110 protein-coding genes, 2 tRNA genes and 5 pseudogenes (1 of these 117 running past the window's edge) are annotated in these 112,496 nt (G+C 60.7%); 70 read left to right on the forward strand and 47 right to left on the reverse strand.

From position 1 onward, the window contains the following. Window positions 1–227: OprD family outer membrane porin (locus FBX99_RS12195; RefSeq protein ID WP_145131705.1), on the reverse strand; the 227-nt coding region annotated here is incomplete at its 3' end. Window positions 228–761: 534 nt separating this feature from the next. On the opposite strand from FBX99_RS12195, the pseudogene FBX99_RS12200 reads away from it, so the two are divergent. Further along, window positions 762–1,111: pseudogene (locus tag FBX99_RS12200) on the forward strand (DUF6124 family protein). A 543-nt stretch (window positions 1,112–1,654) separates the two neighbouring features. On the opposite strand, the gene adeC reads toward FBX99_RS12200, so the two are convergent. The 3 genes from adeC to FBX99_RS12215 are packed head-to-tail and all read right to left on the reverse strand — an operon-like array spanning window position 1,655 to window position 7,449. After that, entirely contained in the window at window positions 1,655–3,112 is a 1,458-nt protein-coding gene (gene adeC / locus FBX99_RS12205; protein WP_047701819.1) for an AdeC/AdeK/OprM family multidrug efflux complex outer membrane factor, read from the reverse strand. Next, a complete protein-coding gene (gene emhB, locus FBX99_RS12210) occupies window positions 3,109–6,264 on the reverse strand; it encodes an efflux RND transporter permease subunit EmhB (RefSeq protein WP_144929275.1) in 3,156 nt (1,051 codons plus the stop codon). Before emhB ends, adeC begins: the two co-directional genes overlap by 4 nt. 3 nt (window positions 6,265–6,267) lie before the next feature. Beyond that, complete coding sequence (locus FBX99_RS12215; RefSeq protein WP_145131707.1) at window positions 6,268–7,449, reverse strand: efflux RND transporter periplasmic adaptor subunit; 1,182 nt, start codon at window positions 7,447–7,449, stop codon at window positions 6,268–6,270. Window positions 7,450–7,707: 258 nt separating this feature from the next. Between FBX99_RS12215 and FBX99_RS12220 the strand changes: the two genes are divergently transcribed. Then, window positions 7,708–8,340, forward strand: a complete 633-nt coding sequence (locus FBX99_RS12220) for a TetR family transcriptional regulator (RefSeq protein WP_145131709.1) — start codon at window positions 7,708–7,710, stop codon at window positions 8,338–8,340. A gap of 138 nt (window positions 8,341–8,478) precedes the next feature. Here FBX99_RS12220 and FBX99_RS12225 read toward each other — a convergent pair whose 3' ends face one another. The 4 genes from FBX99_RS12225 to FBX99_RS12240 all read right to left on the reverse strand — a co-directional run bounded on the left by FBX99_RS12225 (window position 8,479) and on the right by FBX99_RS12240 (window position 11,889). Continuing rightward, window positions 8,479–8,985 (reverse strand): hypothetical protein, encoded by a 507-nt coding sequence (locus tag FBX99_RS12225; protein WP_144929269.1) that lies wholly within the window; start codon window positions 8,983–8,985, stop codon window positions 8,479–8,481. Between the two features lie 340 nt (window positions 8,986–9,325). Further along, on the reverse strand, window positions 9,326–10,375 hold the full coding sequence (locus tag FBX99_RS12230) for an alkene reductase (protein ID WP_144929267.1): 1,050 nt from the start codon (window positions 10,373–10,375) through the stop codon (window positions 9,326–9,328). Window positions 10,376–10,407: 32 nt separating this feature from the next. Then, window positions 10,408–11,574, reverse strand: a complete 1,167-nt coding sequence (locus FBX99_RS12235; RefSeq protein ID WP_144929265.1) for an MFS transporter — start codon at window positions 11,572–11,574, stop codon at window positions 10,408–10,410. Window positions 11,575–11,586: 12 nt separating this feature from the next. Continuing rightward, window positions 11,587–11,889, reverse strand: a complete 303-nt coding sequence (locus FBX99_RS12240) for a helix-turn-helix transcriptional regulator (RefSeq protein ID WP_003198672.1) — start codon at window positions 11,887–11,889, stop codon at window positions 11,587–11,589. Window positions 11,890–12,054: 165 nt separating this feature from the next. Here FBX99_RS12240 and FBX99_RS12245 point away from each other — a divergent pair, with 165 nt between their 5' ends. Beyond that, complete coding sequence (locus FBX99_RS12245; protein ID WP_144929263.1) at window positions 12,055–12,639, forward strand: ACP phosphodiesterase; 585 nt, start codon at window positions 12,055–12,057, stop codon at window positions 12,637–12,639. Window positions 12,640–12,753: 114 nt separating this feature from the next. Here FBX99_RS12245 and FBX99_RS12255 read toward each other — a convergent pair whose 3' ends face one another. Together FBX99_RS12255 and olsB are read right to left on the reverse strand one after the other, a co-directional pair. Further along, a complete protein-coding gene (locus FBX99_RS12255; protein WP_144929261.1) occupies window positions 12,754–13,548 on the reverse strand; it encodes a lysophospholipid acyltransferase family protein in 795 nt (264 codons plus the stop codon). After that, window positions 13,548–14,303: an L-ornithine N(alpha)-acyltransferase gene (gene olsB / locus FBX99_RS12260; protein ID WP_144929259.1), complete on the reverse strand. Its 756-nt coding sequence runs from the start codon at window positions 14,301–14,303 to the stop codon at window positions 13,548–13,550. The genes FBX99_RS12255 and olsB overlap by 1 nt, the downstream gene beginning before the upstream one ends. 314 nt (window positions 14,304–14,617) lie before the next feature. Here olsB and FBX99_RS12265 point away from each other — a divergent pair, with 314 nt between their 5' ends. The 4 genes from FBX99_RS12265 to FBX99_RS12280 all read left to right on the forward strand — a co-directional run bounded on the left by FBX99_RS12265 (window position 14,618) and on the right by FBX99_RS12280 (window position 17,916). Beyond that, on the forward strand, window positions 14,618–15,712 hold the full coding sequence (locus FBX99_RS12265) for a serine hydrolase (RefSeq protein WP_145131711.1): 1,095 nt from the start codon (window positions 14,618–14,620) through the stop codon (window positions 15,710–15,712). Further along, complete coding sequence (locus FBX99_RS12270; protein WP_145131713.1) at window positions 15,709–16,020, forward strand: amidase; 312 nt, start codon at window positions 15,709–15,711, stop codon at window positions 16,018–16,020. The genes FBX99_RS12265 and FBX99_RS12270 overlap by 4 nt, the downstream gene beginning before the upstream one ends. A gap of 146 nt (window positions 16,021–16,166) precedes the next feature. Continuing rightward, entirely contained in the window at window positions 16,167–16,757 is a 591-nt protein-coding gene (locus FBX99_RS12275; protein WP_144929253.1) for a YceI family protein, read from the forward strand. Between the two features lies 1 nt (window position 16,758). Further along, window positions 16,759–17,916, forward strand: a complete 1,158-nt coding sequence (locus tag FBX99_RS12280; RefSeq protein ID WP_144929251.1) for a phosphatidylserine/phosphatidylglycerophosphate/cardiolipin synthase family protein — start codon at window positions 16,759–16,761, stop codon at window positions 17,914–17,916. A 133-nt stretch (window positions 17,917–18,049) separates the two neighbouring features. On the opposite strand, the gene bglX is transcribed toward FBX99_RS12280, so the two are convergent. Continuing rightward, window positions 18,050–20,341: a beta-glucosidase BglX gene (gene bglX / locus FBX99_RS12285; protein ID WP_144929249.1), complete on the reverse strand. Its 2,292-nt coding sequence runs from the start codon at window positions 20,339–20,341 to the stop codon at window positions 18,050–18,052. 249 nt (window positions 20,342–20,590) lie between these two features. Here bglX and FBX99_RS12290 point away from each other — a divergent pair, with 249 nt between their 5' ends. The 6 genes from FBX99_RS12290 to FBX99_RS12315 all read left to right on the forward strand — a co-directional run bounded on the left by FBX99_RS12290 (window position 20,591) and on the right by FBX99_RS12315 (window position 25,278). After that, window positions 20,591–21,199, forward strand: coding sequence for a LemA family protein (locus FBX99_RS12290; protein WP_047701804.1), 609 nt, complete (start codon window positions 20,591–20,593; stop codon window positions 21,197–21,199). Window positions 21,200–21,322: 123 nt separating this feature from the next. After that, entirely contained in the window at window positions 21,323–22,078 is a 756-nt protein-coding gene (locus tag FBX99_RS29380) for a YgcG family protein (RefSeq protein ID WP_144929247.1), read from the forward strand. Window positions 22,079–22,106: 28 nt separating this feature from the next. Next, entirely contained in the window at window positions 22,107–22,724 is a 618-nt protein-coding gene (locus FBX99_RS12300; RefSeq protein ID WP_144929245.1) for a TPM domain-containing protein, read from the forward strand. A gap of 132 nt (window positions 22,725–22,856) precedes the next feature. Beyond that, window positions 22,857–24,074 carry an SAM-dependent methyltransferase gene (locus tag FBX99_RS12305; protein WP_145131715.1) on the forward strand — a complete coding sequence of 406 codons (1,218 nt, stop codon included), beginning with the start codon at window positions 22,857–22,859 and terminating at the stop codon, window positions 24,072–24,074. Between the two features lie 206 nt (window positions 24,075–24,280). After that, window positions 24,281–24,862, forward strand: a complete 582-nt coding sequence (locus FBX99_RS12310) for a DJ-1/PfpI family protein (RefSeq protein ID WP_144929241.1) — start codon at window positions 24,281–24,283, stop codon at window positions 24,860–24,862. 71 nt (window positions 24,863–24,933) lie between these two features. Beyond that, entirely contained in the window at window positions 24,934–25,278 is a 345-nt protein-coding gene (locus FBX99_RS12315) for a YegP family protein (protein ID WP_144929239.1), read from the forward strand. A 48-nt stretch (window positions 25,279–25,326) separates the two neighbouring features. On the opposite strand, the gene FBX99_RS12320 is transcribed toward FBX99_RS12315, so the two are convergent. Further along, on the reverse strand, window positions 25,327–26,346 hold the full coding sequence (locus tag FBX99_RS12320; RefSeq protein WP_145131717.1) for a DUF4917 family protein: 1,020 nt from the start codon (window positions 26,344–26,346) through the stop codon (window positions 25,327–25,329). Window positions 26,347–26,487: 141 nt separating this feature from the next. Here FBX99_RS12320 and yiaY point away from each other — a divergent pair, with 141 nt between their 5' ends. Both yiaY and FBX99_RS28875 read left to right on the forward strand, forming a co-directional pair. After that, window positions 26,488–27,636, forward strand: a complete 1,149-nt coding sequence (yiaY, locus tag FBX99_RS12325; protein WP_144929235.1) for an L-threonine dehydrogenase — start codon at window positions 26,488–26,490, stop codon at window positions 27,634–27,636. A gap of 42 nt (window positions 27,637–27,678) precedes the next feature. Then, complete coding sequence (locus FBX99_RS28875) at window positions 27,679–27,831, forward strand: hypothetical protein (protein WP_178111907.1); 153 nt, start codon at window positions 27,679–27,681, stop codon at window positions 27,829–27,831. 37 nt (window positions 27,832–27,868) lie between these two features. On the opposite strand, the gene FBX99_RS12330 is transcribed toward FBX99_RS28875, so the two are convergent. Beyond that, window positions 27,869–29,104 carry an aminotransferase class I/II-fold pyridoxal phosphate-dependent enzyme gene (locus tag FBX99_RS12330; protein ID WP_144929233.1) on the reverse strand — a complete coding sequence of 412 codons (1,236 nt, stop codon included), beginning with the start codon at window positions 29,102–29,104 and terminating at the stop codon, window positions 27,869–27,871. Between the two features lie 460 nt (window positions 29,105–29,564). Between FBX99_RS12330 and FBX99_RS12335 the strand changes: the two genes are divergently transcribed. The 3 genes from FBX99_RS12335 to FBX99_RS12345 all read left to right on the forward strand — a co-directional run bounded on the left by FBX99_RS12335 (window position 29,565) and on the right by FBX99_RS12345 (window position 32,713). Continuing rightward, window positions 29,565–30,914 carry a diguanylate cyclase domain-containing protein gene (locus FBX99_RS12335; RefSeq protein ID WP_144929231.1) on the forward strand — a complete coding sequence of 450 codons (1,350 nt, stop codon included), beginning with the start codon at window positions 29,565–29,567 and terminating at the stop codon, window positions 30,912–30,914. Window positions 30,915–31,227: 313 nt separating this feature from the next. Further along, window positions 31,228–31,731: a DUF4142 domain-containing protein gene (locus tag FBX99_RS12340; RefSeq protein WP_055134307.1), complete on the forward strand. Its 504-nt coding sequence runs from the start codon at window positions 31,228–31,230 to the stop codon at window positions 31,729–31,731. A gap of 73 nt (window positions 31,732–31,804) precedes the next feature. After that, the gene (locus tag FBX99_RS12345) at window positions 31,805–32,713 is read left to right on the forward strand and encodes an SDR family oxidoreductase (RefSeq protein ID WP_144929230.1); all 909 of its coding nucleotides are present in this window, start codon (window positions 31,805–31,807) and stop codon (window positions 32,711–32,713) included. A gap of 49 nt (window positions 32,714–32,762) precedes the next feature. On the opposite strand, the gene FBX99_RS12350 is transcribed toward FBX99_RS12345, so the two are convergent. Continuing rightward, window positions 32,763–33,167, reverse strand: coding sequence for a low affinity iron permease family protein (locus FBX99_RS12350; RefSeq protein WP_055134305.1), 405 nt, complete (start codon window positions 33,165–33,167; stop codon window positions 32,763–32,765). A gap of 175 nt (window positions 33,168–33,342) precedes the next feature. Between FBX99_RS12350 and FBX99_RS28880 the strand changes: the two genes are divergently transcribed. Next, on the forward strand, window positions 33,343–33,489 hold the full coding sequence (locus tag FBX99_RS28880; RefSeq protein ID WP_178111909.1) for a hypothetical protein: 147 nt from the start codon (window positions 33,343–33,345) through the stop codon (window positions 33,487–33,489). Window positions 33,490–33,527: 38 nt separating this feature from the next. Here FBX99_RS28880 and FBX99_RS12355 read toward each other — a convergent pair. Together FBX99_RS12355 and FBX99_RS12360 are read right to left on the reverse strand one after the other, a co-directional pair. After that, a pseudogene (locus FBX99_RS12355) lies at window positions 33,528–33,710 on the reverse strand (type II toxin-antitoxin system HicB family antitoxin); the annotation flags it as partial. Window positions 33,711–33,783: 73 nt separating this feature from the next. Next, window positions 33,784–34,413 (reverse strand): LysE family translocator, encoded by a 630-nt coding sequence (locus tag FBX99_RS12360; protein ID WP_144929228.1) that lies wholly within the window; start codon window positions 34,411–34,413, stop codon window positions 33,784–33,786. A gap of 142 nt (window positions 34,414–34,555) precedes the next feature. Here FBX99_RS12360 and FBX99_RS12365 point away from each other — a divergent pair, with 142 nt between their 5' ends. Then, window positions 34,556–35,032: an Lrp/AsnC family transcriptional regulator gene (locus FBX99_RS12365; RefSeq protein ID WP_144929226.1), complete on the forward strand. Its 477-nt coding sequence runs from the start codon at window positions 34,556–34,558 to the stop codon at window positions 35,030–35,032. Window positions 35,033–35,127: 95 nt separating this feature from the next. Here the strand turns inward: FBX99_RS12365 and FBX99_RS12370 are convergent, their stop codons facing one another. Continuing rightward, entirely contained in the window at window positions 35,128–37,155 is a 2,028-nt protein-coding gene (locus FBX99_RS12370) for a hypothetical protein (RefSeq protein WP_144929224.1), read from the reverse strand. Window positions 37,156–37,431: 276 nt separating this feature from the next. Between FBX99_RS12370 and FBX99_RS12375 the strand changes: the two genes are divergently transcribed. The 3 genes from FBX99_RS12375 (at window position 37,432) to FBX99_RS12385 (ending at window position 39,082) form a co-directional block, all read left to right on the forward strand. Next, entirely contained in the window at window positions 37,432–38,211 is a 780-nt protein-coding gene (locus FBX99_RS12375) for an SDR family NAD(P)-dependent oxidoreductase (RefSeq protein ID WP_145131719.1), read from the forward strand. Window positions 38,212–38,498: 287 nt separating this feature from the next. Further along, window positions 38,499–38,753, forward strand: a complete 255-nt coding sequence (locus tag FBX99_RS12380) for a type II toxin-antitoxin system HicA family toxin (RefSeq protein WP_145131721.1) — start codon at window positions 38,499–38,501, stop codon at window positions 38,751–38,753. Further along, the gene (locus tag FBX99_RS12385) at window positions 38,750–39,082 is read left to right on the forward strand and encodes a type II toxin-antitoxin system HicB family antitoxin (RefSeq protein ID WP_144929218.1); all 333 of its coding nucleotides are present in this window, start codon (window positions 38,750–38,752) and stop codon (window positions 39,080–39,082) included. Before FBX99_RS12380 ends, FBX99_RS12385 begins: the two co-directional genes overlap by 4 nt. Window positions 39,083–39,222: 140 nt before the next feature. On the opposite strand, the gene FBX99_RS12390 is transcribed toward FBX99_RS12385, so the two are convergent. The 5 genes and pseudogenes from FBX99_RS12390 to FBX99_RS12410 form a co-directional block, all read right to left on the reverse strand. Further along, window positions 39,223–39,296: transfer RNA gene (locus FBX99_RS12390), tRNA-Gly, on the reverse strand. Between the two features lie 157 nt (window positions 39,297–39,453). Then, entirely contained in the window at window positions 39,454–40,338 is an 885-nt protein-coding gene (locus FBX99_RS12395) for an alpha/beta fold hydrolase (protein ID WP_144929216.1), read from the reverse strand. A gap of 310 nt (window positions 40,339–40,648) precedes the next feature. Beyond that, on the reverse strand, window positions 40,649–41,341 hold the full coding sequence (locus FBX99_RS12400; protein WP_144929214.1) for a pseudouridine synthase: 693 nt from the start codon (window positions 41,339–41,341) through the stop codon (window positions 40,649–40,651). A 33-nt stretch (window positions 41,342–41,374) separates the two neighbouring features. Further along, complete coding sequence (locus FBX99_RS12405) at window positions 41,375–41,593, reverse strand: cysteine-rich CWC family protein (RefSeq protein WP_144929212.1); 219 nt, start codon at window positions 41,591–41,593, stop codon at window positions 41,375–41,377. Further along, window positions 41,586–42,191: pseudogene (locus tag FBX99_RS12410) on the reverse strand (GGDEF domain-containing protein); the annotation flags it as partial. The pseudogene FBX99_RS12410 and the gene FBX99_RS12405, both read right to left, overlap by 8 nt. A gap of 396 nt (window positions 42,192–42,587) precedes the next feature. On the opposite strand from FBX99_RS12410, the gene FBX99_RS29160 reads away from it, so the two are divergent. After that, window positions 42,588–42,971, forward strand: a complete 384-nt coding sequence (locus tag FBX99_RS29160) for a hypothetical protein (protein WP_144929208.1) — start codon at window positions 42,588–42,590, stop codon at window positions 42,969–42,971. A gap of 157 nt (window positions 42,972–43,128) precedes the next feature. Here the strand turns inward: FBX99_RS29160 and FBX99_RS12420 are convergent, their stop codons facing one another. Next, window positions 43,129–44,241, reverse strand: a complete 1,113-nt coding sequence (locus FBX99_RS12420) for an enoyl-CoA hydratase/isomerase family protein (RefSeq protein ID WP_145131723.1) — start codon at window positions 44,239–44,241, stop codon at window positions 43,129–43,131. A 131-nt stretch (window positions 44,242–44,372) separates the two neighbouring features. Here FBX99_RS12420 and ung point away from each other — a divergent pair, with 131 nt between their 5' ends. Beyond that, the gene (ung, locus tag FBX99_RS12425) at window positions 44,373–45,065 is read left to right on the forward strand and encodes a uracil-DNA glycosylase (RefSeq protein WP_144929203.1); all 693 of its coding nucleotides are present in this window, start codon (window positions 44,373–44,375) and stop codon (window positions 45,063–45,065) included. Between the two features lie 51 nt (window positions 45,066–45,116). Here the strand turns inward: ung and FBX99_RS12430 are convergent, their stop codons facing one another. Genes FBX99_RS12430 through FBX99_RS12445 form a run of 4 tightly spaced genes read right to left on the reverse strand, consistent with a single transcriptional unit; the run spans window position 45,117 to window position 49,157 of the window. After that, window positions 45,117–46,154, reverse strand: a complete 1,038-nt coding sequence (locus FBX99_RS12430; protein WP_144929201.1) for an AbrB family transcriptional regulator — start codon at window positions 46,152–46,154, stop codon at window positions 45,117–45,119. Continuing rightward, entirely contained in the window at window positions 46,147–47,661 is a 1,515-nt protein-coding gene (locus FBX99_RS12435) for a tripartite tricarboxylate transporter permease (RefSeq protein ID WP_144929199.1), read from the reverse strand. The genes FBX99_RS12430 and FBX99_RS12435 overlap by 8 nt, the downstream gene beginning before the upstream one ends. Window position 47,662: 1 nt before the next feature. Continuing rightward, on the reverse strand, window positions 47,663–48,124 hold the full coding sequence (locus FBX99_RS12440) for a tripartite tricarboxylate transporter TctB family protein (protein ID WP_144929197.1): 462 nt from the start codon (window positions 48,122–48,124) through the stop codon (window positions 47,663–47,665). A 55-nt stretch (window positions 48,125–48,179) separates the two neighbouring features. Then, on the reverse strand, window positions 48,180–49,157 hold the full coding sequence (locus FBX99_RS12445) for a tripartite tricarboxylate transporter substrate binding protein (protein WP_047701776.1): 978 nt from the start codon (window positions 49,155–49,157) through the stop codon (window positions 48,180–48,182). A 441-nt stretch (window positions 49,158–49,598) separates the two neighbouring features. On the opposite strand from FBX99_RS12445, the gene FBX99_RS12450 reads away from it, so the two are divergent. Together FBX99_RS12450 and FBX99_RS12455 are read left to right on the forward strand one after the other, a co-directional pair. Beyond that, window positions 49,599–50,270 carry a response regulator gene (locus FBX99_RS12450; protein WP_144929195.1) on the forward strand — a complete coding sequence of 224 codons (672 nt, stop codon included), beginning with the start codon at window positions 49,599–49,601 and terminating at the stop codon, window positions 50,268–50,270. Continuing rightward, on the forward strand, window positions 50,263–51,648 hold the full coding sequence (locus FBX99_RS12455) for a sensor histidine kinase (RefSeq protein ID WP_144929193.1): 1,386 nt from the start codon (window positions 50,263–50,265) through the stop codon (window positions 51,646–51,648). Before FBX99_RS12450 ends, FBX99_RS12455 begins: the two co-directional genes overlap by 8 nt. Window positions 51,649–51,686: 38 nt before the next feature. Here FBX99_RS12455 and FBX99_RS12460 read toward each other — a convergent pair whose 3' ends face one another. Continuing rightward, window positions 51,687–52,508 (reverse strand): HDOD domain-containing protein, encoded by an 822-nt coding sequence (locus FBX99_RS12460; RefSeq protein ID WP_144929191.1) that lies wholly within the window; start codon window positions 52,506–52,508, stop codon window positions 51,687–51,689. A gap of 34 nt (window positions 52,509–52,542) precedes the next feature. Further along, on the reverse strand, window positions 52,543–53,484 hold the full coding sequence (locus FBX99_RS12465; RefSeq protein ID WP_145131725.1) for a folate-binding protein YgfZ: 942 nt from the start codon (window positions 53,482–53,484) through the stop codon (window positions 52,543–52,545). A gap of 149 nt (window positions 53,485–53,633) precedes the next feature. Between FBX99_RS12465 and FBX99_RS12470 the strand changes: the two genes are divergently transcribed. Together FBX99_RS12470 and FBX99_RS12475 are read left to right on the forward strand one after the other, a co-directional pair. After that, window positions 53,634–53,888 (forward strand): succinate dehydrogenase assembly factor 2, encoded by a 255-nt coding sequence (locus FBX99_RS12470; protein ID WP_007930227.1) that lies wholly within the window; start codon window positions 53,634–53,636, stop codon window positions 53,886–53,888. Beyond that, window positions 53,872–54,324, forward strand: coding sequence for a protein YgfX (locus FBX99_RS12475; RefSeq protein ID WP_144929187.1), 453 nt, complete (start codon window positions 53,872–53,874; stop codon window positions 54,322–54,324). The genes FBX99_RS12470 and FBX99_RS12475 overlap by 17 nt, the downstream gene beginning before the upstream one ends. On the opposite strand, the gene nadB is transcribed toward FBX99_RS12475, so the two are convergent. After that, complete coding sequence (gene nadB, locus FBX99_RS12480; protein ID WP_144929185.1) at window positions 54,293–55,909, reverse strand: L-aspartate oxidase; 1,617 nt, start codon at window positions 55,907–55,909, stop codon at window positions 54,293–54,295. The two genes, FBX99_RS12475 and nadB, sit on opposite strands and share 32 nt — an antisense overlap. Before the next feature lie 558 nt (window positions 55,910–56,467). Between nadB and rpoE the strand changes: the two genes are divergently transcribed. From rpoE to FBX99_RS12500, 4 genes are all read left to right on the forward strand, one after another. Next, window positions 56,468–57,049, forward strand: coding sequence for an RNA polymerase sigma factor RpoE (rpoE, locus tag FBX99_RS12485; RefSeq protein ID WP_003172477.1), 582 nt, complete (start codon window positions 56,468–56,470; stop codon window positions 57,047–57,049). A gap of 31 nt (window positions 57,050–57,080) precedes the next feature. Then, window positions 57,081–57,668 carry a sigma-E factor negative regulatory protein gene (locus FBX99_RS12490; RefSeq protein WP_144929183.1) on the forward strand — a complete coding sequence of 196 codons (588 nt, stop codon included), beginning with the start codon at window positions 57,081–57,083 and terminating at the stop codon, window positions 57,666–57,668. A 9-nt stretch (window positions 57,669–57,677) separates the two neighbouring features. Further along, on the forward strand, window positions 57,678–58,622 hold the full coding sequence (locus tag FBX99_RS12495; RefSeq protein ID WP_144929181.1) for a MucB/RseB C-terminal domain-containing protein: 945 nt from the start codon (window positions 57,678–57,680) through the stop codon (window positions 58,620–58,622). 208 nt (window positions 58,623–58,830) lie between these two features. Further along, on the forward strand, window positions 58,831–60,261 hold the full coding sequence (locus tag FBX99_RS12500; protein WP_144929179.1) for a DegQ family serine endoprotease: 1,431 nt from the start codon (window positions 58,831–58,833) through the stop codon (window positions 60,259–60,261). 192 nt (window positions 60,262–60,453) lie between these two features. Here the strand turns inward: FBX99_RS12500 and FBX99_RS12510 are convergent, their stop codons facing one another. Beyond that, window positions 60,454–61,887 (reverse strand): M48 family metalloprotease, encoded by a 1,434-nt coding sequence (locus tag FBX99_RS12510; RefSeq protein WP_144929177.1) that lies wholly within the window; start codon window positions 61,885–61,887, stop codon window positions 60,454–60,456. Between the two features lie 98 nt (window positions 61,888–61,985). On the opposite strand from FBX99_RS12510, the gene FBX99_RS12515 reads away from it, so the two are divergent. Further along, entirely contained in the window at window positions 61,986–62,225 is a 240-nt protein-coding gene (locus FBX99_RS12515) for a sulfurtransferase TusA family protein (protein WP_047701765.1), read from the forward strand. Between the two features lie 30 nt (window positions 62,226–62,255). Next, on the forward strand, window positions 62,256–63,326 hold the full coding sequence (locus FBX99_RS12520) for an AI-2E family transporter (RefSeq protein ID WP_144929175.1): 1,071 nt from the start codon (window positions 62,256–62,258) through the stop codon (window positions 63,324–63,326). A 116-nt stretch (window positions 63,327–63,442) separates the two neighbouring features. Here the strand turns inward: FBX99_RS12520 and FBX99_RS12525 are convergent, their stop codons facing one another. After that, window positions 63,443–63,916, reverse strand: coding sequence for a peroxiredoxin (locus tag FBX99_RS12525; RefSeq protein WP_144929173.1), 474 nt, complete (start codon window positions 63,914–63,916; stop codon window positions 63,443–63,445). A gap of 10 nt (window positions 63,917–63,926) precedes the next feature. Further along, window positions 63,927–64,487, reverse strand: a complete 561-nt coding sequence (locus FBX99_RS12530) for a glycine cleavage system protein R (RefSeq protein WP_041020812.1) — start codon at window positions 64,485–64,487, stop codon at window positions 63,927–63,929. Between the two features lie 314 nt (window positions 64,488–64,801). Between FBX99_RS12530 and dapA the strand changes: the two genes are divergently transcribed. The 7 genes from dapA (at window position 64,802) to FBX99_RS12565 (ending at window position 69,327) form a co-directional block, all read left to right on the forward strand. Beyond that, complete coding sequence (dapA, locus tag FBX99_RS12535) at window positions 64,802–65,680, forward strand: 4-hydroxy-tetrahydrodipicolinate synthase (protein ID WP_144929171.1); 879 nt, start codon at window positions 64,802–64,804, stop codon at window positions 65,678–65,680. 17 nt (window positions 65,681–65,697) lie between these two features. Then, a complete protein-coding gene (gene bamC, locus FBX99_RS12540) occupies window positions 65,698–66,813 on the forward strand; it encodes an outer membrane protein assembly factor BamC (RefSeq protein ID WP_144929169.1) in 1,116 nt (371 codons plus the stop codon). Window positions 66,814–66,817: 4 nt separating this feature from the next. Next, window positions 66,818–67,576: an MBL fold metallo-hydrolase gene (locus tag FBX99_RS12545; protein ID WP_145131727.1), complete on the forward strand. Its 759-nt coding sequence runs from the start codon at window positions 66,818–66,820 to the stop codon at window positions 67,574–67,576. 28 nt (window positions 67,577–67,604) lie between these two features. Beyond that, window positions 67,605–68,318 carry a phosphoribosylaminoimidazolesuccinocarboxamide synthase gene (gene purC, locus FBX99_RS12550; RefSeq protein ID WP_016963914.1) on the forward strand — a complete coding sequence of 238 codons (714 nt, stop codon included), beginning with the start codon at window positions 67,605–67,607 and terminating at the stop codon, window positions 68,316–68,318. Window positions 68,319–68,401: 83 nt separating this feature from the next. After that, window positions 68,402–68,491, forward strand: a tRNA-Ser gene (locus FBX99_RS12555). Window positions 68,492–68,722: 231 nt separating this feature from the next. Beyond that, window positions 68,723–69,016 carry a type II toxin-antitoxin system RelE/ParE family toxin gene (locus FBX99_RS12560; protein WP_144929165.1) on the forward strand — a complete coding sequence of 98 codons (294 nt, stop codon included), beginning with the start codon at window positions 68,723–68,725 and terminating at the stop codon, window positions 69,014–69,016. Window positions 69,017–69,018: 2 nt separating this feature from the next. Continuing rightward, window positions 69,019–69,327 carry an addiction module antidote protein gene (locus tag FBX99_RS12565; RefSeq protein ID WP_144929163.1) on the forward strand — a complete coding sequence of 103 codons (309 nt, stop codon included), beginning with the start codon at window positions 69,019–69,021 and terminating at the stop codon, window positions 69,325–69,327. Window positions 69,328–69,420: 93 nt separating this feature from the next. Here FBX99_RS12565 and FBX99_RS12570 read toward each other — a convergent pair whose 3' ends face one another. The 4 genes from FBX99_RS12570 to FBX99_RS12585 all read right to left on the reverse strand — a co-directional run bounded on the left by FBX99_RS12570 (window position 69,421) and on the right by FBX99_RS12585 (window position 73,977). Then, window positions 69,421–69,681: a hypothetical protein gene (locus FBX99_RS12570; RefSeq protein WP_144929161.1), complete on the reverse strand. Its 261-nt coding sequence runs from the start codon at window positions 69,679–69,681 to the stop codon at window positions 69,421–69,423. Between the two features lie 263 nt (window positions 69,682–69,944). Continuing rightward, on the reverse strand, window positions 69,945–70,211 hold the full coding sequence (locus FBX99_RS12575) for a short-chain dehydrogenase (protein WP_144929305.1): 267 nt from the start codon (window positions 70,209–70,211) through the stop codon (window positions 69,945–69,947). A gap of 364 nt (window positions 70,212–70,575) precedes the next feature. Next, window positions 70,576–73,506, reverse strand: coding sequence for a DUF4132 domain-containing protein (locus FBX99_RS12580; RefSeq protein WP_144929159.1), 2,931 nt, complete (start codon window positions 73,504–73,506; stop codon window positions 70,576–70,578). A gap of 30 nt (window positions 73,507–73,536) precedes the next feature. Then, entirely contained in the window at window positions 73,537–73,977 is a 441-nt protein-coding gene (locus tag FBX99_RS12585; protein WP_144929157.1) for a hypothetical protein, read from the reverse strand. 297 nt (window positions 73,978–74,274) lie between these two features. On the opposite strand from FBX99_RS12585, the gene FBX99_RS29165 reads away from it, so the two are divergent. From FBX99_RS29165 to FBX99_RS12625, 9 genes and pseudogenes are all read left to right on the forward strand, one after another. Further along, window positions 74,275–76,764, forward strand: coding sequence for a hypothetical protein (locus FBX99_RS29165; protein WP_256662529.1), 2,490 nt, complete (start codon window positions 74,275–74,277; stop codon window positions 76,762–76,764). A 71-nt stretch (window positions 76,765–76,835) separates the two neighbouring features. Beyond that, a complete protein-coding gene (locus FBX99_RS12595; protein WP_139649651.1) occupies window positions 76,836–77,756 on the forward strand; it encodes an Ig-like domain-containing protein in 921 nt (306 codons plus the stop codon). 27 nt (window positions 77,757–77,783) lie between these two features. Beyond that, a complete protein-coding gene (locus tag FBX99_RS12600; RefSeq protein WP_144929153.1) occupies window positions 77,784–79,877 on the forward strand; it encodes a hypothetical protein in 2,094 nt (697 codons plus the stop codon). 14 nt (window positions 79,878–79,891) lie between these two features. Next, window positions 79,892–81,535, forward strand: a complete 1,644-nt coding sequence (locus FBX99_RS12605) for a hypothetical protein (protein WP_144929151.1) — start codon at window positions 79,892–79,894, stop codon at window positions 81,533–81,535. A gap of 17 nt (window positions 81,536–81,552) precedes the next feature. Next, on the forward strand, window positions 81,553–83,178 hold the full coding sequence (locus tag FBX99_RS12610) for a hypothetical protein (protein ID WP_144929149.1): 1,626 nt from the start codon (window positions 81,553–81,555) through the stop codon (window positions 83,176–83,178). 85 nt (window positions 83,179–83,263) lie between these two features. Continuing rightward, window positions 83,264–84,886 carry a hypothetical protein gene (locus tag FBX99_RS12615; protein WP_144929147.1) on the forward strand — a complete coding sequence of 541 codons (1,623 nt, stop codon included), beginning with the start codon at window positions 83,264–83,266 and terminating at the stop codon, window positions 84,884–84,886. 118 nt (window positions 84,887–85,004) lie between these two features. Continuing rightward, window positions 85,005–85,781: pseudogene (locus tag FBX99_RS29565) on the forward strand (MCP four helix bundle domain-containing protein); the annotation flags it as partial. Between the two features lie 78 nt (window positions 85,782–85,859). Further along, the gene (locus FBX99_RS29570; RefSeq protein ID WP_371923852.1) at window positions 85,860–86,639 is read left to right on the forward strand and encodes a methyl-accepting chemotaxis protein; all 780 of its coding nucleotides are present in this window, start codon (window positions 85,860–85,862) and stop codon (window positions 86,637–86,639) included. Window positions 86,640–86,652: 13 nt separating this feature from the next. Next, on the forward strand, window positions 86,653–87,423 hold the full coding sequence (locus tag FBX99_RS12625; protein WP_144929143.1) for a phytanoyl-CoA dioxygenase family protein: 771 nt from the start codon (window positions 86,653–86,655) through the stop codon (window positions 87,421–87,423). Here FBX99_RS12625 and FBX99_RS12630 read toward each other — a convergent pair. After that, a complete protein-coding gene (locus FBX99_RS12630) occupies window positions 87,402–88,007 on the reverse strand; it encodes a TetR/AcrR family transcriptional regulator (RefSeq protein WP_144929303.1) in 606 nt (201 codons plus the stop codon). The genes FBX99_RS12625 and FBX99_RS12630 overlap by 22 nt on opposite strands. Window positions 88,008–88,126: 119 nt before the next feature. Between FBX99_RS12630 and FBX99_RS12635 the strand changes: the two genes are divergently transcribed. Further along, entirely contained in the window at window positions 88,127–89,605 is a 1,479-nt protein-coding gene (locus FBX99_RS12635; RefSeq protein WP_144929141.1) for an amidase, read from the forward strand. Window positions 89,606–89,637: 32 nt separating this feature from the next. Here FBX99_RS12635 and FBX99_RS12640 read toward each other — a convergent pair whose 3' ends face one another. Together FBX99_RS12640 and FBX99_RS12645 are read right to left on the reverse strand one after the other, a co-directional pair. Further along, window positions 89,638–90,006, reverse strand: coding sequence for a cupin domain-containing protein (locus tag FBX99_RS12640; RefSeq protein WP_144929139.1), 369 nt, complete (start codon window positions 90,004–90,006; stop codon window positions 89,638–89,640). A 101-nt stretch (window positions 90,007–90,107) separates the two neighbouring features. Next, entirely contained in the window at window positions 90,108–90,299 is a 192-nt protein-coding gene (locus tag FBX99_RS12645; protein WP_047701756.1) for a DUF1508 domain-containing protein, read from the reverse strand. Between the two features lie 166 nt (window positions 90,300–90,465). Between FBX99_RS12645 and FBX99_RS12650 the strand changes: the two genes are divergently transcribed. Continuing rightward, the gene (locus FBX99_RS12650) at window positions 90,466–91,404 is read left to right on the forward strand and encodes a LysR family transcriptional regulator (protein WP_144929137.1); all 939 of its coding nucleotides are present in this window, start codon (window positions 90,466–90,468) and stop codon (window positions 91,402–91,404) included. Between the two features lie 95 nt (window positions 91,405–91,499). After that, window positions 91,500–91,862: a 5-carboxymethyl-2-hydroxymuconate Delta-isomerase gene (locus tag FBX99_RS12655; RefSeq protein WP_145131731.1), complete on the forward strand. Its 363-nt coding sequence runs from the start codon at window positions 91,500–91,502 to the stop codon at window positions 91,860–91,862. A gap of 58 nt (window positions 91,863–91,920) precedes the next feature. On the opposite strand, the pseudogene FBX99_RS12660 reads toward FBX99_RS12655, so the two are convergent. After that, window positions 91,921–92,193 (reverse strand): annotated as a pseudogene (locus FBX99_RS12660) (LysR family transcriptional regulator); the annotation flags it as partial. A 522-nt stretch (window positions 92,194–92,715) separates the two neighbouring features. Here FBX99_RS12660 and FBX99_RS12665 point away from each other — a divergent pair. From FBX99_RS12665 to FBX99_RS12705, 8 genes are all read left to right on the forward strand, one after another. After that, window positions 92,716–94,098 (forward strand): glutamine synthetase family protein, encoded by a 1,383-nt coding sequence (locus FBX99_RS12665; protein ID WP_144929133.1) that lies wholly within the window; start codon window positions 92,716–92,718, stop codon window positions 94,096–94,098. Between the two features lie 166 nt (window positions 94,099–94,264). Next, window positions 94,265–95,914, forward strand: a complete 1,650-nt coding sequence (locus tag FBX99_RS12670) for a phosphoethanolamine transferase (RefSeq protein ID WP_145131733.1) — start codon at window positions 94,265–94,267, stop codon at window positions 95,912–95,914. Between the two features lie 69 nt (window positions 95,915–95,983). Continuing rightward, entirely contained in the window at window positions 95,984–96,625 is a 642-nt protein-coding gene (locus tag FBX99_RS12675) for a class I SAM-dependent methyltransferase (protein WP_144929129.1), read from the forward strand. A 121-nt stretch (window positions 96,626–96,746) separates the two neighbouring features. Further along, complete coding sequence (rnd, locus tag FBX99_RS12680) at window positions 96,747–97,880, forward strand: ribonuclease D (RefSeq protein WP_144929127.1); 1,134 nt, start codon at window positions 96,747–96,749, stop codon at window positions 97,878–97,880. Beyond that, window positions 97,877–98,170, forward strand: a complete 294-nt coding sequence (locus FBX99_RS12685; RefSeq protein WP_047701748.1) for a YcgL domain-containing protein — start codon at window positions 97,877–97,879, stop codon at window positions 98,168–98,170. Before rnd ends, FBX99_RS12685 begins: the two co-directional genes overlap by 4 nt. A gap of 123 nt (window positions 98,171–98,293) precedes the next feature. Next, window positions 98,294–99,226 carry a D-2-hydroxyacid dehydrogenase gene (locus FBX99_RS12690; protein ID WP_047701747.1) on the forward strand — a complete coding sequence of 311 codons (933 nt, stop codon included), beginning with the start codon at window positions 98,294–98,296 and terminating at the stop codon, window positions 99,224–99,226. 243 nt (window positions 99,227–99,469) lie between these two features. Next, window positions 99,470–99,919: a YcgN family cysteine cluster protein gene (locus FBX99_RS12700; protein WP_024780408.1), complete on the forward strand. Its 450-nt coding sequence runs from the start codon at window positions 99,470–99,472 to the stop codon at window positions 99,917–99,919. A gap of 33 nt (window positions 99,920–99,952) precedes the next feature. Then, complete coding sequence (locus FBX99_RS12705; RefSeq protein ID WP_144929121.1) at window positions 99,953–101,185, forward strand: hypothetical protein; 1,233 nt, start codon at window positions 99,953–99,955, stop codon at window positions 101,183–101,185. A gap of 74 nt (window positions 101,186–101,259) precedes the next feature. On the opposite strand, the gene FBX99_RS12710 is transcribed toward FBX99_RS12705, so the two are convergent. The 4 genes from FBX99_RS12710 to FBX99_RS12725 form a co-directional block, all read right to left on the reverse strand. Then, window positions 101,260–101,637, reverse strand: coding sequence for a DUF2892 domain-containing protein (locus tag FBX99_RS12710; protein ID WP_047701745.1), 378 nt, complete (start codon window positions 101,635–101,637; stop codon window positions 101,260–101,262). Window positions 101,638–101,714: 77 nt separating this feature from the next. After that, window positions 101,715–102,185, reverse strand: coding sequence for an RNA methyltransferase (locus FBX99_RS12715; protein ID WP_047701744.1), 471 nt, complete (start codon window positions 102,183–102,185; stop codon window positions 101,715–101,717). A gap of 188 nt (window positions 102,186–102,373) precedes the next feature. Next, entirely contained in the window at window positions 102,374–102,748 is a 375-nt protein-coding gene (locus FBX99_RS12720) for a YajD family HNH nuclease (RefSeq protein ID WP_003184246.1), read from the reverse strand. A gap of 48 nt (window positions 102,749–102,796) precedes the next feature. After that, a complete protein-coding gene (locus FBX99_RS12725; protein WP_144929119.1) occupies window positions 102,797–103,483 on the reverse strand; it encodes a spermidine synthase in 687 nt (228 codons plus the stop codon). A 63-nt stretch (window positions 103,484–103,546) separates the two neighbouring features. Between FBX99_RS12725 and FBX99_RS12730 the strand changes: the two genes are divergently transcribed. Continuing rightward, complete coding sequence (locus FBX99_RS12730) at window positions 103,547–103,834, forward strand: hypothetical protein (protein WP_145131735.1); 288 nt, start codon at window positions 103,547–103,549, stop codon at window positions 103,832–103,834. A gap of 132 nt (window positions 103,835–103,966) precedes the next feature. Here the strand turns inward: FBX99_RS12730 and FBX99_RS12735 are convergent, their stop codons facing one another. Both FBX99_RS12735 and FBX99_RS12745 read right to left on the reverse strand, forming a co-directional pair. Beyond that, entirely contained in the window at window positions 103,967–104,440 is a 474-nt protein-coding gene (locus FBX99_RS12735) for a cyclic nucleotide-binding domain-containing protein (RefSeq protein ID WP_144930688.1), read from the reverse strand. 202 nt (window positions 104,441–104,642) lie between these two features. Next, entirely contained in the window at window positions 104,643–106,697 is a 2,055-nt protein-coding gene (locus FBX99_RS12745; RefSeq protein ID WP_144930692.1) for a S9 family peptidase, read from the reverse strand. A gap of 90 nt (window positions 106,698–106,787) precedes the next feature. Here FBX99_RS12745 and FBX99_RS12750 point away from each other — a divergent pair, with 90 nt between their 5' ends. The 7 genes from FBX99_RS12750 to FBX99_RS12780 all read left to right on the forward strand — a co-directional run. Further along, window positions 106,788–107,267: an MFS transporter gene (locus FBX99_RS12750; protein ID WP_145131737.1), complete on the forward strand. Its 480-nt coding sequence runs from the start codon at window positions 106,788–106,790 to the stop codon at window positions 107,265–107,267. A gap of 32 nt (window positions 107,268–107,299) precedes the next feature. Then, window positions 107,300–108,076, forward strand: a complete 777-nt coding sequence (locus FBX99_RS12755; protein WP_144930694.1) for a class II glutamine amidotransferase — start codon at window positions 107,300–107,302, stop codon at window positions 108,074–108,076. Window positions 108,077–108,088: 12 nt separating this feature from the next. Further along, window positions 108,089–108,631, forward strand: coding sequence for a DUF2937 family protein (locus FBX99_RS12760; protein WP_144930696.1), 543 nt, complete (start codon window positions 108,089–108,091; stop codon window positions 108,629–108,631). 224 nt (window positions 108,632–108,855) lie between these two features. Further along, complete coding sequence (locus FBX99_RS12765) at window positions 108,856–110,142, forward strand: MFS transporter (RefSeq protein ID WP_144930698.1); 1,287 nt, start codon at window positions 108,856–108,858, stop codon at window positions 110,140–110,142. A 58-nt stretch (window positions 110,143–110,200) separates the two neighbouring features. Continuing rightward, window positions 110,201–110,953 carry a 5-oxoprolinase subunit PxpA gene (locus FBX99_RS12770; protein ID WP_144930700.1) on the forward strand — a complete coding sequence of 251 codons (753 nt, stop codon included), beginning with the start codon at window positions 110,201–110,203 and terminating at the stop codon, window positions 110,951–110,953. After that, window positions 110,950–111,654 (forward strand): 5-oxoprolinase subunit PxpB, encoded by a 705-nt coding sequence (pxpB, locus tag FBX99_RS12775; protein ID WP_144930702.1) that lies wholly within the window; start codon window positions 110,950–110,952, stop codon window positions 111,652–111,654. The genes FBX99_RS12770 and pxpB overlap by 4 nt, the downstream gene beginning before the upstream one ends. Beyond that, window positions 111,651–112,496, forward strand: partial view of a biotin-dependent carboxyltransferase family protein gene (locus FBX99_RS12780; protein ID WP_144930704.1) — the 5' portion only. 75 nt of this gene lie beyond the right edge of the window; the window shows 846 of its 921 coding nt (coding positions 1–846); it begins with the start codon at window positions 111,651–111,653; the stop codon falls past the right edge of the window. The genes pxpB and FBX99_RS12780 overlap by 4 nt, the downstream gene beginning before the upstream one ends.

A 112,496-nucleotide genomic window follows, 5' to 3' on the forward strand; every position in this document is an offset into this window, starting at 1 on the left:
TGGGTGAAACCGGACTTGGCGTCGAGGATGAAACTCTGGGTCCATTCCTCGGCCTTGCCCTGGGCGTTGTTCGGGTTGGTGAAGTTGCGGTTGAAGTAGAAGTTACGCAGGTTGAGATTGACCTTCGCATCTTCGACAAACCCCGACTCTGCGGCCAAGACAGGCAGGGCGGAACCGGCCAGGGCAACGGCGATGAGGCTAGGGAACAAATGCTGTGTGGACTTCATGGGCGTGTCTCTGTTTTTTTTATGGACGAGAAGAACCGCTGCCGCAAACCTGGGTTGCAGACGAAACGGTGGAACCAACGGGTAGATGGCTGAGGATCAGCCGGGCGAGGCGGGGCGTGTGGTCATGGCGAGGAACCTGTCGTTCTTGTTGTGTGCGAGGGATGGTGAAGGGCAGGCCGGGATCGCTTCAATTGGCGATTATCGGTTTTGGGCGATTATCGAACGGCAAAAACACCTGAGCTCAACCCAAAAAAACTGTGGGAGCGAGCCTGCTCGCGATAGCGGCGTGTCAGACAACACAGCTGTGCCTGGTCCTCCGCTATCGCGAGCAGGCTCGCTCCCACAGGGCTCGTGGACGGTCTGACAGACGCGTCGATTTTTCCGACAAGCTTTTAAGGTTGTCGCTCGGAAGCCGTGCCTCTAGCCTTTTTGTGTCGCTGCCCATTCAGCGACCGGGACTGCAAGCCCGCCGAATTTGTTAGGCGCCAGTGCCGGACTATACGTCTCGGCTCCAATTGAAACAGGAGCTCCGTTATGAACAAACATCAAACCTCTTCGCCAGATGGAGGCGCTTTCCCCTACAACGACCCCGATCCAGACAAACTCCAAGAGGCAGCAGACCGAGCACTCGATTTCCATCTTGGCACCCACCCTGATCCCAAGCCCAAAACCTCAACTCAAGTTTTCACCGTCATCGATACCCTCGACACCGAGTCTCTGCTGGCGAATCTCAGCGAAACCCTGGCCTCGGCCAATGCCATGTCAATGATCTGGCGTTCGATCTGGAAGGCTCGCGGCGGCATGTCGCATTGGGCGTGGCGCAGATGGTTGAATTGAGTGAGCTATTGGCTAATCGTGCGTTGGATATCGTCGACCCGCGTTAGCCAAGTGGGGCTATCCCCCAGCTGGGCTGTGGGAGCAAAGCTTGCTCGCGATGACAGTACTTCAGTTGATCACGCGCTTTTGCTTTTGCTTTTGATCTTGAATGCCCCATTAACCACGCTGGCCGAACGCAGGCATTGCGCAGTGGGCATCCCGGCATGGATGCCGGGATAGCCGCGCTGGGCCATGGATGGCCCTTCGCGGCGGGCCCACGGAGCAATGCCGGAGTGAGGGCACACCGAGCGTAGGCGAGGTGCCGAGTGGTGGGGCCAGCGTTCTTTGCTTACTTTCTTTGGCGTTTGAAAGAAAGTAAGTCGCCGTCAGGGCGAAACCCTAAGTGGCCGTTACCGCAGTAATGGATATGTACTCAGTAAACAACCCCCCCGGCCGCCTGTCAGGCCACCATCGCGAGCAAGCTCGCTCCCACAGGAGAATGACCATGTCGCCTTCTTCGCGGGCAAGCCTTGCTCCCACACAACTCTGTAGAACCCAAACAAAAAGCCCACCTCTCGGTGGGCTTCGTGTTTCAGCGTTCAAGCATCAAGTCAGAACAATTTCATCTTCGGCGCTTCTTCCTTCACCGGCTCGTTCTTGCCCGTCTCGGCATTCCAGCCACCACCCAGCGCCTTGTACAGGTTGACCTCGCTGGTCAATTGCGCGAGGCGGTCGGTGATCAGCGACTGTTGAGCGCTGAACAGCTGGCGTTGGGCGTCGAGGAAGGTCAGGTTGCTGTCGACACCAATGCGATAGCGACGCTCGGCCAGGCGGTAGTAATCCTGGTTGGCGGCGACGAAATCGGTCTGGGCCTGCAACTGCTCGTTGTAGGTCTGGCGCGCGGCCAGGCCGTCGGAGACTTCCTGGAATGCCGTCTGGATCGACTTCTCGTACTGAGCGACGTTGATGTCTTTCTGAATCTTGGCGTAGTCCAGGCTCGCCCGCAGGCTGCCGGCGTTGAAGATCGGCAGGTTGATCTGCGGGGCGAAGGTCCAGGTGCCCGAGCCGCCCTTGAACAGGCCGGACAGGTCCGGGCTCAGCGTGCCGGCGTTGGCCGTCAGGCTGATGCTCGGGAAGAACGCGGCCCGCGCGGCGCCGATGTTGGCGTTGGCGGCCAGCAAGTTGTGTTCGGCCTGGAGAATGTCCGGACGACGTTGCAGCAAGTCCGACGGCAACCCGGCCGGCACTTCACTGAGCAGGTCGTTGCTCAGCGGTTGCGTGTTCAGGTTGGCCGGCAGGCCGGTGCCCAGCAGCAGGGTCAGGTTGTTTTCGTCCTGGGCTACCTGGCGGGTGTAGCGGGCCAGTTGCACACGGGCGTTTTCCACCGCCGTGCGCGCCTGGCTCAGGTCAAGCGCCGAGGCGACGCCGACATCGGCGCTGCGGGTGGTCAGCTTGAGGCTCTGCTCGTAGGTCCCCAGGGTTTCCTGGGTCAGCTTGAGCAGTTCCTTGTCGGCCTGCCAGGTCAGATAGGCGTTGGCGACGCTGGCCACCAGGCTGATCTGGGTACTGCGGCGAGCTTCCTCAGTGGCGAAGTAGCTTTGCAGCGCTTGCTCGCTCAGGCTGCGAACCCGACCGAACAGGTCCAGTTCATAGGCACTGATGCCCAGGGTGGCCGAGTAGGAGCTGCTGATGGCTGCTTGTCCGGTCTGCGAGGCCCGTGCCGGTACCCGCTGGCGGCTGCCGGAACCCGTGGCCGAGACCGCCGGGAACAGGTCCGCGCGCTGGATGTTGTACTGCGCGGCGTAGGCATCGATGTTCAGTGCCGCGACGCGCAGGTCGCGGTTGTTTTCCAGGGCAACCTGGATCAACTGTTGCAGGGCCGGGTCATGGAAGAACTGCTTCCAGCCTTGTTCTGCGGCCGCCTGGCCGGCCGCCTTGGCCGGCTCGTAGGCAGGACCTTGCGGGTATTGCGCCGCGACCGGTGCTTCGGGCCGCTGATAATCGGGGATCAGCGAGCAGCCGCTGAGCACGACGGCGGCGATGGTCAGAGAGAGTAACGACTTGCTCATTGCCCAGCCTCTTTAATGGTTTCAGGGGTGTCGTCCTTTTTGCGACGACCTATCGACGAAACGGCCACGAAGAACAGCGGCACCCAGAAGATCGCCAGGACGGTGGCGGTGATCATCCCGCCGATCACCACGGTACCGATGGCATGTTGGCTACCCGAGCCGGCGCCTGTGGAAATTGCCAAGGGCACCACGCCGAGGATAAACGCGAGCGAAGTCATGATGATCGGCCGCAGTCGCATCCGGCAAGCCTCGATGGCCGCCTCCTGCAGGCTCTTGCCTTGCTCGTGCAGTTCCTTGGCGAACTCGACGATCAGGATGGCGTTTTTCGCGACCAGGCCGATGGTGGTCAACAGACCGACCAGAAAGTACACGTCATTGGAAAGACCGCGCAAGCTGGTCGCCATCAACGCACCGATGATCCCCAGCGGCACCACGAGCACGATCGCAATCGGGATCGACCAGCTCTCATACAACGCCGCCAGGCAGAGGAACACCATCAGGATCGACAGCGCGAACAGCGCCGGCATCTGGGAGCCCGCCAGTCGTTCTTCATACGACAGGCCGGTCCAGGAAATACCGACACCGGCCGGCAGCTTCTTGGCGATGGCCTCGACTTCAGCCATGGCTTCACCGGTGGAGTAGCCCGGGGCCGGGGTGCCGAGCACTTCCATCGCTTCCACGCCGTTGTAACGGGACAGCTTCGGCGAGCCGTATATCCACTCGCCCTTGGCAAACGCGGTGAACGGCACCATGGTTCCCGCGCTGTTGCGCACGTACCATTTCTGCAGGTCTTCAGGGCTCATGCGAGCGCCTGCCTGTCCTTGGACATACACCTTCTTCACCCGACCACGGTCGATGAAGTCGTTGACGTAGCTACTGCCCAGGGCAATCGACAGGGTGTTGTTAATATCCGAAATGGTCACGCCCAGGGCGCTGGCCTTCTCGTCATCGATTTCCAGTTGGTATTGCGGCTCGTCGTTCAGGCCGTTCGGACGCACCTGGGCCAGTACCTTGCTTTGGGACGCCATGCCCAGGAACTGGTTACGCGCTTCCATCAACTTCTGATGGCCGACGCCGGCACGGTCCTGCAGGAACACGTCGAAACCTGTGGCGTTACCCAGCTCCAACACCGCCGGAGGGGCAAAGGCGAACACCATGGCGTCGCGGAAGGTGAAGAAGTGTTGCTGGGCGCGGGCGGAGATCTTGAACACGCTGTTATCGGCGTTACGCTCTTCCCACGGCTTGAGCATGATGAAGGCCATGCCCGAGCTCTGGCCGCGGCCGGCGAAGTTGAAGCCGGTCACGGTGAACACCGAGGCCACGCCATCGCCTTCACCGCCATCCTTGCCTGGACGCAGCAGGTACTCACGCATCTTGTCCACCACCACCTGGGTGCGCTGGGCGCTGGACCCGGCTGGCGTCTGGACCTGGGCAAACAGTACCCCCTGGTCTTCCTCGGGGAGGAAAGACGCCGGAATGCGCATGAACAGCCAGATCATACCGACGACGATAATCAGATAGACCAGCAAGTACGGCGCTTTATGGCGCAGGATATTGCCGACACCCCGCTCGTAGCTCTGCACGCTGCGGTCGAAGTTGCGGTTGAACCAGCCGAAGAACCCACGCTTCTCCACGCCATGGTCACCCTTGGCAATGGGTTTGAGCATGGTCGCGCAGAGCGCCGGGGTGAAGATCAGCGCCACCAGTACCGACAGGGCCATGGCTGAGACGATGGTGATGGAGAACTGTTTATAGATCACACCGGTGGAACCGCCGAAAAACGCCATCGGCAGCAGTACCGCCGAAAGCACCAGGGCAATACCCACCAGCGCGCCCTGGATCTGGCCCATGGACTTTTTCGTTGCCTCTTTGGGCGACAGGCCTTCCTCGCTCATTACCCGTTCGACGTTTTCCACCACGACGATAGCGTCGTCCACCAGCAAGCCGATGGCGAGCACCATGCCGAACATGGTCAGGGTGTTGATGCTGAAACCGAACGCCGCGAGGATCCCGAACGTACCCAACAGCACAACCGGCACGGTCATCGTGGTGATGATGGTGGCGCGGAAGTTCTGCAGGAACAGGAACATCACCAGGAATACCAGCGCGACAGCTTCCACCAGGGTTTCCACCACGCCCTTGATCGACTCGCTCACCACTGGCGTAGTGTCGTAGGGGAACACGACTTCCATGCCTTGCGGGAAGAACGGCTTGAGGTCGTTGATGGTCTTGCGCAGGGCCTTGGCCGTGTCGAGGGCGTTGGCACCGTTGGCCAGTTTGACGGCCAGGCCCGAAGCCGGGGCGCCGTTGAACTGGGCACTGATGCTGTAGTTCTCGCCACCCAGGCCGACATCGGCGACGTCACCGACGCGCACTTGCGAGCCATCCGGGTTGACCTTGAGCAGAATCGCCTTGAACTGTTCAGCGGTCTGCAGGCGGGTCTTGCCGATGATGGTGGCGTTCAGTTGCTGGCCGGGCAGGGCAGGCAGGCCGCCGAGCTGGCCGGAGGACACCTGGACGTTCTGCGCGGCGATGGCGGTTTTGACGTCCACCGGGGTCAGGGCATAGTTGTTCAGCTTGGCCGGGTCGAGCCAGATCCGCATCGCGTACTGGGCGCCGAAGACCTGGAAGTCACCGACACCGGCCGTGCGCGAAATCGGGTCCTGCATGTTGGACACGATGTAGTTGGACAGGTCGTCCTTGGTCATGCTGCCATCGCGCGATACAACGCCGATCACCATCAGGAAGTTCTTCACTGACTTGGTCACGCGGATGCCCTGCTGCTGCACTTCTTGCGGCAGCAACGGGGTGGCCAGGTTCAGCTTGTTCTGGACCTGGACCTGCGCGGTATCGGAGTTGGTACCCTGCTCGAAGGTCGCGGTGATGGTCATGCTGCCGTCGGAGTTACTTTCCGAGGACACATAACGCAGGTTGTCGATACCGTTGAGCTGCTGCTCGATCACCTGGACCACGGTGTCCTGCACGGTTTGCGCGGACGCACCCGGGTAGGTGACCTGGATCGCGATGGCCGGCGGTGCAATGCTTGGGTACTGGTTGATCGGCAACTTGAGGATCGATAGAGCCCCGACCAGCATGATCACCAGGGCGATCACCCAGGCGAAGATCGGACGGTCGATAAAGAATTTCGACATGGTTTACTCCCCTTTGCCGCCGGCTGCTTTGTCAGCTGCCTGAGCGGGGGCCGGGTTCTTGGTGGCTGCGTTGGTGCCCGCATTGCTGTTCACGTTGGTGGCTTCGGTGGCCTTGACTTCAACCCCAGGCCGCACGTACTGCAGGCCTTCGGTAATCAGGCGGTCGCCAGCCTTGAGCCCGTCTTCGATCAGCCATTGGCTGCCGACGGTGCGACTGGCCTTGAGCTGACGCAGTTCGACCTTGTTGTCCGGGCCTACCACCAAAGCGGTCGGCAAGCCCTTGAGGTCACGGGTCACGCCCTGCTGCGGCGCGAGAATCGCCGCGCTGTTCACACCGGCTTGCAATTGCGCGTGAACGAACATGCCCGGCAGGAGGGTGTGGTCCGGGTTGGGGAACACGGCCCGCAGGGTGACGGAGCCAGTGGTCTGATCGACCGACACTTCGGAAAACTCCAGCTTGCCGTCATGGGCATACTGGCTGCCGTCTTCCAGGGTCAGCTTGACCATGGCGGCATTGTCGCCAGCCTTCTGCAACCGTCCACTTTCCAGCTCACGGCGCAATTGCAGCAGTTCGACCGAGCTCTGCGTCACGTCGACATAGATCGGGTCCAACTGCTGGATAGTCGCCAGGGCGTCGGCCTGACCGTTGCTGACCAGCGCGCCCTCGGTGACCGAAGAACGGCCGATGCGACCGGAAATCGGCGCATAGACCTTGGTGTAGCGCACGTTGATCTGGGCGGTTTGCAGGTTGGCTTCCGATTCGAGGCGATTGGCCACGGCGGTGTCGTATTCCTGGCGGCTGACGGCCTGTTCATCCACCAACTGCTTGTAGCGATCGGCGATGGATTTGGTTGACCGCAGGTTCGCTTCGGCACTCTTGAGGGTCGCTTCGTACACGGCCGGGTCGATCTGATACAGCTGCTGGCCGGCCTTGACGTCGGCGCCTTCCTTGAACAGACGCTTGAGGATGATGCCGTTGACCTGTGGACGGACTTCCGCGACACGGAACGCGCTGGTTCGGCCGGGCAATTCGGACGTCAAGGTGAAAGGCTGGGTTTTGAGGGTTACGACGCCGACCTGAGGGGGTGGTGCGGCGGGGGCCGCCTCTTCCTTTTTGCATCCGCTGAGCAGTGATGCCAGGGCGATGGCGGTAACCAGAGCGGTAACAGCTAGCTTGAATTGCATGGAAATCCTCGGGTCAGGCGCGCAATAGGCGCACTCGAAAGGTGGAAAGTTAGAAAGGTGTCATTTTCAATTAGTAGGTTGCTAAGAAATATACTTACGTACATGGTTGTTTGTAAACAGCCAGATTGCGTACCATCCAACTTTACAAAAGCCTGACAAAGGCCCTGTTGACCGAAGGTTCGCTCTATGAGAGGGCGCTCGATTCGCTCAACTGACCTTACGCATTGCTCATGCATCCTGATTGAGGTGTTTACTGCCATGGTTCGTCGTACCAAAGAGGAAGCTCTGGAGACTCGCAGCCAGATACTCGAAGCGGCCGAAAAAGCCTTTTTCGAGCGTGGCGTGGCGCGCACGACGCTGGCCGACATTGCGACCCTGGCCGGTGTGACGCGCGGAGCGATCTATTGGCATTTCAGCAACAAGGCGGATCTGCTCCAGGCCATGCTCGACACCTTGCACGAGCCGCTCGATGAACTGGCCCGCGCCAGTGAAAACGAAGAGGAGCCGGACCCGTTGGGCTGCGTCCGGAAGCTGTTGGTGCGGTTGTTCCAACAGGTGGCCCTGGACCCGAAAACCCGACGCATCAATGAGATTCTTTTCCATAAGTGCGAGTTCACCGATGAGATGTGCGATTTGCGCCAGCAGCGGCGCGAAGTCAGCCTCGACTGCAATGTGCGCATCGCGTTGTCGTTGCGCAATGCAATGAAGCGTGGACAGTTGCCGGATGATATGGACCCGGAAAGGGCGGCGGTTGCCCTCCATGCCTACATCGATGGCATCCTCTACCAATGGTTGTTGGTCCCCGACAGCTTCGCCCTGGCTGGTGAAGCCGAGCGCTGGGTGGACATCGGGCTGGATATGCTGCGCCTGAGCCCCAACCTGCGCAAATGAAACAAAATGCGTAATTGCGTCGATATGTGTCAATAGCTGACGACCAATACCCCGACGGACTTCAAGCCCGGCGGGGTACTTTATAGATGAACCGTTGGCACATTGACAACGCGCGCGTCGCTTTCGTGTGTCTACGGCCTATTCGACAATCAGGCGAACAGTGTAGTTGAAGGGCGGCTCGAGCATCTTTTGCGAGATTTCAGTCCTGCACGTGTATTTGCCATCGCCAGTGTAGTTTGATCGACTGTTCCAGGCCGGCTGGTAACGGGGTTCCAGGGCGCCAAAGACGATTGGGGCTTGGAATCGGGTTTGCATCTGGCATTCGAAGTCGTAATTGTTCAGCGCATAAGAAATAACGAGTTCAATAGGTTTGACTTTCTTCAGTGTGGGCTGCCAACCCGCTGTGGGATAGGTGTAACTCCTTTGATGGACGAAATGAATATTGCGAATGGACTTGGGCGATACGTCATAAGCGTTCGAGGAAAAGTCCGCAGGCTGTGGCGGATCGGTCAGCAGGTTGGTCATGCTCAACGTACCGTTGGTATTGTTTGTAATCTCTACGGTGATGCCGGTGTTGGCCATGCTGTTGGCAACCATAGCGGGCCCCAGTACCAGGGCAAGGATGAAACTTTTCAGAATATTCATGGTTATGCGTCTCTCATAAATGCAAGGCTCGCTGAAGCTTGCATACATTGTGGGTATGTTGCTGTGTTTGATTGGATGGTGTTGTTTTGCCGAGCTTTACTTGTCAGTGTGTTGAATCATTGTTGGAAATGAATGTATAAGCGTCAATCCTTTGAGTGGGTGAAGTGTCGTTCCGGTTTTATTATTAGCGTTGTTCAATGTATGAATCCACCGTGGATAAGTTTCGTCTTGTTATTCGATATTTCTGCTCTGGATAATTGACGCGGATTTAAAGTTTGCAGGCATGAAAAAGCCCCGGCTCTTTCGAGTCAGGGCTTTTCAGTTGACCTGAGTTACATGCTTACATCACGGGATAATCGATATAACCCACCGGACCCTTTCCATAGAACGTTTCCGGGTGCGGCTCATTCAGCGGCGCATCGGCTTTCAAGCGTGCCGGCAAGTCCGGGTTGGCAATGAAAGGCACACCAAATGCCACGGCATCAGCCTTGCCTTCGGCCAGCCAGGCGTTGGCGCTGTCCTTGGTGAAGCGCTCATTGGCAATGTACGGGCCGCCGAAAGCTTGCTTGAGTTGTGGGCCGATGCTGTCGTCGCCTTCTTTCTCGCGGGAGCAGATGAAGGCGATGCCACGCTTGCCCAGTTCGCGGGCCACGTAGCTGAAGGTTTCCAGGCGGTTCTCGTCGCCCATGTCATGGGAGTCGGCACGTGGCGCCAGGTGCACGCCAACCCGGCCGGCACCCCAGACTTCGATAACGGCGTCGGTCACTTCCAGCAACAGGCGGGCGCGGTTTTCCAGGGAGCCGCCGTAGTGGTCGGTACGCTGGTTGGTGCTGCTTTGCAGGAACTGGTCGAGCAGGTAGCCGTTGGCGCCGTGGATTTCCACGCCGTCGAAACCGGCGGCCTTGGCGTTCTCGGCGCCTACGCGGTAGGCGTCGACGATGTCGGCAATTTCAGCGGTTTCCAGGGCCCGTGGCGTCGGGTAGTCGGCCAATGGACGCACCAGGCTCACGTGGCCCTTAGGCTGGATGGCGCTGGGTGCCACCGGGGTTTCGCCATTCAGGTACGACGGATGGGAGATCCGGCCGACGTGCCACAGTTGCAGGAAGATCTTGCCGCCGGCGCCGTGGATCGCCTTGGTCACGTTGGCCCAGCCGCGCACCTGGTCGTTGGACCAGATACCTGGGGTGTCCGGGTAGCCCACGCCCATCGGCGTGACGGAAGTGGCTTCACTGAGGATCAGGCCGGCGGAGGCGCGTTGCACGTAGTACTCGGCCATCAACGCGTTGGGCACGCGGCCCGCGTCGGCGCGGCAGCGGGTCAGTGGCGCCATGATGATGCGGTTCTTCAGCTCGATGTCGCCGAGTTTGATCGGGTCGAAAATAGTCGTCATGAATCACAAGCCTCGAAAGTGGAAGGTAAAAGTCAACGAGTTGCCGGAGCCAGGTCGGGGTTGGCGCCCTGGCGGAAAGTAATCAGGGTGATCAACAGTGCCAGTACCGCTAGCGCACCGGCGGCCAGCGGGACGCTCGTCAGGCCCAGGCCCTGGTCGATGACGCTGCCGCCGACCCAGGCGCCCAAGGCATTGCCGATGTTGAAAGCGCCGATGTTCAGGGTGGACACCAGGTTCGGTGCCTCTTTGCCGAAGGTCACCACGTTGACTTGCAGGGCCGGCACGGCCGCGAAGCAGGCGGTGGCCCAGAGGAACAGGGTGATTTCGGTTGGGATCAGCGCCACGCTGGTCCAGCTCAACACGGTGGAGACTACGGCCATGGTGACGAACACACCGATCAGCGTGTTCGCCAGGCTCTTGTCCGCCAGCTTGCCGCCGATGATATTGCCCAGGGTCAGGCCCAGGCCGATCAGCACCAGGGTCCAGGTCACGCCACGGGGCGACACGCCGGTGACTTCACCCAGCAACGGCGCGACGTAGGTGAACAGGGTGAACACCGAGGCGGAAAACAGTGCCGTCATGCCCAGGGAGAGCCATAGGCCCGTTCCCTTGAGCGCTACCAGTTCCGAGCGCATGTCGAGTTTTTCTTCATCACGCTTGGCTGGCAGGAAGCGGATCAGACCGATCAGCGCTACCACACCGATGAGGGTCACGGCCCAGAAGGTCGAGCGCCAGCCAGCTTCCTGGCCCAGTGCCGTACCCAGCGGGACGCCGAGCACGTTGGCCAGGGTCAGGCCGGTGAACATCAACGCCACGGCCGAGGCACGCTTGTTGGGCGCCACCAGGCCGGCGGCCACCACCGAACCGATTCCGAAGAAGGCGCCGTGGCACAAGGCGGTCACGACCCGGGCGAACATCAGCACGTTATAGTCGCTGGCAATGGCGCACAGCAGGTTGCCGATGATGAAAATTCCCATCAGCGCCACCAGCGCGGCCTTGCGTGGCAGCCGGGCGGTGGCCAGGGCCATGAAGGGAGCACCGATGGCCACGCCCAGGGCGTAGCCGGTCACCAGCCAGCCGGCGCCGGGGATCGATACACCCAGGTCAGTCGCCACATCGGGCAACAGGCCCATGATGACGAACTCGGTGGTACCGATGGCGAAGGCGCTGAGGGCCAGGATGAGGAGTGAGAGGGGCATGGCGAATCCTTGTCAGAGCTCTTGGCTCATTTGCTTGAGGAATTGCTGGATCACTTCCTCGTTGCGTTTGAAGAAGTGCCATTGACCGACCTTCTGGCTGGTGATCAGCCCCGCCCGTTGCAACACCGCCAGATGGGCCGACACCGTGGACTGTGACAGGCCGCAACGCTGGTCGATCTGTCCGGCGCAGATGCCGAACTCATGGTTGTGCAATTGTTCAGGGAACTGGACCTTGGGGTCTTTGAGCCAGTTGAGAATGTCTCGCCGTACCGGGTGCGCCAGTGCTTTTATTATTTCGTCGAGGTCAAGGGTCATGTGGGCGGTTCGTAGTGAGTTCAGGTGAGTAAAACGCTATATCGCGATGAAGCGAACCTTAGATCGTTATTTCGCGATATACCAATATGGATTTGATCTGAATACCGAACAAATCGCTATATCGGGTTATAACGATATGGGCGCGGTGGTGCTAAGCTGCGGGTCATGAACTACCTCGCGCACCTGCACCTTGGCGGCTCCGGCCGGGAACAACTGCTCGGCAGCCTCTACGGCGACTTCGTCAAAGGGCCGTTGCAAGGACAGTACGATCCGCAGATCGAAGCGGCGATTGCCCTGCACCGGCGTATCGACATGTACACCGACCGCCATCCCTTGGTGGACATTGCCCTGTCGCGTTTTTCCACGGTGCGACGGCGCTATGCCGGGATCGTGCTGGACGTGTTTTTCGACCACTGCCTGGCTCGGGACTGGGCGTTGTACGGCGAAGGGGCGCTGGTGGATTTCACCTCCCGCGTCTACCAGGTACTGCGCACCGAACCGCAATTGCCCGGGCGCCTGGCACAGATCGCGCCGTATATGGCGGCGGATGACTGGCTGGGGTCTTATCAGGAATTCGAAGTGCTGGGGCAGGTACTGCGCGGCATTTCCCGCCGCCTGTCCCGACCCGAGGAACTGACCGGGGCGATGGAAGAGTTGATCAGGCTCTATGAGCCGTTGACCGAAGACTTTCGGTTGTTTTACCCGCAGTTGCAGGATTTTGTGCTGAGTCAGGTCACGCTAAATAACTAAATGTGGGAGCGGGCTTGCTCGCGAAGGCGGTGGATCAGTCAACATCTGTGTTGAATGTACTGCCGTCTTCACGAGCAAGCCCGCTCCCACAGGGGGGCCGCGCAAAAATCCGGATCAGGCCGCAATCGCCGCAGGCCGCATCGGCGTTTGTTGTTTCTCGGGAATCGTCCCGAACAAGGCCTTGTGCACCGCCTGCTGCGCCTGGAACGCCAGCGCTGCACGTTCCTGGCCGTGGCAGGCGATGGGTTGCAGCAGGTGGATGTGCACGTCGCCCCGATCATTGGCGAACAAACGCATCAGGTGCGACAGCAAGTCGTCATCGCCAATGAAGGGGGCCAGCGAATCAGGCTCGCCGTTGCGCAAGTAACGGATCGCCACGGGCTGCAACGCGACGTCGGCATCGATGGCCGCCGACAGCAGGCGGCCATGGAAGGTGCGCAACGAGCGGCCATCGGTGGTGGTGCCTTCCGGGAACATCAGCAGCGGATGCGCCTGCTCCAGATGACGACTCATCTGCTTGCGAATCAACTGGCTGTCACCCGAACCGCGTCGGATAAACAGGCTGCCGGCCTTGGCCGCCAACCAACCGGCCACCGGCCAGGTACGCACCTCGGCCTTGGACAGAAACGACAATGGCGCGAGCATGCCCAGCAGCGGGATATCGGTCCAGGACACGTGATTGCTGACCCACAGCATCGGCCGTTGCGGCAACTGACCGTGGACCGTCACGGAAAAGGGCAGGGCATTGCTCAAGCGCGCCATGAAAAATCTTGACCAGCGCTGACGACGCAGCATGGAATTGGCAAGGCCCAGGCGTTCGAACAGGCCGAACACGCTGGCCATCGTCAAGCCCAGCGCCACCACCAGCAGCACTCGCGCGATACGCGCGTACACCCGTAACCGGCTCATCACACCGCTGCCTTGAAGTGGCGGGCGTAGCGTGGGCAGAGGTCGTCGCGCTTGAGCAGGATAAACACGTCGGCCACCTGAAAGTCTTCGTCCCAGCACGGCTCGCCGCAGATCTTCGCGCCCAGGCGCATGTAGGCCTTGAGCAGCGGCGGCATTTCGGCGATGACGTTGGACGGTACGTCGAGGGTCGGCAACGGTTTTTTCGGCTCGGCTTGCAAGTGCTCGGTGCACAAGTAGCGCTCGCGCAGGCGTTGCATGATCGCCTGGGCCTGGATGCCGCCGTCCTGCATCGGAATGCTCGCGCAACCCATCAGGTAGCTGTAGCCGCCCTCGTTCAGGACTTCCGCCAGCTCACCCCAGAGCACCGCGATAGTGCCGCCGTTGCGGTAGGCCGGGTCGACGCAGGTACGGCCGATTTCCAGGATCGGCCCCTTGAGGTGGATCAGGCCGTGGAGATTGAATTCTTCTTCACTGTAGAAACGGCCCAGACTGCTGGCGGCCTGGTGGTCGAGCAGGCGGGTGGTCGCCACGAGGCGCCCGGTGTTCAGGTCGCGTACGCCGATGTGGGCGCAGTGAACATCGTAGTCATCCATGTCCAGACCCATTTCCGCGCCCTTGAGCTTGGCGTTGAATTCGCCGCTGAAGACGTTGAAGCGCAGGGCTTGGGCTTCTTGCAGTGCCTGGGCGCCGATCAGGCGTTCGGCTTGCAGGCGGCGTTCATTGCCGGTGTCGCTGATGCGGGCGATCTGAGTCATAGCGAATCTCCGTGCGGGCTGTGTACCCGTCTTGGGGTTGAGCCAATCGACTTTCTTTATGCAGCCATGTTGCGCAAAGTCAGGCTATGTAGCCCCGGTGTCATCGCCATGAAGCTTTGGTGATGCTTATGTGACAGCCCGCAAGAATCCCCTGTGTGCGAGCCTGCTCGCGATAGCGGTGGATCAGTTGCATCGATGTTGGCTGAGACCCTGCATCGCGAGCAGGCTCGCTCCCACAAGGGAATGCCGCAGCCAGCAAAACTGTCATCAACGCCGGCTAAGCTCGACAGGTTCAATCCTCCGAGCCCCACCGTATGCGCAAAGGCTGGTTCCTGATTCCGCTCCTGCTGTTCAACCAGAGCGTCCATGCCGAAGACTGGCCTGGCGAGCAATGGCCAATCGGCCCGACACCCGTCGGGTCGAGCATCGAAGCCCTCGAGCAATACGCTTTTGCACCGCGCGACGATGCCACCCGCCAAGGCATTCGCACCGACGCGCTGCTGGTGATCCAGGATGGGCGTCTGGTCTATGAGCGCTACGCCGGCCCCACCAGCGCCGACGCTCTGCACCTGACCTGGTCCATCAGCAAAAGCCTGATGGCGACGGTGTTTGGCGTGGCCTACGGTGAACGGCGGTTTGCCCTGCAGGACCCGGTGGCCCGGTATTACCCCGCGTTGAGCCACTCGCCGGACTTGACCCTGGCCGACCTTTTCCATTGGGCCTCGGGCCTGGACTGGCAGGAGGACTATGAGTACGCACCGCTCCACTCCTCGGTGGTGGCGATGCTCTATACCCGGGGGCGCCGCGACATGGCGGCGTTCACCACGCAACATGAGCGCTACAGTCCACCGGGGCAGTCGTTCCGTTATTCCAGCGGCGACAGCAATCTGCTGGCGGCGGCCTTGAAAAATATCGTCGGCCCGGCGCGATATCCCGACTATCCCTGGACGGCATTGTTCGAACCGCTGGGCATCCGCCATGCTGTTTGGGAAACCGATGCCAGCGGCACCTTTGTCGGTTCGTCCTACGCCTACCTCACCGCCCGCGACCTGGCCCGTGTCGGCTTGCTGATGCAGCGCGATGGCCGCTGGGGCGAGCGGCAGCTGATTCCCAAGGAGTGGGTGGCGTTCAATCGCGAACCTTTCACCCGGTTCCAGGCCGGCCAGGACGAGGCCGTGCCCGGCGGACACTGGTGGCTCAACCGCGCCACCGACCCCAGCCTCCACCCCTGGCCCGATGCGCCGGCGGACACCTATGCCGCACTTGGGCATTGGGGGCAGGCGTTGTATGTCATTCCCAGCGCCAGGTTGGTTATTGTGCGATACGGTGACGACCGCGACGGCAGCTATCGCCATAACGAATTGCTCAAGCGTGTCATGGCGGCGTTCGCCGGGGCGGTGCAGCCATGAGACGCAGGTCAATGTTGACGCTGATGGTGGCGCTGCTTATTACGCTGTTCAGCTGGATCTGGATCGATCGGGTGGCCCTGCGAGCGTTCCCCGACATCATCAGCGCCTACACCGCCAAGGAGTATTGCTCGTGCCGCTACGTGATGCTGCAACCGGCCGACTACTGCCGTGGCTACGTGAGACAGTCGGTACCCATCAGCGACTTTCTCGAAACCCCTGAAGCGAAACGCGTGACGGTCGCCGGGCTGGGACGCGGCAACAGTGCGCGGTGGTTGGGGGAGCGGCAGGGGTGCCGGTTGGAGCCGTGAGCTTGGAGCGACACGAACCTTGTGGCGAGGGGATAAATCCCCTCGCCACGGGGGCCGTGGGCCGGACGATGGATTAAACAGACAGTTTGCAAGCGCCCTCGGCCCGGTTAAGGTTCGCCACAGGTTTATCTGCCCTCCGAGTGTGTATGTTCAAGCAGTGTCTTTCCTTCGCTGTCGCGACCTTGCTGCTGGCCGGCGTTGTGCTGCCTGCCCGGGCCGATTGGTACCTGGACGGTGAGTCGTCACGGTTGTCGTTCGTCAGCAGCAAGAACGGCAATGTTTCCGAGGTCCAGCGCTTCCTGGTGCTGCATGGCCAGGTCCAGCCCAAGGGGCTGGCGCGTTTGGAAGTGGAACTGGAGTCGATCAACAGCGGCATCCCCCTGCGGGACGAGCGCATGCGCACCGAACTGTTCAACATCAAGCAGTTCGGTGAAGCCACCGTCACTGCGCAGATCGATCTGTTGCCGATCCAGGACCTGGCCAACGGCGCCCAGTTGGAACTGCGCCTGCCGCTGATCGTGGACTTGCATGGCAAACAGCACGAGTACAACGTCGAACTCCTGGCGACGCGGTTGGATGAACACCGGTTCCAGGTGGTGACCCTGGAACCGGTGGTGCTCAACGCGGCGGACTTCGACTTGGCGCCGGGCCTGGAGACGTTGCGAAAAATGGCCGGGCTGTCGGCCATCAGCCTTTCGGTACCGGTGAGTGCGGTGCTGATCTTTACGGCGCGCTGACATGAGCGGCCCGGTCTTTCCCTGGCGTGAAGGCAATCGGTTCGAGCTGTTGATCGACGGCCCGCAATTCTTTCCGCGCATGCTCGTGGAGATCGCCCGCGCCCAGGAGCAAGTCGAACTGGAGCTGTACCTGGTGGAGGCGGGCGCCTGTGCCGAAGCGATGGTCCAGGCGCTTGTCCAGGCGGCCGAGCGCGGTGTCCGGGTGCGTTGCCTGTTCGATGACTATGGCAGCCTGGCGTTTACCCTGAGCTTGCGCAATCGGCTGATCGAGGCCGGTGTGGAGTTGCGTTTCTACAACCGCCTGAGCTGGCGCCGCTGGGTGCGTAATTTCTATCGCGACCACCGCAAACTGTTGTTGGTGGATCAGCGTCTGGCGGTGGTCGGCGGTACCGGGGTGACCGATGAATTCTGGAACCCCCTGGACGGTCGCAGCGAGTGGCACGAAGTGATGGTGGAAATCGTCGGCCCGCTGGTGCTGGACTGGCAGTTGCTGTTCGATCGCCAGTGGCTCGCCAACCGCCATCGCCGGGCCTGGAAGCCCGCTTCCAACTTCGGCCTGCCGCGTCTGCCGCGGGTGCCACCGGCGGGCGAGGGCATGGGCCGGGTGGCGTATGCGGACGCCCGCCAGCACCGCGATATCCTGCAATCGCTGTCCCGGGCCTTGAACAGCGGCCAGAAACGCATCTGGATGGCGACGCCGTACTTCCTGCCGACCTGGAACGTGCGCCGTTCCTTGCGTAAGGCCGCCACCCGGGGCATCGACGTGCGCCTGCTGCTCACCGGCCCGCGCACCGATCATCCGTCCGTGCGCTACGCCGGGCACCGCTACTACCCGCGCCTGCTCAAGGCCGGGGTGAAAATCTTCGAGTACCAGCCGTGTTTCCTGCACTTGAAAATGGTGCTGGTGGACGACTGGGTCAGTATCGGTTCGTGCAATTTCGACCACTGGAACCTGCGCTTCAACCTGGAAGCGAACCTCGAAGCCCTGGATTCCAGACTCAGCCGCGCAGTGGCGGCAAGCTTCGAGCAGGACTTCAGCCAAAGCCTGCAAGTCAGCCTCGATGCCTGGCAGCGCCGGCCGTTGTGGAAGCGTTTCAAGCAGCGGGTGTGGGGGCTGGTGGATCGGGTGGTGGTGAATCTGCTGGATCGGCGGGGCTGACGATACACCGAGAATCCCAATGTGGGAGCGGGCTTGCTCGCGAATGCGGTGTATCAGCCAACTGAATGGTTGACTGATACACCGCATTCGCGAGCAAGCCCGCTCCCACAGGGGAAAGTGTGTTGCCCTGGAGTCAGAGCAACTCAAAACTCTGCTGCTTCACATCCTGGGAGTCCAGGCCGATCTGCACGTTGAATTTGCCTGGCTCAGCCGCGTACTTGAGCTGGGCGTTGTAGAACTTCAGGTCGTCTTCGCTGATGGAGAAATGAATGACCTTCTTCTCGCCGGCCTTGAGCATCACCTTCTGGAAGTTCTTCAGTTCCTTCACCGGACGGATGATCGATCCGGTCACGTCCTGGATGTAAAGCTGCACCACGGTTTCGCCGTCGCGCTTGCCGGTGTTCTCCACGGTCACGCTGGCGTCGAGCTTGCCGGTTTTGTTCAGCGTGGTGGAGGACAGGGCCATGTCCGACAGGCTGAACTCGGTGTAGCTCAGGCCGTAGCCGAACGGGTACAGCGGACCGGTAGTGTCATCGAAGTACTGTGAGGTGTAGTTGCCTGGCTTGCCCGGGGTGAACGGACGGCCAATGCTCAGGTGGTTGTAGTAGGTCGGAATCTGACCCACCGAGCGTGGGAAGGTGATCGGCAGTTTGCCCGACGGGTTGTAGTCACCGAACAGCACGTCGGCGATAGCGTTGCCGCCTTCGGTGCCGCTGAACCAGGTTTCCAGGATGGCATCGGCCTGCTGTTTTTCTTCCAGCAACGACAGCGGACGGCCGTTCATCAGTACCAGCACCAGTGGCTTGCCGGTGGCTTTCAGGGCCTTGATCAGCTCGCGCTGGCTGGCGGGGATGTTCAGCTCGGTGCGGCTCGAAGACTCGTGGGACATGCCACGGGATTCACCCACGGCGGCCACCACCACATCGGCTTGCCTGGCGGCTTTCACCGCTTCGTCGATCAGCACCTGGGCCGGACGTGGATCGTCCACCACTTCCGGGGCGTCGAAGTTGAGGAAGTTCAGGTAGTCGAGCACCTTCTTGTCGCTGGTGATGTTGGCGCCACGGGCATAGATGAACTTGGCGTCACCACCGAGGGCGCGGCTCATACCGTCGAACAGGGTGACCGACTGCGCGGGGCGACCGGCGGCGGCCCAACTGCCCATCATGTCGATCGGTGCCTTGGCCAGCGGGCCGACCAAGGCAATTTTCGCGTTCTTCTTCAGCGGCAGGGTCTGGTTGCGGTTTTCCAGCAGGACCAGGCTGCGGCGTGCCACGTCACGGGCATCGGCGCGGTGCAGGCGGCTTTCGGCGTAGGTATCGGCCGGGTCATCCTCGGCCTTGCCGATACGCAGGTACGGGTCCTTGAACAGGCCCATGTCGTACTTGGCGACGAGCACTTCACGCACGGCGTTGTCGATGTCGCTCTGTTCGATCTCGCCGGCCTTGAGCAGCCCCGGCAATTCCTTGCCATACAGCGAGTCGTTCATGCTCATGTCGATACCGGCCTTGATCGCCAGCTTCGCCGCTTCGCGACCGTCCTTGGCGACGCCGTGCTTGATCAGTTCGAAGATGGCACCGTGGTCACTGACGGCCAGGCCCTTGAAGCCCCATTCCTTGCGCAGCAGATCGTTCATCAGCCAAGTGTTGGCCGTGGCCGGCACGCCGTTGATGGAGTTCAACGCCACCATCACCCCGCCGGCACCGGCATCGATGGCGGCGCGGTAGGGCGGCAGGTAGTCCTGGTACATTTTCACCGGGCTCATGTCCACGGTGTTGTAGTCCCGGCCGCCTTCAACGGCGCCATACAGGGCAAAGTGCTTGACGCTGGCCATGATGCTGTCGGCCGCGTTGGCACCGTTGCCCTGGAACGCCTTGACCATCACCCCGGCAATGCGCGACACCAGGTAGGTGTCTTCGCCAAAGCCCTCGGAGGTCCGACCCCAGCGTGGGTCGCGGGAAATGTCGACCATCGGCGCGAACGTGATGTCCAGGCTGTCGGCCGCGGCCTCCTGGGCGGCGATGCGGCCGGAGCGGTAGATGGCGTCCATGTCCCAGCTCGAAGCCAGGGCCAGGGGAATCGGGAAAATGGTGCGGTGGCCGTGGATCACGTCATAGGCGAAGAACATCGGGATCTTCAGCCGGCTGCGCATGGCCGCGTCCTGCATCGGACGGTTTTCATCACGGGTGATGGAGTTGAACGTACCACCGATGTTGCCGGCGGCGATTTCCTTGCGGATCATCTCCCGGGGCATTTCCGGGCCGATGCTGATCAGGCGCAACTGGCCGATCTTTTCCTCGAGGGTCATCTGCTTCATCAGGTTACCGATGAAAGCGTCCTTGTTCTCTATGGGGGCTGGCAGGGTGTCGGCTAATACGGATTGACTGGCCAGACTGACAAACAGGCCCAGCAAACACAGCTTCTTCATGAATAGTTTTCTCGCAGGCCCAAAGGCGGTAATCAGGACACGCCGTCAGCCGAAATGTGAGGAGTGGCTATTGTTGTTCGGTCAAATGCAGCACACTTTCGAACCCATGGGGCTGAACTTAGTTTCGCACCGCGCATCTTTTAGCCCATCGATCCGTTTCAATCCAGTGCGGCGGCAGATTATGCCCCAGACACCGGCGGGATAGGTGGCCGTGTTTTCCAATGTAAAGGCAAGGGAGAGCTTCACCCGATGAATCTACGACTGAACCACCGAAGCGGCTTGCGAATGCTGGCCCTGATGCTGTTCACAGCGTTGCTGGCCGGCTGCGGCATCAACACGATTCCGACCCTCGACGAACAGGCCAAGGCAGCCTGGGGCCAGGTGCAGAACCAGTACCAGCGGCGCGCCGACCTGATCCCGAACCTGGTGGAAACCGTCAAGGGCTATGCCCAGCACGAGCAGGAAACCCTGACCGCCGTCATCGAGGCGCGCGCCAAGGCCACCTCGATCCAGGTCGATGCCAACACCCTGGACAACCCGGAAAAACTCAAGCAGTTCCAGCAGGCCCAGGATCAATTGACCGGTGCGCTGAGCCGCCTGATGGTGGTGTCCGAGCGCTACCCGGACCTTAAGGCCAACCAGAACTTCCTGGCGCTGCAATCGCAACTCGAAGGCACCGAGAACCGTATCGCCGTGGCCCGTCGCGATTTCATCCTGGCGGTGCAGAAGTACAACACTGAGATCCGGACCTTCCCGGGGCGGTTGTGGCACAGCGTGATGTACAGCGACCTGCCGATCCGTCAGACCTTCGAGGCCACCAGCCCCGACGCCGAAAAAGCGCCGCAGGTGAAATTCTGACCGATACCCGGCAGCTTGAAGCGTTGTGGGAGCGGGCTTGCTCGCGAAGGCGACAGCACATCCAATAATGTTGCCCGCTGACCCAACGCTTTCGCGAGCAAGCCCGCTCCCACAGAGGTTCCAATGCGTGTGTTGAAATTTGGCCTGGTGCTGTTGCTCTGGGTGTTTGCAGTCATGGCCCAGGCCGAGCTGAAGTTTCCGGCGCTGACCGGGCGGGTGGTGGATACCGCCCAGTTGCTTCAGCCGTCGGTGCGCGAGCAATTGGATGCGCAGCTCAAGGCCCACGAGCAGGCCACTGGGGAACAGGTAGTGGTGGTCACGCTGGCGGACCTGCAAGGCACCAGCATCGAAGACTTCGGCTACCAGCTGGGGCGCCACTGGGGCATCGGGCAGAAAGACAAGAACAACGGTGCCCTGCTGATCGTCGCCCGGGATGACCGTAAACTGCGCATCGAGGTGGGCTACGGCCTGGAAGACCGTCTGACCGACGCCCAGAGTTCGGTGATCATCAACCAGGTGATCACCCCGGCGTTCAAGACCGGCAACTTCGACAAGGGCATCAGCGACGGCGTCGCGGCAATGCTGGTGGTGTTGGGGGGCAGCCCTCTGGATGAGCCGGCTGCCGCATACAATGCGGGCGAGCAGGAGGAGGGCGACTTCGTCTCGCGGCATCCGTGGACATTCGTGATGCTGGTGATGTTGTTCATCGTCACGATCATGGTCTGCCAGGTGTTGGGGATTCTACCGGCCGGGGGAGGCGGCTCCAGCGGCTCAAGCGGGGGAGGCTTTGGCGGCGGCGGTTTCGGCGGTGGTGGAGGCGGTGGTTTCAGCGGCGGCGGTGGCAGTTTCGGGGGCGGCGGTTCGTCGGGCGGCTGGTGAGAATAATAATGAGCGGGCACTTTTAACCATGGCATTACTGACTGAACACGAACAACGCAAGGTGGCCGAAGCCATCGCCAGGGTCGAGCGGGATACCGACGCCGAACTGGTCACGGTGCTCGCTGCGCGCGCCGACGACTATGCCTACATCCCGCTGCTATGGGCCAGCCTGCTGGCCCTGGTGGTACCAGGAGTGCTGCATTACCTGACGGGTTGGTTGAGCATGCACAGCCTGTTGCTGGTGCAGTGGATCAGTTTCATCGTGCTGTGCCTGGTGTTTCGCATTCCGAAGGTCACCACCCACTTGATTCCCCGCTCGGTGCGCCACTGGCGGGCGTCCAACCTGGCTCGTCGGCAGTTTCTCGAACAGAACCTGCATCACACCGTGGGCGGTACCGGAATGCTGATCTTCGTCTGCGAGGCCGAGCGCTACGTGGAGATCCTGGTGGACGAGGGTATTTCCAGACGCCTCGATAACCGGAACTGGGAGGCCATTGTCGCGGCCTTCACCGAGCAGGTCCGCCAGGGGCAGACCTTGCAAGGCTTTGTGACCTGCATCGAAGCCTGCGGCGAGTTGCTCAAAACCCATGTTCCGGTGACTCACGAACGCAATGAGCTGCCGAACCGGTTGGTGGTACTGGGCTGACGCTACCTATCGGAGTTCCGTTGTGGCGAGGGGATAAATCCCCCTCACCACAAGAATTCCTCGTGCCCTGACACCCCATTCCTCCTAAAATACCCGCCATTCCCGATCCGCCCGCCCCGAGGCCGCTTTTCCATGTCCGTTACTGCAACTCCTGCCCGTCCCGCGCCGGATCACCATGCCCAGTTCATCGAGCTGCTGCAGGCCAGCCTCGACCAGAACGCGTTCATCAAGCTGGTGCTGGCCAAGCATGTCGGTGATGAAGCGGATCTCCAACGGCTGATCATCAAGCAACTGACGGTCAAGGAGCAGCCTTGCCTGTCTTTCGTCTACCGCTACAAAACCCGCGACATCACCAAGAATTTCCCGCTGGTCGAAGGCGTGGCGACCATCGCGGCGTTGTTGCCGGCTTCGTTCAAGAATGCCCATTTGCTGGCGGTCACCGACGAGGCACAGTTGGAGTACAGCAAGAAAGGCAAGTCTTCACTGTTCAAGAGCAAGCCCCAGCAATTGCGCGAAGTGCCCTCGGTGGAACACAACCGTGAGAAAAACCGCTTTCTCGACCTGAGTCGGCCGTTCCTGGCCGACCTGGGCGTGACCAACCACAAGCACGAGCTGATCCCGGCCATGTCGCGCAAGTGGAAGCAGATCAACAAGTTCATCGAAGTCTTCAGCCATGCGCTGACCTCCTCGCCGCTGGACCTGGACAAACCGGTACGGGTGTCGGACTTCGGTTCGGGCAAGGGCTACCTGACTTTCGCCATTCACGACTACCTGCGCAACACCTTGCAGGCCGAAGGCGTGGTGACCGGCGTCGAGTTGCGCGAGGACATGGTGCGGCTATGCAACGAGGCCGCCGCACGCCTGCAACACCCGGGCCTGAGCTTCCAGCACGGTGACGTGCGTAGCGTGGCGCCGAGTGCGGTGGACGTGATGATCGCCTTGCATGCCTGCGACATCGCCACCGACTACGCGATCCACATGGGTATCCGCTCGGGCGCCTCGATCATCATGTGCTCGCCGTGCTGCCACAAGCAGATCCGCTTGCAGATCCAGAGCCCGGCGCTGCTCAAGCCGATGCTGCAATATGGCCTGCACCTGGGCCAGCAGGCGGAAATGGTCACCGACAGCCTGCGAGCGCTGTTCCTGGAGGCCTGTGGCTACGAAACCAAGGTGTTCGAGTTCATTTCCCTGGAACACACCAACAAGAACAAGATGATCCTGGCGGTCAAACGCGCCACGCCGATCGATCCGGCCGAGCTGCTGGCGAAGATCCAGGAACTGAAGGCGTTCTACCACATCACCGAACACTGCCTCGAAACCCTGCTGCGGGCTGACGGTTATCTCGCCTGAATTGATAGAGCTTGGCCCTTGTGGGAGCGGGCTTGCTCGCGAATGCGGTGGATCTGGCGACTGAGCTGTGACTGACATATCGCTTTCGCGAGCAAGCCCGCTCCCACAGGGGCTATGTGCAGCCCGTCAGATGACAAGTGAAGCCTTCCCCGCCGGACTACCTTTAATGCGTTCACCCCTCACGCATTCCCAAAGGAGCCCAACCCATGGCCGCAAAGAAAATCCTGATGCTGGTCGGCGATTATGTCGAAGACTATGAGGTGATGGTGCCGTTCCAGGCCTTGCAGATGGTCGGCCATACCGTGCACGCGGTGTGCCCTGACAAGACCGCCGGGCAGACCGTGCGCACGGCGATCCACGACTTCGAAGGCGACCAGACCTACAGCGAGAAACCGGGCCACCTGTTCGCCCTTAACCATGATTTTGCCAATGTCGCAGCGGCTGCCTACGACGCGCTGCTGATCCCCGGCGGACGGGCGCCGGAATATTTGCGGCTGAATGAAAAGGTCCTGCAACTGGTGCGCGATTTCGATGTGGCGGGCAAGCCGATCGCCGCGGTGTGCCATGGTGCACAGTTGTTGGCGGCGGCGGGCATTCTGGAAGGGCGTGAATGCAGTGCTTACCCGGCCTGCGCCCCGGAAGTGCGCCTGGCGGGCGGGACCTTCATCGACATTCCGGTGACCGAAGGTCATGTCCAGGGCAACCTGGCGACTGCACCGGCCTGGCCGGCTCATCCGAACTGGCTGGCGGGGTTCCTGACGCTGTTGGGCACGGCCATCACCCTGTAGTGGCGCCGACTGGCAGAGCCGGCGGGGCAGGTCTTTACTCTTGAAGCTCTTGACCTCTCGAGGAAATGATCATGTCCGGATGGTACGAAATCAGCAAGCACAGCAGCGGCCAGTTTCGGTTCGTGCTCAAGGCAGCCAACGCCGAAACGATCCTGACCAGCGAGTTGTACGCCACCCGCAGCGGTGCCGATGGAGGTATCGCCGCGGTGCAGAAGAACAGCCCCTTGACCGAGCGCTATGAGCTCAAGAACACCAGGGATGGCCATCCCTATTTCAATCTCAAGGCTGCCAACCACGAAGTGATCGGCAGCAGCGAAACCTATTCATCGGACGCCGCCCGGGACAAGGGCATTGCCAGTGTCAAGGCGAATGGACCGACCACGATGATCAAGGACAAGACCCTGCTGGCGCTTTGAAAGCAATCAATGCCATAAGTTAATGCTTCCCCTCAGCCCTTACTGTTCCTACACCTCCACCGGCACCGACAGCTTCGGATCGCCCAACGGATGGCTCTTGGCGTCGAAGAAGCGCAGTTCCATGTCCAATCCTTGGAACAGCTTGGCGTAATGGCGCTTCTGGTGCTGGATGAACGCCTGGCTGCGGGGGTAGATCGAGACCGCCATGGTTCGTGGTTTTGCCTGACGCAAGGCGTGGACGATATGCCGGTCCTGCTCGCCCAGTGCGTGGCCGAACAGGCACAGGTTGTCGCCGTGGTGCAGCAGTTGGTCGTAGCAGAACGACAGGTAGTCGGAACTGCGGATGGTCTTGAGCTTGTCCTCGCTCGGGCCTTCATTGACGAACAGCGGCACGTCGTCGAGGGTCTTGAGGGTGTTGTTGATGGCGAAATTGCCCAGCAGCGAGCCTTCGGTGGACGTGAGCTTGCGCGCCGTGCCGTCCTGGTTGCGCACCAGGTGCAGGCCGCCGTGCAGGTACAACAGCCGTGGTTTTTCCGTGGTCGCCTGGCGCAGATCGAAACTGTGGTCGGCGCCGGTGAACAGATCGGTAATGGCGTGCGGCGCCTGCTGGATCGCCCAGTGGTTGAGCAGGTCGTAATTGGTGGTGAACACCGTGGCATAACGGCTCAACTCCTGGCCGAGCGCCGCCAAGGTCGATGGCTGTACCAATCGCCATGGGATATGCACCGCGTGCACGCTGTTGATCAGCGCTTCCTTGATCGCGTAGTAGCGATTGCGCGGGGCGGCGGAGCTGACGGCGAGGGCCTTGTTGACCCGGCTGGTGGTTTTCAGCGCACCGAGCACCTGTTCGAAGCTGCGGGTCTGCAGCGCGTCGAACACGCTCAACTCCGACGGGCTCAGGGGCTTTTCCTCGACGGTGCGGGCGTTCTCGAACAGCGAGTCATAGCCGAAATCATCCCATACGGCACGGCTGGCGCCATTGCCCACCAGCAGCCCGCTGAAAGCGGTATGGGCGCGCAAGGTCTCCCAATCTTCAAGCCGGGCGTCGTATTCCTGGAAGTCGGTCATTGGAAAGTCATCTCAAAACGTGGCAAGGGCAGGGCGCGACTTTATCACGACCGACTCTTGAGCCAGATCAAGGAACCGCGTGACTGACTGGTCAATCCTGTAGGCCCGTGCCGATCCGGCCTCTTCCAGGAGCGTGTCCCCATGAGTAGCACTTTTTTCATTCCCGCCGTGAACGTCATGGGGCTGGGTTGCCTCGACGAGGCCATGACCGCCATTCGCAACTACGGTTTTCGCAAGGCGCTCATCGTGACCGACGTGGGGCTGGCCAGGGCCGGCGTTGCGGGCAGGGTGGCCGACCTGCTGGCGCTGCAGGACATCGCCTCGGTGATTTTCGACGGTGCCAAGCCCAACCCGAGCACCGCGAACGTCGAGAGTGGCTTGGGATTGTTGAAGGAAAGCCAATGCGATTTCGTGGTGTCGCTGGGCGGCGGTTCGCCCCATGACTGCGCCAAGGGCATTGCCCTGTGCGCCACCAATGGCGGGCAGATCCGCGACTACGAGGGTGTCGACCGGTCGGCCAAGCCGCAATTGCCGCTGATCGCCATCAACACCACGGCTGGCACCGCCAGCGAGATGACTCGCTTCTGCATCATCACCGACGAATCGCGCCACGTGAAAATGGCGATTGTCGACCGTAACGTGACGCCGCTCATGTCAGTCAACGATCCGGCGCTGATGGTGGCAATGCCCAAGGGACTGACGGCTGCGACGGGCATGGATGCGCTGACCCACGCGGTCGAAGCCTACGTGTCCACCGCCGCCAGCCCGATCACCGATGCCTGTGCCCTGAAAGCCATCACCCTGATCAGCAACAACCTGCGCCTGGCGGTGCGTGACGGCCACGATCTGGCGGCACGGGAGAACATGGCTTACGCGCAGTTTCTCGCCGGGATGGCATTCAACAATGCTTCGCTGGGTTTCGTACACGCCATGGCTCACCAGTTGGGCGGTTTCTACGACTTGCCCCATGGCGTTTGCAACGCTGTACTGTTGCCCCACGTGCAGAGTTTCAATGCCTCGGTGTGCGCTACGCGCCTGACCGATGTGGGCCATGCCATGGGGGGCGATACGTTCCGATCCAGCCCGGAGGAAGGCGCCCAGGCCGCCATCGCCGCGATCGTCAGCCTGGCCCGGGACGTGGAGATCCCGGCCGGCCTGCGTGAGTTGGGCATGCGCCTCGATGACGTGCCGGTGCTGGCCGCCAACGCCCTGAAAGACGCCTGCGGCTTGACCAACCCGCGGGCAGCGGATCAACGGCAGATCGAGGAAATTTTCCGCAACGCGTTCTAGTGTGGCATTTTTGAAACACCACACTAGCGATCCCGAGGCGGCATGGCCTGCATGCAGGCCATGGTCGCTAGCGGCCAGCAGTTGGTGCAGGAAGCCGCTCAGTGCCATGGCGTAGCGCCGGGCACCGGCGCGATGCCCCAACCCATCATCCGTCGCTGGCCGCCCAGTGTGCCAGGGAAACGGTGGTGCAAGTGACGATCAGGGTTGTACCGCTTTTCATCGATGACTCGTGTCAGGGGCGGATATCACGCCCGTGGGCCTGCAGCAGGCTGGTGATCTGTTCGCAAAAGGACTGGATCACATTCGCTTCCATGTCGGCGCGCAGGGTAATGCGTATGGCCGCCTGGTCTTGTGGCACCACGGGGAAAAAGACCGCCGACGTGAGGTACCCCAGCTCGGCCAGTTCAACCGCCAGGCGGTTCGCCAGGGCGGCTTCACCACAGGGCACCAGACGTATCGCCATCGGGTTGCCGCGCTGCTCGGTACGGACAAGTTTGTCGAAGAGGCGGATATTAACCTGCAAACGCTCCTGCAACGACACCAGCTCCCGGCTGCGATGCAGGCGGATCGAGGCCATGCCGGCACCGATGGCCGCTGCGTTCAGGCTTTGGGACCAGTTGCTCGGCCCACCGTAACGCTGTACCAGTGCTTTATGCCGCTCACTGCCGAACATGGCCAACCCGCCACTGGCGCCGAACGATTTGGCCAGCGAGGCGACGATCAGCGTGCGTTCGTCCACGGCAGGCAGGCGCGAGCGGACCAGCCCCGCACCGCACTTACCGACGGAGGACAACGCGTGGGAGTCGTCCAGGTACAGGAACAGGCCGTACCGCTGCTTGAGAAACAGCAGGCTGTCCAGGTCCGCCATGCCGCCCATGCTGTAGGCGCTGTCAGTCACGTAGGCGACGTTGCGTTCGCGCTTGCACAGGTCCTCGATGAAGTCCATGTCGTTATGTGGGCAGGTGATGACCTGGGTTTCATCGGCGCAAGCGGTCTTGAAGTGGGTCATCGAATAGTGGGCATGCTTGTCGAAGACCATGACGGGTGGTCGATTGCCCGTGAGGGCACCGCTGGCCAGCAGCGGCAGGATCCCGGCGCTTGCCGCGCTGCAGGACAAGGCACTCAGACAACTGGCGCCGAACAGTTCCGACAGTTGGGTTTCGTATTGGGCCAGGATCGCCAGCTTGCAGCGATTCTTAGGGGTGGCGACACGCAGGGTCCCGGTTTCCCAGAGCGCGGTCATGGCGCCGTCCAGCAAGGCGGGATGATAGTCCAGGCCCAGGTAGGATGTCGTACAGAAGTGGTGGAGGGTGCGACCGTGCTGGTCGACCAGGACGTTGGGCGTCTTGACCTCGACGTTGAGCCCCGAGATCTTTCCGGCCTCGGCACATTGCCAGTCCTGATCCGCGAGGGAAATGACCTTGCGATAGTTGGTGAAGCGATGGGTGGGTTGCGCGATCTGGTTCATGGTGCGATGACATTCCTTGGTTGAGAGCTGCAGTCCGTGGGTTGTTTCAATATCTGTGTGTTTCTGGACTTTACAGACCACCGCGCAAGGCTTTGAATCGGCTGTTTCTGGCGTGTTTGAGGGCTGCCGGAGTCTTCCGTGTAGGACCTTGCCTATGAACGTGGACGGGGATTCCCTACGGTGAGTCGGAGCTCGGTGGGTTTAGTCGGATGGCCCCGGATCCGCTGCGTTTTCCCTGGCCTGAAGCGCTGTCAAGGTATTGGTAAAAGGGCGTAACATCCATTTCCTTTGCGGAGTTCCCGGGATGGGCCGCTCGGTCATACCGATCAGCCATAGATGGCTTATTGCAATCAATTTTCTCGGGTGGCTTGATTGGCTGCGCTATCCTCTTTGTATCGTGGGGTGTATGTCCGATCACCCGATTCGCCCACTGCTGCATTCTCCGGATGGCTTTCAGCCAATGGGTACTCGAGATTCCGCGCCGCTGGCCAGTTACATCGACCTTTTGCTGGACGCCGTGTGTGCCGTCGACGGACAGGGGCGTTTCGTGTTTGTCAGTGCCGCCTGCGAACGCATTTTCGGTTACACCCCTCAGGAGCTGATCGGTCGGCCGATGATCGAACTGGTTCACCCCGGCGACCGCCAGCGTACTCTCGAGGCGGCGCGGGAGATCATGGACGGCGAGCCCAAGCTCAACTTCGAGAATCGCTACCTGCGCAAGGACGGTCGGGTGGTGCATATCCTGTGGTCAGCGCGCTGGTCAGAAATTGATCAATTGCGCATCGCCGTGGCCCGGGACATTACCGAACGTAAACTGGCCGAGTCCCGACAGGCGGCGCTGTACGCCATTTCCGAAGCGGCCCATGCCGCGGCAGACCTGCTCGCGCTCTTCAAGCGTATCCACCTGATCATCGGTGAGTGGCTGCCGGCCCTGAACTTCTCGGTGGCGCTGTACGATGAACAATGCGCCCAATTGAATTTTGCCTATCACGTCGACGATCAGGAACGGCAACCCGAACTGCCGGGGACGATTACCAGGCGCTTGTCCACCGAGGTGATCCGCAGTGGTCAGCCGATCCTGCTGACGCCTGATTGCAATCCACTGCCACCCGCTTTTTTTGACCTCGTGGAGCAGCCGGACGCGCCGTGCTGGCTGGGTGTGCCGCTGAACTCGCAAAATGGCACGATTGGCGCAATGATCCTCAAGAGTGCCCAGGACAAGGAGCGCTACACCGAGCAGGACATGGAATTGCTGCAGTACGTCTGCTCGCAGATCACCCTGGCCATCGAGCGCCAGCAACTGCACGCCCGCTTGCAGCGCATGGCGCAGTACGACCAGCTGACCCAGGTGCCGAATCGCGAACTGCTGCGTGAACGGTTCAAGGCCGCTCTGGCGAGTGCCCGCCTGGCGTCAGGGCGCATGGCATTGCTGTATATCGACCTGGACCGCTTCAAACAGGTCAACGACACCTACGGCCACGGTGTCGGTGACCTGCTGTTGCAAGCGGTGGCCAGTCGGCTCCAAGGCTGTGTACGTGATTCCGACACGGTTGCGCGCATTGGTGGCGATGAGTTCGTGGTGCTGCTCCATAGCATCCAGGCACTGGAAGATGCCCATGGTGTGCAAGAAAAAATCCGTCAGGCGTTGACCCAGCCGCTGCGACTGGGCGAACACTGCCTGAGCATCGAGCCGAGCATCGGCGTGGCCTGTTTCCCGGACCACGGTATCGAAGACGTGGCACTTTTCCGCCATGCCGACGAAGCGATGTACGCCGCCAAACGCCAGAACCACAGAGCCTTCGGCATCTGAAAGCACGTCACCGTTCGTCGTGGCGTCGCTGGTTTATTCAAACCTTTGCGCTCCTGGTCCTTTCGAATGTCAGGTGGGCCTTGCTCGCCGATATCCATGGTTCTTGAGGGCCGGGGCATGCCGGGTTCACGCAGCATTCATCCCGAGAACATCGCCCGCAATCGAACCAAGGTGGCTTAAGCGGGTCGCAAAAGTGGGAGAACCACCATCATGACCGTCGACAGCCGAAAGGCGGTCGCTGAGCGGTCATCAGTGGTTCTGATTCAGAGGCAGGAGACCTGCCCGAACGTTCAACTACGAGGAGGGCGCGACCATGAGCCGGATGGCTACCTTTTTTCGCACCACCAGTCTCGTCGTGCTGATGGGCCTGGGTGCCAACAGTGCCTGGGCCCAATCGCCAGCCGAATTCATCAACGATGCCTCCGCCAAAGGCATGGCCGACATCGAGGCCAGTCGCATGGCCCACGGCAAAGCCGAGTCCAGGGAGGTGAAGGATTACACCATCATGGTGATCAACGACCGCACCACCGCCAACCAGCACCTGGCCAAGATTGCGAAAAAACTCGACCTGCCTGTCGCACCACGGGAGGAGGTCGCTGACAAGGCCAAGACCATGATCCCGCAGATGCAGGAAGGCGAGTCGTTCGAGGCCGCTTATGCCGCCAGCCAGGTCAAGGCTACCGAGGAAGCCATCGCGCAGATCGAACAGGAAGCCAAGACCACCGAAGTGCCGGAAATCAAAGCGTTTGCCGATGAAACCTTGCCGAAATTGCAGACCCATCTGGAAATGGCCAGGGCACTGCAGGCCAGTCGCTGATCGCGGCATGTCTTATATTCAGGGCCGGGGCTTTCGCGCCCGGCTTTTCTTGCCCGCCGAAAGGAGAACCTCGATGTCTACACGCCGAGAACCCAACCAATACGCGATGCAGAACCCGCTGACTCAGTATCCCCGTCCACCGTTTCCAGACCAGCCGCAATCGCCACCCGGTATCGACCAGGACATGGTGCCCAAGCCCGACCATGGTGAAAAAAGCTATCAAGGCTTCGGCCGCCTGGAAGGTCGCAAGGCGCTGGTGACCGGCGCCGACTCGGGTATTGGCCGCGCAGCCGCCATTGCCTACGCCCGGGAGGGGGCCGATGTCGCGATCAATTACCTGCCCAGCGAAGAGCGCGACGCTCGGCAAGTCATCGAACTGATCGAAGCCGAAGGCCGTAAAGCCATTGCGATTCCCGGTGATCTCAAGGACGAAGCCTTCTGCGTCCAACTGGTGAGGAGCGCCCACGAGCAATTGGGGGGCCTGGATATCCTGGTAAACGTTGCCGGCAAGCAGGAGGCGCAAAAGGACATCGCCGACATCACTACCGCGCAATTCGATGACACCATGAAAACCAACATCTACGCGATGTTCTGGATCTGCAAGGCTGCGGTGCCACTGATGCCGGCAGGGGCGACGATCATCAACACCGCCTCGATCCAATCCTACGATCCGTCCGCGACGCTGCTGGATTACGCCACCACCAAGGCGGCCATCGTGGCCTTCACCAAGGCATTGGCGGGGCAGGTGATCGGTAAGGGTATCCGCGTCAACGCGGTTGCGCCCGGACCGATCTGGACGGTACTGCAACCCAGCGGCGGACAACCCCAGGAGAAGATTCCTACCTTTGGCTCCCAGGTGCCGATGAAGCGTCCCGGGCAGCCGGCCGAATGTGCGCCGCTGTATGTACTGTTGGCATCCCAGGAGTCGAGCTACATCACTGGCGAAGTCTTCGGCGTGACCGGGGGTAACCCGCTGCCTTGAGGCACGTTCAGCATGCGCGAGTGGCACCACGCCACTCGCGCCAGCGCGATCAGCACTGATTCAGATCGATCTTGCTTTTCTTTTCCAACCCTTCCAGGCTTTTAGCCTCGCCTTGTCCCATGGCTTGGTAATGCTTCCTCAATGCTTCCAATTGCTTGAGATCCAGCGCCTCGAGCCCGAGCATTGCGTTTTGCGCTTCGCTGGTCGCGCGCAACAATTCGTCGATCTTCAGGTGCAGGATATCGGTGTCGCGGTTCTGCGTATTCTGGATCAGGAACACCATCAGGAAGGTAATGATCGTCGTGGATGTGTTGATGATCAGTTGCCACGTATCGTTGAACTTGAACAGTGGCCCGCTGCACGCCCAAAGCACGAGCAGCACGATTGCCCCAAGGAATGTCTTGGGGCTCCCCGCCCACAGGGACAGTTTTTGCGCGATTTTTGCGAAGGTCATTGCTGTGTTCCTTATGGGATTGCACCTGTCTGGTGTGACAGCAACGCCTCGCTGAAAATTCTACTTACATTTAGGTGCGGCCCTGGGGCGAACGTCTGTCGTCCTGGCTGAAGTCTGTCGCAACCATTTGCTGCCTTCATCGGTCACTCCTTAAAGCCCACAGCCGGAGTACACCATGAACCTCACGCGCACGTTCTGCCTCGCCTGTAGCCTGCTCGTCCTGCAAGGCTGTTTCGACAATTCGGACAATGAAACCAAGGACAACACTGACGGCACCCAATCTTCGGTGCAGATGAAAGAATCCGACGCCCAGAAAAAATAGACCTCGACCTCGCTCCCACAGGTTTTGTTTCCAGCGGTTTACCGCCCCTGCTGCAACACCTTGAGCGCTGCCGAAGCCAGGAAACCGGAGCGGCTCTTTTCTTCCGGATGATGCAGTACATATTCATCGATACGGTTCAGCAGGTAGCCGGGCAGGGTGATATTGAGTTTCTGCGCCTTGCCCAGGTACTTGGTCACATCAATGTCCACCAGCGCCCAGGTGTAAGGGAGGGGCTGCGAAGCAGCCCCCGGATTTGGACTCGTATTTGTCGAGCCGTTTCGAGACTCCGGTACTCTACGCCTGCCGCACAAATGTCAGCCGCACCGCAAACCCGATCAACAGGCTCCCAAACAACCACTGCTGCATACGCTGGGCTGAAGGGGAGCGTTGCAACCAGCGGCCAAGCGCCACCCCCACTAGTGCGTAGGCGCAATCGAACAGCAAGCCAACGCCGACAAGAATCACACCGAGGGTCGCAAATTGCCCAAGTACCGAACCGCTCCGTGGATCGATGAACTGTGGCAGCAATATCGAACAGAACAGTAATGCCTTGGGGTTGAGCAGATTGGTCAACAACCCGCGCCGAATCGCCTGCCTCCCGCGCTGTTTTCCAGGTTCGATACCGGCCGCTTCAAAGCTTGGCAACAATGTGCTCCGCAGGCATTGAAAGCCGATCCACAGCAGGTAGGCCGCACCGGCCAGGCGCACTGCGTCGAAGGTCCAGGGCGCGGTCTTGAATAATGCCGAGAGCCCCAACGCAGCCAATGCGACATGACATCCCCGAGCGACTCCCAAGCCCACCGCCGTCGCCAGTGCCGGACCTTTACCCTGACGTGCACCGGTTTGCAGCAACAGAATCATGTCGGGTCCCGGTAACAGATATACCACCGTCAAAGCCATCAAGAACAACCAGAACTCTGTCATGCGACGCCCCCTCCGTAACGTTTGAGAATGCCAGTCTAAGGTGGAAGGGCAGGGCAGGTGGTTGCGAAGTCAGCTTCTAAATTGGCAAAAGTTGGCATAACCTGCCAACAATCAAATAAAAGAATCTGGATAATGCCAAGCTATGAAACTCGATGCCTTCGATCGCAAGATCCTCGCCGCGTTGCAACGCGATGGCCGCCTGAGCAATGTGCAACTGGCCGAGGAGATCGGCCTGTCACCCTCGCCGTGTCTGCGCCGCGTGCGGATGCTCGAAGAGGCCGGTGTGATTCGCGGCTACCAGGCTGTCCTCGACCGGGATGAAGTGGGCCTTGGGTTGACGATATTCGTCGGTATCAAGGTTGAACGGCATAACGACGAACAGGCTGACGCATTTCGCCAGGCTGTCACGGCGTTGCCGGAGGTGATTTCAGCGTTTCTGGTATCGGGAGAGTCGGACTTCCTGCTGCAGGTGGTAGTGCCGGACTTACGGGCGTACGACCGCTTTCTTACGGGGCGACTGCTCAAGCTGCCGGGGGTCAGTGATATTCGCAGTAACTTTGCGATTCATACCGTGAAGACCCCGGGACCGTTGCCGTTGGGGCATTTGCCTGGGGCATGAGTCAGCCTTTACCGGCTACGGTGCAAATTGCAATTCGGACGCGTGGCTAACCCCAACGGCGCGGGCGCCGCGCCGTTGGGGCTAGTGTTTACGGATCAGCGGGTATAAGGGCCTTGCAAGTTGACCTGGGTGCCGGCGAACCAGCCAAACCAAGCGGTGATACCGAGCCAGGGCTGGGTCCGCGCCAGGACATCCATCAGATTGACGTTCAGTGTGTCAGTGAGGTCCGTCATCATCGCCGGCGTCGGATAGCTTTTGATGACGCCACTGCTGCTCCAGACGATCGCAAACTCGTAATACGTCCCCTCGACATAGGTGCCTTCCGGAGCTTCTGGAATGGTGAGTGGAATATAAGCACTGTATCCCGGGCCGACGTATGGATTGGGGTAGGCCCAGGCGATTGCCCAGTAGAGCGGCATCAGGTTCTGGTAGGCCTGCAGCATCAGCCCGTTGGCCATGGCGGTGGCAGTGGAACTGTCGTAGTCCGTCGAGGAACCGCCGTTGTTGCCGGTGGGTATCGGGAGGTTACCGTTGTCGGCATACCTGTAGAAGTTCACCAGGCGTCCATGGTCGCCGGCGATGGTCGTGTAGAAGTGACTGAGGCTCTTGTTGCTCGCTTCGAAGGAGTCAGCGACCTGATCCCAGTACTGGCTGATGGTGATCGAACTGGACGTCCCGCCGAGGGTGTTGGTGATCACACGAATGACATCGGTCACGGCAACCGCCGCCAGGTTGGCCCAGGCAGCAGTGGTTCCGGAGAAGAACCATACCAGCGAATAACCGAGGTCCTTGAGCAACTGGCCGAAGTCCAGCAGCGTACTGTCGTCGGTCTTGGCTTGCATGTTGGCGATAGCGCCGCTTATCAGGCTATTTGCCGTGCCTTGGGCTGTGTTCAGGGTTCCTTGGGTGTAGGTGTAGAGGGATTGGAGTTGTTCGACGGCGCTCATCTCCTGCCAGACGGTATAGATGATTTGGAGCCAGTCGTCAGCGGCCACGCCGGTCGGCGCCGCCGGTGCGGTTGGAGACAGGCTGTAGTTGCCGTCCGTGTCGAATTGCAACCAGTTGTCGAGCTGGTTGGCGACGGTGTTCGGGGACCAGGCGGGAGAAGCCACAGCCAGCTCACGCGGATCGAGTGGGTCATTGGAGTTCGCGCCATTGATGATATTGCCAAGCACGATGCACAGCGCCGAGTAGGCACCGTTGAAATCAGGCCAGGCGACTGCGGGCTGATCGACGATGGATTGCAGCAGGTCCATGGTCGGCTGCTGTGGCGCAAAACAGATGACAATGTCGTGGGTGAAGAGGGTGTACCACTCGCCTCCCTCGGGGTATTGGGCCGAGCAATAGCCAAAGGTAGCGGCGCCGCATACAGCACCGTAGCGCATGGCCCAACGGTTGGCGGCCACGGCGAGGACACTCATGTTCGTATCCATCAGGTTCGGGCTGTTCAAGGGTTCGAGAATGCCCGCGAGGATCTGATCCATGAGGGCGGCTCGACCAGCCTCGAACACTTGGATACCAGGGGTGTTGCTGAAAGCGAAAACACCGCGGATGGTCTGGTCACCTTCGACCGCCATTTCCCAGCTCGGGATGCCGGCCACGTAGGCGTTACCGTTGGCGTCGTTTTGCGACAGGGCATAGGCATGGGCGGCAGCGGCCCAGCGGCGCTCGTCAGGATCGCCGGTCTGGTTCGTGGTCAATGTGAGGGGCGGCTGGTTGCCATAGACACTCGCCAACGCGGCGTTGAGTTCGTCGTCGCTGGGTTGGAGCACGGTGACCTGGGTCCCCACAGGGAACAGAAATGCCCCGACGACGGGATTGCCGTTGTCATCGAAGCCCGTTTCCCATGACGGGATAGCGAAAGCATAAAGCGGGTTGCCATTGCCGTCCTGCTGGCTCAGTGCCCAACGGAGAATGCCGTTTGCCCAGTAGCGGTAATCAATGAAGGAACCGGTCAAAGGAGGATTGATTTCCGAGAGCATCTGAAGCACGTCACTTTGCAGAATATTCTGCCAGACAACGGTCACGCTGGTGCTTTCGATGCCGGCATTGACGGGCGGAACTGTGGCAAATGCAGGGGCGGTGGCGCTTTTCGTATATCCAGAGGCGTCGAGGCTGAACATGAGAGATCTCCCTATCCGCGGATAAAAGCAGCTTTTGAGTGATGCTTCGTGGCTGCGAAGCGTTGAAAGTCTAGTCCGGTATCCGTACCGTGCTAGTGGCCTGTGGCCTCTTTATTTACGAAAAATAGGATTAACAAGCCGGTTTTATTGCCCAAGACAGGCCACCCGCTTCTGCCATTCCCTGCCGTTCAGAATCTTCATTGCATCGAAGCGGGCGCCTGGCGTCTACTCTGGACAGTCAAACTGTCTTCGTGTGTCTCTTTGTGGAGCCGTGCAATGGTCAAAAGCTGGAATGGTCAGGTCGCATTGGTCAGTGGCGCTGGCAGCGAACATGGGATTGGCCTGGCTATCGCGCGACGGCTCGGGGAGGCGGGTGCAAAACTGATCATCACCGGCAGCAGTGCCCGTATCCATGATCGCGTCGCGCAACTGAGTGCGGAAGGTCATGAGGTGCAAGGACGTGCTGCGGATCTTACTCAACCGGCCCAGGTCGACGAACTGGTGACCTGGGCTGAATCGCTATGGGGGCGGATCGATATACTCGTGAACAACGCCGGCATGGCGGTTCAGGGGGAACCTGAAACGTTCGCTGAAGTGGCCACTATGAGCGTCGAGCTGTGGAACACTTCGATTGCCCGTAATCTGACCACTGCATTCCTGCTGACCCGCGCGGTGTTGCCGGGAATGCAGAATCGTCGTTACGGACGCATCGTCCAGATCAGTTCTACCACTGGCACCCGCGTCAGCAACCCCGGCGAGGCCGCGTATGCGGCGGCGAAAGCAGGGATGGTGGGCATGAACATGAGCCTGGCGCTGGAAGTCGCGCCGTACGGTATCACTGTGAACTCAGTTGCTCCTGGGTGGATCGCGACGCAGTCCAGCACGGCGGAGGAAATGAGCGCAGCGCAGTATGTTCCTGTCGGGCGTGCCGGTAGACCGGATGAGGTGGCTGCGGCGGTCGCTTTTCTGGCTTCCCCGGAGTCCAGCTACATTACGGGCGAGGTTCTGGTGGTGGATGGGGGCAACTGCCTTTCCGAGAACAAAGGCCGAGCGTGAAAAAGACGATCCTTTTTCATACGTAACTCTCTGATTGGGCCTACGAGCTAAGCGGGAACAGCCCGCTACCCATGACTGAGTAGATGAGAAATAGTGCTCCGTAGAACAGATTCGTCAGCTTCGCAGAGCGTTCTAATAATAATCCCCCCGATATTTCATGGCGGTTCAACAGGACCGCTGAATCTCTTAGTCAACTGAGTTTTTACGTTGTTGATCGGTGCAGCTCATGCATCAGCGACGTCAAGCGCAGATGATGTATCTTTTTTTTGGTATCACGGTGTAATACCATGAACAACAAGCAGCTCGGCACGCTCAGAGCCATATTCTCTAGGCCGACACCTTCAACGCTGGAGTGGGCTCGTATTGAGTCGTTGCTCAGCGCAACGGGTGCCAAGACCATCGAAGGCAGTGGATCGCGTGTACGTTTCGAATTGAACGGTGTGGTCGCAACATTCCACCGCCCCCACCCAGACAAAGAAGCAAAGCCCTACCAGGTACGTGATGCTCGGGCTTTCCTTGAACAAGCAGGAGTTATCCCGTGAACGTTATGAATTATCAAGGCTATGCCGCTCGGATTGACTACAGCGATGAAGACGGTCTCTTTGTAGGCCACATCGCTGGTATCAAGGATATCGTAGGCTTTCACGGCGAATCTGTCAGCGAGCTTCGGGCAGCGTTTGAAGAGGCGGTGACTGATTATTTGGAGACGTGTGCCAAACTGGGACGGGCACCGCAAAAGCCCTATTCTGGCAATCTCAGCCTACGCCTCGCCCCCGCGCTCCATGCAACAGTCGCCGTAAAAGCTCAGCTTGCTCACAAGAGCATCAACCAGTGGGTGGCTGATGTGCTTGATCGTGAGGCGCACGCCTGAGACAGGCTACGGCATCAGTCCTGACTCATCGCGCTCAGCCATGGCGTAATCGTAAATTCAAGACCAAAAAAACCGGCCACTCAGTGCCGGTTTTTTATATCCCTCGTCAAAACCACCATGACGCGAGACCAGAATTCGATTGGAGCGGGTGAAGGGAATCGAACCCTCGTTATCAGCTTGGGAAGCTGGAGTAATGCCATTATACGACACCCGCTCAGAGCGGCTGACTTTGTACCAGATGTGGGCGCGGATTTGAAGTTTTTCTTTGCCTGCGGCGAGGTTCCCGGGCAACCCAAGCCTCAAACCAGAGCGGTCATTCGCGGGCAAGCCCCGTTGTCGAGGGGACGGAGCTTGCTCGCGAGGACGCGGTTTCAGATTGCCAGTGCATGGTAGCCCTGCATCTGGCTGTAACGCGGTCGACTTTCGTGGTGGCCCGGCTTGAGGAAGCCGAGCAACGCGTTACGGCTGTCCCGGAAGGCGGCCTTGTGTTCCATGTCCAGGAAGTGCCCGGTGGCTTGCAGCGTGCTGAACGTACTGTGTTGCACATAGTCGGCGAACAGCCTGGCGTCGGCGGCCGAGGTGTATTCGTCCCATTCACCGTTGAGGAACAGCACCGGTACGTTGATTTTTTTTGCGGCCGTTGCATAGCAGCGCAGGTCGCTCTGGAGCACTTCGCTGATGTGGAAATGCATCTGTCCATATTCATGCTCGGCCAGATTGCTGACATGGCGATGGTTGAAGCGCTTGAACAGCGGTGGCAGGTGTTTGCCGATGGTGCTGTTGACCAGATGCCCCACCCGGTCGCCGTCCAGGCTGCTCAGGTAATCGACGCCACGTTCGAGGTAGTCGCGCATGGGGGCATTGAGAACCGGTGAAAATGAGCTGATCACTGCTTTTTCGATGCGCCGTGGGCGATGGGACAATGCGGTCAACGTGGCGGCGCCGCCCCATGAGAATGACAACACGTGTTCGGCGGCGAAATGATCGATCAGTTCCAGCAGGATCTGGCCCTCGACCTCCTTCGTCAGCATCTTCTCGTGCCGGTTGTGGGGCTTGGACTTGCCTGCGTACGGTTGGTCGTACAGTACGACGTTGAATTGCGGATGAAGGTTCTTGACGGTCTGTGCAAACGACGCGGTAGTGGCCAGCGAGCCGTTGACCAGAATGATGGTCTTTTGTGCGGCGTCTGCGCGATAGAACTCCGTGTAAACCCGATACTGACCCTGTATATCCAGCACAGCGATTTCTGGCCTCATGTCATAGACTCCTGGCAAGCGGGTATGCGCGCAATGAGATTGCACGGGCAATGTGACAGGTAGGCATTCGCCTGGAAGATAAGGCCCAAGTCGATCCCAAGGAAGCGGTCGACGGGTGTTGTTATTTGGCGGGCAGTCTGTCGGCGGGCAAGGCGCAACCAGAGGGTTGCGGCCGACAAAAAGTTTCTTAGAGGTATGGGGTGACTCATCGGTCACATTTCGGCCGACGGTTTGATTCAAGCAGGGGGACGGCCGTTGCGCAAGTGTCCTTTTGAAAATTGTTCGACGCTTCTGCCCGACGGTCGTCTGATCAGATCAGGCAGACCTCTGCCGGGGTCAAGGCGCGGTAATGGCCCGGCTCGAGATCGGCGTCCAGCGAAAGCGGCCCCATGCGTTCGCGATGCAGGCGCAGCACTTTGTTGTCGAAGTGGCCGAACATGCGTTTGACCTGGTGATAGCGTCCTTCAACGATGCTCAGCCGCGCCGACTTCGGGCCCAGCAGTGTCAACTCCGCAGGCTGGGTGGTGAGGTCTTCGAAGGCAAAGTACAGGCCTCGGGCGAAGGTGATGGCGTACTCGGCAGTGATGGTCTGCTCGGTCTCGACGTAGTAGACCTTTGGCAGCTTCGTTTGCGGCTGGGTCAGGCGTCGCGACCAGTTGCCGTCATTGGTGATCAGCATCAGCCCGGTGGTGTTGAAATCCAGACGTCCGGCGATGTGCAGGTCGTCCTTGTCCGGTTCGTCCAGCCAATCGAGTACGGTGGGGTGCTGCGGATCGCGCGTGGCACTGACGCAGCCGGCAGGTTTATGCAACATGAAATACCGCGCCGGTCGGCCTGCCTGCAACAGTTCGTCGTCGACTTCGACACGGCTGAACTCACGGACCTGGGCGTGCGGGTCGCTGATCACCAGGCCGTCGATTCGCACCCGGCGCGTCACCAACAACAACCGGACCTGTTGGCGATTGAAGCGCGGCAGATTGCTGAGGAAACGGTCGACACGCATGGGTATTCAGGCATAGGAGCGGAGGTGGGGATCTTACGCGATCGGTGGCTGTCTGGCGCGCAATTGGCTTTCGACCTGGGCGCAGCGCGGGCACAGGCAGGATTGTTCGCGCAGCTCGACCGGCAATGCCTCGAGCACAGCCGGGTCGATACTCACGCCGTAGCACCAGCAGGTTCGGTCGGCTGTTTTCGGGTTGGCCAGGGTGCAGTCGTTGGCGCTGCCGCAGGCAGGGCACAGGTCGGGTTTATTCATAACTGGAGTGGGGCATCTCAACGCAGGTTCGGTTGCTTCCGGTCTGTCGGGCACGTTGCAGTGCATGATCGGTCCGCGACAGCAGGCTGTGCAAGGCGTCGTTGTCTTGCAAGGTGGTGAGGCCGATGCTGACGGTTGCCAACAGTTGTTTGCCACTGCAGAAATAGCGCTGCTTCTCGATGTGCTGACGAATTTTCTCGGCGATTTTCAGACCTGTCTGTCCGTCGGTGTCCTTGAGCAGGACGACAAAGGCGTCGGTGCTCCAGCGACACACGATGTCCGAATGCCGCAGGCTATCGCTCAGGTCGCGGGCAAATCCGCTCAGCAGCTGGTCGCTGACGATGTGACCATGGGTGGTGTCCAGTCGCTTGAAATCGTCCAGCTCCACCAGCAGCGCCGTCAAGGGTTTGGGCTCGCGCTGGGCTTCGTGCAGGGCTTGCACGGCCAGCAGGTCGAAGCCACGACGGTTCGGCAATTCGGTCAGGCTGTCGAGCGTTGCCTGGGCGTCGATGCGGCGTTGATAACCCCCGATGATCCGGCACAGCACCGCCAACACCACCAGCGTGACCAGCAGGCCGATCACGAGGTTCAGGTACAGGACCTTGATCTGGTGGTCACGGATCGAGGTGTGGGCGACGTAATAGCCCAGCAGCGAAATCACCAGAAAACTCGTACCCAACAGTACCGCCAGTGTCAGGAGCGGTTTGCGTTGGGAATACAACGGCGAACGAGGCGACATGGCGATTCCCTGAGCGGCGATCGGATGGATTCAGTTTAGTGGCTTGTAGGAAATGGCAATGGGATTTGTAGAGGGGCGGTCTGTGGCGAGGAAGGGGGCAAGGTCTGGAAAACAGGCAAAAAGCTACATGTTTCAACTTATTGCCAAATCGCACCAGATTCCGTTTTCGTTGTCAGATTAGTCGACAGTTACCGAAAGGTGGCTGCCGCCCATCAGCGTCGCTGATGTGGCTCATTCGCGGTCCAGGAGGCCGCCATGTATCGACGATTGCTGCTCATTGCGTTTCTCGGTTTGACTCTTTCGGCATGCGTGCCTTACTACGACGGAGACTCGAGCTATTACCGTTCGGAGGTCTATACCTCACCGGCGCCGGTCTATTACGGCGGTGGGAGTTACTACTCGGGGCCGCGCTACTATTCGGCACCCAGGTATTACCAATCGGCGCCGCGCTATTATTCGCCGCGCTACTATCAACCCGGCCCTCGCTATTATTATTCACCACCGCGAGCGGCCTATCGGTCTTATCCGAGTCGGGGCGGCTGGGACGGCCGTTACCGGGGTGGTTGGGATGATAATCGGCGTGGCGGGCATGATCGGCGTGGTCGGGGCGATCATGATGGACGGGGCAATCACCGCTGATCTCCAGATTATTGAAAGCGGCGCATCGAGCGCCGCTTTTTTTCGCCTGTAGCAAAACCTGTGTGAGCGAGCCTGCTTGCGAAAGCGTCGGGTCAGTGCCGTCAAGGTTGGCTGACACACCGCTATCGCGAGCAGGCTCGGTCCCACACGGTTTCATTCACTCATTAGCCAGATCCGCCAGCGGATGCCGTCCTTCCCAGGCTTTGTGAAAGTGCGCCTCCACTGCCGCTTCCGGCACATGGTTGATGTCCGGCCAGTGCCAGCGGGGTTTCTGGTCCTTGTCGATCAACCGGGCCCGCACCCCTTCGCTGAATTCAGGATGCCGGCAGCAGTTGAGACTCAATGTGTATTCCATGCGAAACACGCTGGCCAAGGACAAATGCCGAGCCCGGGCGATCTGTTCCCAGACCAGATGGGCGGTCAACGGGGAGCCTTCGGTCATGGTCCTGGCAGCCTTGGCAATCAGCGGGTCCGGATGCTCCACCAGCAAGCTGAGGGCCTTCCAGGCGCAGCGCACGTCGCTGACATCCAACCATTCGTCGATTTGTTGCCGACGTGGCAACCACTGGGCTTCGGGTAACTGCTCGGACGCTTCGCGCGCCAAGGCCTTGAGCAGGCTGTTGAGTTGCATGTCGGTCTGTTCCTGCCAGTTGAGCTGCAGCAGGCCTTCGATCAGATCGTCCTGTTGTTCGTCCAGTAAGAATCGGTCGGCCAGGCCCAGGTCGATGGCGTCCCGGGCGTTCATGTGGGCGCCGGTCAGGCCGAGAAACAGCCCGAGCTTGCCCGGCAGGCGCGACAGGAACCAACTGGCGCCGACATCCGGGTACAGGCCGATGCTGATTTCCGGCATCGCCAGGCGACTGCTTGGTGTGACGATCCGGGTGCTGGCGCCCTGCAACAGGCCCATGCCGCCGCCGAGCACGTAGCCGTGGCCCCAGCACACCAAGGGCTTGGGATAGGTGTGCAAGTTGAAGTCCAGGCGATATTCCGCCGCGAAGAATTGCGCCGCCATCGGCGGCACTTCGCCGGGATGGGCACGACAGGCTTCCACCAGGCTGCGTACTTCGCCCCCTGCGCAGAAGGCCTTGGCGCCGTTGCCGCGCAGTAATACACAAACGATCTGTGGTTCCCGGGCCCAGACATCGAGACGATCGCGCAAGGCGTTGATCATCGGCAAGGACAGGGCGTTCAAGGATTTTTCGGCGTCCAGGGTAGCGATGCCGATACGGGCCCCCGTGATGCCCGTGAGCTCTTCGAAGTGCAGATTCATCGTGACCTCGATCAGAAATTGAATGTTCAGTATGAACGCTGCGTGGGAAAGTGCCGGTTCTGCGTCAGATCAATTGACAAGCCATGTAGGCTTTCCTAGGGTGCGCCCATTGTTTTTTACCGGATGCAACCATGACTGCTGACGACCGTATCAAACTCGAACCGAGCTGGAAGCAGGCACTGCGTGCCGAGTTCGACCAACCCTACATGGCGGAGTTGCGTGAGTTCCTACGCAGTGAATACGCTGCTGGCAAGGAGATCTATCCGCCGGCTCCACTGATTTTCAATGCCCTCAATTCCACGCCGCTGGATAAGGTCAAGGTGGTGATTCTCGGCCAGGACCCTTACCACGGTCCAGGCCAGGCCCATGGCTTGTGCTTCTCGGTACAGCCGGGTGTGCCGACACCGCCGTCCCTGGTGAACATCTACAAGGAACTGAAGCGCGACCTGAACATCGACATTCCGAATCACGGCTACCTGCAAAGCTGGGCCGACCAGGGCGTGTTGCTGCTCAACACGACCCTGACCGTGGAGCGCGCCAATGCCAACGCCCACGCCAAAAAAGGCTGGCAACACTTTACCGACAGGATCATTGAAGTCGTCAGCGAACACCAGCCGCACTTGGTGTTCCTGTTGTGGGGCGCCCATGCCCAGAGCAAGCAGACGCTGATCGATGCCACCAAGCATTTGGTGCTGACTTCGGTCCATCCGTCACCGCTGTCGGCCCACCGAGGTTTCATCGGCTGCGGCCATTTCAGCCGGACCAACAAGTTTCTCCAACAACATGGCGAGGCGCCGATCGATTGGCGGTTGCCGCCGGTTTAAGTGTTCGGCAATGCGGGCCTCATCGCGAGCAAGCCCACTCCCACAGGGTTATCAGGCCGAACCGGGCCTGCGCATCCAATACCTGAACAATGGCTCCGCCAGAAACAACACGAACAACAGCCGCATCACCTGCAACGCTGTCACCAATGGCACCGACAGTTGCAGCGTCTCCGCTGTCAGGCTCATTTCCGCGATGCCGCCGGGCATCATGCCGAGGGTCAGTGAACGCAGGTCCAGATGGGTCAGCGTGCTCAGGCCCAGGGCCGCAAGAGTGGCGATCAGCATCGTCAACACGGTGCCGATCAAGGTGCGCCCCATGAATGAGGGCGCCCGGCGAAAGAACTGCCGGTTGAAGTGACAACCCAACCCGCTGCCGATCAGCCACTGGCCAATCTGGCTGCCGCCGTTGGGCAGGCCGATGTGCAGGTCCCAGCCGATGCTGACCGCCGCACTCACCAGCAGCGGCCCGAACAGCCACGGGTTGGGTTGACGCAGGCGTTCCCAGATCCAGGCGAGCAGGGCGCCCGCCGGGAACAACAGCGCCAGCCACAGCCAGTCCACGGTGGTGGCGTGCTGCACTGGTGCGCCTTCGCCCAACAGGTATTTGAAGGCAGCAGGCACGCACAACACCACCACCAAGACTCGCAAGCTCTGGCCCGCGGCGACGCGGCTCAGGTCCGCGCCATTGCGCGAGCCAAGGTTGACCATTTCACCGGAACCGCCCGGCATGCTGGAGAAAAACGCGGTGGCGCGGTCTTCGCCGGTGCGGCGCATCAGCCACACACTCACCACGCTGGACACGCTGGTGATCAGCGCGCCGAAGAAGATCAGGCCGAAGTGGCCCAACACCTGTTCCATCACCTGTGGGGTGAAATGCAGGCCGATGCCGATGCCCACCACCCATTGGCCGCATTTACGGCCACCGGGGATTTCCATCAACTGCCATGGCGTCAGGCAGCGCACCAGGATGATCGCCAGCAACGAGCCGACCATCCAGGGCAAAGGCCAGCCGATCAGGCTGGCCAGATAACCGCCGGCCAGGCCGACCAGCGGTGTTCCCCACCATTGTCTGAAGGTCGTTTCAGACATTGGCCACGGCACGTCGTTGGGCGCTGCGACGACGCCAGATCCGCAGCAGTGGCATGAACAGCATGATCGCTGTCAGGATCCAGCAGCCGAAGGTGATCGGGCTCGACCAGAGGATTTCCAATGCACCGTTGGAAATCGACAGCGCGCGCCGCAGGTTCTGTTCCATCAGACCGCCAAGGATGAACCCCAGCAGGACCGGCGACAGCGGGAAGTCCAGCTTGCGCAGGATGTAGCCGAAGATGCCGATGCCAGTCATCAGGAACAGGTCGAACGTGGTGGCGTGCACCGCGTAGACACCGATGCCGGTGATGATGGCGATGACCGGCACCAGTGCCCAGTTCGGTACCGCCAGGATACGGGTAAACACGCGGATCATCGGGATGTTGAGGATCACCAGCATGATGTTGGCAACGAACAACGACGCGATCAGGCCCCAGACGATGTCCGGTTGTTGTTGGAACAACAGTGGGCCGGGGGTGATGTTGTACAGCGACAGCGCGCCGATCATGACCGCCGTGGTGCCCGAGCCGGGAACGCCGAGGGTCAGCATCGGTACCAGCGCACCGCAGGCCGCGCCGCCGATGGCGGTTTCCGGGGCTGCGAGGCCGCGCTTGTCGCCTTGGCCGAAAGTGCCGCTGGCACCGGCGATGCGTTTTTCGGTCATGTAGGCCACGGCACTGGCCAGTGTTGCACCGGCACCAGGCAACACGCCCATGATGAAACCAAGCACGCCGCAACGCAGGTTCACGATGAATACCGACGCGGCTTCCTTGAAGTTGAACATCATCCGCCCGGTGGCGGTCACCGCTTCCTGGCCGCGATGGGTTTTTTCCAGCATCAACAGGATTTCGCTGACGGAGAACAGACCCAGTACCAGCACGACGAACTGGATACCGTCGGCCAGGTGAACGCTGTCACCGGTGAAGCGGTACACGCCGCTGTTGGCGTCGATCCCGACAGAGGACAGGAACAGACCGATCAACGCCGCGATAAACGTCTTGAGCGGGCGGTCGCCAGCCATGCCGCCGAGGCAGACAATGGCGAACACCATCAGGACGAAATATTCCGCCGGCCCGAAGGCAATCGCCCATTTGGCCAGTAGTGGGGCGAACAGCACCATGCCGCAGGTGGCAATGAACGCTCCGATGAACGAACTCCACGCCGACAGCGACAACGCCACGCCGGCCAGGCCCTGGCGGGCCATCGGGTAGCCGTCGAGGGTGGTCATCACGGTGGAGGCTTCCCCCGGGATGTTGAGCAGGATCGAGCTGATGCGCCCGCCATATTCACAACCCAGGTACACCGCCGCCAGCAGGATCAGCGCCGACTCCGGTGGCAGGCCGAGGGCAAACGCAATCGGGATCAGCAGGGCCACGCCGTTGATCGGGCCCAGGCCGGGCAGCAGGCCGACCACGGTGCCGATCAGGGTGCCGGTCAGCGCAGTGACGAGGTTATAAGGCGTCAGCGCGACACCGAAACCCTGGCCGAGATAATTCAGGGTATCCATATCAATTCTCCAGGACGTCGAGCAGGCCCAGGGGCAGCGGCACGTCCATCAGCTTGTCGAACAACAGATAAAGACCGATGGCCATCAGGCTGATGATCACCACGCTCGGTACCCAGCGGCCGCCATACAGGCGGGCCATCGGCACCCCGATCAGGATGCTGGAGAGGATGAAGCCCAGAGGCTCGAAGGTTCCGGCAAATACCAGCAACAGCACGACGCAGATGCCGATTTTCTGCAGGGTTTCACGGTCCAGTTGCGGGTCGTCTTCGCTGTGCACGATGGGGGCAGGGCGGAACACCATGTACAGCAGCGCCAGGCCCATCAGTCCCAGCATGAGCAAGGGGAAGGCACGTGGGCCGACCGGTTCGTAGGAAAAAGCGGCCTGGTACGGCCAAGCCATCAATGCCAGGCCGATACAGACCAGTAACAGCACCGCGGCAAAAATACGCTGGAGGGTGAGCATGACTAACTCCTGGGCAGCGCCGGGGGAACCGACGCCGCCGCGAGAACAGAGACGGTTACTGGATCAGGCCGAACTCTTTGGCCAGCACCTTGTAATCAGCTACTTGTTTCTTCACGTAGGTGTCCAGTTCCGGGCCGGTCATGGCGAACGGGAACAGTTCGCGCTGGTCACGCAACTTGGCGAACTCTTCGGAAGCCAGCAGCTTGTCGAACGCGTCTTTCCACCAGGCATAGTCTTCATCGCTCACCTTCGGCCCGAGGTAGAAGCCGCGCACCACTGGCCACAGGATGTCGTAGCCTTGCTCGCGAGCGGTGGGAATGTCCTTCATTTCCGGCTCGTCCAGGCGCTTCTCTGCGAACACCGCCAACAGGCGCATGTCACCGCTCAGGATGTGAGGCATGGAGTCGGAAATGTCCGTACTGCCCACCTGGATGTGACCGCCCAGCAGGGCAGTGGCGATCTCACCGCCGCCTTCGAGTGCCACGTAGCGCAATTTGCGCGGATCGATACCCGCGGCCTTGGCGATCAGGGCGGTTTGCATCCAGTCCTGGCTGCCGACGGTGCCGCCGGAACCGATGACGACGGATCCCGGATCTTTCTTCAGGGCTTGTACCAGATCGTCGAGGTTCTTGTAGGGGGAATCACTTTTCACAGCGATGGCACCATAGCTGGTACCCACGGCTGCCAGCCAGCGCACATTGGTTTCGTCGAAACGACCGAATTTGCCTTGTGCCAGGTTCAGCAATGAACCGCTGGACCAAGCCACCAACGTGCCGGCGTCTGCCGGGCGTTGCGCGACCACGGCGTTGTAGGCCACTGCACCGACACCGCCCGGCATGTAGGTGACACGCATCGGTTTGGTCAATAGCTTTTGGTTTACCAGCGCGCTTTGTGCCAGCTTGCAGGTCAGGTCAAAACCACCGCCGGGCGCTGCGGGGGCGATGCACTCCGGGCGCTTCGGCTCGGCGAGCAACTGTCCGGTGAACATCAGGCATCCGACGGCCAGGGCTACTTTACGCAGTGATAGGTTCATTCTCTTCTCCACAGGAGTTGTTATTGTGTGTTGCGGTCTTTGCGCTGCCGAACCCTCTGGATCGGGCAACAGGTTCATCGCAGGAACTTGAATCTATAGCTGACCCACCGGCACATGTCCGGGTATTCGCTGGCGGCACAGGCCACGAGGAGGCTGGTTGGGGCGGGAAAAGCGAGCAGGCATCGGCGCCTGGGGCTGCATGGACAGCATGGGGATACTCCGCTTTATTGTTCTTATGTGAAAACGCATCGGGGCGTTTCTCGTTCGCGATTGTGTTTGGCGATCGGCAGTCGAAACTGTCCGTGGGAGGACTCTAATCGCCCAACCTTTCGCTAACCTTTCAAAAGCTTTCAGGATGTTTTTTGGCTTCACAGCAGCGGACGCGGCTGTAAACTCCGCGCCAGTGAATGGCGTCGACCGTTCCTGAATCGAGGAAAAAACATGCGTGTTCTGCTCGTCGAAGATCATCTGCAGCTTGCCGAAAGCGTCGCCCAGGCGCTCAAAAGCACCGGTTTGACTGTGGATGTGTTGCACGACGGGGTGGCTGCCGACCTGGCGCTGAGCAGCGAGGAATACGCTGTGGCGGTACTCGATGTCGGGCTGCCGCGCATGGACGGCTTTGAAGTACTGGCACGCCTGCGGGCCCGGGGCAAGACGTTGCCGGTGCTGATGCTGACGGCTCGCAGCGACGTCAAGGACCGGGTGCATGGCCTCAACCTCGGCGCCGACGATTACCTGGCCAAACCCTTCGAACTCACCGAACTCGAGGCGCGGGTCAAGGCGCTGTTGCGGCGTAGCGTATTGGGCGGAGAACGCCAGCAACGCTGTGGCGGACTGGTCTATGACCTGGACACCCGGCGTTTTACCCTCGATGACGAACTGTTGACCCTGACGTCCCGCGAGCAAGCCGTGCTGGAGGCATTGATCGCGCGGCCGGGGCGTGTGATGAGCAAGGAACAACTCGCCGCCCAGGTGTTTGGCCTGGACGAAGAAGCCAGTCCCGACGCGATTGAAATCTACGTCCACCGCCTGCGTAAGAAACTCGATGGGCATGCCGTGGCGATCGTGACGTTCAGGGGCTTGGGTTATCTGTTGGAAAACCGCGATGCATAAACCCGACAGCCTGCGTTGGCGACTGCTGCGCAACCTGGCGCTGTTGCTGGTGGTGTTGATGCTGGCCAGCGGTCTGAGCGCCTACTGGAACGGTCGTGAAGCCGCGGACACGGCCTATGACCGGACCTTGCTGGCCTCGGCCCGGACCATTGCCGCGGGCCTTTCGCAACGCGACGGCAGCCTCAGCGCGGATGTGCCCTACGTGGCCCTGGACACCTTCGCCTACGACAGCGCCGGGCGCATCTATTACCAGGTCAACGATATCAACAAGAAGTTGATCTCCGGCTATGAAAACCTCCCAGGTCCGCCACCCGGCACGCCACGCACGGACGACTACCCGGCCCTGGCGCGCTTCTACAACGCCCGTTATCAAGGCCAGAACGTGCGGGTGGTGAGCCTGCTCAAGGCCGTCAGCGAGCCGAACATGAACGGCATGGCGGAAATCCGTGTGGCGGAAACCGAAGAGGCCCGCGTCAGCATGGCCCGCGGCCTGATGGCCGACACGCTGTTGCGCCTGGGCATGCTGGCCGTGGGCGCCCTGTTGTTGGTGTGGTTCGCGGTCAGCGCGGCGTTGCGCCCGTTGGAGCGCTTGCGTACGGCGGTGGAAGAGCGCCAGTCGGACGATCTGCGGCCGTTGCCGCTGGTGGAGGTGCAGCACGAGTTATGGCCACTGGTACGGGCCCTCAACCACTTTACCGAGCGTTTGCGCGGGCAGTTCGAGCGTCAGGCGCAGTTCATCGCCGACGCCGCCCATGAACTGCGCACGCCCCTGGCTGCGCTCAAGGCACGACTTGAACTGGGGCTGCGGGCCAGTGAGCCGGCGACCTGGCGGGAAACCCTGGAAACCGCGGCCCAGGGCACCGATCGGCTGACGCATCTGGCCAACCAGTTGTTGTCCATGGCACGGGTGGAAAACGGTGCGCGGGCCATTGCCGAAGGGGGGGCGCAGTTACTGGATCTCAGTCAGTTGGCCCGTGAGCTGGGCATGGCCATGGCGCCGCTGGCGCATGCACGGGGCGTGGCATTGGCCCTGGAAGCCGATGAGCCGGTGTGGCTGCGCGGTGAACCGACCTTGTTGAACGAGTTGTTGAGCAATCTGGTGGACAATGCCCTGGCCCATACGCCCTCGGGCGGCAACGTGATTCTGCGGGTCGCCGCGCCGGCGGTGCTGGAGGTCGAGGACGATGGCCCTGGCATTCCATTGCACGAGCGCGACCGTGTGTTCGAGCGCTTCTACCGGCGCAACCAGCAGGTCGCCGGCTCTGGTCTGGGCCTGGCTATCGTCGGAGAAATCTGCCGCGCCCACTTGGCCCAGATCAGCCTGCATGACGGGCTGGAGGGTGGGTTGAAGGTGCGGGTGAGTTTTATCCCAGGCTAATCCAGGCTGTGCCCCTCGCCACAAGGGGGCGCCTATCTCTAATAAAACATCGACCGCGCTTCTTCGAGATGCGCGCATCGTTCCTTGTCGCTCGGGTCGATGCCCAGCTTCTGGAATGACGGCACCTTGAACGCGTCGATCCGGCCGAGGGGATGATCGGTGTCCTTGTAACAGTACAGCGCAGCGACCTGCACCAGGTCGACGTAGTCGAGTTGTCGGGATTCCCGGGCGAAATCCAGGTAAAGGCCCGGCAGCTTCACCAGCCTCTCCGGAAACTCCCAGACGCTGAGTAGCTTGTCTCCCAGCACGGGATGAATCGTTTCGATGACATGGTTGAGGCTGACCGGGTCTGACAGCAGTTCATTATGGTCTTCAGCGTAAGTCAGGATCGGCAATACGCCGATCTGGTGCACCAACCCTCCCAGCGCGGCCTGATCGGGCTTGAGCTGTGTATAAGTGCGGCACAACGCATAGCTGACGCCGGCGATCTCCAGGCTTCTACGCCAGACATCGCGCATCTTCCGTTCCACCACCTCGGAGCGGGCATGGAAGATCTGCTCCATGACCAGGCCGATGGCCAGGTTGCTGCTGTAATTCACGCCCAGCCGGGTAATGGCCGTGTGCAGGTCGGTGACTTCCTGGGTGGCGCGCAGTAATGGGCTGTTGACCACTTTTATCAGGCGTGCCGAAAGTGCCGTATCGCGACCGATCACCTTGCTCAGGTCACTGACGCTGATTTCCGGGTCTTCGGCGGCCCGGCGAATCTGCAGGGCCACTTCCGGTAATGTCGGCAGAACCAGGTCATCGTTATCGATGGCCTCTACCAAGTCCCGTTGGACCTTATCCGCCAAATCGCTCATTTCGATTCTCTAGGTATTGCGACAAATGCTGCGATCAGCGCTGGATTTCGCGGTCGCGGTCCAGTTCGTAAGGCAGGTCCAGCAAATTCAGTATCGGGCCTTCCAGGCTGCCGAGGTGCATATTGCCCTCTTCTGCTGCTTCGGCCTGCAACACCGCCAGCAGTTCAATGTTTCGCTCGGCTTGCGCTGCGATCACGACCTCGCCGATGGCGCTGCCGTGAGCGGGAGAGAACAAGGCGGTGCCAGGTTCCGGCAGTTCGCCAGCGTCCAACTGCAGGCGATACAGGCGTCGCTTGAGCTTGCCCAGGTACTGCATGCGGGCAACGATTTCCTGGCCGGTGTAGCAGCCTTTCTTGAAGCTTACGCCGCCGACGGCCTGCAGGTTGAGCATCTGCGGAATGAACAGCTCGCGGGTGGCAGGCATGACCTGGCCGATGCCGGCGCGGATCTGGCCCAGCAACCACGAGTTCAGGTCTGCCTCGGTCAAGGTTGCGCGCAGCTGGGTTTTCAGCACGTCGGCCTGTTCGGCAGGCGCCCACAGCTCGACGCGGCCGGGAGACACGCGGATGGCGATCAAGGATTCGTGGCGCGCCACGTTGTCGACGTCGGCCGGCGGGGCGAGGCCCAGTTGAGCCAGCACCGCGTCGGCGTTCTCCAGGCCGAAGCGAACCCAGGCTGCGCTTTCGTCGGTGAGCTTGGATTTCGAGAACACGGCGTATTTCTTCAGGTCCGCCAATTGCGGCTCGAGCAATTCGGTGGCCATTGCCATCAGCACGCCGTCGCCTTCGAGCAGGATCCGAAAGCTCGATTGCATCCGGCCCTTTTGGGTGCAACGGGCGCCGAGGCTGGCCCGGTTGTCGCTCAGGTAGTTGAGGTTGCAGGTCAATTGGCCCTGCAGGAATTTGCCGGCGTCCACGCCGCGGACCGCAAGAACGCCTTCGTGGGACAGGGTGCAGAAAAAAGCGGAATCAGCCATGAGTCATCGCAGGATAAAAAGTCTGGTAGACATCATAAGGGCGTGCCCTTGAAATGGGTAGTTCACAAAGGATCGATGGCGACTGACCAAAGCTGCCTGTTTCACCGCGGCGGGGCCTGTATACTTGCGCTCTATTTGAGGAGCGCTCCATGGTCGAAGATGTAGAACTGAATCGCCTTTACTGGCACAGCCGCCGCGGCATGCTTGAACTGGATGTCCTGCTGGTGCCATTCGTAAAAGAGGTCTATCCCCACCTTAATGACGTGGACCGCGCCTGCTATGTCCGCCTCCTCGAATGTGAAGACCAGGACATGTTCGGCTGGTTCATGGAGCGCAGCGAATCCGAAGATCCGGAGCTGCAGCGCATGGTCCGGATGATCCTGGACCGTGTCCAACCGAAGTAATCGCTTCGAATGCCGCTGGCAGGCCTCCGGGCAACTGCTGGCGGCCTACATGCTGGCCCAGCTCTTCGCGCTGGGCTCGTTGTTCCTGATGTCTGTCCCGTCGGGGTTTGCACTGCTTGGCGTTGTGCTGTGCCTGGCTCACGGTATCTGGACGGTACCGCGACAGTTGTTATTGACTCACCGCCAGGCATTCTGCGGCTTGCGTTGGGACGTTGATGGCTGGCAGCTCTGGAGCAAGGCCCATGGCTGGCAGGCGGTGCAGCTACGCCCCGACAGCCTGGCGCTGCCATTGATCGTGATACTGCGCTTTCGCTTGAAGGGCGAGCGGCGGATCCGCTCGCTGTGTGTGCCCCGCGACGCGCTGGCGCCCGATCTCCATCGGCGCCTGCGGGTGCGGCTCAGGTTCAGTCGGCGTAGGTGGGCGGCACCAGGATAGTGTCCAATGCCTCGGGCAGCAGGTTCGGATAATCGAGGGTGTAATGCAGGCCTCGGCTTTCCTTGCGCTCCATGGCTGAGCGAATCATCAGCTCGGCCACCTGGGCCAGGTTGCGCAGTTCGATCAGGTCGCGGCTGACCTTGTAGTTACTGTAGAACTCGTCGATCTCATCCAGCAGCAACCGCACCCGATGCTGGGCCCTTTGCAGGCGCTTGTTGGTGCGCACGATACCCACGTAGTCCCACATGAACCGCCGCAGTTCATCCCAGTTGTGCGCAATGATCACGTCTTCGTCCGAATCGGTGACCTGGCTGGCATCCCATGAGGGCAGGGCGGCCGGGATGGCAATCTGTGGCAACTGTTCGAGGATGTCCACAGCGGCCGAGCGGGCATAGACAAAGCACTCCAGCAGCGAGTTGCTGGCCATGCGGTTGGCGCCATGCAGGCCCGTGAAGCTGGTTTCGCCAATGGCGTACAGGCCCGGTACGTCGGTACGGCCGTGCTGGTCGACCATTACGCCGCCGCAGGTGTAATGCGCAGCCGGCACCACCGGGATCGGTTGTTTGGTGATGTCGATGGAAAATTCCAGGCAGCGCTCGTACACCGTCGGGAAATGGCTCTTGATGAACGCTTCGGGCTTGTGGCTGATGTCCAGGTAAACGCAGTCGATACCCAGGCGCTTCATTTCATGGTCGATGGCCCGGGCGACGATGTCCCGCGGTGCCAGTTCGGCGCGCGCATCGAAGCGCTGCATGAAACGCTCGCCATTGGGCAGTTTCAAGTGGGCGCCTTCGCCACGCAGGGCCTCGGTGACCAGGAAGCTCTTCGCCAGCGGGTGATAGAGGCAGGTGGGGTGGAATTGATTGAATTCCAGGTTCGCCACCCGGCAACCCGAGCGCCACGCCATGGCGATGCCGTCTCCGCAGGCACCGTCGGGGTTGCTGGTATACAGATAGACTTTGGCTGCACCACCGGACGCCAGAATCACGAAGCGTGCGCCATAGGTGTCGACTTCGCCGGTGCCACGGTTGAGGACGTAGGCGCCGAGGCAGCGGTCGCCGGCCAGGCCCAGGCGTTTTTCGGTGATCAGGTCGACGGCGACTCGCTGCTCCAGCAGCTCGATATTCGGTCGCCGCTGGGCCTGGGCCAGCAGCGTCTTGAAAATCGCCGCACCGGTGGCATCGGCGGCATGAATGATACGCCGATGGCTATGGCCGCCCTCACGGGTCAGGTGGAATTCGAACCCACCGTCTTCCGTGCCGGATTGCTCGTCGCGGGTAAAAGGCACGCCCTGGTCGATCAGCCACTGGATGGCCTCGCGGCTATGCTCGACGGTGAAGCGCACTGCTTCAGGATTGCACAGGCCGCCACCGGCATTGAGGGTGTCGTCGACATGGGACTCGATGGTGTCGGTATCGTCCAGCACGGCTGCGACGCCGCCCTGTGCCCAGAACGTCGAGCCGTTGGCCAGGTCGCCTTTGCTCAGCACTGCAATACGCAGGTGCTCCGGCAACGTCAATGCAAGGCTCAATCCGGCGGCACCGCTGCCGATTACCAGAACATCATGTTGAAACTGTTGGCTCATTCGATAGGTTTCCGCTCAAGGCGACCCGGGTCGGGGTTGGCGCAAGGCATCCGCTTCAGCGGCGTCAGGCAGCCACGCAGCCCACTAGTATATAGAGGGGTGGAACGGCACAATAGCCGGGCATTCATGGCAATGTGAAACCAACGTGACAGAAAGGCGATGCGCTTCGTCGGATCGGTTTTTTCGCCGATGGGTGACGAGGCCGCCTTTTCGAGGATAAACGCGGCTGATCTCGTCACGGTTGCCCGATGTCTGCTTTTAATGGCTGTAAATGGCGGGAACTTTTGCTGATCGCCCACGTTCAATAGACGGTTGTCTGCAAAAGGGAACAGCATCGGGTTGGTGCAAGACCTCGATTGAGAGTCTTTGCCAGCAGGCCCGGTGACAGATTATTCGCGCAGCCGGGGAATCTCGTGCTGCGTTTTTCGTGCGTGCCGGATCAGAGCACGCCGGAAACTTGCTTGAAGGGGGAGAACTTTTGCGAAAAGCCCGAGTCTATGTTTGCAAGTCCGGTCAATTAGTCATGCAAGCCTCCTTCGAGCTTATCGAGGAGTGTTCATGCTAACCCAGGAAGAGGATCAGCAGCTGGTCGAACGTGTTCAGCGCGGCGACAAGCGAGCTTTCGATCTGTTGGTGCTGAAATATCAGCACAAAATTCTCGGGTTGATCGTGCGGTTTGTGCACGACACCCATGAAGCCCAGGATGTCGCTCAGGAAGCCTTCATCAAGGCCTATCGCGCACTTGGTAATTTTCGCGGGGACAGCGCGTTTTATACGTGGCTTTACCGCATCGCCATCAACACGGCGAAAAACTATCTGGTTTCACGCGGCCGCCGGCCGCCGGATAGCGATGTCAGTTCCGAAGACGCAGAGTTCTACGATGGCGATCATGGCCTCAAGGATCTCGAATCCCCGGAGCGAGCGTTGCTGCGGGATGAGATCGAGGGCACCGTCCATCGGACCATCCAGCAACTGCCTGAAGATTTGCGTACGGCGTTAACTTTACGTGAATTCGACGGTCTGAGTTACGAGGACATTGCGAGCGTCATGCAGTGTCCGGTAGGCACCGTGCGCTCCCGGATCTTCCGCGCCCGGGAGGCCATCGATAAAGCCCTGCAACCGTTGTTGCAGGAAAACTAAAGACAGCGGCGATAGCCAAGAGAGGAACGCCATGAGTCGTGAAGCCCTGCAGGAATCGCTGTCCGCAGTGATGGATAACGAAGCGGACGAACTGGAATTACGTCGGGTATTGAATGCCTTTGACGATGTTGAAACCCGTGAGACCTGGGCTCGCTACCAGATCGCCCGGGCTGTCATGCACAAGGACCTGCTGCTTCCGCGCCTGGACATCGCTGCGGCCGTTTCTGCTGCATTGGCTGACGAAGCCGTACCGGCAAAAGCTTCCCGTAGCCCATGGCGCAGCCTGGGTCGTCTGGCAGTGGCCGCTTCGGTAACCGTTGCCGTTCTGGCCGGTGTACGTCTGTACAACCAGGATGAAATCGCCGGTGTGCAGATGGCACAGCAGTCCAACCAGCCAGGCCTGGTCGCTCCACAGGTCAAGGGCCCAGCGGTATTGGCCGGTTACAACGAAAGCTCGGAAGCCGCCGGTCCCATGGTCAACGGCGTTCTGCAGGGTCAGCCAGGCTGGCACGACCAGCGTCTGCCCAACTACCTGCGTCAGCATGCCCAACAGGCTGCCCTGAAAGGGACTGAAAGCGCATTGCCTTACGCCCGTGCGGCCAGTCTGGAAAACCGTTAAGGACAACCCTTGCGCGCCATACCTCTTTTCACGCTGCTGCTGGGTGGCTGGTGTGCCGTCCCAGCGTACGCCGATGAGGCTCAGGACTGGTTGAATCGTTTGGGCCAGGCCGAGCAACAGCAAAGCTTCCAAGGCACCTTCGTTTACGAGCGCAACGGTAGTTTTTCTACCCATAACATCTGGCATCGTGTCCAGGATGGGAAGGTGCGGGAGCGGTTGCTCCAGCAGGACGGCTCGGCGCAGGAAGTCCTGCGCATCGATGGACATACTCAATGCGTCAGTGGTGCCTTTATCCCAGGGATTGGGAATACCGAGGGCGCAGCCCGTGCGCTTGATCCGCAAAAACTCAAGAATTGGTACGACCTTGCCGTCATCGGCAAGTCGCGCGTGGCCGGGCGACCGGCTGTCATCGTTTCCCTGACGCCCAAGGACCAGCATCGCTACGGCTTTGAGCTGCATCTGGACAAAGAGACCGGCCTGCCGCTCAAGTCCCTGTTGCTTAACGACAAGGGGCAGTTGCTCGAACGTTTCCAGTTCACGCGCCTGAACATTGCCGAGCCGACGGACAGCGACCTGCAAGCCAGCGCTGAGTGCAAGGCAATCGTCCAGGACGCCAGTAAGGCTGCCGTGGCGAAAGCTACCTGGCATTCGGATTGGCTTCCCCCTGGCTTCGAGTTGACCAACAGTGCCGTGCGTAAGGACCCGGAGACCAGCGTACAGGTCAGCAGCCTGATGTACGACGATGGTCTGGCTCGTTTCTCGGTGTTCCTGGAGCCGCTGAATGGCGCGAACGTCACCGACACGCGTACCCAGCTTGGCCCGACGGCGGCCGTCTCTCGTCGCCTCACCACACCTCAGGGCGAGATGATGGTGACCGTGGTCGGTGAAATCCCGATTGGTACGGCAGAACGGATCGCGCTTTCGATGCGTTCCGATGCCACGGCGACTCAGTAACGTGCTGCCTCGGTGGTTCGGTCCTGATCGAAATGCCGAAACTTCCTGTCAGCATTTTCATTTGCAAAACTTCAGTTTTTTTTCTATTAGGTCAGAGCCGCTCGGCTCTGTCCTTGCCTGTTTTTCCGGAGCGATGAAACCGGAGTGTCTTCCCACCGGTATTTCTTGTTCCATATCGCTTAACCCTGCTCGTCGTAACGGGAGCCGTATGTCGATACCAAGCTTGAAAACCTATTTCTCCATCCTTGCCACCGTGCTGGTGCTCGGCCAGGCCGTTCCCGCCGTGGCGGACAGCTTGCCTGACTTCACCCAGCTGGTCGAAAACGCCTCGCCTGCGGTGGTGAACATCAGTACCACCCAGAAGCTGCCGGATCGCCGCGTCTCGGAGCAGCAGATGCCGGATCTGGAAGGGTTGCCGCCCATGCTGCGCGAGTTCTTCGAGCGCGGAATGCCGCAGCAACCGCGTTCGCCGGGCGGTGGTCGCCAGCGCGAAGCGCAGTCCCTGGGCTCGGGTTTCATCATTTCGCCCGACGGCTACATCCTGACCAATAACCATGTGATCGCCGATGCCGACGAAATTCTGGTGCGCCTGGCCGATCGCAGCGAGCTCAAGGCCAAGCTGATCGGTACCGACCCGCGCTCCGACGTGGCGCTGTTGAAAATCGACGGCAAGGACCTGCCGGTGCTCAAGCTCGGCAAGTCCCAGGACCTGAAGGCCGGCCAGTGGGTTGTGGCCATTGGCTCGCCATTCGGCTTCGACCACACCGTGACCCAGGGCATCGTCAGTGCGATCGGTCGCAGCCTGCCGAACGAAAACTACGTTCCGTTCATCCAGACCGACGTGCCGATCAACCCGGGCAACTCCGGTGGCCCGTTGTTCAATCTGTCCGGTGAGGTAGTGGGCATCAACTCCCAGATCTATACCCGTTCGGGCGGTTTCATGGGCGTATCCTTCGCGATTCCGATCGATGTGGCGATGGACGTGTCCAACCAGTTGAAAAGCGAAGGCAAGGTCAGTCGCGGCTGGCTGGGCGTGGTCATTCAGGAAGTGAACAAGGACCTGGCCGAGTCGTTCGGGCTGGAGAAACCGGCGGGTGCGCTGGTGGCACAGATCCAGGAAGGTGGTCCGGCTGCCAAGGGCGGCCTGCAGGTTGGTGATGTGATCCTGAAGCTCAATGACCAGCCGATCATCATGTCCGCCGACCTGCCACACCTGGTGGGTGCCCTCAAGGCCGGTGCCAAGGCCAACCTGGAGGTGATCCGCGAGGGCAAGCGCAAGAACATCGAGCTGACGGTCGGTGCCATCCCTGAAGAAGGTGCGGAGCTGGAATCGCAACCCAAGTCCGGCGTCGAGCGCAGCAGCAATCGCCTGGGTGTGGCAGTGGTCGAGCTGACGGCCGAGCAGAAAAAAGCCCTGGAATTGCAGGGTGGGGTGGTGATCAAGGAAGTGCAGGATGGTCCTGCCGCCCTCATCGGTCTGCAACCCGGTGACATCATCACGCATCTGAACAACCAGGCGATTGGCTCCACCAAGGAGTTCACCGAGATCGCCAAGGCCCTGCCGAAGAATCGCTCGGTCTCGATGCGGGTCCTGCGTCAGGGACGTGCGAGCTTCATCACCTTCAAGCTGGCCGAATGATCGGTTGGTAATGCAATGAAAAACCGCCTCGAGAGAGGCGGTTTTTTTGTGCCCGGTGAATGGGGCATCCATTGGCGGACACATGGCTGATGTGGGAGCGGGCTTGCTCGCGAAGGGGGCATCAAATCCAACATCAGTTCAAGCTGATCCACCGCATTCGCGAGCAAGCCCGCTCCCACAAGTCGGTCACCCTCAGCCCATCATGTCCTTGACCATACGCTCCTGCTCCATGAGCTCCCGCTGCCGGGCATCGATACGTGACGACAGTGGGAAGTTGGTACCGGCGCGCCGTTTGGCGAAGTCCAGTTGCTGGATGGCCTGGCGGTAGTCGCCCACCAGGGCGAAGTACTCGGCGCGGGCCTGGTGCAAGCCGATGATGTTACCCGACAGCCCGCGAGTCTCGGCCACCATGTACCAGACATCCGGATCGTCCGGACGGTTCTTGAGCAGGGTTTCCAGGGCTTTCTCGGCGTCGGCGGGGCGGTTCTGCTTGAGCAGCAGGTCGACACGCACCTGATTGAGTGGGTAATTGTCTGGGTATTGGGTCAGCATCCGATCGACGCGGGATTGAGCGTCTGCAAGCTTGTTGCTGGTGATGTCCAGGTCGACCTGGGCCAGGTTGTAGATGATTTCGTTGGGGGACTTGGCCAGCAGGGGCGCGAGGTTCTGCCGGGCTTCGTTCAACTGGCCGCCCTTGATTTGCGCAATCGCCAGGCCATAGCGGGCCACGTCGTTCTTGGGGTTTTCATCCAGTTGCGCTCGGAAGCGCTTGGCGCCCAGGCCTGGGGTTTCCTCGTAGGTCAACTGGACCCGTGCGCGAATCAGCTGGTAGCGCATGCTGTCTTCTATGCCGCCCGGCTTGGCCTGTTCAGCCCGGTTGCGGGTGTCGGCGATCCGGGACTCGGTGACCGGGTGCGTCAGCAGGAATTCCGGCGGCCTGGCGTCGAAGCGGTACTGGCGCATCAGACGCTCGAACATGGTCGGCATGGAACGTGGATCGTAGCCGGCCTTTTCCAGGTTCTGGATACCGATGCGGTCGGCTTCCTGCTCATTCTGGCGTGAGAAGCGCCGTTGTTCCTGGATGGCGGCTGCCTGGGTCCCGGCGATTGCGGCGATCCCCGCATCACCACCGCCGGCGGCGGCAATCACGATACCGGTCAACAGCGCAGCCATCATGGGTACTTGCATGCGCTGCTGGGCTTCGACGCCGCGGGCGAAGTGGCGTTGCGACAGGTGAGCCAGTTCGTGGGCCATCACCGAGGCGTATTCGCCTTCGGTCTGGGCGTTGAGAAACAGGCCGCCGTTGACCCCGACGATCCCGCCAGGTGCGGCGAAGGCGTTGAGCTGCGGGCTGTTGATCAAAATGAATTCCAGACGGCGGTCATTGACCTGGCTGGTTTCCACCAGTTTGTACACACTGGTCTCGACGTAATCCTTGAGCTGTGGATCGTTGAGTTGTTGGACCTGGCTGCGCAGCAGGGCCAGCCAGGCACGACCCAGCTGGTGTTCCTGCTCTGGCGAGACAACGGCAGAACTGGCATCGCCAAGTGACGGCAGGTCGTCAGCGAAGCCTGGTGAGGCGAGCAGGCAAGCGAGCGTCAGCAGGGTGGGGCGCAGAAATGTCATGCACGGGGCCTTAGTCGACAAAGACCCTACTGTAGCCGGACACCGGGCCCGGGACCAGATATTCTAGGCGGCTCTACGACCTGCTGCGGAGTGAATCCATGACCGATGCTGTAGCCCACGATGCCGAACTGGACGCCAGCGGCCTGAATTGTCCGTTGCCATTGCTCAAGGCCAAGCTGGAGCTCAACCGCCTGGCCAGTGGCGATGTGCTCAAGGTCATCGCCACGGATGCGGGCTCCCAGCGTGATTTCCGCACCTTCGCCCGGTTGGCCGGTCATACGCTGCTGCATGAAGAAGACGATAACGGTGTCTACCGTTACTGGCTGAAGAAAGCCTGAATAACCGATGATGTTGCTTAAGGATTTTTAATGTTCAAAGTGCTACGCGACTGGATTCAGCGCTACTTCTCCGACGAGGAAGCGGTGGTGCTGGCAGTGCTGCTATTCCTGGGGTTCACCGCTGTCCTTACCTTGGGTGGCATGCTGGCACCGGTGCTGGCGGGGATGGTGCTGGCGTACCTGATGCAAGGACTGGTGACGACGCTGGAGCGCCTGCGGTTGCCCGGCACCGTGGCGGTGGGCCTGGTGTTTGCCCTGTTCATGGGGCTGTTGGTGGTGTTCGTCGTATTGATCGTGCCACTGCTCTGGCATCAGTTGGTGACATTGTTCAACGAATTGCCAGGCATGCTCGCCAAATGGCAGTCCCTGCTGTTGCTGCTGCCCGAGCGTTATCCGCATCTGGTATCGGACGAGCAGGTGCTCCAGACCATCGAAGTGGTGCGCGGCCAGATCGGCAAGTTCGGTCAGTGGGCTCTGACATTTTCATTGTCCAGCCTGCCGCTGTTGGTGAACATCATGATTTACCTGGTGCTGGTGCCGATCCTGGTGTTTTTCTTTCTCAAGGACCGGGAAATGATCGGCCGCTGGGTTCGTGGTTACCTGCCCCGTGAGCGGGCGCTGATCACCCGGGTGGCCCAGGAGATGAATCGCCAGATCGCCAACTACATTCGCGGAAAGGTCATCGAGGTGTTCATCTGCGGTGGCGTGACCTACATCGGCTTCGTGGCCCTCGGGCTCAACTACGCCGCGTTGCTGGCGCTGCTGGTGGGAGTATCGGTGGTGGTGCCTTACGTCGGCACGGTGGTGGTGACCGTCCCGGTCGCGTTGATTGCGCTGTTCCAGTGGGGTTGGAGCGACCAGTTCATCTACCTGATGGCAGTCTACGGAATCATCCAGACGCTGGACGGCAATGTGCTGGTGCCATTGTTGTTCTCCGAAGCGGTGAACCTGCACCCGGTGGCGATCATTTGCGCGGTGCTGTTGTTTGGTGGGTTGTGGGGATTCTGGGGGGTGTTCTTTGCGATTCCCCTGGCGACGCTGTTCAAGGCGGTGCTGGATGCGTGGCCGAGCAAGGAGCCGGTGGTGGCGCCGTTGCTCTAGCTGACTTATCAGGTGAGGCTGATGGCCCCATTGCGAGCAGGCTCGCTCCCACATGGATTGTGTAGGACCCTGGAGCGAGCCTGCTCGCGATGGGGCCCGACAGGCAATAAAAAGCCTCAGGCCTTATCGAGCGCCTGCGCCGCCGCCAGTACGGCATCCACATGCCCGGGCACTTTCACCCCGCGCCATTCCTGGCGCAGCACGCCGTTCTTGTCGATCAGGAACGTGCTGCGATCCACGCCCAGGTATTCCTTGCCATAAAGCTTTTTCAGCTTGATCACATCGAACAACTGGCAGATGGCTTCGTCCTTGTCGCTGATCAGCTCGAACGGAAATTCCTGCTTGCACTTGAAGTTCTCGTGGGACTTGAGGCTGTCCCGGGAGACGCCGAACACTTCGGTGTTGGCTGCCTTGAACTGTGCGTACTGGTCACGAAAGCCTTGGCCTTCGGTGGTGCAACCCGGGGTGCTGTCCTTCGGGTAGAAGTAGATCACCACCTGCTGGCCTTTCAGGGCGGCGAGGTTGATGGTCTGCCCGCTGGTGGCGGGCGCCTGGAAATCGGTAACCGGCTGGTCGATGGCAACGGCCATGGGCGCTTCCTTACATTGGGTTTTGTGGGCGCCACGGTTCGATCAGCGCGTCCAGGTTCATCGCGTCGGCGAAGTCCAGGAACTGATCGCGCAGCCAACTGATCTGGGTGCCGGCCGGCAGGGTCACGGTAAACGTGGCGTTGAGCATGGTGCCACCGGTCTGCGGCGCCTGGTAGGTGTCGCAGGTGAGGTTCTCCAGCTCGACATGGTGGTCCATGAAGAACTGGCACAGCTCGTTGATGATGTCCGGCCGGTAGGCCGAGCTCACATAGGCCACGTATGGCAGGGCCTGCGGACGGTTTTCCAGCGCGGCGCTGCGCACCACGTTGACGGTGAAGGTGTGCTTCTTGGCCAGTACCGGCAGGCTGCCTTCCAGGCGGGCCAGGGCATCCCAGCTGCCGGAAACCTCAAGCACGAGCGCACTGCATTCGCCGTGGCGGGTCAAGCGTGAGGTCACGACGGCGCAGCGGTTTTCATGGCTGGCGCGGCACAGGACGTTGGTCAGCTCCATGGGGTTGGCGCCGAGGGCACTGATGACAAGGAATTGTTCGCGGACTGTGGGGGTGGACATGCAGCATTCCTAAAGCGATGAGCGGTCGATACCTGAGCTTCCCTGCGGGCGCCGGCCTGTGAAAACGAACGACTCAAGCCCTGCGTCTGGGATTGCGCGGCATTCCGCAACAGCGGGGAATACGCCAGAACAAACGCAGGATCGGGGCTTGTGGCGACGAAAACGGAGGCTGGGAACCGGCCTGTGAGCGTGTCGGTACCGATCAAAGTCTGAAGGGTAGCGAAAACCATCGCCAAGGGGAATGGGAGTTCGCTTGTACAAGCATCTTGGCGCCAGTACCATTACGGCTCTCTTTTTCCGGCAGGAGCGGTTTCATGATTGCGGGCAGTATGGTGGCACTGGTCACACCCATGGATGCACAAGGGCGTCTTGACTGGGCCAGCCTCAGCAAACTCGTGGACTTCCACCTTGAAAACGGCACCCATGCCATCGTTGCCGTCGGCACCACCGGCGAGTCGGCGACCCTCGATGTCAACGAGCACATCGAAGTCATCTGTGCCGTGGTCAAGCAGGTCAACGGTCGCATTCCCGTAATCGCCGGTACTGGCGCCAATTCGACCCGCGAAGCCGTCGAGCTGACCCGCAACGCCAAGGAAGCCGGTGCCGACGCCTGCCTGCTCGTCGTTCCATACTACAACCGGCCGACCCAGGAAGGCCTGTACCAGCACTTCAAGCACATTGCCGAAGCGGTCGACATCCCGCAGATCCTCTATAACGTCCCTGGCCGCACCTCCTGCGACATGCAGGCCGAGACCGTGATCCGCCTGTCTACCGTCCCGAACATCATCGGCATCAAGGAAGCCACCGGCGACCTGAAGCGTGCCAAGGCCATCCTCGATGGCGTGGACAAGGACTTCATCGTGCTGTCCGGTGACGATCCGACTGCGGTTGAGCTGATCCTGATGGGCGGCAAGGGCAACATCTCCGTCACCGCCAACGTCGCGCCGCGGGAAATGGCCGACCTGTGCGAGGCCGCGCTCAAGGGCGACGCCGAGACCGCACGGGCCATCAACGAAAAACTGATGCCGCTGCACAAGGACCTGTTCATCGAGGCCAACCCGATCCCGGTGAAGTGGGCGCTGGTGGAAATGGGCCTGATGCACGAAGGCATCCGCCTGCCACTCACCTGGCTGAGCAACGCCTGTCACGAACCGCTGCGGCAGGCCATGCGCCAGTCCGGCGTCCTGGTTTAATTGAGGAAGTACACCGCATGAAGCGAATTGCCGGACTTTCCGCACTTGCCTTGATTATCTCCAGCACCAGTGGCTGTGGGTGGATCTGGGGGCCGGAAGGTTATTTCCGCGATCGTGGTAGCGATTACCTGAACGCGCAACAGACTGCACCGATGCAACTGCCGCCGGATGTCCATGTCGCCAAGCGCCTGGATCCGCTGCTGCCGATCCCGCGTAACGTGGCCGACGACACCGTCAAAGGCGAATACGAGGTTCCTCGTCCACAGCCGCTGTCGGCCATCGCCGATGCCAGCGACTACACCCTGCAGAAGAGCGGTGATTCACGTTGGGTCATGGCCCAGCACCCTCCGGCCGAAGTCTGGCCCGTGGCGATCCAGTTCTTTCAGGACAACGGTTTCCGCATTGATGAACAGCGCCCGCAGACTGGCGAGTTCACCACCACCTGGCAACACGCCGATGAGTTGTCCGCCGCCATGGGCAAGCGCCTGAGTGCCGCCGGCGTCGCCAGCGACAGCGAGTCCCGCGTGCGGGTGCGTATCGAGCCGGGCGTGCAGCGCAACACCAGTGAAGTCTATGTGGTCAGCGCCGAGCGACCTGCCGGCAGCACCGCCGACGTGGCCTTCACCAACCGTTCGGTCAATACCGGTCTCGACGCTGCGCTGGTGGACGACATGCTTGCGAGCATGACCCGTTCCGCCGAGCAGGGCGGTTCGGTTTCGATGCTGGCTTCCCGTGATTTCGACACGCCGAATCGTGTCAGCCTGACCGAAGACGGCAGCGGCAACCCGGTGCTCAACGTCGGCTCCGACCTGGACCGTGCGTGGTCGAGTGTTGGCCGCGCGCTGGAGCAGGGCGAATGGCGGGTTGAAGACATCAACCGCAGCTTGGGCCTGTACTACATCAACCTCGCCGAAAAAGCCGAGAAGAAAGACGAGAAGCCCGGCTTCTTCAGTGGTCTGTTTGGCGGCAAGCCGAACAAGGAAGAAATCGAGGCTCGCGCCGAGCGCTATCAGGTTCGCCTGAGCAAGGTGGGCGACAACGTCCAGGTGACCGTCGAGAAAAACATCAACACCGTGGCGCCGGCCGAAGTGGCCCGCAAGGTGTTGGGTATGATTCAGGACAACCTGGGCTGATCCGATGCGTTTTGCCGTTCTCGGCAGCGGTAGCCAGGGGAACGGCACGCTGGTAGCCAGCGCCGGTACGTATGTGCTGGTCGACTGCGGCTTCTCCCTGCGGGAAACCGAGAAACGCCTGCTGCGCCTGGGTGTGCATCCGGCGCAACTGAACGCGATACTCGTGACCCACGAACATGCCGACCACGTGCATGGCGTGGGTTTGCTGTCCCGGCGCTACAATCTGCCGGTCTACCTCAGCCGCGGAACGCTGGAGGGCTTGCGCAAACCCATCGAGCCAGCCGGTTTCGTGGCCGGTGGCGAGCAATTGCGCATTGGCGCCCTGGACATCGACGTGGTCAGCGTGGCCCACGATGCCCGGGAACCGACGCAGTATGTGTTCAGCGATGGCGAGCGGCGTTTCGGTTTGTTGACCGACCTGGGATCGTATTGCGACAGGGTCATGGACAGTTATCGGGACCTCGATGCTTTGATGATCGAGTCCAACCATTGCCGTGACATGCTGGCAAGTGGGTACTACCCGTACTTCCTCAAGCAGCGGGTGGGCGGGGAACATGGACATTTGAACAACCACCAGGCGGCGTACCTGGTGGCCGAGTTGGGCTGGCAAGGCCTGCAACACCTGGTCCTGGCCCATCTGAGCAGCAAGAACAACCTGCCGCAGCTGGCCCGGCAATGTTTTGTCGACACCCTCGGGTGCGACCCGGACTGGCTGCAACTGGCCGATCAAGATTCAGGGCTCGACTGGCGACATATCGCCTAGCCCATCTACTTAGCAAGCGGAGCCCATCATGGAAAAACGTGAAGAACTCTACCGCGGCAAAGCCAAATCGGTTTACAAGACCGACGACGCCGACCGCTTGATCCTGCTGTTTCGCAACGACACCTCGGCGTTCGACGGCAAGCGCATCGAACAACTGGACCGCAAGGGCATGGTGAACAACAAGTTCAACGCCTTCATCATGCAGAAACTCGAAGCCGCCGGCGTGCCGACCCAGTTCGACAAGCTGCTGGGCGACAACGAGTGCCTGGTCAAGAAACTGGACATGATCCCGGTGGAATGCGTCGTGCGTAACTACGCCGCCGGCAGCCTGGTCAAGCGCCTGGGTGTGGAAGAGGGCATGAAGCTCAACCCTTACACCTTCGAACTGTTCCTGAAGGACGACGCCAAGGGCGACCCGTTCATCAACGAATCCCACGTCGTGGCATTCGGTTGGGGCACCGCCGAGCAACTGGCGCGTATGAAAGAGCTGTCCCTCAAGGTCAACGAAGTGCTGAGCAAGCTGTTCGACGACGCCGGCCTGCTGCTGGTGGACTTCAAGCTTGAGTTCGGCGTGTTCAGCGATGGCTCCATCGTCCTGGGCGACGAATTCAGCCCGGATGGTTGCCGCCTCTGGGACAAGGCCACCAAGAAAAAGATGGACAAGGACCGCTTCCGCCAGGGCCTCGGTGACGTCATCGAAGCCTACGAAGAAGTTGCCCAACGTCTGGGTGTGCCGCTGTAATCGACGCAAGCATCTGATAGCACGGAAAAAAATTCGCTCGGGGGTTCGCTTCCGGCGAATGTGCTGGTATGATGCGCGCCACTGGAGAGATGCCGGAGTGGCCGAACGGGACGGATTCGAAATCCGTTGTACTGGCGACAGTACCTAGGGTTCAAATCCCTATCTCTCCGCCACTATACGTAAAGCCCCGTAGACTCAGGTCACGGGGCTTTTTTGTGGAAGAAATTCTACATAGAGATTCTACGTAAAATAACTGTCGTTACAGGCACTCTTTGCGCTTCTACTGTGTCAGCAGCCAGCTGCGCCAGTTCTACATCAGGTCCCTCCACCCCGGATTGAGAATACGGAGGGATGATCAGCATCATCATCTTGACTTTCAGTATCCAACTGGATACGGTTCGCCCATGAATTATCTCATCCAGCAAACACAGATGTTTACTGCCTGGCATTCATCGGTTCGTGATCTGCGAGCGAAAATCGCTATCGCCCGCCGCATTGATCGCGCCGCATCAGGTAACTTGGGCGATGTGAAACCTGTGGGTGATGGTGTTTCAGAGTTGCGTGTGGATGTAGGCGCTGGCTACCGGGTCTATTTCACCATGCGCGGTGGAGTAGTCATCGTGCTACTGGCCGGGGGCGATAAGTCCTCACAAAGTGCTGATATCCGGCGAGCGAAGAAATTGGCAAAGGAGATTTGAGCATGAGCCAACATCTGACGACATTCGACATGGCGGCACTACTCGATAGCGACGAAGCGATCAGTGAATACCTTTCTCAGGTGTTGGCTGATGGTGATAGCGAGGAGTTTCTCCGAGCGATCGGCTATGTAGCCAAGGCCCGAGGCATGGCGCAGATCGCTAAAGACTCCGGCATGGGACGAGAAAGCTTATACAAGGCATTCGCCCCCGGATCAAAACCGAGATTCGATACCGTACTCAAGGTCATTCATGCGCTAGGCATTGATCTTCATGCGCAGCCTGGGCATGCGGCTAGTCATTCACCTGTCTGAAGAGTGGATCAGACAGCGGAGACTGGGAGCAGGCCACGATGTGAGTTCATCTGTAATCAGCCTGCTTCTAATCGTGGTCTGTCCCCCAACACTCTAGCCTTCTTGAAGCTCGCGGCGACGATTGTTGTCTGCCTGATTGCGAATTGCTTGAATTCGCTGCAACAGGCCGCGAGGGATGGGCTGGATACCTTCAGGATTTTCATTGATATCCCTATCAAGCAGATCAATGAACTCGATACCTGCTTGAATGCCCGCCTTTCTTTCGGTAAACGAGACGACATTGCCTTTAAACATGACTTCTCTCCATCGCAAGTTTTCCTGCATTTTTAGCAAGGCATGGCCTGAACGCTTCATGGCGGGCTAACTTTATTGGGCATCTCCCTTATTCTTTAGTTTTAACCGGCAGTACGCCATAGGCGCTTTTTTTCGTGTTTGGTAAAGCAGATCCAGACACCCCTTGCGAACCGCCTTGCGCGGTTACGGCTTTCGCCGCTGGGAAGCGCTCTATCTCATCTGGTCAGTCGCTTAGAAGAAATAAACCTAGAGAGATTGAAAGGCACGTCAATCGATTCTTCCGCCCCGCCGCCGAAGTTGGGCCCGCAAAGGGCCCTATGACACTAAGCAGGCTCTGCATCCAATCGTCGGGCGACAACATCCAGCACATCGCAGCCGTCTCTCAATGGAATGCAGCATAACTGCGCAAAATCCTGAAGGATGACCGAGTCGCTGGGGATATCACCTCGCATCGCGAGGTTTTCTAAAAATTGGGTGACAGCGCGAATTCTATAACCTGCCGTATCCAACAAAACGTGCAAGGGAGCGGTCGTGTCGACGAACAGCGGTTGATCGTCGGCGTTACTGGTAAGAGCCATGTATCGATTCATTTCAAACTCCATTTGATTGAAGACCTTCTTATCGTCGCCAAACGAAAAAGGTGGTAGCCGTACGTGGGTTGGCGAACCGGGACAAATGGTAAAACCGGCAGATCCGAAGATCTCCCACGCACAGCCACCGAAGAGCAGCATATTGCGCACAGAGGCGTTCCGCAAATTAACGGAGGCTTCTGCACATTTGTCATCGGGTCGCCAAACCCAAATCGTCCTTAAAGACGACGCATGAACTATAGGGTTGTTCTACAGAAACCATCAATTGAATGATGTGTAAGAAGAGTCTTGGAGTTGTGTAGGTTGGGGATGTAAGAAAATTATTTGCGAGCATTCTTAGTACAGAATGCGATATCCCTGCCCATCAGCTCCCCCGCTGTATCTGCTCCAATATCTGGCTGTCAGTGATGTTCATGTCGTCTTGCAGCAAAAACATCTTGCTCAGCACTTCGGTCATTTTCCTGTCGGTGTCGGCGAACGGCAGGTAGAGCTCGGGGGCGCTGCCGCCAGCAGGCACGATGCACAGGTAGTTGCCGGGTTCGATATGGATGGCTGCGCTGCCCAGGTGAATGCGGTAGTTCGCACGCTGGCCGGTTATGTGTAGGAAATGCCCCTCACATTTGACGTTTTGCAGTCCCAGCCCCTGAATCAGCTCGCTGACCAGTTCGGCGCGTCGCTGCAGGGTTTCGTGACTGGTGCTGTAGCCGTCTGCGGCGTGGGCCACGGAGACCAGCAGGTCGGCATCACGCATGACTTCCGAAAACAGCAGTGGCGGTACCTGTTCAAGAGGCAGGGCTTTGCGGTCGCGGTAGAACGCAATCGTGTCGAAGGTGAAATGTTCTGTTTCTGACAGGTAGTGGCCGGTATCCAGAAAGTTGAAGGTGGCGTAAATGCCGTGTTCTTTGCTCTCGTAATAAATGTCTTCGACGCTTGAGGTCGACCAGTTGCGGACCTGCAGCAACCGGGCGGCTACTTTGCCTTTAAGGCGGTGGCCCGCAAATCGATTGGACCACAAGCGTGTATCTCGCTCGGCGGGTGTTAGCAGGTACAGCTCGCGAAAAGCCTGCTTGAACGGCTGTACACGGCGATGATTAACGACTTCTTTCTGCCAGGCCGACAGTTGTCCTGCCGCGAACAGATGGAAAGGGTGGGCAATGCGCAGGTTCTGTTCAATGGCATATTGACGGCCTTCAAGGTCGGTGACCGTCAGTGTTGTGCCGTCGAGCCAGCCCAACACCGTGTTGTCGGCTTGCACGATCAGTTGTTCCAGCAGTAGGCGAACCGCGGGCATTTTCAACAGGGTTTTCAAGACATCCAGAGCCAGGGCTTCGCCGCTGCTCATCATTGTTTCCAGGGTGCGGCAGAAGCGTGCGATCTGTTCCTGGAGTTGGGTCTGCTGGGCTTTGATGGCGATGAAGTCAGGTTTTTTGCGAATCGCCGAAGGTGCGGTCTTGAGCGTCTTTCCGGCTTTGCAGATACGTAACGTGGGCGACAAGCCGTCGATCATCAGCGTGACGTCATAACCGTCGACGGTGGCGGCTATCAGGGCGGATTCGGCGATTTCCGATTCCATGGCCCATTCCAGGCGAATCGCCGAGGGATAACCGGCGACACGCGCCAGGTTTTCCAGCCCCGCCTGAATCGCTGCGTGGGAGTTGGCCTGTCGTTGAGCGCCGTACTTGCGTACCTCCTTATGCAATTTCTTCAGCGTCAGGTAGCGCTGGCGTACGTCATCCGGATGCGTGATGGGGAAGACCCCATAGATGCGCATTGCCGACTGAGCGTGGCGGGTCAACTTCTTTTCCAGTGCGGGACGGCCGATGCCCTGATAGGCGTCGAGCAGCACGCGGGTTTCGGGAAACGCCCAGTGCGAGGGGGCGAGGGCGGCGAGGTAGTCGTGCAGGTGCTGCGGGTCGGCCTCGGACAGCGCTTTGTCCAGCAGATAGCGGTCCACCACACCCACGGTTTCATCCAGCGTATTGGGCAGGTCGCTGCCCCAGCCGGATTGAGGTGCGAGGGCGATGTTCAGGTATTCACGCTGGAAGGCTTGCAGATCACTCCAGCCGAGCGCGTTGAGGACCACTCGGCTGGCGTGTCCGGCGTAGGGCAGGGCGGTCAGCAGGGTATTTCTTGCAAAACCGGTCAGCGAGGCGAGCAGCTCCGACGATTGCTCCTTGGGCAATGCCTGGAGCGACAGGAAACGTTCGAGCACCGCGGCCGTATTGCCGAAGCTTTCATGAAAGGTGTCAGGTGTCATGCCCAGCCGTTCGATGACCGCCAGGGCCAGCAGCACCCAGCGGGTCTGATAGACCTCCACCGAACGGAAGGTGTCGGCCAGCTTCTCGGCATTATCGGGTAATCCGGCCAGGGCGTCCTCGACATAACGAACGGTGAAATTCGCCAGTTCGGGTGGCACGTCGGCCGACCCTTCAATCAGGGGATGTTCACTTTGAGGTTGTTCCGCCTTGAATCCCTCGTCCTCAGGGGCCCCGTCATCTGGGGCGTCCTCGTCGAACGTTTCACCAGCGTACCGATTCAGTTCCAGGTCATCGCTGTCGAGCCCCGTGTCGTCTGTATAGAACATCATGGCGCGCCCCCAGGTGTTGGCTGCCCGGACGAAGCGAGGGTAATCGAACTGGCCAGCTTCCATCAGGCCCAAAGCAATGCGCTCGATGTCCTTGTGTACGTAGGTATACGCGTCGGCGACTCTCCTTTGCTCTTCATCAGGCGGGGAAGGTGGCTGCACACGGTTCCAACTGCCGTCCAGCAACCATTCGGCGAACGTCTGCCAGGCCGGAGTGGGCGGGTAGTTGCTCAGGCGGTTGATGCAGTCCGACACATCGGGAAAGGCCCAGGCGTGTTCCGGACGTCTTTGGTAATAGGCAGGATCGTCGTCACCGGTGGGCAGTGGATAGTCGCTGTCCTCGAAAGCAAATTGCAGCATGTGTTGCAGCCGTGCACCGATCTGCTCCAGTGCGTAAGCATCGGGGTGAGCAGTGATCCACGCATCGCAGATGCGATATTGCAGGCCATAGCGCTGTTGGTCGCGACGGTCTTTCAAGTCGTCCCAGACGGTCGGGAACACAAAACCGTCGGCCAGTGCCCTGGCGCCTTCCTCTGGCTGCTGCCTGACCCAGTCGTTGGCAATGCGCAGGAAGTCGATGCCATCCCAGAAATCGAGCTCGCATTCGTCATGGCGACTGAGTTCGGGATAGGTATCCAATGCGCTGTCACAGAAGGCTCCCAGTGCAGCGAGGCGTATGGCTTGGTCGGGCACAGGACGACGTGATTGCATGAGGGGTTCCGAAGAAATGAACGACAGGAATCAACCGCCAACCAGCGGCATCAGACGGATAAACGCAATCGTGGAAGGAGGGCTCACATCGATGAGGTCATCCAGGTTCTGCAGCATGACGCCATTGTGCAGGACGCGGAATGCGAGGCTTTCAAAGCCCTTCAAGGCGCGCTCGATCTCGACGTCGAGGTCCAGTTGGGGGGATGCCTTGGCTTGCGGCATGACGATTGCGCCTTCACCGGCTTGCCGGCGGATGTCCCGCTCGCTCAGGTACTGGCGATCAAGCACCTCGCGCACGGCCGCCTGTTCCAGCCAGTGCTGGACCGACAGCGCGGCGATCTGTTCGGCAACGGTGAGGCGAATGAGCTCGGCGACCGTCAGGGTCGACGAAGTCGGTGTCAGGGTGACGGGGGGAAGCAGAGGCTCCTGACGTGCGCCTTTCAGGCAATAGCTATGAACCACCAATTCCATGAGGTACCTCTCGCAAGCCAGGCCAGCCGGGCAGCAGCTTAGCATCTTGCGGTCAGTGTGCCTAAAGTTGGAGTGGGTCCGTGGTGAGGGAGCGAACCCTAGCGCGGATCAACGTTATCCAGCGCCCGATTCGCCAACGATTTGCTCAACTCGATGACAGCCATGAGCCATTCAACCGACCATTTGTCCTGAATATCCCCACACCTGTTAGTTCTGACAGTAGCCAGTCTCCCCGGTCTGGAGTGTGATAACGGCGTCCCGAGAGGATAACGGCCTGCCACTCCCCAGGAGATCATGATGGATATCCAATCCAGCACATTGAACGATTTGTTCGAACTATACCCTGTGATCGTTCCGGGTTGGGTGTCTCCAATCAAACCGCCCGATCTCGCTCATGGCGGCATTCCGAAAAGTCTCTACGACGACCAACCCCGGGGCCTTGAATGCCTGATCGATCCGTGGAACGAGCTTCAGCGTCGTGGCTGGACAATGGCGGAAGGCGATCGTGTCGACTTGTATGTCAATGCCGATCCCACTCCGGTGGCTGGCGGCACCGTCAATCCGGGAGAGGAACAACTGCGCATGCGTTTGTATGTGCCCCAGGGACGGTTGCTCAATGGCGTCAACCGGCTGTACTACATAGCGACCCGCCCGAGTGGGGACTTCGATAACTCCAGGGATTTGAACGTGCTTTATCACCTGCGGGCTCCCGGTGAGCCGGCGCCCGATGGACTGGACCTGGTGATTCCTCCCGACGTCGTCAGCAATGGCGTCAACGCCGAGCGAGCGGCCCAAGGGGTGGCATTCGGTTTCAACTACAGCAACCGCCGTGACTACGACCGTATTCGTTTCCTGCTGGGCAATGCCACCGTTGAGTGGGAGATTGCCGACGCCTCGATACCGGAAGTGAACACCCTGTTCACCGACACATTCCAACAGGCGGGCGACAATCCCAACACGCTGGTGGAGTTCCTGGTGTTCGATCAATTGGGTAACTTCAGCCGGTCGTCGGTCAAGCGCCTGGACATTCATCTCGGCCTACCCGATCAGGACCTGCCAGCTCCCCTCGTGGAGGGGGTGGCTGAAGGCGGTACGTTGGATCCTTCGCTGATTACGCAAGTCTGGACCCGTGTCCCGGGGAATGCATTGCTGGTCGGCGATGGGATCGTGGTGACCTGGACGGATAAAAACGGTGTGGTCGCCCGGTATGATTCTGTAGAAAAACCCTACACAGCGAATGACCTGCCTAATAATTACCTGCGCTTCTTGATTCCATCGACTGACGTCCAGCGATTTATCAACACGGACGTGACCGTCACCTATACCCGCAATCGCAATGGAACCCTCACCGGGCCGTCCCTGCCGTTCAATATGCATGTTGGCGTACCGGTGGTCCTGGAGCCCTTCAAGATCATGGGTGCCCGTTTCAACCGCACAACCTACCGGGCTTCAGGATGCTCCAAGTTGTTGAGTGCCTTGCATGCCAATACCCAGCAGCCGCTGGCGGTTGAATGGAAGTATGCGGATGAGCCCACCTGGAGCGCGCCGGCTACCACTTGGCGCGACATCCAGCCGTCCAAGGTGTTGCAGGTCCGTTCGAGCAGTCAGGAAGCGATGCTGAACCCAGCGAATATCTTCGGCAATGGGGTCGATACCTTGACCGAGGGCGGCGCGGCTTTTGCTGCCCTGCTCGATCGGGGCGATGTGGTGAGTTGGGGAAACCCGGCGTTTGGTGGCGCGGCTCCGCTTTTGAACAATATCGTCGATGTGAGCTGTACCCAGAGCGCCTATGCGGCCGTTGACCGCTCGGGCACGGTGCGGGTCTGGGGCGATCCGACCGCAGGTGGTCGGATGGGAAGCGTATCGGCTGCAGGCTTTGCCGAGATCGTCGGCAATGGCAACGCCTTCGGCGGTCGCAAGACCAACGGCAGCGTCGTGGCCTGGGGGGCGAACCGGGACAACGATCTGGTGCCGGCACCGATCAATAGCTACCTCGATATCTCTAATGTCTATGCCACTTCCCAGGCTTTCGCGGTCCGTCGTCTGAACAATCCGGTCGCGGCCTGGGGGATTGCCGGTTACGGTGAAACGGCTCCTCCAGGGCTTAATGACGTGGTGGACATCATAGGCTCTTTCGCGGCCTTCGCAGCCCTGCGTACCGGCGGCAGAGTGGAGGCCTGGGGCAATCCCGCCTACGGCGGTAGCTTACCTGGCGGGCTGTCCGGAGTCGCCCAGCTTGCTTGCGCCAATGCCCAGGCGTTCTGTGTTCTGAATACCAACCAGCAGGTGGTGAGCTGGGGCTCGGTGGAATATGGCGGAGGCGGCGCGCCGCAGCCCAATAGCGGTGTTGTCGAAGTGGTCAGCACATGGCGGGCGTTTGCCGCGCGTCGTGGTGATGGTTCCGTAGACGCATGGGGACGACCCAACGAGGGGGGCGTCGCTCCGGCGGGGTTGACGGGGGTCGTACAGATCGCCGGCAGTTCCGAGGCGTTTGCGGCGTTGCGCAGTGACGGCACCGTCGTTGCCTGGGGTAATCCGGTGGTGGGTGGAACGATTCCCGGCGCCACGTCCCAACGACTGGTCAATGTTCAGGCCCTTTATGCCAATTCCCATGGCTTTGTCGCGTTGACGGCCAGTGGCGATGTGGTTGCCTGGGGACATGCGACTGGCGGTGGCAACAACGATTCGGTGTACGGACAGTTGCGGGGCAACGTGTCCTACTATCGCTCGCCACCGGCACCGAGGGTGCTGGCGGCGCAGGCCGAGCATGCGTCTGTAGGTTCGTAAACCGAATATTCCGTGCTTATCCGAGCAGGCGTCTCTGGGCGCCTGGCTTCCTATCTTTGCGAGGTGTCACCATGTCCGATACCCCTGGCCAGCGTGTGGTAAACCTACCGCCTCCCTCCGTGGATGAAGCGCCCGACGGCGTCCTGGATCCTGTCGATATCCCACCGGACGGGGCTCGTGTCCGGATCAGGCGTGATGCCGCCGACGTCAACTGGCAGAGAGTGTTCGTGTTTGTCGGGCCCGACTATGAGAACGAGCTGCCGGTCGGAACGAACATCAAGGACGTGGTGTTCTACGTCGACGCTGAATATTTCGTTGCCGACGCCGAGGGGGTCGTGCCCATCCGTTATGAGGTGTTGATGCTCGATGGCAGCACGCAGCCCTCGGATGAGTTGCCGCTGCAAATCGCGGTGGGGTTCGGGGACGCGGCGGAACTCGATCTCAGCGAGCATCACTATGTCGCCGTCGCCGACAAAGCCCCATTGACGGTACCGGCCTATGCCCGGATGACACGGGAAGCAACCTGGGGCAGCCCGCCTTATCGCTATGCCAGCAGCGACGACTATGTGGCCGATGTCGATCCCCAGACAGGTGAAGTGACCGCCAGGGGCAATGGCCAATGCACGATCACGGCCACCGACAGCCTGAATCAACCGCGTGCCTATTCGCTGACGATCTCGGGTATCCGGCAACTGTATTACTTGAGTTCTGGTGCTGACTGGCAGGGGATGGTCCGGGTCTGCGCCAGCGCCAGCCTGGACCCGGTCACCCTGGTGGACATCAAGCGACTGTGGTCCTTGTATTCCGCCGGTAACGGCCCCGTGGCGCAGTACCTGGGCTGGCTGAATTATCCATTCTGGACCGGCGACACATTGGGCGCCGGTACTGCCTGGGCCTATGACCTGAATGGCGGGGATGTCAACGCCAATGCCACGGCATTGACCACCGATACCTTCCTGCCCGTTCTGGGCGCTTCGCGCGGTACGTCTTGAAGACTCGCCTCAGAGGAGTTTTTTGCCATGAACGATATCCATGCCGACGCCAGGCAAGGCGCTTTGCTGCCGCCCCCTTCTGTGATGGGGATGGAGCAGAACGCTGTGCTCGATCCCGAGTCGGTTCCGCAGGGCGCCCAGGTGACTGTACCCCGGGATGGCCTGATCGAAGGCGACATTGTGTGGCTTACCTGGGCAGATACGGCGGGGGGGGTGACGGCATACACCGATGAGAAGCCTTATTCGCGTAACGATATAGGCAAACCTTTGTTTTTCATCGTGCCCCAGGCGCAGGTCCGGCGGTTTCTGGAACTGGCCGTGACCCTGACTTACGAAGTGGAACACCTCGCCGGAGGCGATAATGAGCACTCCGAGGACTTCGGCTTGCGAATCGCCAAACTGCCGTTGCCGATGCCCATCATCGTTCAGGCCAAGGGCGATCAGTTGAATCCGGAGGATCTGTCCAGCGGTGCGACGCTGCGGATCGCTCCCGAAGCCTGGTTGAAATCCGCTGATGTGGTTCAGGTAACCCTGGCGGGAGCGGCGGGCACGGGCAGCACTGTATTAACGCATTCAGTGTTGCCGAGCGAGGCGGGAGGCGCACTGTACATCGATATTCCCTACACGGTGATCAGTGCCAACGAAGGCCGCTCCATCGTGCTGACCTATACCGTCAACGGAGGCGAGCCGGGCCCCGAGGCCCGGTACGAGGTCAAGCGCGATATCGGCTCCGGTGAGATACGGGTCATGGGGGCACGTTATAACCGTGGCCTGTATCGATGTTCGGGATGTTCGCGGCGGTTGAGTGCGTTCCAGACGTCGACCGGACGGCCCGTCCTGGTGCAGTGGCAATACGAGGGCGACGATGGTTGGGTGGCCGGCACGACTTTTCAGGACCGCGACTCTTCCAGGCCCTTGCATGTACGTTCCACCGATTATCAGGTCACTTTGAACCCGGGAAATATCTTCGGTAGTGGCCTCGATGGCGTGCTCACCGGCGATGCGGCCTTTATTGCCCGTCGGGACATCGGCGATCTGGTGGGCTGGGGCAATGACGCCGAGGGTGCGAAGATCCCGGCGACCATTATCAGCATGGATGATATCGCCGAGGTGAGTGCCACGATGGGCGCTTACGCCGCGCGCCGTGTCAATGGCAATGTAGTGACCTGGGGGATGACGACCCATGGGGCGACTATGGGCGGTGTGCCGAGAACCGGATTCACCCAGGTAGTGGGTAATGGCGCAGCCTTTGCCGGCATAAGAGACGGCGGGCAGTTGGCGGCCTGGGGCGATGCGGCCAGCGGTGGTCTGCTGCCAGAGCCTGTCGAGGAATGCAGCGATATCGTCAAGGTGTGTGGCGGCTCGTTGGCTTTTGCGGCCCTGCGCAGCACGGGGCAAGTGCTGGCCTGGGGAGCCGTGGCCAATGGCGGCGAGCTGGGCGAAGACATCGGGCAACTGGACGACGTCGAAGAGGTGATCGGAAATTATGCGGCGTTCGCTGCCTTGCGTGGCAATCATCGGCTGGTTGCCTGGGGTGGCGCTGAGCAAGGCGGAACGCTACCGCAAGAAATTGCCTATCGCGATGATGTCATTGAACTCAGTTGCGCCACTGCACAAGCCTTCGTCGCTCGGTGTGCCAGCGGACATGTCATCGCCTGGGGGGCCGCGACACACGGTGGCGTGCTGCCGGAGCTGATTCAGGATCTGGACGATATCGTCGAAGTGACCTCCAATTGGCAGTCTTTTGTCGCACGTCGGAAAAATGGTCATGTGGTGGCCTGGGGAACCGTGGAGACCGGAGGAGAGGTCAGCGATGAGATTGCCCGGATGAATGACATCGTCCAGGTCACAGGATCCTCCAAAGCTTTCGCCGCTCTACGTAACGATGGCAGCGTCGTGGCTTGGGGGGACGTCACCGTCGGTGGGGATGTGGGACCGGTGGCCGGAGTGCTGATCAATGTCCGGGCAATCTATGGCAACTCCCATGGGTTTACTGCCTTGACCGCCGATGGCCGAATGGTGACGTGGGGGCATGCCGCGGGTGGCGGTGACAGTGAAGCCGTTCAGTCCTTGCTCCAGGGTCGGGTTTCCTACTATCGGTCCAGGTCGGAATCCGTGTGACAGGAGGTCCGATCATGAACGCTTGCTTGCGCTTTGGAATAGTCCGTCGGGTGGTCAAGCCCCTGCTGTTGTTATTGCTACTGCAGTGCTCGATGGTCCAGGCCGTAACCGGGCCGGAAGTCGCTCAGTTGCTCAATACCCGCTATAGCAGCACCCCGCAGGCGTGCCCCGGCAACCATGCGGCCTATTTCTGCAGCGGAGTGCTGGTCAGTGGCCTGATGGGTGGATTGCCGATCAGGTTCTGGGAGCATACCGACAACGCCATTGCCCTGGGTGCCCGCAGTTTTTCCTACCTGCGCCGCGACCAGGGCATTCGCAGCCTGACGCAGGACGGCGGCATGGTGTTCAGCGATCCGTTCACGGCCATCAGCCAGGGAAAATCGCTGGATGTGTTGTGTGCCTATCCGCTGATGACTTCGATTCACGGCAATTATGGATGTGGAACTGGAGGCTCTCTGGACGACCCCGGTTCTTGCGCGGCGTTGGGCGTGAGCGATGCGGCGGGCTGGTTGACGCACTTCCAGCAGCAAGGCCAGCAACCGGCTTTGCAATGCTCGCTGAGCAGCCGGATCGCGACGCAGTTTCGTGCCAGCCTGTTGGCCCATGAGCAATTGGGCGGCAGTTGGGTGACCCAGCCCAATCAGGTGCAGATCCGCAACTGGGATGCCCAGGCTCCGGCACAGGTACCTGTGCAGGCGTTGTTCTACGACACGACCCGGCCTGGTGGATTGCGCGTGGCCCAGCATAACCAGCGCGACTATCACGCGGCTACAGGCCAATGGCTGCCGATTCTGCGACTGGACCTGGCGGGCGTCGATGGCGCCGTGTTCGGCTTCAATTTGCAGGATCAGTTGTATCTCGGTTATGAAGTCGCCCGGCGACTCAGCGCCCGTTACTTCGATACGGCGATCACGTGTGCGGATGGCCGGCCCTCATTCTATTGCAATGGCGTCCTATTGAGAGGAACCGATGCCACCGCGCTTTATCACTCATGGAACCCCAGCCATTACTCCATCGCCAACGGTGGTGTTTCCACCACGTTCTTACGCGCGGATTCCCGGGTGCCACGGCCTGTCTGGCCCCAAGGTTTTCTCTTCAAGGAAGTCGCCGCTCCGGCGATCCATCCTACGACCTTGCGTTGTGGTTATCCGTACGATGGCCACACAGGGCTGATGCCTGATCCCTGCGCGGGTTATGGCCGCTGTGCCGACTTGGGGGTCAACAGCCTAGAAACCTGGATGCAGCTATATCAAACGCGACCCTACGAATCCTGCAGTTTTGCCCCCACGGCCGATGGCCTTCAATTGCTGATGGAGGTGCGCAAGACAGCCACGATGCCACCTTACGATTGGAACGAATTCATCTTGTTGACCTGGCCGCAGGATATTCCCGAGCAGTTACCGATCGATGCGGTTTTTTACAGCCACGAGGCCTATTACCCCAATGATAGTTTGGCCGGTGCGCGGTATCTCCAGGATGACTATTTCAAGATGACGGGGCGCTTCTGGCCCATTGTGCAATTGGACCTGAGGGCAACGGATGACCTGGTATTCAGTTTTACACCGGATGACCAGTGCCTGGCTGACAGTTGTCCACCTCCCCCACAAGCTGCGGGAGTCCAGAGTATGGAGTCCTGGTTTCGCGAGCACGGACAATGACTACACGGACGGCCGCGATGCAAACGCCTTCATTCTGGCCTGGCAAGATCCTGACTCTGATAGCGTTCCTGTTTGTATTGACGGCCCAGGCCGTCACGGGACCGGAAGTCGCTCAACTGCTCAATACCCGCTATAGCAGCACCCCGCAGGCGTGCCCCGGCAACCAGGCCGCGTATTTCTGTAGCGGCGTGCTGGTCAGTGGCCTGATGAGTGGATTGCCGATCCGGTTCTGGGAACATACGGACAGCGCCATCGCCCTGGGCGCCCGCAGTTTCTCCTATCTTCGCAGCGACCAGGGCATCCGTAGCCTGACCCAGGACAGCGGCATGGTCTTCAGTGATCCGTTCACGGCCATCAGCCAGGGCAAATCGGTGGACGTGCTCTGCGCCTATCCGCTGGTGGCGTCGATTCAAGGCAATTATGGATGCGGAACCGGAGGTACGGCGGATGATCCGGGGTCCTGCGCGGCATTGGGCGTGAGTGATGCGGCGGGCTGGTTGACGCACTTCCAGCAGCAAGGCCAGCAACCGGCTTTGCAATGCTCGCTGAGCAGCCGGATCGCGGCGCAGTTTCGTGCCAGCCTGTTGGCCCATGAGCAATTGGGCGGCAGTTGGGTGACCCAGCCCAACCAGTTGCAGATCCGTAACTGGAACGCCGAGGTGCCGGGGCAGGTGCCCGTGCAAGCATTGTTCTACGACACATCCCGGTCCGGCGGACTGCGGGTGGCCCAACGCAACCAGCGCGACTATCACGCGGCTACGGGTCAATGGCTGCCGATTCTGCGATTGGATCTGGCGGGCGCCGACGGGACCGTGTTCGGTTTCAATTTGCAGGATCAGTTGTATGTCGGTTACGAAGTGGCCCAGCGGTTGAATGCGCGTTATTTCGATACGGCAACTGTCTGTCCGGGGAATAGAGCTTCGTTTTATTGCAATGGAGTGGTATTGAGAGGGACTGATGCAACCGAGGCCTACCGATCCTGGAATCCCAGTCCCATCTCCCAGGGCAACAATGGGGTATCCACAACCTTTATCAGGGTCGATTCACAAGTCCTGAAACCGGTCTGGCGTCAGGGATTTATCTTCAAGGAATGGTCGGCCCCCGCCGCTTATCCATTGACCATGGGCTGCGCTTACCCTGTCGATGCCGGAACCTCCAACCTGGCGGAGGCGTGTTCATCCCATGGCGTCTGTCTGCAAATGGGTATCGACAATGTAGATATCTGGATGGCCCGTTATGCCGGCAATCCCTACGTATCCTGCAGTTTTTCAACGACCCCGGAGCAGATCCAGCTGACGCTCGACATTCGTGTACGTCTGGGAGACTGGGATTGGAACGAATTCATGGTCAGGACCTGGCCGCAAGACATTCCCGAGCAATTACCGATCGATGCCGTGTTCTATGGCGAGGCGCTTTTTCCTGGCGACGGTCCCGTGGGTTCTCGTTACCTGCAGGATGATTATTTCAAGGCAACGGGGCGATTCTTACCCATCGTCGAATTGCGCCTGGACGCACCGGATGGCCAGGTATTCAGGTTCACTCCCGAAGATCAATGCCTGGAGAGCAGTTGCCCGGCACCTCGGGTAGCGGTCATGGGTAGACAGCGCTTTGGTCCGAAACTGGAACGGTATCTAGACCCATAACAACGTCGCTTCATTCAGTCGCGATCCCACCTGTCCCTGTTCAGGGCTTTGCATGACTTTATGAATCCCGTGCCAAGGAGGTTTCATGAAACGGCGTCTTCTGTTTGGCAAGTTCCTGTATCTGGTCTTGATCCTGTTGGGAGTAACGGCCCACGCAGCAACCGGACCGGAAGTCGCTCAGTTGCTCAATACCCGCTATAGCAACACCCCTCAGGCGTGCCCCGGCAACCAGGCCGCGTATTTCTGTAGCGGCGTGCTGGTCAGTGGCCTGATGAGTGGATTGCCGATCCGGTTCTGGGAACATACGGACAGCGCCATCGCCCTGGGCGCCCGCAGTTTCTCCTATCTTCGCAGCGACCAGGGCATCCGTAGCCTGACCCAGGACAGCGGCATGGTCTTCAGTGATCCGTTCACGGCCATCAGCCAGGGCAAATCGGTGGACGTGCTCTGCGCCTATCCGCTGGTGGCGTCGATTCAAGGCAATTATGGATGCGGAACCGGAGGTACGGCGGATGATCCGGGGTCCTGCGCGGCATTGGGCGTGATTGATGCGGCGGGCTGGTTGACGCACTTCCAGCAACAAGGCCAGCAACCGGCTTTGCAATGCTCGCTGAGCAGCCGGATCGCAGCGCAGTTTCGTGCCAGCCTGTTGGCCCATGAGCAATTGGGCGGCAGTTGGGTGACCCAGCCCAACCAGTTGCAGGTCCGTAACTGGAACGCCGAGGTGCCGGGGCAGGTGCCCGTGCAAGCGTTGTTCTACGACACATCCCGGTCCGGCGGACTGCGGGTGGCCCAACGCAACCAGCGCGACTATCACGCGGCTACGGGTCAATGGCTGCCGATTCTGCGATTGGATCTGGCGGGCGCCGAGGGGATCGTGTTCGGTTTCAATTTGCAGGATCAGTTGTATGTCGGTTACGAAGTGGCCCAGCGGTTGAATGCGCGTTATTTCGATACGGCCACCACCTGTCCGGATGGGCGCGCGCCGTTTTATTGCAATGGGGTGGTATTGAGAGGGACTGAGTCGACCTCCGCCTTTCAATCATGGAACCCTAGTCCCCGGTCGGAAGATATCAATGGTGTTTCCGCCAGTTATGTCCGTGCCGATGCCGCGATGTCGTTGCCGGCCTGGCCTCAAGGTTTATTGTTCAAGGCGCTGGACGCGCCGACGTCTAATCCACTGACGGTGCGCTGCCTCTATCCATTCGATGGTTACACGGGCGCGCTGACCGAGGCCTGTACCGGGCGCATGGAATGCACGACCCTGGAAGTCGACAGCGTGGAAAGCTGGCTGTACTGGTATTCCACGACGCCCTATAACTCCTGCAGTTTCGCCCCTTCGGTGCATATGGTTCAGGTGCTGCTCGACCTTCGCAATACATATGCCCATCCGCCTTACCATTGGAACGAGTTCGTCCTGACGCCTTGGCCCCAGCGTATTCCCGAGCGCCTGCCGATCGATGCCTTGTTCTATGGGGTGGCATACAACCCGGGGGATGGGCGCGCGGGAGCCCGTTATATCCAGGATGACTATTTCAAGACAACGGGGCGTTTCTGGCCGATCGTGCACCTGCGACTGGACGCCACCGACGGTCAGGTATTTACCTATGTACCTGATGACCAGTGCCTGGATGACAGTTGTCCCCCACCGGTGTCGCTCATGAGCGCCGAATCCACGAAGGCCTGGTTCGAGGAGCATGGGCAGTAGACGCTTGCGTTTAATCCGCAACGGGCATGTCACTTCTTTGTGACAATTGGACTAATGGTCTATAGCTCAAAGCATGGCTGCCGATAGGCAAATCAAACCCCGTAAAGGAGTAGTACCCATGCTGCGGTTTTTTGCCGACCTGGGCTTTCGCTGGAAAATCACCCTGCCCATCGCTTTCCTGGCGTTGCTGTTGGTGTTGATGGGCTGGTCGGGCGTGCGTGGTATCGATCAGGTGACTGACTCCAGTACGGAATTGACCAGGCGTTATCTGCCGGCCATCAGCCTGCTGCTCAATGCTGACCGCGATCTCTACCAGGCATTCGTGGCCGAACGCAGCCTGCTGGTCGGCAATGCGGGCGATCATGTGCAAGCACTGCGCGCCAGCCATGCCGAGAATATGAAGCAGGCCTATGATCGCGTGCACAAGTACGCGGCGATGCAGCCGGGGGCCGAGGCGCTGGCGCTGGTCAAACAGTTCGATGACAGTTTTGCCCAATGGGCACAGCTGTCGCGGCAAGTGGGCGAGCAGGCCGCGACCAATCCTCAAGCGGCCAGCGCCCTGAGTTTCGGCGACGGCGAAAAGCGGTTCGACACCATGCGCGATGCCATCGACAAGCTGGGCGAGCTGGAAGACCAGGCGTCGCTTAACGAGGGGCAGGCGGCGATCGACCATGGCGAAGCGGTGGGGCGGCAACAGGGCGGTATTTTGCTGATCGGCCTGCTCGGGTGCATCCTGCTGGTTTTTGTCCTGCCGATGGTGGTGTTGCATCCGATGCGTCGGTTGCTTCACCGTGTCGAGCAGATTGCCGAGGGCGGCGGTGATTTGAAGGGGCGCCTCGAGGTGCGTTCGGCTGACGAGTTGGGGCAGCTTGGCAGTGCTTTCAACCGTTTCCTCGACAAGCTCCAGCCCTTGATTGCCGAGGTAGGCCGGGTGACCGGCGAGGTTGATGCCGCGGCCCGCACCATGGCCAGTATGGCCGCGACCAATGATCAATTGATCAGCAGCGAACATGCGGCGCTGGATCAGGTCAGTACCGCCGCCACCCAGATGAGCGCGGCGGTGCATGAGGTGGCGCACAGCGCCGTGAACGCCTCGGACGCCGCCAAACAAGCCAGCAGCCAGTCCCGCGACGGCGCCGAAGTGGTCAGCAGCACTGTTGAATCGATCCGCCAACTGGCTCAGGAGGTGGAAAGCGCCTCGGGTACCATCGGCGCATTGGCCCAGGAAACATCCAGCATCGGCGCCGTCCTCGAGGTGATTCGAGGCATTGCCGAACAGACCAACCTGCTGGCACTGAACGCTGCCATCGAGGCCGCGCGAGCTGGCGAGCAGGGGCGCGGTTTTGCCGTCGTGGCCGACGAGGTCCGGGCCCTGGCGGCACGTACCCAGGATTCGACCAAGGACATCCAGGTGCGTATCGAGCGGTTGCAGAGCGGGGTGGCCAAGGCGGTGCAGGCCATGCAGGCCGGCAGCGACAAGGCCCGCGACAGTGTCGAGCGCGCCGCGGGCGTCGATCAGGTGCTCAGCGGCACCAGTGGCTCGATACAACGGATCAACGACATGGCCGCGCAGATTGCCAACGCCTGTGAAGAGCAGAGCAGCGTCACTGAGGAGATTGCCCGCAACATCTCCGACATCCGTGACCTTTCCAACGAAGCGGCAGAAAATTCCGCCCAGAGCATGCAGGCCAGCCGGCAACTGTCCACGCTGTCGAAGAGCCTGGCGGAACTCACCGGCCGCTTCCGCACCTGAGTCGGCCGCGGCCGTGTCTACCCGCAAGTCCCTGGCGACGCTTACCCGCGACCGCCTGCGGGCCCTGCATCGGGACGGCTTCGTGCTGCTGCCGGCAGTGTTAGGCGCCGCGCAAGTCGTGGCGCTGCGCCAGGCAATCGACCAGCTCAAACCCCAGCACTGGGACTACAGCGGTGTCATCGATCATTACAAATGCGTTTTCAACCGCGACCCGTTCTGGCTGCCGTTCCTGGACGTGGACGGCGTGATCGAACTGGCCGAGGCCGCCCTGGGGGATGACTGTCACGTTATCGGCCAGACGGCCTGGCGTTGCCATCCTGGTTTTATCGGGGCGCCGCTGCACCTGGATTACTTGCCGATGGCACTGCCGCCGAGCCTGTTGGCCGACCCCGCTTTCGAGTTACCGATGCAAATCTGTACCGCGCAGTTCTATCTCGATGACATCGATGCTGACTTGAGTCCAACCCGTGTCATCCCTGGCAGTCACCGGGCGGGGCGAGCGCCTGTGGCAGGTGAAACCCAGTGGTCGGGGCGGGTTGCGCAGCCGGTGTTGTGTCGGGCTGGCGATGTGCTGGTGCTGCGCAGCGAGCTATGGCATGCCGGCAGCGACAACCGGACCGCCGACCGCACCCGTTACCTGCTGCAAGTGCACTATGGCCGACGCATGGTGGCGCAGAAGTTTTCGCCTTACCTGCACTGGCAATTCAACCCTGCCGTTCTGGCGGCCGCGTCACCTCGCCAGCGGCGTCTGTTGGGCGAGCATCAAGAAGCCGAGTACGACTGACTGTCCGGCGCCTCAACCCCAAGGCGTTTCTCGACCATTTGCAACAGGTGTTCCGCCACGTTGCTGACTCCCTTGTTCTGGGCGACAACCTGCGCCCCTTCAAGCAAGAACGTCAGCTCGCGGGCGATGGCTCGGGCGTCGGGCAACTTCGCCTCCTGGCACAGGGTCACCAGTCGCTGGAACTGACGTTGCTTGTGTGCCTCGATCAGTTGCCGCGCCGGATGTTGCGGGTCGGCCAGTTCGGCCAGGCAATTGGTGAAGGAGCAGCCGCGGTAGCCGGCACGAGCCAGATCCTGTGCGATAAATTGGCTAAAACCCAACAACTGCTGGATCGGCTGGCCTGGCCATTGCGCCGCGAGGTCGTCGAGCACCCGGCTGTACTGGGCGGTGAGCAAGCGCAGCCATTCCAGCACCAACACATCCTTGGTTTCGAAATGACGGTATAGGGTCATTTTGGTCGAGCCGGCGAGGGCAGCGATGGCATCCACGGTCACCCGGGTAATGCCCTGTTCGATGAACAAGGCATGCGCGGCATCGATGATGCGTTCACGCGGCGGCAACTGCGCGACGCGTTCAGGGTGTATGAGCTTCAAAGTGTTCTCCGAGGATTGAGATTTCTGCTTGACAAGAATACTACAGGGTATTGCATGATACTAAACAGTATCGTTCGATACTATGTGGTATTCTGCTGGGAGAAGGTCGTATGAATCGCTTTGAATATGCCGAACAGGACGCTGTAGGTCTGGCGCAGTTGATCCGGGATCGCCAGGTCAGCCAGGAGCAGGTGCGCAGTGCCGCGTTAGCGGCCATCGATACAGTCAATCCCCGCATCAACGCGGTCATCGAGGTTTGGGAGGATGAGCCGGAACCTCAGTCGGGGCCTTTTCTTGGCGTACCGTTGCTGGTCAAGGACCTGGGATTGACCGTACGCAATCGTCGTAATGAATTGGGCAGCCGTCTGGCTGCGGGGGGCATTGCCCAGGCGGATTCCGAATTGATGCTGCGGTTGCGTCGGGCAGGCCTGTTGCCGGTGGGCCGTACCACCACACCGGAACTCGCGGCCAGTACCACCACCGAGAATCGTGTGGATGGACCCACTCGTAACCCCTGGGATCTGGCCCGCAGCGCGGGTGGTTCAAGTGGCGGCTCGGCTGCCGCGGTGGCTGCCGGAGCGGTGCCCGTCGCCCATGCCACCGATGGTGGTGGCTCCATTCGCGTGCCCGCCGCGTCCACTGGCCTGTTCGGTCTCAAGCCAAGTCGTGGTCGCCTGCCCATGGGGCCGGATGTCGATGAAGTGTGGTCCGGGTTGGCGGTGCACGGTGTGTTGAGCCGGACGGTGCGGGACACCGCGGCTTTGCTGGACTGCCTGCACGGCCCCGCCGTGGGCGACCCGTTCCACGTGGCCTCCCCTGCCGAACGCTATGCCTCTTTATTGGATCGCGATCCCAAACCCTTGCGCATTGCCGTGCAACACCGGGCCTTGAACGGCCAGTTGAACGCACCCGCAGTGGATGAAGCCCTCGACCGGGTGTCCAAGATGCTTGAAACTCTCGGGCATAAGGTCATCCCCGTACCAACCGACATCGGACTGAGTTGGGAAGCATTCGTCGACCTTAACGCCTGCTTCTGGTCCAGCAATACCGCCGCCTGGATCGACGCCATCGCGGGCGCGACCGGACGCCCGATCGATGCCAGCACCCTGGAGCCGGCCACCCTGGCCTTGTATCGCATGGGCCAAGGGTTGAGCGCCATGCAGTTGCTGGGCGCGATGCACAATCGCAACCTGGTGACCCGGCATGTGGGGCAGGTGCTCACCGATTACGACGTGCTGCTGACGCCCACGTTGCCAGACGTCGCCCCGTTGGTCGGGGAGTACAACGCCGGCCAGGAGCTGCTCAGCGGGCGCGAGTGGATGGCACGGGTATTCAATTACTCGCCGTTCACCGCGGTATTCAACGTCAGCGGTTGTCCGGCCATGTCCGTGCCCCTGGTTCATGATGCACAGAGCGGCCTGCCCATCGGGTTGCAGTTCGGAGCGGGTTACGGTCGTGAAGACTTGCTGTTGCAACTGGCGGCACAGCTGGAACGTGCGATGCCCTGGCGCGGCCGGCGGCCGCCAGTGTGGGCGGGTGATCGGGATGTTCAAGCATCGTCTCCAACGGAGCGCGCAGCGAAAGGCTGATTTGCCATCCAATGAGCGTACGGCGGTCGACCTCAGATCCAGACATCGTTGTCTGCCGTTCGCTCATGGGTTTCCCCCGTGTTGATGACCCCTCGAGGTTCGATCAACAACACCTTCACTTCCTGTGCGGCCCAGGGCTTGTGCTCGATGCCTTTCTTGACGACGTACATCTCGCCAGGGCCGATGGTCACCGCACCGTCGCGAAAGTCGATACGAAGCTCGCCTTCCAGCACGATGAAGGTTTCATCGGTGTCGGCGTGGGAGTGCCAGACGAAATCGCCTTCGAGCCGGGCGACCTTGAATTGGTAGTCGTTCATTTCAGCCACGACCTTGGGAGCCCACCGATCCTGAAACAGGGCGTATTTCTGGGCAAAGTTGACAGGGGCATCATGGGTAGCCATTGCGCAATACTCGCTGTGGGACTTGGGTGAGGCCACAACAAGCTGCTCGACAGGCAGGGCCCGGCGAAGCAGCTGATGGGCGGTAATGGCACGACGTTGTGTCAGATTTCCTTCACTGGCGTCTCGCCCTGGACGTTCTTGATCAGCCCGATGACGTGCAGGCAGTCAGCCTTGTTCACATAGGATTCGCCGCTGGCGATCGTTTCGTGGTTGCCTGCGCGCAGGCGCCAGCGCCATTGGCCTTTGCCGCTGCTGTGGGTGCCACGGGTCTGTCTGTAGATTTCAAAATACATCGGTTCGCTCCCTGCGATTGACTCATTCAAGACATGTTTTTGAACATGTCGTCGAAAGCCTAGCCAAGCTGAAAGTTTTCGCTATCGCAAATACGTTTCCAATGGTTATGAAATATTGCCGATAATGACAGCGTTCGCTCGAACTGACTCGACCCGGGAGCAAAGGATGAACCGCAACGAATTGCGCAAGGCAGACATCAACCTGATGGTGGTTTTCGAAACGCTGATGCTTGAGCGCAATGTGACACGGGCGGCAGAAAAACTGTTCCTGGGCCAGCCGGCCATCAGTTCGGCCCTCAACCGATTGCGTGCCCGGTTCAACGATCCGCTGTTCATCCGCGTAGGCCATCGCATGGAACCCACGGCACGGGCGGAGGAGATCATCCAGCACTTGTCGCCGGCATTGGACTCGCTGTCGGCGGCCCTGAGCCTGACCCATGATTTCGACCCGGCCAGCAGTAACATGACGTTTCGTATCGGTCTATCGGACGATGTCGAGTTCGGCCTGCTGCCGCCACTGTTGCGCAGCCTGCGCCAGGAGGCGCCGCAAGTGGTGTTCGTGGTCCAGCACGTCGATTACTGGCGGATTCCCGATTTGCTGGCGTCCGGCGACATCACCGTGGGAATCAGCCAGACCCGCGGCCTGCCGGCCAATGCCAAGCGTAAACTGTTGCGGCACATCCAACCTTGCGTGTTGCGGGCTGATGCCTCGCAGACGCCGCTGACCCTGGACGACTATTGTTCGCGGCCCCACGTACTGGTGTCCCATACCGCGAACGTGGCCGGATTCGCCGACGAATGGCTGGCCGAGATCGGTCGCAAGCGTCAGGTGGTGTTGTCCGTGCCGCAGTACAGCGCGTTGCCGGCGCTGCTGGCCGGCACCGATATGATCGCCAGCCTGCCAGACTATACCGCCGTCGCCATGGCCGCTTCGGGCCAGCTGTTCAGCGAACCCTTTCCGTTCAAGACCCCGACCCTGGACCTGTCCATGGTCTGGCTGAGCCATGTCGACACTGACCCGGCGGAACGCTGGTTGCGGTCCCGGCTGGAGGCGTTCATGAGTGAGCGTGGAGTCTCGGGGGCGGCTGCGATACCGGTTGGCTAAATCCACTCGCCACAGGTTCTGTGCTTGAGTGCCAAGTAGGGGTATCGTGCGTCGGCTGAATTCACGTCTTCACATTTCGAACCGGAGTCGAACACATGCCTCACCTGCACCTCGAGTACACCGCCAACCTGCCCGAGCTGAACGCCGACGTCGCGTTGCTGCGCTTGAATAATGCGCTGGTGGCGTCCGGTCAGTTCGCGGAGACGGACATCAAGAGCCGGGCCGTGAAAGTCGAACATTTCCGAGTGGGCACCGGTTTGGGCGAGCGTGCTTTCGTGCACGTGCAGTTGGCGTTGTTGAGCGGTCGCTCGCCGGAAATCAAGAAGCAACTGGGGGAGAGCCTGTTGACCGTGATCCAGGAGCTGGGCCCATGGCCGACCGGTCTCAGCGTGCAGCTCAGTGTGGAGACCGTCGATATGGATCGCGGCTGCTACGCGAAGGCCATTCTCGACAACTGAAAGCTCAGGCGTCAGCCGGGTGCAGGCTCCGATCGCCCGGTCGTGGCATGGGTGAGCCGGCACCGGCGTGACACAGGTTGATGCTTTGCAAGATGCTACGCACATGATCGTACATGCCCTCGGCCTTGAATGTGGGGCGCATGCCGGTGCGGGTGTTGATGAACAGTTCGTCCTTGAAGCAGGTCCGCAGTTTCTTCAGGCAGTAACTCACCGTTGACTGGCTGACACACAATGCCTCGGACACGCCGCTGACACTGCTTTGTTCGTACACGGCGTTAAACACCATGAGGTCTTGCATATCGAGCTTTCTGAGGGAGTTACTGTTTAGCATCCGTTGCTTCTCGCTGTGCTCCTTGCGCGAATCTTGCGCAAACAAGATCCGTGATCCTAACGGAACGATGGTCCCAAGTGAATGCCGTGCAGGCTGTTTCGCTGTCGGGAACGGGACAGATAATGTAGGGAATACGACGAATAGATCGGTCATTCGTTGCGAGGATGATTGTTTAGCGTATTCCCATCCACGCTTCAGCAAATCCGGATTTAACGACGCAGGTCGGCGTGGGACGCTCGCGGGGTCTGTTTACTGTGATGCGCTTATGGACGGTCGGCCCGCAGCATTCCCGTACCCATTATCATCCGCCGCGGTCGGTCCGGTCGGTCGACTCACGCCTGTCTTCGCCCCGTCACTTTCTGCGCTGCCCTCTGAATTGGCTTTCTGGGCCCTCTGGCATTGTCGCCATGCCCGGCCTCCGGATGCCCGTATTTCCTGTTGAACACTTCACGGTGTCCGCTCATTGCGGGCACAGACCGACGGCGCCCTGATGCCCGTCCGACATGACATACGAGCATTCCCATGAGCATTGCCAATCCTGCGTTCGCGCCCGTTGAACACGCCCGGGCATTCCTGGCCCTGCACCCGGACATCGAACTGTTCGAACTGTTTATCCTCGACAATAACGGCGTACCCCGGGGCAAATTGCTGCACCGGGACGAATTGCTGGCGGTCTATGAAGGCGGCCGTCCGCTGCCGAGCACGATCCTCGGGCTGACCGTCAATGGTGACGACGTGGAAAACTCGGGGCTGGTGTGGGAGGTCGGTGACATCGACTGCCGGGCCTATCCCATCAGCGGCAGTTTGCAGCGTATGCCGTGGCGGTTGATCCCCACGGCTGCCGTGCAGGTCGCCATGCACCCTCGGGAGGGCATGCCGGCCGCCATCGCCGATCCACGTTATCTGCTCGGCCGGGTAATCGAGCGGTTGCAGGCCGACGGCTATTACCCAGTGATGGCGGCAGAGCTGGAGTTCTATCTGCTGGACGCGCAACGCGATAGCCAGGGCCGGCCACAACCGGCGCGGGAGGCCGATGGTGGCCGGCCGCGCGCTACCCAGGTCTATGGTTTGCGCGAGCTGGAGCAGATCGAGCCGTTCCTGGCGGACCTTTATGCCGCGTGCAAGCTCCAGGGCATTCCGGCGCGCACGGCCATTTCCGAATACGCTCCAGGCCAGGTGGAAATTACCCTCGAGCACCGCAACGATGCGTTGCAAGCCATGGACGAGGCGGTGCGCTACAAACGCCTGGTCAAGGGCGTGGCGCATAAACATGGCATGGTGGCGTGTTTCATGGCCAAGCCATTCGAGCATCTGGCGGGTTCCGGCATGCACATGCACGTCAGCCTGGCGGACCGCGAGGGCAATAACCTGTTCGCCAGCGAAGCCGCCGACGGCACGCCATTGCTGCGCTGGGCGATAAGCGGGATGCTCGATACGCTGCTCGATTCATTGCTGATGTTCTGCCCGAACGCCAACTCCTACCGGCGCTTCCAGAGCAACAGTTACGCGCCCCTGACGGCGACCTGGGGCGTGGACAACCGCACCGTGAGCCTGAGGGTGCCGGGAGGGCCGGCCTTTTCCCGACACATCGAGCATCGCATCTGCGGTGCCGACGCCAACCCGTACCTCGCGGCTGCGGCGATGCTGGCCGGCATCCATCGTGGCATACGGGAGCAGTGCGATCCCGCTGCGCCCGTTGAAGGCAATGGTTATGCACAAGCGAGCCGTTTGTTGCCCACCGACTGGCTCACTGCCCTGCAGGCGCTCGAGGCTTCGACTTGGGCGCAAGAAGCCTTCGGTGGCGAATTTCTTGGCGTTTACCTGGCGGTCAAACGCGCCGAATACCGTCAGTTCATGGGCGAGGTGGGGGAGCAGGACTGGCGCTGGTATCTGAATCAGGCCTGACGACTGCGCCAGGTTTGTCACTTAAATAATAATTTAATAGCAACTTTTTCACGAAAAATTGATGGTGGGCTGCCTAAAGTTTGTGTTGCCGTAGGGAACGAATTTTCCACGCTTTCCTTAGGCACTTCTTCTCCAAAGAGCAACTTTCAGGAAAATGCCCACCATCATGCTGACCATTAAAGCCGTGCGCCCCGAGTGGGTGACGCTGCTCGCCAGTGCCTTTTTATTAGTTGGCTTCAACGTCATTCTCTGGCAACACTTGCTGACGATCACGGCGGCTGACGGGCGAGGCCTGCTGATGTGCGCGGCCTTTGGCGTGATGATTTTCTGTGCATTCAACCTGGTGCTGACCCTCGTGGCGTTCCGCCCGCTGCTCAAGCCCGTGCTGATGCTGTTGTTCCTGATCAGTGCCGGTGTCGCCTACTTCATGGCCCAGTACGGTGTATTGATCGACGTCGGCATGTTGCGCAACTTTGCCGAAACCAATGCCACTGAAGTCCGTGACCTGTTGTCTCTGAAGTTGTTCGCCTATCTCGGCTTACTTGGCGTCTTACCTTCCTGGTTATTGTTCAAGACACCGATCAAATACCGTAGCTGGTCTAAAGAGTTGTTAAGCAAGCTGTTGGTCGGTGTCGCCTCGGCGGCGCTGATTGGCGTGGTTGCCCTGGCGAATTATCAGGGGCTGTCTTCTCTGTTTCGCAATCATCATGAATTGCGCCTGATGATTGTGCCAAGCAATTACATTGGTGCTTCGGTTGGCTACCTGCGTGAGCAGGTCGTGTCGGCCAAGCAACCGTTCATCAAGCTGGGCGAGGATGCCAGTCGCAATCCGGCTTGGCAGACCCACGCCCGCAAGTCCCTGACCGTACTGGTGGTCGGGGAGAGTGCTCGCGCGGAAAACTTCGGCATTCTTGGCTATAACCGCGACACCACACCGAAGTTGAGTCACGAGGCCGGCCTGATCGCTTTCACCGATGTGCATTCCTGCGGCACCGAAACCGCCGTGTCGGTGCCGTGCATGTTCTCCAACATGGGCCGCAAGAACTACGACGCCAGCAAGGCCAGGCATGAAGAAGGCCTGCTGGATGTACTCCAGCGTGCCGGCCTGGACGTGATCTGGCGGGACAACCAGTCCGGCTGCAAAGGCACCTGCGACCGGGTCACCCTGCAGGATGTGAGCAATCTCAAGGATCCGGCCCTGTGCGCCAACAGCGAATGCCGGGATGAGATCCTGCTTCAGGGGCTGCAGCATTTCATCGACACCCTGGACAAAGACACGGTGCTGGTCCTGCACCAGATGGGCAGCCACGGGCCTGAGTACTTCAAGCGTTATCCCAAGGAGTACGAACACTTCACACCGGTGTGCGAAAGCAACGCGTTGAACAATTGCAGTCGCGAAAGCATCGTCAACGGCTATGACAATACGCTGGTGTACACCGACCACGTTCTTTCGACCCTGATCGATCTGCTACGGGCCAACCAGGACAAGGTCGATACCGCCATGCTCTACCTGTCGGACCACGGTGAGTCCCTGGGCGAATACAACCTGTTTCTCCATGGCACGCCCTACATGCTTGCTCCAGAGCAGCAGAAGCATGTGGCGATGCTCGCCTGGTTTTCCGACAGTTATCAGAAGTCTTTTGCGGTGGACACCCATTGCCTGCAGTTGAGTCGGGAAAAGCCCTTGAGCCAGGACAACCTGTTTCACTCGATGCTCGGCTTGCTGGAGGTCAACAGCAATGTCTATAACCGGGACCTGGATCTGTTTGCCGGTTGTCGCAGCGCGGTGATTGACGGCGTGTTGGCGCGAGAGTGATCGCCTACACCTTTTTTTCACGCCGCGCCGTTTAACCTGTCATCTGTCCACTTTCCAAGAGCTGTTTGTATGTCCGGGCTACCCCCATCCACCGTCGAGCTTGAGTTCGCCAGGCATCACGAGCAGGAGCATGCGCAAGTCTGTTCCCGGCCGGCCCCTCGACGGCTGCGCCTGGCGTTCTGGCGTGATGAGCACATGGTGCGCAATGCCCTGAAAGTAGCCGGTGAACCGGGGTTGGTGCTGGACGTGGCGTGTGGGGCTGGGCGGTTCTGGCCGGTGCTGGCCGAACACACCAACCGGGTGATTCTGGCGGCGGATCCATCGCCGGACATGCTCGAACACGCGCTTACCCACCACGGCGGCGCGTTGCTCAAACGGGTCAAGACCTTTCCGAGTTCGGCGTTTACCATCGGGCTTTCGGAAAACGCGGTGGATTGTATTTGTTGTCTGCAATTGTTTCGTCACGTGAGTGCCAGTGAGCATCGCCTGGCGCTGCTACGCGAGTTTCGTCGGGTCAGTCGCGACACGGTCATCGTGTCGGTTCAAATCGACGGGCGTTTCAAGCTCGGCCACCCACCACAACGTAACCTGGCAGACAAGGCCGATGTCGAGGCCGAGTTCCTCCAGGCTGGTTTCAACGTGCTGTGGCACCAGGACTTCCTGCCCGGTTTTGCGCTGACGCGGGTTTATGTGTTGCGTAAGACCAGTTAGCTTCGAATGTAGGACTATTCTTGAGATTGCGCAGGCGATTTCTCTCAGGCTCTTGCTCTATGGATGCTCGCAATCGCTGACGGCGATATATACTGCGCGCCATTATTCAAGGGAGAGCCGTGTGGCCATCGATATTCACTGGATTCGCGACAACGATAGCCTCGGGCGGTTTTGCGCCGAATGGCAGCAGTTGCCCTTCGTCGCCCTCGACACTGAATTCATGCGGGTCGACACCTTTTACCCTATCGCCGGTTTGCTGCAGATCGGCGATGGCAAGCGTGCCTACCTGATCGACCCCTTGACCATCGACAACTGGCAGCCCCTGGCGGCATTGCTGGAGAACCCGGCCGTACTCAAGGTGCTGCACGCCTGCAGCGAAGACCTGGAAGTCCTGTTGCGCCTGACCCGCAGCCTGCCTGCGCCGCTGTTCGATACCCAGTTGGCTGCCGCCTACCTGAACCTGGGCTTCTCCATGGGCTACTCGCGGCTGGTGCAGGACGTTCTGGGCATCGAGCTGCCCAAGGGCGAGACCCGCTCCGACTGGTTGCAACGGCCGCTGTCCGAAACGCAGATCAGCTATGCCGCGGAAGATGCGGTGCACCTGGCTGAGGTTTTCGTACAACTGCGTCCCAAGCTTTCCGACGAGAAGTACGCCTGGGTCCTGGAGGACGGCGCTGAGCTGGTCGCCAACCTGCGTCGCGAAATCGACCCCGATGAGGTGTACCGCGAAGCCAAGCTGGCCTGGAAACTGTCCCGCGCTCAACTGGCCGTGCTGCGTGAGCTCTGCGCCTGGCGCGAGCGCGAGGCGCGGGCCCGTGACTTGCCGCGTAACCGCATCATTCGCGAGCATTCGCTGTGGCCCCTGGCCCGTACTCAGCCGGATAACCTCGGCGCATTGGCGAAAATCGAAGACATGCACCCGCGCACCGTGCGCCAGGACGGCGAGTTTCTGCTGGACCTGATCAAGCGCGCTGCCAGCGTGCCGCCCGAACAATGGCCGCCAGCCGTGGCCGAGCCGTTGCCCATCGAGGCCGCGGCCCTGGTCAAGCGTCTGCGCGCTCTGGGGCAGGCTGAGGCCGAACGCCTGGGCATTGCTCCGGAACTGATGCTGCGCAAGAAAACCCTCGAGGCGTTGATCAAGAGCGGCTTCCCCGAGGGTCCTTACCAATTGCCTGATTCGCTGCGTGGCTGGCGTCGCGAACTGATGGGCCAGGCGCTGCTCGACAGCCTGGCCACTGCTGGAGAACAGCCTTGAAACGTATTTGCTCCATTTACCGCAGCTCGAAGAAAAACGAGATGTACCTGTATGTGCTCAAGAGCGATGCCTTGACGCGTGTGCCTGAGCCCTTGATGGCGGCCTTCGGCAAGGCGACCCATGCCTTCGATCTGGTCCTGAGCCCCGAGCGGCAGTTGTCCCGGGAGGACATCAACAAGGTGCTGGAAAACCTCGACACCCAGGGTTATCACCTGCAGATGCCGCCGGCCGAGGACGAGTACATCGAGCATCTGCCCGAAGAGTTGCTGCGACGCAACGATCCGGTCTGATGCGATACCGAGGTGCCCGTCCTGGGGCCTCTGGGAACACACTGGAATTTTTTTGACGATCGCCGCATGGATGGAGCGACACTCTGTCGGCGTTCGTCTGCACTGTTTTGAAAGGTTTGATTCATGCGCGTTCTGATTGCCGAACACGACCACGCGGTATATGCCCAACTGTTGCGCCAGGCTGCACCCGATATCGAAGTGCTCACCAGCGGTGACTCCGCCGAGTTGTCCCGGCTGGCCGCCGATTGCCCGGTCTGGCTTGGCCAGCCCGACCTGCTGGCTACCCTGCTGCGCCAGGGCCATCGTCCCCAGTGGCTGCAATCGACCTGGGCGGGCATCACGCCGCTGTTGGCCGAGGGGCTGACACGCAACTACCGGCTGACCCGTGCGGTAGGCATTTTCGGTCAGTTGATGGCTGAGTACGTGCTCACCTACATGCTTGGTCATGAGCGCGAGGTGCTGGCGCGGCTGGTCAGCCAGGTCGAGCGCAAGTGGGACAACCGCCAGGGGCAGGGGCTGGCGGGGCGCAAGGCGCTGATCGTCGGGACCGGTGATATCGGTCAACGGGTGGCGCAGTTCCTCGTGCCGTTTGGCGTGCAACTCTATGGCATTGCCAGCGAAGCGCGGGAGCAGGCCCCTTTCGTCGAGGTCGGAGCGATGAAGGATCTGCCGCGTCTGGTCGGCGAAGTGGATTACGTCATCAACCTGCTGCCCAATACGCCCCACACCCATGACGTATACGACGCGGCGCTGTTCAAGCAATTCAAGCCCACCGGATTGTTCATCAATGCCGGACGCGGCGTCGCCGTGGTGGACGCGGACCTGGTGCAAGCCTTGAAAGACGGGCATCTGGCCGGTGCGGTGATCGACGTCTGCCGCCAGGAACCGCTGCCTCAGCGTCACCCGTTCTGGACGGCCTGGGGCCTGCTGTTGACCGGTCACAGTTCGGCACCGACGTCGCCGCCGCTGATGGCGCAACTGTTCCTGGAAAACCTGCGCGCCTATCAGGCCGGCGAAGCCCTGCGCGGGGAAGTGGATTTCACCCGGGGCTATTGACTCCACAAACTCCATTGTGGGAGCGGGCTTGCTCGCGAAAGCGGAGTGTCAATCGACATAAACGTCGAATGTAATGACTTCTTCGCGGGCAAGCCCGCTCCCACACCTTCGACCTGTGCAGGATTACAGGGTGGAGTTTGCCTCCGGCCAATTGCTTTACCGACAGTCGCCAACGCTTGGCCTGAAGAGGTCCCGGCACTAGACTGTCGGCCTTTTCACCATCTGATGTTGATGCTCCGAGCCATGGCCGCCAAAGTCGAACCCTTCTGGATACGCAAGACCCTCGATCAGCTAGATGCGCAGGAGTGGGAATCGCTGTGCGACGGCTGCGGCCTGTGCTGTCTGCAAAAGCTCGAAGACGAAGATGACAACAGCGTCTACTACACCCGCATCGCCTGCAAACTGCTGGACCTGAAAACCTGCCAGTGCACCGATTACCCACGCCGCCGTGAGTCCGTTCCCGATTGCATCCAGCTCACGCCGGGCAAGGCCGATGAGTTCAAGTGGTTGCCGCCGACCTGTGCTTACCGATTGGTCAGCGAGGGCAAGGACCTGCCGCTGTGGCACCATCTGGTATGTGGCGACCGCGATGCCGTGCACCACGAGCGCATTTCCCAGTCCGGGCGCATGCTGGCCGAAGGCAGCGTGCCGGAAGACGATTGGGAAGATCATCTGATTTTTCGCGCCGGCTGAATCGTCAGGCGTTGCATCACCGGGGGAGAGTCCATGGGCGCAGGATTGAAACGGCTGCTGGTGAGCGGCGGGCTGCTGGCGGTGTGCGGTCCGCTATGGGCGGCGCAGAAAGTCGATCTGGATTACCATGTGCACCTGTTGCCACAGAGCGATCAGGCCGAAGTGCGCTTGACCCTGGCCCGTGGCTCGGCGGTGCGCAGTCTGGATTTCGACCTTGGCGACGGCAGCCGCTACAGTGATTTCAAGGCGGACGGTCAATGGCAGCTGACACCCGGTAAAACCGCGCGAGGCCTCTGGCGCCCGAGCGCCGACAAGGCCAGCCTGACCTACCGGGTGCGCATCAGCCATGAGCACAAGAACGGCACCTTCGAAACCCGCATGACGCCCGCCTGGGCCCTGCTGCGCGGCGATGACCTGGTGCCGTCGGCCCGGCTCGACCAGCAAGACGGCGTCGAATTGGTGGCGCGCCTGGATGTTGAATTGCCCGCCGGCTGGAAAAGCATCGAAACGTCCTGGCCACGTATCGGCAAGCAGCGCTTTCGCATCGACAACCCCTCGCGGCTGTTCGACCGTCCCACGGGTTGGATGCTGGCCGGCAAACTGGGCAGCCGCCGCACGCGCCTGGGTGAAACCGACGTTACCGTGGCCTCGCCCCAAGGCCAGGGCATGCGCCGGATGGACGTGCTGACACTGCTGACCTTCGTCTGGCCGCAGGTGCAGGTGCTGATACCACGGCACCCCACCAAATTGCTGATTGTCGGTGCCCAGGACCCGATGTGGCGCGGTGCCCAGGCCGGCCGTGAGTCGATTTACCTGCACAGCCGCCCGCCGCTGGTCAGCGAGCGGGGCTCCAGCCCGTTGTTGCGAGAACTGGTGCAGACCCTCGCCCGTATCCACGACCGTGAGCGCAGTGACTGGATCAGCGAAGGCCTGGCCGAGTACTACGCCGTCGAACTGCTGCGCCGCGCCGGCGGCATGAGCGACGAGCGTTACCAGACCCTGAACGAGCGCCTTGTACGAGACAGCAAGGGCGTGACGACCCTGCGCGGCGAACAGGCCAGCCCCGCGATGGTGGCCAAGGCGGTGCTGTTGCTGCAGGAGCTGGATCGGGAAATTCGTTTGAAAACCCGTAACAAGCGCTCTCTCGACGATGTGCTGCAGGCGGCGATGCGCCTGGAAACGGTCGACACCCGGGAGTTCGTGCAACTCAGCGAGAGCATCCTGGGTGGGGCTTCTACAGTGCTGGATAATCGGTTGCTTCAGTAGAATCGCCATCGCGAGCAGGCTCTGGAAGCGAGCCTGCTCGCGATGGGGCCATCAGCCCCGGCACATTGTCCAGCTCAAAGCCCGGCCTTCGGCGAATCCAACGAATCATTTCCCGTCACCGTAGCTGTACCGGTAGCCGCCTCGGCGTTGGCCTTCATGCGGACCAGTTCATCGCCGGCCTGCTCGATACGGGCACGGGCGCTGCTCAGGTTCTGGCGGCTCTTCTCCAGCAGCGTCTTGGCCGAGCAATGCCCGGTGATGCCCCGCGCCAGGGCCATACCACCGATGGCCAGTTGAGCCAGACCAATGATGCCGCCACGACGCAAGCCCTTGCCCATCATCAGCACGCCGCCAGCCAGGGAGCCCGCGCGTTCCCAGCCGTGCACATTTTGCGCAGGGCGGGATTGAAACGGGGTGCTCTCGATCGGCTCGAACGGATTGTTATCGCTCATGGTCTGTCTCCAGTGTGGGGATTGGTATAAAACTGACTGCCGGAGCGAATCCGTCGTTCCATGGAATTTCCCACCGGTCAGCGGAATTGCGGCCCCGAGCGGGTGTTGTTGCCTTTGGCCATGCGGTCGTACAGCACGACGTTGACCGTGGCCGCCAGGTTCATGCAACCGGTGGTGGGGATGTACACCACGTCTTCGCACCAATCCCGGATATCTTTATCCAGCGAGCCGTCTTCAGGGCCGAAGATGTACAGCGCCCGGTCCGGGTGGGTGTATTCGGGCAGGGGGCGAGCACCCTCTACCAGCTCCACGGCCACTGGTATACAGCCCAGGGGCAGGATCTTCTTCAGGTCGTCGATGCCGATCAACGGAATGTCGTAGTGGACTTTCTTGGTGTCGGTGACGAAGTCGGCGGCCCGTTCATAGCGCTTGCCGGTGTAGAACACCGACGCCACGCCGTAGCAACCGGCGGCGCGCATGACCGAACCGACGTTTTCCGGTGATTTGGGGTTGAACAGACCGATGCAGCTGTAGCGTTTGTTGGCCACGGGCGGGGTGCCTTTGGGAAAAGGCGCGATTATACGGGGAATGGGGGAGGGTGGTCAGTTTCAAGATTGGCGGTGAAGGTAGCATCGCCATCGCGAGCAGGCTCACTCCCACAGAAGACCGCATTCCAATGTGGGAGCGAGCCTGCTCGCGATGAGGGCCTGATGACAGGCGCTCAGTGCCTTGCCGACTACTCGTCTTTCTTCATCAACCCAGCCAGCGCGGCAAACGGGTTGTGAGTCGCCTTGGCGATTTTCGGGGTGCTCAGGGAGCCGTCACCGAAGTATTGCTGGTCGGTGTAGCGCGAGTGTTCGTTGTCGTGGCAGTACAGGCACAGCAGTTCCCAGTTGGAACCGTCCTGGGGGTTGTTGTCGTGGTTGTGGTCGCGGTGGTGAACGGTCAGTTCGCTCAGGCGTTTGCCGGAGAACTCACGGGCGCAGCGGCCACAGACATGGGGGTACATTTTCAGGGCTTTGTCGCGGTAACCCATTTCCCGGTCGCGCTGGGCGTCAGCGAGGATGCGGTCCAGCTTCGCGGTATTGGAAGGAGGCGTTGACGAACTCATGGGTTCACCTTTGTAGATAAGACTGATGACGGTTGAACGAAGTTTAGCTCAGCCTTTGAGCTTCTCGGCAATCCAGATGGTGTGGCGGGTGCCTTTGTTGCCATGGGCGAACACTTGCACCTCTTCAGCCTTGAAGCCGGCCTTTTTCAGTTTGTCGGAAAACTGCCGGTCGGCGCTGGCCGACCAGACCGCCAGCACCCCTTTGGGCCGCAGGGCCTTCGCGCAGGCGGCCAGGCCGCCGGCCGAATACAGCCAGCTGTTGGCTTTCTGGGTCAGGCCTTCGGGGCCGTTGTCCACATCGAGCATGATCGCGTCGAAACCCAGGGGCTCGGCTTGCAGCACCTTGGCGACATCTTCCAGGCGGATCACCGTGCGCGGATCCTCCAGTGGCCGTCCGGCCTTTTCTCCGAGGGGGCCACGGTTCCACTCCACCACGCCGGGCACCAGCTCGGCCACCACTACCTCGGCGCTCTTGCCCAGGTGCTTGAGGGCCGAGGCGAGGGTGAATCCCATGCCGAGGCCGCCGATCAGCACCCGTGAACCCGGGCGTCCGGCGACCTTGCGGCAGGGAATCTCCGCCAGGGCGTCTTCGGAGCCGTGCATGCGGGTGTTCATCAACTGCCCGCCGTCACCGCCCTGGATCTTGATGACGAAGTCTTCGCCGTACTCGAACAGGCACAGGGCACCGCCATTGTCGGGGATGGGGGTGGTGTCGAGCAGAACGAAACGTTTCATGGAAATCTCATGGGGGAGGGGCTACGGTCTAGCCTGAAGATGACAGTAGCCACGGAGCCAGTGATGAAGTGCATCATTCTAACGGCCATTGCCCTGGCGGCGCTTCCATTAAGTTATGCACAGGCCCAGCAGCCGACGATTCCGGTAACCCCGCCCAGTGTGCCTGGTTCGCCCGGTACCGCCACACCGATGCCCTACCCACCGGTTGCGCCCAGCAGTGTGCCCAAGGCCGGTCCCGAAAATGGCGGGCCGCCCTTGTTGCCACCGATCGAGATGCCCAGGCCGCCGAAGGATCAGCCGCTGCCGGGAATGGAGGTGAAGCCGCCCAAGGCCAAGTCCCCGGGGGGCTGAACTTCATTTCTGCTTGAAGACGACTCCTCCTGTGGGAGCGGGCTTGCTCGCGAAGGCGTCGAATCAGCAGCATTGATGTTGATTGAGACACCGCTTTCGCGAGCAAGCCCGCTCCTACAAGGGGATGTACGCCTAGACCTGCTGCGACAGCAACTGCCCATCAGCCATGCGCAGGCGCTTGGACAGGGAGACGGCGAGGGCGCGGATGATTTTTGCGGCGACCTTGGGAGCGTCGTTGAGCATTTTTTCCAGGGAATCCTTGCCCAGGTTCAGCAGCTGGCAATCACTGGCGGCGATGCAACTGGCCGAACGCCGTTCGCCATCGAGCACCGCCATCTCACCGAACGCCCGGCCGCTGCGCAGGGTGGCGATGGTCACCGCTTGCCCGTCGGGACCGGTCTTCTGCACGGCCACCTGGCCAGTGTGGATGATGCACATGAAGCTGCCGGCATCGCCCTCGCGGAAAATCGCTTCGCCCTGGGCGATGGCGCTGATGCTGAAGTAACCCGACGCGGCGGCGAAGTCGACGGGCAGCAACTGATCGAACAGGCCGCAGTCCATCAGCCAGTGGCGGATTTCGTTGTTCAGTAAGGTCGGTTCTGGCATGGCTTTACGGTCTTTTTTCTTGTGTCTATTGCGGTTTCGGATTGGCTGGGTTTCAACAGAGCCCTGTGGGAGCGGGCTTGCCCGCGAACACGGACTGACATTCAACGGATGCGTCGACTGACATACCGAATTCGCGAGCAAGCCCGCTCCCACAATTTGAGACCGCGTCGTTCCCTAAGACCCGGTCCTCAACCAGAGTTCCTCAAGCCTTGCCCCAAATCTTCAACACAAATGCATATTCGAGCGCTACGTCACGCAATCCCTGGTAGCGTCCGCTCATTCCACCGTGGCCTGCGCCCAGTTCGGTCTTGAGCAGCAATGGGTTGTCATCGGTCTTGGTGGCGCGCAATTTCGCGACCCATTTGGCCGCTTCCCAATACTGCACGCGGCTGTCGTTGTAACCGGCGATGACCAGCAGCGCCGGGTACGCCTGGGCGCGGACGTTTTCGTAGGGCGCATAGGCCCTGATCCGATCATAGACGTCCGGCTCCTCCGGATTGCCCCATTCGTCGTATTCGGTGACGGTCAGTGGCAGGTCCGGGTCGAGCATGGTGTTGAGCACATCGACGAACGGCACTTCGGCAATCGCGACCTTGAACAGCTCCGGGCGTTGATTGAGGACCGCGCCGATCAGCAGGCCACCGGCGCTGCCGCCGCTGATCGCCAGTTGTTCGGCAGTGGTAAAGCCATTGGCGATCAGGTGCTCGGCGCACGCGATGAAGTCGCTGAAGGTGTTGTGTTTGTGTTCCTGCTTGCCGGCGCGGTACCAGGCTTCGCCGAGTTCGCCGCCACCACGCACATGGGCGATGGCAAAGGCGATGCCGCGGTCGAGCAGGCTCAGTCGTGCATGGGAGAACCACGGATCGAGGCTTTCACCATAGGCGCCGTAGCCATACAGATACAGCGGCACCGGTTGGCCGAGGGCTTCGCGCTTGACCACCAGGCTGATGGGCACCTGGGTGCCGTCCGGTGCTGTCGCCCACAGACGCTGGCTGACATAGGCATCGGCGTCGAACGGGCCCAACACGGGGGTTTGCTTGAGGACCACCTGCGCGCCACTGGCAAGGTCCAACTGACGGATCTGCGCCGGGCGGTTCAGGGCCTCATAGCGCAGGCGGATGCGCTCACTGGCGAACTCCAGGCTGTTCTGCACATGCAGGCTATAGGCTGCATCCGGCAGTTGCACGCGATAAGCCGGCAAATCCTGTGGATGCACCTCGATGATCGGCAGGCCACCCTCCCGCAGGCTCAAGGTCATGGCGCCGGCGTTCAGGCTCAGCCCATCGATCATCACCGTGTCGCTGTGGGGAATCAGGTTCCGCCAGTCGGCCTCGGTTGGCGCCATGCCCGTGTCGGGGGCCTGGTACAGCGCGAAATTGATCCCGTCGCGATTGGTGCGGATCAGCCAGGTCCATTGGCCGTCGAGCAGGCCGTGGTCGACGTCGTATTCGTGATGCTCCACCCGGGGCGCCAGGCAGGTGAAGGGCAGTTGAGGTTGGGCGGCATCCAGTACCCAGACTTCGCTGGTGGTCTTGCTGCCCAGGGACAGGATCAACTGCCGCTCGGAGCTCGAACGGTAGCAATGCAGAAAGAAGCGTCCGTCCGGCTCATGAAACACTTCTTCGGCGGCAGTGCCATCAAGGCGATAGCGCCAAAGTTTGTGGGGCCGGTGGGTTTCGTCCAGTTCGCCGAAAAACAGCGTCAGGCTGTCGTTGGCCCAGGTCATGCTGCCGTCGCAGTTTTCGAAGGACAGTTCGCTGACCTTGTCGTTGGACAGCTCCTTCACGAACAGCGTATAGATTTCGTCGCCCGTGGTGTCCAGGCTATAGGCCAGGCGCTGGTGGTCGGGGCTGATGCTGAACGCACCGAGGGAAAAGAAACCGCCACCTGCCAGAGCGTTCGGGTCCAGCAGCAACTGCTCGTAGTGTTCGTCCACGGTCAGGCTATCGTCCGCCGGACGCGGGCAGCGATAGTGGCGCGGGTATTCGTCGCCGGCCGTGGTGCGGGTGTAGTACAGATAGGGACCCCAGGGCGAGGGCAGGGACAGATCAGTCTCGAGGATCCGTCCCTTGATTTCCTGGAACAGGGTTTCGCGCAGTTCGGCCTGGTCGGCGAGTTGGTCTTCCTGGAAGCGATTTTCGGCCTTGAGGTAGTCGAGCACCGCGTCGGTGTCGCGTTCCTGCAGCCAGGCATACGGGTCGACACCGGGGTCCTTGCGGGCTACCGGGGCGTTGGAAACATGGGCGGATAAGGACATGAAAGGCTCTCGAACATATTCATGGCGCACGTCTGGGCAGCCTGACGGGCGAAAAGCCGTTACTATAAGCGCCTCTTTGCCTGCCTTGCCATGGACACCATGACCGAGAACGACTATCTGATCGCCTGGGGCCTCTACGCCTTCGCCGCACTGGGCTGCCTGCTGGTATGGATGCGCCTCACCCGCTGGATGTGGCGCTGGTTGCGCGAGCCGCTGCGGTTGCTGGTGGCGGTGTTGCTGTTCTGCCCCACCATTGTCGACCCGGTGAAGGACAAATTCGCCCCGGCTCTGGCCATTGTTGCCCTGGACATTCTGTTCAAGGTGGGCAACAACGTCTGGCGCGCGGCGTCCGATCTGCTCATGTACGGCATGATCGCCTTCGGCGTCTATTTGATCTTCGCATTGATCCGCTTCCCCATCGAGCGTGCATCCAACGCCCGCAAGGAGCGGGCCGCCGCCGCTGATGCGGAGGATGACGAGCCGCCGTTCGGTGTAGCCGGCGATGACCGTTACGGTCGCCCGCCGGTACCGAGCAATCCCCAGCGTTCACGTATCGAGCCGCGTCTGTAACCCGGCCTGCCCCTTCAAGCGAGAGTCCGAGCATGTGTGAGTTACTGGGCATGAGTGCCAATGTGCCGACCGACATCGTGTTCAGCTTCACCGGCCTGATGCAGCGCGGCGGCAAGACCGGGCCGCACCGGGACGGGTGGGGTATCGCGTTCTATGAAGGCCGTGGCCTGCGCCTGTTTCAGGACCCCGCGGCCAGCAGTGAGTCGGAAGTGGCGAACCTGGTACAGCGCTATCCGATCAAGAGCGAAGTGGTGATCGGGCATATCCGCCAGGCCAATGTCGGCAAGGTTTGCCTCTCCAACACCCACCCGTTCGTGCGCGAGCTGTGGGGACGGAACTGGTGTTTTGCCCATAACGGCCAGCTCGCGGGTTTCCAGCCGGCGGTAAGTTTTTACCGCCCGGTGGGCGATACCGACAGCGAAGCGGCGTTCTGCGACCTGCTCAACCGCGTGCGCCAGGCTTTTCCGGAGCCGGTGGAGGTTGAGCAATTGCTGCCCTCGCTGATCCAGGCCTGTTCCGAGTACCGCAGCAAGGGTGTGTTCAATTGCCTGCTCAGCGACGGCGACTGGCTGTTCTGCTATTGCTCGACCAAACTGGCCCAGATCACCCGTCGCGCGCCGTTTGGCCCGGCGCGGCTCAAGGACGTGGATGTGATTGTGGATTTCCAGGCCGAAACCACGCCCAACGACGTGGTCACGGTGATCGCCACCGAACCCTTGACCGAAAACGAAACCTGGACCCGCTACGAACCGGGCCAATGGAGCCTGTGGCGACGCGGCGAATGCGTCAGCCATGGCCGCACCGAATAAGGACGTCACGTTATGTTGCTCAGTTATCTACGGCTGGTGTTGTTTGCAGTGGGCCTTCTGGTCGGGGTCCAGGTACCGGGTTTCATCAGCGATTACGCCAAGCGGGTCGAAGCACACCTGATCGAGGCCCAGAACGGCCTGCAAGGGTTTCAGGGCACCGCCAACCAGTTTTTCAAGGGTGACATGCAGGCCCTGGTGGCCCATTACCGTGCCAGTGAGGACCCGATCTTTCGCAGCGATGCCGACAGCCTGAACACCCTGCTGGTGCGCCAGCAGGCGCTGGACAAGCAATACCAGGCGATGAAAGGCCCGTGGTATATCCGCTTGTTGCAAGTGGTGCTGGCCGCCGATCCGGACATCCGCAAGGAAACCTGGAACGGCTACAGCTACCAGATCCTGCTGACCCCCGAAGCGATGATCTGGGGCATCGGCGGCGCCATGCTGCTGTCGTTCGGCCTGGAATGCCTGTTCCGCCTGATCGACTGGGTGGTGCTGGGTGGCAAGCGCCTGCGCCAGAGCCGACCGATTGAAGAGCGGGATTTGCGCGGGCTGTAACACCGAGATCAAAACAGCTTTGTTGTGGCGAGGGGATGAATCCCCTCGCCACAACAGCATTCCAACCAGACACTCCACCGTTTCCCACCCAATCAACTTTTTCTTATGACCCGTCCGCAATTTTATTCGTTGGACGCGCCGCGCCGTGGGCCCAAGAATCGGCGCAACCGGTCTCTACGTTCGCAGCGTCGAGACTTATAACAATAAAACCGTGGAGAACCACCATGAGTGCCCCTGACACACTCGGCGTCCCCCAATCCCAGGCCCGTTCCGGTCCGTTCGACTGGTATCGCAACATCAATCAGCAGGAACGCCGCACCTTCTGGAGCTGCAAGATCGGTTATGCCCTGGACGGCATGGATACGCAGATGCTCAGTTTCGTGGTGCCGACCCTGATCGCGATGTGGGGTATCACCACCGGGCAAGCGGGGCTGATCCACACCAGCACCCTGATCGCCTCGGCTATCGGCGGCTGGGTAGCCGGTATTCTTTCGGACCGCATCGGTCGGGTCCGCACCCTGCAACTGACCGTGTTGTGGTTCGCCTTCTTCACCTTCCTGTGTGGCCTGGCCCAGAGTTACGAACAACTGCTGATCGCCCGTACCCTGATGGGCTTCGGCTTCGGTGGCGAATGGACCGCCGGCGCCGTGCTGATGGGCGAGGTGATCCGCGCCAAGGACCGCGGCAAGGCGGTTGGCATGGTGCAGGCGGGGTGGGCGCTGGGGTGGGGCATGACAGCGATTCTGTATGCGCTGCTGTTCTCGGTGCTGGCGCCGGAAGACGCCTGGCGCGCCCTGTTCATGCTTGGCCTGGTCCCGGCGATATTCGTGATTTTCGTCCGGCGACTGGTCAAGGATCCAGAGATCTATAACCAGACCAAAGCGCGCGAGGAACCGAGCAATCCGGCGAGGTTCTACGAGATTTTCGCACCTGGCATCCTCTTCACCACGATTCGCGCTTCGTTGCTGACCACCGGTGCGCTGGGTGGCTACTACGCCATCACCTCGTGGCTGCCGACCTTCCTGAAAAATGAACGTGGCTTGAGCGTCCTGAGTACCGGTGGCTACCTGGCGATGGTGATTGTCGGGTCCTACGTGGGTTATGTCATCAGCGCCTACTTGACTGACATCCTGGGCCGCAAGAAGAACTTTGTCCTGTTCGCCATCGGTTCGTTCGTCATCGTGTTGCTGTACACCCAGATGCCGGTAAGCAATAACGTGATGCTCTGGCTCGGCTTCCCCCTGGGCTTCTTCGCGTCGGGGATGTTCAGCGGCATGGGCTCGTTCCTGACCGAGCTGTTTCCGACCCGTATCCGCGGTTCGGGCCAGGGTTTCTGCTACAACATCGGTCGGGCACTGGCGGCGCTGTTCCCGTTGCTGATCGGCCTGCTGAGCCAGAAGGTGCCCTTGAGTGTCGGTATCGGTGCGTTCGCAGCCGTGTCCTACGGCGTGGTGATCCTGGCGGCCCTCAGTCTGCCGGAAACCCAGGGCAAACAATTGGATGCCGACTAACTGATAACCTGTGGGGCACATGCCCCATGGCCAGAAACAACCTACAGGAGCGTTCACAGTGAACCGCCTGCTATTGAACTGCGACATCGGCGAAAGCTTCGGCAACTGGACCATGGGTCTGGACGCCGAGGTGATGCCCTTCATCGATTGCGCCAACATCGCCTGCGGTTTTCATGCCGGTGACCCGAGCATCATGCGCAAGACCGTCAGCCTGGCCCTGAGCCATGGCGTAAAAATCGGCGCACACCCGGCCTATCAGGATCTGGCGGGTTTCGGCCGTCGCTCCATGGCCTACACCGCCCAGGAACTGCAGGACCTGCTGCATTACCAGATCGGCGCCCTCGACGGCATTTGCCGGGCCCAGGGTGGGCGGGTCAGCTACGTCAAACCCCATGGCGCGATGTACAACGACATGATGGCCAACCCGGCACAGTTGCGTGCTGTGATCCAGGCTGTCGCGGCCTACGACCCGCAGTTGCCGCTGATGCTGATGGCGACCCGGGACAACAGCGCCGCCCAGGCCCTGGGCGACGAATATGGCCTGACGTTGTGGTTCGAAGCTTTCGCCGACCGTGCCTACGACAGCGCCGGCCACCTGGTTTCACGGCAGTTGCCGGGCGCGGTGCATCACGACGCCGAGGTCATCATCGGGCAGGCCCTGACCATCGCCCGCGGCGACTCGTTGACCGCCACCGATGGCAGCGCGTTGCTCCTGCATGCCAATACCTTGTGCGTGCACGGCGACAACACCAGCTCCGTGGCGGCGGTGCAACGCATCCGTGAGGCACTGGACGGGCAGCGTGCATCATGAAACCACGGGTGGAAGTGGTGGCGGTGGACTGCCTGATGGTGCGCCTGTTCGATGAGATCGCCGAGACCCACATGCCGTGGATGCTCGCTGCCAGCGAGCGCCTGCGCGAGGTGTTCGCCGAATACCTGATCGACCTGGTGCCGTCCTACACCACGCTCATGGTGCATTACGACATGCTGGCGCTGAACCCGGCACAGGCTCGGGATCTGGTCAACGAGGCGCTGAACAATCTGTCCCCCGATGCCTGCTCGGTCGGCCAGCGCCATGTGCTGCCTGTGTGGTACGACCCCAGCGTCGGGCCTGAACTGAGCCTGTTGTCGAGCCGCAGCGGGTTGACGGTGGAACAGGTGATCCGTCGCCACAGCGAGCACGAATACCAGGTGTTTGCCCTGGGCTTTGCCCCCGGATTTGCCTTCATGGGGCTGGTGGACGAAGTACTGGCCGCGCCGCGCCTCGACACGCCGCGCAAGCGGGTGGCCGCGGGCAGCGTCGGCATTGCCGAGCGCCAGACCGCGGCGTACCCATTGGTGTCGCCCGGCGGCTGGAACCTGATCGGTCGTACTCCGGCCAAATTGTTCGATCGCGAACGTGACGGCTACAGCCTGATGCAGCCCGGCGACACGGTGCGTTTTGTCGCCGTGGATCACGCTGAATTCATCGCATTGGGTGGGGACGACACACCGCAGGAGGCCCTGGCATGAGCCGTTTGTTGATCGAGGCCAGCACACCGCTGTGCCTGTTGCAGGACGGTGGCCGTTTCGGCGTCAGGCATCTGGGCGTGACCCAGGGCGGCGCGGCGGATTGGCTGTCGATGGCCTGGGCCAACTGGATGCTGGGCAATGCCCTGGACGCGACGGTAGTGGAGATCACCCTCGGTGGCTTCACGGTGGTGGCTGAAGAGGATTGTGTATTGGCGCTGGCCGGGGCAGACCTCGGGGCACGGCTGGACGGCCAGGCCGTGGCAGCGTGGCGCTATTTCAGTTTGCGCAAGGGCCAGACCCTGTCGTTGACCCAACCTGTGCTGGGTGCTCGGGCGTACCTCGCGGCCCCCGGTGGGTTCGATGCACCGGCGGTGCTGGGCAGCCGGGCGACGGTGGTGCGTGAAGAGCTCGGCGGCCTGGATGGGCTGGGGCGAGCGCTGGGCCGTGGCGAGCACTTGAGCTATTCGGGCCCGGCCACGCCTCGGCCGATGCCGGGCAGGTTGATTCCGGATTTCCAGCAGGCCCGGCCGCTGGACCTGATCCTGGGGGCGCAGAATGGCGCGTTCAGCGGACGGAGCCTGTTCGATGCGTTCAACACGCCTTGGACACTGGACAGCCGCGCCGACCGCATGGGCATCCGCTTGCTGGGCGCCGGGCTGGAATACCAGGGACCTGCGATGATTTCCGAGGGCATTCCCCTGGGGGCCGTGCAGGTACCGCCGGACGGCCAGCCGATCGTGCTGCTCAACGACCGGCAGACCATTGGCGGCTACCCCCGCCTGGGCGCCTTGACGCCGTTGGCCCTGGCCCGGCTGGCGCAATGCCTGCCAGGCACGCAGGTG

Source organism: Pseudomonas sp. SJZ074, from assembly GCF_007828215.1.
GTDB lineage: Bacteria > Pseudomonadota > Gammaproteobacteria > Pseudomonadales > Pseudomonadaceae > Aquipseudomonas.

Coding starts and splice junctions, on each gene's coding strand:
- adeC (WP_047701819.1), bottom strand. CDS start 3,112: ATGAGCAAGTCGTTACTCTCTCTGACCATCGCCGCCGTCGTGCTCAGC.
- emhB (WP_144929275.1), bottom strand. CDS start 6,264: ATGTCGAAATTCTTTATCGACCGTCCGATCTTCGCCTGGGTGATCGCC.
- FBX99_RS12215 (WP_145131707.1), bottom strand. CDS start 7,449: ATGCAATTCAAGCTAGCTGTTACCGCTCTGGTTACCGCCATCGCCCTG.
- FBX99_RS12220 (WP_145131709.1), top strand. CDS start 7,708: ATGGTTCGTCGTACCAAAGAGGAAGCTCTGGAGACTCGCAGCCAGATA.
- FBX99_RS12225 (WP_144929269.1), bottom strand. CDS start 8,985: ATGAATATTCTGAAAAGTTTCATCCTTGCCCTGGTACTGGGGCCCGCT.
- FBX99_RS12230 (WP_144929267.1), bottom strand. CDS start 10,375: ATGACGACTATTTTCGACCCGATCAAACTCGGCGACATCGAGCTGAAG.
- FBX99_RS12235 (WP_144929265.1), bottom strand. CDS start 11,574: ATGCCCCTCTCACTCCTCATCCTGGCCCTCAGCGCCTTCGCCATCGGT.
- FBX99_RS12240 (WP_003198672.1), bottom strand. CDS start 11,889: ATGACCCTTGACCTCGACGAAATAATAAAAGCACTGGCGCACCCGGTA.
- FBX99_RS12245 (WP_144929263.1), top strand. CDS start 12,055: ATGAACTACCTCGCGCACCTGCACCTTGGCGGCTCCGGCCGGGAACAA.
- FBX99_RS12255 (WP_144929261.1), bottom strand. CDS start 13,548: ATGAGCCGGTTACGGGTGTACGCGCGTATCGCGCGAGTGCTGCTGGTG.
- olsB (WP_144929259.1), bottom strand. CDS start 14,303: ATGACTCAGATCGCCCGCATCAGCGACACCGGCAATGAACGCCGCCTG.
- FBX99_RS12265 (WP_145131711.1), top strand. CDS start 14,618: ATGCGCAAAGGCTGGTTCCTGATTCCGCTCCTGCTGTTCAACCAGAGC.
- FBX99_RS12270 (WP_145131713.1), top strand. CDS start 15,709: ATGAGACGCAGGTCAATGTTGACGCTGATGGTGGCGCTGCTTATTACG.
- FBX99_RS12275 (WP_144929253.1), top strand. CDS start 16,167: ATGTTCAAGCAGTGTCTTTCCTTCGCTGTCGCGACCTTGCTGCTGGCC.
- FBX99_RS12280 (WP_144929251.1), top strand. CDS start 16,759: ATGAGCGGCCCGGTCTTTCCCTGGCGTGAAGGCAATCGGTTCGAGCTG.
- bglX (WP_144929249.1), bottom strand. CDS start 20,341: ATGAAGAAGCTGTGTTTGCTGGGCCTGTTTGTCAGTCTGGCCAGTCAA.
- FBX99_RS12290 (WP_047701804.1), top strand. CDS start 20,591: ATGAATCTACGACTGAACCACCGAAGCGGCTTGCGAATGCTGGCCCTG.
- FBX99_RS29380 (WP_144929247.1), top strand. CDS start 21,323: ATGCGTGTGTTGAAATTTGGCCTGGTGCTGTTGCTCTGGGTGTTTGCA.
- FBX99_RS12300 (WP_144929245.1), top strand. CDS start 22,107: ATGGCATTACTGACTGAACACGAACAACGCAAGGTGGCCGAAGCCATC.
- FBX99_RS12305 (WP_145131715.1), top strand. CDS start 22,857: ATGTCCGTTACTGCAACTCCTGCCCGTCCCGCGCCGGATCACCATGCC.
- FBX99_RS12310 (WP_144929241.1), top strand. CDS start 24,281: ATGGCCGCAAAGAAAATCCTGATGCTGGTCGGCGATTATGTCGAAGAC.
- FBX99_RS12315 (WP_144929239.1), top strand. CDS start 24,934: ATGTCCGGATGGTACGAAATCAGCAAGCACAGCAGCGGCCAGTTTCGG.
- FBX99_RS12320 (WP_145131717.1), bottom strand. CDS start 26,346: ATGACCGACTTCCAGGAATACGACGCCCGGCTTGAAGATTGGGAGACC.
- yiaY (WP_144929235.1), top strand. CDS start 26,488: ATGAGTAGCACTTTTTTCATTCCCGCCGTGAACGTCATGGGGCTGGGT.
- FBX99_RS28875 (WP_178111907.1), top strand. CDS start 27,679: ATGGCCTGCATGCAGGCCATGGTCGCTAGCGGCCAGCAGTTGGTGCAG.
- FBX99_RS12330 (WP_144929233.1), bottom strand. CDS start 29,104: ATGAACCAGATCGCGCAACCCACCCATCGCTTCACCAACTATCGCAAG.
- FBX99_RS12335 (WP_144929231.1), top strand. CDS start 29,565: ATGGGTACTCGAGATTCCGCGCCGCTGGCCAGTTACATCGACCTTTTG.
- FBX99_RS12340 (WP_055134307.1), top strand. CDS start 31,228: ATGAGCCGGATGGCTACCTTTTTTCGCACCACCAGTCTCGTCGTGCTG.
- FBX99_RS12345 (WP_144929230.1), top strand. CDS start 31,805: ATGTCTACACGCCGAGAACCCAACCAATACGCGATGCAGAACCCGCTG.
- FBX99_RS12350 (WP_055134305.1), bottom strand. CDS start 33,167: ATGACCTTCGCAAAAATCGCGCAAAAACTGTCCCTGTGGGCGGGGAGC.
- FBX99_RS28880 (WP_178111909.1), top strand. CDS start 33,343: ATGAACCTCACGCGCACGTTCTGCCTCGCCTGTAGCCTGCTCGTCCTG.
- FBX99_RS12360 (WP_144929228.1), bottom strand. CDS start 34,413: ATGACAGAGTTCTGGTTGTTCTTGATGGCTTTGACGGTGGTATATCTG.
- FBX99_RS12365 (WP_144929226.1), top strand. CDS start 34,556: ATGAAACTCGATGCCTTCGATCGCAAGATCCTCGCCGCGTTGCAACGC.
- FBX99_RS12370 (WP_144929224.1), bottom strand. CDS start 37,155: ATGTTCAGCCTCGACGCCTCTGGATATACGAAAAGCGCCACCGCCCCT.
- FBX99_RS12375 (WP_145131719.1), top strand. CDS start 37,432: ATGGTCAAAAGCTGGAATGGTCAGGTCGCATTGGTCAGTGGCGCTGGC.
- FBX99_RS12380 (WP_145131721.1), top strand. CDS start 38,499: ATGAACAACAAGCAGCTCGGCACGCTCAGAGCCATATTCTCTAGGCCG.
- FBX99_RS12395 (WP_144929216.1), bottom strand. CDS start 40,338: ATGAGGCCAGAAATCGCTGTGCTGGATATACAGGGTCAGTATCGGGTT.
- FBX99_RS12400 (WP_144929214.1), bottom strand. CDS start 41,341: ATGCGTGTCGACCGTTTCCTCAGCAATCTGCCGCGCTTCAATCGCCAA.
- FBX99_RS12405 (WP_144929212.1), bottom strand. CDS start 41,593: ATGAATAAACCCGACCTGTGCCCTGCCTGCGGCAGCGCCAACGACTGC.
- FBX99_RS29160 (WP_144929208.1), top strand. CDS start 42,588: ATGTATCGACGATTGCTGCTCATTGCGTTTCTCGGTTTGACTCTTTCG.
- FBX99_RS12420 (WP_145131723.1), bottom strand. CDS start 44,241: ATGAATCTGCACTTCGAAGAGCTCACGGGCATCACGGGGGCCCGTATC.
- ung (WP_144929203.1), top strand. CDS start 44,373: ATGACTGCTGACGACCGTATCAAACTCGAACCGAGCTGGAAGCAGGCA.
- FBX99_RS12430 (WP_144929201.1), bottom strand. CDS start 46,154: ATGTCTGAAACGACCTTCAGACAATGGTGGGGAACACCGCTGGTCGGC.
- FBX99_RS12435 (WP_144929199.1), bottom strand. CDS start 47,661: ATGGATACCCTGAATTATCTCGGCCAGGGTTTCGGTGTCGCGCTGACG.
- FBX99_RS12440 (WP_144929197.1), bottom strand. CDS start 48,124: ATGCTCACCCTCCAGCGTATTTTTGCCGCGGTGCTGTTACTGGTCTGT.
- FBX99_RS12445 (WP_047701776.1), bottom strand. CDS start 49,157: ATGAACCTATCACTGCGTAAAGTAGCCCTGGCCGTCGGATGCCTGATG.
- FBX99_RS12450 (WP_144929195.1), top strand. CDS start 49,599: ATGCGTGTTCTGCTCGTCGAAGATCATCTGCAGCTTGCCGAAAGCGTC.
- FBX99_RS12455 (WP_144929193.1), top strand. CDS start 50,263: ATGCATAAACCCGACAGCCTGCGTTGGCGACTGCTGCGCAACCTGGCG.
- FBX99_RS12460 (WP_144929191.1), bottom strand. CDS start 52,508: ATGAGCGATTTGGCGGATAAGGTCCAACGGGACTTGGTAGAGGCCATC.
- FBX99_RS12465 (WP_145131725.1), bottom strand. CDS start 53,484: ATGGCTGATTCCGCTTTTTTCTGCACCCTGTCCCACGAAGGCGTTCTT.
- FBX99_RS12470 (WP_007930227.1), top strand. CDS start 53,634: ATGGTCGAAGATGTAGAACTGAATCGCCTTTACTGGCACAGCCGCCGC.
- nadB (WP_144929185.1), bottom strand. CDS start 55,909: ATGAGCCAACAGTTTCAACATGATGTTCTGGTAATCGGCAGCGGTGCC.
- rpoE (WP_003172477.1), top strand. CDS start 56,468: ATGCTAACCCAGGAAGAGGATCAGCAGCTGGTCGAACGTGTTCAGCGC.
- FBX99_RS12490 (WP_144929183.1), top strand. CDS start 57,081: ATGAGTCGTGAAGCCCTGCAGGAATCGCTGTCCGCAGTGATGGATAAC.
- FBX99_RS12500 (WP_144929179.1), top strand. CDS start 58,831: ATGTCGATACCAAGCTTGAAAACCTATTTCTCCATCCTTGCCACCGTG.
- FBX99_RS12510 (WP_144929177.1), bottom strand. CDS start 61,887: ATGACATTTCTGCGCCCCACCCTGCTGACGCTCGCTTGCCTGCTCGCC.
- FBX99_RS12515 (WP_047701765.1), top strand. CDS start 61,986: ATGACCGATGCTGTAGCCCACGATGCCGAACTGGACGCCAGCGGCCTG.
- FBX99_RS12520 (WP_144929175.1), top strand. CDS start 62,256: ATGTTCAAAGTGCTACGCGACTGGATTCAGCGCTACTTCTCCGACGAG.
- FBX99_RS12525 (WP_144929173.1), bottom strand. CDS start 63,916: ATGGCCGTTGCCATCGACCAGCCGGTTACCGATTTCCAGGCGCCCGCC.
- FBX99_RS12530 (WP_041020812.1), bottom strand. CDS start 64,487: ATGTCCACCCCCACAGTCCGCGAACAATTCCTTGTCATCAGTGCCCTC.
- dapA (WP_144929171.1), top strand. CDS start 64,802: ATGATTGCGGGCAGTATGGTGGCACTGGTCACACCCATGGATGCACAA.
- bamC (WP_144929169.1), top strand. CDS start 65,698: ATGAAGCGAATTGCCGGACTTTCCGCACTTGCCTTGATTATCTCCAGC.
- FBX99_RS12545 (WP_145131727.1), top strand. CDS start 66,818: ATGCGTTTTGCCGTTCTCGGCAGCGGTAGCCAGGGGAACGGCACGCTG.
- purC (WP_016963914.1), top strand. CDS start 67,605: ATGGAAAAACGTGAAGAACTCTACCGCGGCAAAGCCAAATCGGTTTAC.
- FBX99_RS12560 (WP_144929165.1), top strand. CDS start 68,723: ATGAATTATCTCATCCAGCAAACACAGATGTTTACTGCCTGGCATTCA.
- FBX99_RS12565 (WP_144929163.1), top strand. CDS start 69,019: ATGAGCCAACATCTGACGACATTCGACATGGCGGCACTACTCGATAGC.
- FBX99_RS12570 (WP_144929161.1), bottom strand. CDS start 69,681: ATGAAGCGTTCAGGCCATGCCTTGCTAAAAATGCAGGAAAACTTGCGA.
- FBX99_RS12575 (WP_144929305.1), bottom strand. CDS start 70,211: ATGAATCGATACATGGCTCTTACCAGTAACGCCGACGATCAACCGCTG.
- FBX99_RS12580 (WP_144929159.1), bottom strand. CDS start 73,506: ATGCAATCACGTCGTCCTGTGCCCGACCAAGCCATACGCCTCGCTGCA.
- FBX99_RS12585 (WP_144929157.1), bottom strand. CDS start 73,977: ATGGAATTGGTGGTTCATAGCTATTGCCTGAAAGGCGCACGTCAGGAG.
- FBX99_RS29165 (WP_256662529.1), top strand. CDS start 74,275: ATGGATATCCAATCCAGCACATTGAACGATTTGTTCGAACTATACCCT.
- FBX99_RS12595 (WP_139649651.1), top strand. CDS start 76,836: ATGTCCGATACCCCTGGCCAGCGTGTGGTAAACCTACCGCCTCCCTCC.
- FBX99_RS12600 (WP_144929153.1), top strand. CDS start 77,784: ATGAACGATATCCATGCCGACGCCAGGCAAGGCGCTTTGCTGCCGCCC.
- FBX99_RS12605 (WP_144929151.1), top strand. CDS start 79,892: ATGAACGCTTGCTTGCGCTTTGGAATAGTCCGTCGGGTGGTCAAGCCC.
- FBX99_RS12610 (WP_144929149.1), top strand. CDS start 81,553: ATGCAAACGCCTTCATTCTGGCCTGGCAAGATCCTGACTCTGATAGCG.
- FBX99_RS12615 (WP_144929147.1), top strand. CDS start 83,264: ATGAAACGGCGTCTTCTGTTTGGCAAGTTCCTGTATCTGGTCTTGATC.
- FBX99_RS29570 (WP_371923852.1), top strand. CDS start 85,860: ATGGCCGCGACCAATGATCAATTGATCAGCAGCGAACATGCGGCGCTG.
- FBX99_RS12635 (WP_144929141.1), top strand. CDS start 88,127: ATGAATCGCTTTGAATATGCCGAACAGGACGCTGTAGGTCTGGCGCAG.
- FBX99_RS12640 (WP_144929139.1), bottom strand. CDS start 90,006: ATGGCTACCCATGATGCCCCTGTCAACTTTGCCCAGAAATACGCCCTG.
- FBX99_RS12645 (WP_047701756.1), bottom strand. CDS start 90,299: ATGTATTTTGAAATCTACAGACAGACCCGTGGCACCCACAGCAGCGGC.
- FBX99_RS12650 (WP_144929137.1), top strand. CDS start 90,466: ATGAACCGCAACGAATTGCGCAAGGCAGACATCAACCTGATGGTGGTT.
- FBX99_RS12655 (WP_145131731.1), top strand. CDS start 91,500: ATGCCTCACCTGCACCTCGAGTACACCGCCAACCTGCCCGAGCTGAAC.
- FBX99_RS12665 (WP_144929133.1), top strand. CDS start 92,716: ATGAGCATTGCCAATCCTGCGTTCGCGCCCGTTGAACACGCCCGGGCA.
- FBX99_RS12670 (WP_145131733.1), top strand. CDS start 94,265: ATGCTGACCATTAAAGCCGTGCGCCCCGAGTGGGTGACGCTGCTCGCC.
- FBX99_RS12675 (WP_144929129.1), top strand. CDS start 95,984: ATGTCCGGGCTACCCCCATCCACCGTCGAGCTTGAGTTCGCCAGGCAT.
- FBX99_RS12690 (WP_047701747.1), top strand. CDS start 98,294: ATGCGCGTTCTGATTGCCGAACACGACCACGCGGTATATGCCCAACTG.
- FBX99_RS12700 (WP_024780408.1), top strand. CDS start 99,470: ATGGCCGCCAAAGTCGAACCCTTCTGGATACGCAAGACCCTCGATCAG.
- FBX99_RS12705 (WP_144929121.1), top strand. CDS start 99,953: ATGGGCGCAGGATTGAAACGGCTGCTGGTGAGCGGCGGGCTGCTGGCG.
- FBX99_RS12710 (WP_047701745.1), bottom strand. CDS start 101,637: ATGAGCGATAACAATCCGTTCGAGCCGATCGAGAGCACCCCGTTTCAA.
- FBX99_RS12720 (WP_003184246.1), bottom strand. CDS start 102,748: ATGAGTTCGTCAACGCCTCCTTCCAATACCGCGAAGCTGGACCGCATC.
- FBX99_RS12725 (WP_144929119.1), bottom strand. CDS start 103,483: ATGAAACGTTTCGTTCTGCTCGACACCACCCCCATCCCCGACAATGGC.
- FBX99_RS12730 (WP_145131735.1), top strand. CDS start 103,547: ATGAAGTGCATCATTCTAACGGCCATTGCCCTGGCGGCGCTTCCATTA.
- FBX99_RS12735 (WP_144930688.1), bottom strand. CDS start 104,440: ATGCCAGAACCGACCTTACTGAACAACGAAATCCGCCACTGGCTGATG.
- FBX99_RS12745 (WP_144930692.1), bottom strand. CDS start 106,697: ATGTCCTTATCCGCCCATGTTTCCAACGCCCCGGTAGCCCGCAAGGAC.
- FBX99_RS12750 (WP_145131737.1), top strand. CDS start 106,788: ATGGACACCATGACCGAGAACGACTATCTGATCGCCTGGGGCCTCTAC.
- FBX99_RS12755 (WP_144930694.1), top strand. CDS start 107,300: ATGTGTGAGTTACTGGGCATGAGTGCCAATGTGCCGACCGACATCGTG.
- FBX99_RS12760 (WP_144930696.1), top strand. CDS start 108,089: ATGTTGCTCAGTTATCTACGGCTGGTGTTGTTTGCAGTGGGCCTTCTG.
- FBX99_RS12765 (WP_144930698.1), top strand. CDS start 108,856: ATGAGTGCCCCTGACACACTCGGCGTCCCCCAATCCCAGGCCCGTTCC.
- pxpB (WP_144930702.1), top strand. CDS start 110,950: ATGAAACCACGGGTGGAAGTGGTGGCGGTGGACTGCCTGATGGTGCGC.